Below are 113,501 nucleotides of genomic sequence, written 5' to 3'. Positions count from 1 at the left end.
CAGCTGGCGGTGCAGGCGCCCACGCCACAGGCCCATGCCGCGCGGCCGGACGCCAGCGAAGAGCCCCAGCACGCCGTGCTGGCCTGCAAGAAAATCCTTCACACCTTCGGTATCAAGCCCCGCGCCTGGCGCGCCGGCCTGCCGCCCCTACTGGACCGTTTCTACCGCCATGGCTGATGCCCCCATCCTGATCACCGGCGGTGCCGGCTTCATCGGCTCTCACCTGTGCGATGCGCTGTTGGCCAAAGGTTACGCCGTACGCATTCTCGACGACCTGTCCACTGGCAAGCGGGACAACCTGCAGATTACCCACCCACGCCTGGAACTGATCGAAGGCGATGTCGCCGATGCCGGGTTGGTCAGCCGTGCGGCCGCTGGTTGTGCTGCGGTGGTGCACCTGGCGGCCGTGGCGTCGGTGCAGGCTTCGGTCGAGGATCCGGTGAAGACTCACCAGAGCAATTTCATCGGCACCCTGAATGTCTGCGAAGCCATGCGCCTGCACGGCGTGCGTCGGGTGCTGTTCGCCTCCAGTGCTGCGGTGTATGGCAACAACGGCGAAGGCGAGTCGATTGCTGAAGAAACACCGAAAGCGCCGTTGACCCCTTACGCTGTGGATAAGCTGGCCAGCGAGCAGTACCTGGATTTCTACCGCCGCCAGCATGGTCTGGAGCCGGTGGTGTTCCGCTTCTTCAATATCTTCGGCCCGCGCCAGGACCCTTCCTCGCCGTATTCGGGCGTGATCAGCATCTTCAGCGAGCGTGCCACCGAAGGGCTGCCGATCACGGTGTTCGGGGATGGTGAGCAGACCCGGGATTTCCTTTATGTAGGGGACCTGGTGCAGGTGATGATCCAGGCGCTGGAGCAGCAGCAGGTCGAGGAGGGCGCGGTGAACATCGGCCTGAACCAGGCGACTTCGCTCAACCAGCTGTTGACGGCCCTGGAAAAGGTAATCGGCAGCTTGCCAGCGATCAGCTATGGCCCAGCCCGCTCGGGCGACATTCGCCATTCGCGGGCGGATAACCAGCGCTTGCTGACGCGCTTCGATTTCCCGGCGCCAACGCCATTGGTCGAAGGCTTGTCCCGCTTGCTCGGCAAGGCCTGACCGCAGGCTCGGCAACGCACGCCGTCCTGTAGGAGCAGCCTTGCGCTGCGAAGAGGCCGGTGGCAACACAGTAGATTTTCACTGCTGCCACCGGCCTCTTCGCAGCACAAGGCTGCTCCTACAGGAGTCTTGGCTCGTCAGCCACGTGGCGCCGGGCTCAACCGTGCCGCACCACCGTGCGCTGGCAATCATCAGGCCCCAACACCCGCCCATCCCGAGCGCGCACTTGCAGGGTCTCGACCGTTTCCCCTGTGGCGCGGTCCAGCAACGCCGATCGCGTTTCTCCCGCCTCGAACAAGAACTGCTCCCCCCACTGGCGCAAGGCGATCACCAACGGAAACACCGAACGCCCTTTTTCGGTCAGCACATACTCTTTGTAGGCACTGCCATCCGATGCCGGCTGCAACGCCAACAGCCCACTCTCCACCAGTAACTTGAGCCTTGAGGCCAGGATGTTCTTGGCCAGCCCGAGGTTCTTCTGAAACTCACTGAAGCGGCGCAAGCCATCGAAGGCGTCGCGCAGGATCATCAGCGCCCAGCGATCACCCAATACTTCAAGGGCCCGGGCTACCGGGCATTGTCCGTTCTTTTCGTCGAGCATCGTGCGGCTCTCTCAAGGGTTCTGGTTGCAGATTAAAACCACATTTGCTAGAAATCCATATGTGGTTTTAATTTGAAACCAGATTGAAGGGATACGCCATGCACACCCCGAATGCTATACAACCCCGCCTGACCCGCGCGATGACCCTGTTACTGGCCCTCACCTGCGGCATTGCAGTGGCCACGGTGTACATCGCCCAGCCCTTGCTCGAGTCCATGGCACGGGACCTGGGGGTAGGGCAGCAGCGCATAGGCTGGGTGGTCGGCGCCACCCAGGCCGGTTATGCGCTGGGCTTGCTACTGATCGTGCCGCTAGGCGACCTGATCGACCGCAAGCGCCTGATCGTCGGCCAGTTGTGGGTCTCGGCCCTGGCCTTGATGGCGGTAGGCATGGCCTGGGACTGGGCGGTGCTGCTGATGGCGCTGGCGCTGGTCGGGTTGATGGCCGTCATGGTGCAGGTGATGGTGGCGCATGCCGCCACCCTGGCCACCCCCGCACAGCAGGGGCAGGCGGTGGGCACGGTCACCAGCGGGGTGGTGCTGGGCATTCTGCTGGCGCGGCTGGTGTCTGGCTTCGTCGCCGACATGGCGGGCTGGCGTGTCGTCTATTTTGCCGCAGCCGGGGTGCTGATGCTGATGGCCTGCCTGCTCTGGCGCGGCATGCCGGGTGCCCGGCCGGCGGCGCAGCGCCTCGGTTACCTGGCATTGACGGGCTCGCTTTGGGCGTTGTTCAAGGAAGACCCTGCCCTGCGCCGACGCGGGTTATACGGCCTGTTGATCTTTGCCGCCTTCAGCGTGCTGTGGAGCGCGATGGTGCTGCCGCTGAGCGCTTCGCCCTTGGCGCTCAGCCACACCCAGATCGGCCTGATTGGCCTGGCCGGCGTGGCAGGCGCGGTTGCTGCTTCCCGGGCCGGCCGGTTGGCCGATCAAGGCCGCGGCGAGCGCACCACCGGGTTCGCCCTGGCAGTACTGACGGTGTCGTGGCTGCCGACGGCGTTCGTCGAGCATTCGCTGCTGGCGTTTCTAGTGGGGGTGGTGTTGCTCGATTTTGCGGTGCAGGCCGTGCATGTCACCAATCAGAGCCTGTTGCTGGCCGGGCGCAGCGCACAGGCGAGCCGCCTGATTGGCGCCTACATGTGTTGCTATTCACTGGGTAGCGGATTGGGCGCGGTGCTGGCGACCTGGGTCTATGCCCGATGGGGGTGGGCGGCGGTGTGCGTGCTGGGGGCAGGGATCAGTGCGACAGCCTTGGGTTGCTGGCTGGGGGCGAGAACAGGGAGCGCGGCAATGGCCGCCCTCCCTGCCAGGGATCAGAACTTGTAGCCAAGGCCGACCATGTAGACCCACGGGTCGACGTCGACGTCGACCTTGGTCTTGCTGTAGCCCAGCGCGGTCGGGCCGTTGACGCTGGCCTTGGTGTCGATGTCGACGTACCAGACCGAGGCGTTGACCAGCAGGTTGTCGGTGAGCATGTAGTCCATGCCCAGTTGGCCAGCGATGCCGACCGAATCCTGCAGCTTCAGGTTGCTGAAGCCTTGTTCTTTACGCGCGCTGCTCAGGTCTTCATCGAAGAACAGGGTGTAGTTGATGCCCACGCCGGCATACGGCTGGAAGCGGGAGTTCGGCTCCATCGGGTAGTACTGCAGCGACAGGGTCGGTGGCAGTTGCTTGATGTCGGCCAGCTTGCCGTCCAGGCCGCCGCCCAGGCCCTTGACGCCCACGGTGTGCTTGAACGGGGTGGCCGCCAGCAGCTCGAGGCCGATGTGGTCGGTGAGCATGTAGGCAAAGGTCAGGCCCAGCTGGGTGTCGCTGTCCAGGGTTGCCTTGGTGCCCGACACCTTGTTGCCGTCGAACTTGAGGTCGCCGCTGCTTTCGTTCGGTGCGGTAGTGATGGCACCGGCGCGCAGGATCATATCGCCTGCCTGGTAGGCGTGGGCGGCAGGGGCGGCGAGCGCAAGGGCCACAAGCGAGGCGCCGAGCAAGGACTTGTTCATGGAAGCTCCCAGAGGACATTAGTAATTGAGTAGTCCAATGGTACGGATGCGTCTAAACCGAAAGTTTGACCCAGCTCAAAGAAGCGTCGGAACGAATTCGAAACAGTTCTCACTTCAGCTCATAAGCGTATATTTTCTCGGCTTCCATCTGGTATCCGGCGTCGGCCAGTTCGCTGCTGGAGGCGCTCACCTGCATCTTTCCCTCGATCCAGTAGGGCTGATACAGGTCTTCGACGCGCACGCCCATCTCGCTGAAGATGTGCACGATCTGGTTCGAGGGTGGTGGCGGCACGTGGATGCAAGCGCCGTAGTAGGGCACCAAGAGGAATTCGGTGGTGCGGCCTTCTTCGCTGACCTCCAGCGGCACGATGTAGCCCGGCAGCTTGATCTGCTGGCCATCCAGGCTTTTCACCACCGGGGCATCCGGCGCCTGCTGGCGGGCGGCGGGCGCCGATTCGGCGGCCAGAGCGTCGCTCAGCTGTGACAGGTCGTGCAGCGGGGCCAGTTGCGGCGGGATGACAGGGGCGCCTTCCGGGATCAATGCAGGCCAATCGAGTTCGCGGGGTTCGGCCGCCCAGGTGGGGGCGGCGAGTACTACCAGTGATAACAGAAGCGCGCGGAGCATGGCGTTTCCTCAGAGGTGGATCGACAAGCCATCGGCCAGCGACTGCCGATAGGCACGCCAGGCCGGCACGCTGCCCATCAGCAGTGCAGCCCCGAGGATAATAGCCAGCAGCGTCCATTCATGGGCACTCGGCAGGGCCAGCGGCAGGAACAACCCATAGTTGGCCTGCACATAGCCCTGCGCCAGGGCGATGCCGGCGTACAGCAAGCCTAGCCCGGCAACGATCCCCACCACGGCCAGCGACAGCGCCTCCAGTACCAGCAACCCGGCGATATGCCAGGGCCGGGCACCGACCGAGCGCAAGATCGCCATCTCCCGACGGCGCTCGTTGAGGCTGGTGAGAATCGCCGTCAGCATACCGATCAACCCGGTCAGCACCACGAACAGCGAAACCACGAACAGCGCCTGCTCGGCGGTGCCCATCAGGCTCCAGAGCTCCTGCAGGGCCACCCCGGGCAAGATCGCCAGCAAGGGTTCGTTGCGGTACTCGTTGATTTCCCGTTGCAGGCTGAAGGTGGCGATCTTGCTGTTGAGGCCAAGCATGAACGCGGTGATGGCGGCAGGTTGCAGGTCCATGGTACGTGCCTGGTCGGCACTGACGCGCCCGGCACCGCGGGCGGGCACCCCGTTGTGCCAATCGATATGGATCGCCTCCATGCCACCCAGGCTGATATGCAGGGTGCGGTCGACCGGGGTGCCCGTACGCTTGAGCACGCCGACCACGGTGAACGGCTTGTCGTCATGCTTGACCAGGCTGATCGCCGCAACGCCATGCGCCAGTACCAGCTTGTCGCCCAGTGTGTAGTGCAAGGCGTCGGCCACTTCGGCGCCGAGCACCACTTCGAACGGGTCGTCGGCGAAGGCGCGGCCCTGGCTCAGCTCCAGGTGCTGCCTGCGGCCATATTGATAGTGGCTGAAGTAGTCGCCGGTGGTGCCCATCACGCGATAGCCGCGGTGCGAGTCGCCCAGCGAAATAGGGATCGCCCACTTCACCCGTGGGTCCTGGGCGTAATGCTGGTAGCTGTCCCAGCGGATGTTGTTGGTGGCGTTGCCAATACGAAACACCGAATACAGCAGCAGGTTCACCGAGCCCGAGCGGGCGCCGACGATCAGGTCGGTACCGCTGATGGTGCTGGCGAAGCTGGCGCGGGCTTCGGTGCGCACGCGCTCTACGGCCAGCAGCAGGCACACCGACAGGGCAATGGCGAACGCGGTGAGGAAGGCGGTGAAACGGCGGTTGGCCAGGCTGGCCAGGGCAAGACGAAGCAGGTACATCAGGCCTCCCGGGGCTTGGCGGCGCGGTTGAGTTCGGCCAGGGAAAGGTGGCGGTCGAACAGCGGTGCCAGGCTCTGGTCATGGCTGACGAACAACAAGCTGGAACCGGCTGCCCTGCACTCATTGAACAGCAGGCGGATGAAGGCTTCGCGGGTGTCGGCATCCAGTGCCGAGGTCGGTTCGTCGGCAATCACCAGCTCTGGCTGGCCGATCAGTGCTCGGGCAGCGGCTACCCGTTGCTGCTGGCCGATCGACAGGCTGTCGGCGCGCCGGGCCAGCAGGGCGGGGTCGCCCAGGCCCAGGTGGGCGAGCAGCGTGGCGGCAGCCTGGTCGACACTGCCATGGCGCTGGGCCGCCCGCATGGCGCGGCTGCGCGAAAAGCGGCAAGGCAGCTCGACGTTCTCGCGCACCGACAGAAACGGCAGCAAGTTGAACTGCTGGAAGATGTAACCCGTGTGGTCGACCCGGAAGCGATCGCGCGCGCCTTGGCCGAGGCCACTGAGGTCGTGGCCGAGCAGGCGAATGCGGCCCTGGCCAGGCAGGTTCACGCCGCCCAGCAGGCCCAGCAGCGTGGTCTTGCCGCTGCCGCTGGGGCCTTTGAGAAACAACGCCTCGCCGGCCTCCAGCTGGAAGGCGGGAATATCCAGCAGGGCCGGTTGGCCAGGCCAGGCAAAGACCAGGTCATGCAGTTCGATCAGCGGCTGGCCCATTCAGAACGCGACCGCGGCCTTGGCGGGTGTCGCTTCAACGCCTTTCTGACCTTTAGGGCCGATCAGTTGCACGTTGATCTTCTGGGTAGCCGGGAAGGCCTTGAACAGCGGGGCAAGGTCGATCTGGGTGAGGCTGTCCGGGTTGGCACAGGTCAGTTGGTAATGCGCACCAATGTCGCTGTGCTCATGGCCGTGCTCATGCTCGTCGCCATCATCGTCGGCTTTCGGGGCATCTCCGAACAGCGGGCTTTCCAGCTCCTGTGCATCGTCCTTGCACCCAGCGGCTGCTGCCAGGCCGAACAGCTGCAAGGGTTGCTCGAGTTGCTGGCGCACGGCGGCGACCTTGGCTTTGTCGGCATCGCTATTGGCAGCGTGCTCGAAACCGACCAGGTTCATCGCCGGGCTGTCCAGTTCCAGCTCCAGGGTGTTGCCATCGAGCACGGCGTTGAGCTTGGCCACGCCATGCTCATGGGCGCCGAGGGTGCCATGGGCGTGATCATGGTCATGGTCATCGTGGGCATGGGCCATGGCGAGGGGCAGCAGAGCGAAGGGCAGGGCGAGCAGCAGGCGACGCATGGAAGACTCCAGGAGCAGGCTGGGAATGATTTGGTAATGTTATAACAATTTTTCTGCCTGCCGCCAGCCTGTGTGGCGCAGGTTTCATGTTGCTGTAGCATGGCTGCATTGACCTGCGTTCAAGGAAAGCATCATGAGAATTCGTGGACAGATTGGTGACTGGCCCGTGGACCTGACTGTCGAGCTGGAGCCGGCCGAGTGGGCGCAGTTGGGGCGGCACCTCGAGGTGCCGGTTACCGCCGAAGCGGCGGCCGCCTCGCCAGCAGCGCCGCGGCAAGATGACGGGCAGTGGGCCGCAGCACGCGACGTGCTGCGCCAGGCTGGGCAGATGAATGGGCCAGCGTTGCTGGACCGCCTGGAAGGGCTGGCGGGGAGTACCGCGGCGGGCAAGCGACTGCTGGTGCGGTTGCGGCACAGCAGCGAGGTGAAGGTGGAAAGTGGCGCGGATGCGCCGGTGTATTACTGGGTCGGCTGACAAGGTCACACGCGTTCGGGGTAGGAGCAGCCTTGTGCTGCGAAGAGGCCGGTGAAAGCAGCGCAGATTGACTGTGCTTTCACCGGCCTCTTCGCAGCTCAAGGCTGCTCCGACAAGGGCGTGCCTGCCTCAGAACAGGGCTGAAGACAGCTTGCGGCGATAGACGCTCACCAGCGGATGATCACCGCCCAGCAGTTCGAACACCTGCAACATCGCCTTCTGCGGCAACCCGTTCTCGTAGCCGCGGTTGCGCTTGAACAGCTTCAACAAGCCTTCCAGCGCCGCCTCGTACTGCTGACGGGCCAGTTGTTGAATGCTCAACTGGTAGGCCGCTTCATCGTCTTCTGGGTTCTGCGCCAGGCGGCTCTTCAGGTCGGCGACTTCCGGCAGGCTGGCAGCCTGGCGCAGGAAGGTCAGCTGTGCCTTGGCACCGGCCAGGGCTGCCTTGTGCTCGTCGGTCTTGACCGCGTCCAGCACCACCTGGGCCTCGCCCAGCTCGCCCCGCTCAGCCAGGCAACGGGCGTACAGGATCAGCGCCTCGGCATTGCTGTTGTCTTCACCCAGCAGCGCCTGGAGCAGTGCTTCGGTCTCGGCGAAGCGGCTTTCGGCGAACAGCGCCTTGGCCTGCTCCAGCGGCGATGCGGCAGGCTCGGCCGGCATCTGCACGTGCGGTTCGAGCAGCGCGCGGATTGCCGACTCTGGCTGCGCCCCGGCAAAACCGTCGACCGGCTGGCCGTCTTTGAACAGCACCACGGTCGGCAGGCTGCGAATGCCGAACTGGGCGACCACCTGCTGCTCCACGTCGCAGTTGATCTTGGCCAGCAGCAGCTCGCCCTGATAACCCTCGGCGATTTTCGCCAGCAGTGGCATCAGCGCCTTGCAGGGCGCGCACCACTCAGCCCAGAAGTCCACCAGGACCGGTTTGTGGAAGGAGTTTTCGATGACCAATTGCTGGAAGGTGGCATCGGTGGCGTCGAAAATGTACGGCGTGTCTTGGCTCATCGCGACTCTCGCAAACTCGTGAATGGCACCACTATAAAGGCTCGCGGCTGGCGTGGTACAGGCTGACCCGGCGGAATTCGTGGGGCTCGGCCAGGTCCGGCAGGGTCAGTGCGTCGAGCACGCCCAATTGTTGGTACAGCGGGTGGCTGAAGTCGCGAACCCGCGAGTCGGCCACCAGCGCCTGGCGGCCGCGGCCGAGGAAGGCATCGAGCAGTGGCAGGTTGGCGCGGTCATACAGCACATCGGCGACCAGGATCAGGTCGAAGCGGTCATCCTCGGCGAAAAAATCGTTGCTGTAGCCGAGCTCCACCCCGTTCAACGCGGCGTTGGCGCGGCAAGCGTCGAGGGCCAGTGGGTCGAGGTCGCACGCCACCACTTCAAGGGCGCCTGCGCGGGCTGCGGCAATGCCGGCGATGCCGCTGCCCGCGCCAAAATCGAGCACACGCTTGCCCGCCACCCATGCCGGGTGTGCGGCCAGGTAGCGGGCCATGGCCAGGCCGCTGGCCCAGCAGAAGCTCCAGTACGGAGGTTCTTCGAGAATGCGCCGGGTTTCTTCGCTGCTGAAGGCGCGGTCCATGTTCTGGTCGTCGATCAGCCACAGCTTCAATTCGCAGTCAGGCAGGTCGCTGACCACCAGGCGCGCCTCGCCGATCAGGCCACTGAGGGCCTGTTGCAGTGCCAGTGGCGCCACTTACGGTGCCTTCTCGAAACGCAGAGGGCCGGTGGCCTGGGTTTGCGGCTGGGCGATGCGCACAGGGGGCAGGTGCATGATCAACTGCCCAGAGCTGCTGGCGCGGCCGCGCAGTTCGACGCGGGCACCGGCCGGGAAGGCTTCGGGGTTGAAGCGCAACTGATAAGGCAGCGCCTGCCCGGTGCCGGTCAGGTTGCTGCTGGCCAGCAGGCGTTGCGGGCGGTCGCGTTCGTCGATCACCAGCAGGGCCAGCTCCACGTCGGCGCCGGCCGGGATTTCCAGCAAAGTACCGCTCAGCTCACGCTGGTAGGCGGGCAGCGGGCCAAGCGGTTGGGCCTTCTTGGCCACTTTGGCTGGCGCAGGCGCCTGGCCTTGATCGGGCTTGGGCTGGTCGCTACCGCAAGCGGCAAGCAGGGCGGCGCAGCACAGCACGACGAGCGCTCGATAGTGCATTGGGGCTTCCTTCACGGGCAGATTTCCCTGGATGTTAACCCCTTTGGCTTGTCTTGCCAGTGGGATGCGCTACCATGGCCCTCCCTTTTTTTGTTGCCTGCCACCATGCACTGTCCCTTTTGCGGTGCCAACGACACCAAGGTCATCGACTCTCGTCTTGTCGCCGAGGGCGAGCAAGTGCGCCGCCGCCGCGAGTGCGTTGCCTGCGGCGAGCGTTTCACTACCTTCGAAACCGCCGAACTGGTGCTGCCCCGGCTGATCAAGCAGGACGGCACGCGCCAGCCTTTCGACGAAGACAAGTTGCGTGCAGGCATGCAGCGGGCGCTGGAAAAACGCCCGGTCAGCGTCGAGCGCCTGGAAGCGGCGCTGGCGCACATCAAGAGCCGCCTGCGTGCCACCGGCGAACGCGAGGTCAAGTCACTGGTGGTGGGTGAAATGGTGATGGCCGAGCTGCGAAAGCTCGACGAGGTGGCCTATATCCGCTTCGCCTCGGTCTACCGACGCTTCCAGGACCTCGACGAATTCCGCGAAGAAATCGACCGCCTGGCCCGTGAGCCAGCTAAAGAGTGAGCATGCCCAGCCAGACCGCGATCCTCGATGCCCACTACATGGCCCGCGCCCTGGAGCTGGCCCGCAAGGGTATTTACAGCACCCACCCCAACCCGCGTGTGGGGTGCGTGATCGTGCGCGATGGCGAGGTGGTCGGCGAAGGCTGGCACGTGCGCGCCGGTGAGCCCCATGCCGAGGTGCATGCCCTGCGCCAGGCCGGTGAGCGCGCCCGCGGCGCTTGCGCCTATGTCACCCTCGAACCGTGCAGCCACCATGGCCGCACGCCGCCGTGCGCCGAAGCGCTGGTCAAGGCTGGCGTGGCCCGCGTGGTGGCCGCGATGCAAGACCCCAACCCGCAAGTGGCGGGGCAGGGGCTGCGGCGCCTGGCAGAGGCCGGTATCGAGGTCAGCAGCGGTGTGCTTGAAACTGAGGCCCGCGCGCTCAACCCAGGTTTTCTGAAGCGCATGGAGCATGGCCTGCCGTTTGTCAGGGCCAAGCTGGCCATGAGCCTGGACGGCCGTACGGCCATGGCCAGCGGCGAAAGCCAGTGGATTACCGGCCCTGCCGCCCGCGCTGCGGTTCAGCGGCTGCGCGCTCGCTCCAGTGTGGTGCTCACCAGCGCCGCCAGCGTGCTGGCCGACAATGCGCGTATGACGGTGCGGGGCGCAGAGCTGGGCCTGGACGACGAAACCCGCGCCCTGGCCTTGAGCCGCACGCCGTTGCGCGTGCTGATCGATGGCCGCCTGCGCCTGCCGCTGGATGCGCCGTTCTTCCAGGCCGGCCCGGCCCTGGTGGTGACGGCCGCCGCTGAAGCGCCGCGTTACGCCGAGGCAGGCCATGAGCTGTTGAGCCTGCCAGGCACCGATGGCCAGGTCGATCTGCCCGCGTTGATGCGTGTGCTGGCCGCGCGTGGCGTCAACGAGATTCTGCTGGAAGCCGGCGCAGGCCTGGCTGGCGCGTTCGCCCGGCAAGGCCTGATCGACGAATACCAGTTGTTCGTCGCCGGCACCTTCCTGGGTTCCCAGGCCCGCCCGCTGCTGGACTGGCCCCTGGCGAAGATGAGCGAAGCACCGCGACTGAAAATTACCGAAATGCGCGCAGTGGGCGATGACTGGCGGGTCACGGCCGTCCCCCTGCCGGCGCCCGGCGTATAATGCCTGGCTTGCCCTGCGCAACCCGTTCTTGAGGAAGACCCCATGTTCACCGGCATCATCGAATCCATCGGCACCATTCGCAGCATGACCCCCAAGGGCGGCGACGTGCGCGTCTACGTCGAGACCGGCAAGCTCGACCTGGGTGACGTCAAGCTTGGCGACAGCATCGCCGTCAACGGCGTGTGCCTGACCGCCGTCGAACTGCCGGGCAATGGGTTCTGGGCCGACGTCAGCGTCGAGACCCTCAAGCGCACCGCCTTCATCGACCTCAAGAGCGGCAGCAAGGTCAACCTGGAAAAGGCCCTGACCCCCACCACCCGCCTGGGCGGTCACCTGGTCAGCGGCCACGTCGACGGCGTCGGCGAAATCATCTCGCGCAGCGATAACGCCCGCGCCATCCAGTTCCGTGTGCGTGCACCCAAGGAGCTGGCCAAGTACATCGCCCACAAGGGTTCGATCACCGTCGACGGCACCAGCCTGACGGTCAATGAGGTCAATGGCGCCGAATTCGAGCTGACCATTGTCCCGCACACCCTGTCCGAAACCATCATGGCCGACTACCGCGCAGGTCGTCGGGTCAACCTTGAGGTCGACCTGCTGGCCCGTTACCTGGAGCGTCTGCTGCTGGGTGACAAGGCGGCCGAACCGAGCAAGGGCAGTGGCATTACCGAAAGCTTCCTGGCCGCCAACGGCTTCTTGAAATCCTGATTGAGAAGGGGGTGCCGAGTGGCGCTCAACAGCATCGAAGAACTGGTCGAAGACATCCGCCAGGGCAAAATGGTCATCCTCATGGATGACGAAGACCGCGAAAACGAAGGCGACATCATCATGGCAGCCGAGTGCTGCCTGCCTGAGCACATCAACTTCATGGCCAAGCACGCCCGCGGCCTGATCTGCATGCCGATGACCCGTGAGCGCTGCGAAACGCTGAAGCTGCCGCTGATGGCGCCGCGCAACGGCTCCGGCTTCGGCACCAAGTTCACCGTGTCGATCGAAGCCGCCGAAGGCGTCACCACCGGTATTTCCGCTGCCGACCGCGCGCGTACCGTGCAAGCGGCCGCGGCCAAGGACGCCAAGGCCGAAGACATCGTCAGCCCGGGCCACATCTTCCCGCTGATGGCCCAGCCCGGCGGCACCCTGGCCCGTGCCGGCCACACCGAAGCCGCCTGCGACCTGGCGCGCATGGCAGGTTTCGAGCCGAGCGGCGTGATCTGCGAAGTGATGAACGATGACGGCACCATGTCGCGCCGTGCCGAGCTGGAAGTGTTCGCCGCCGAGCATGGCCTGAAGATCGGCACCATCGCCGACCTGATCCACTACCGCATGATCCACGAACGTACCGTGCAGCGCGTTTCCGAGCAGCCGGTCGAAAGCGAATTGGGCGAGTTCAACCTGGTCACCTACCGCGACGCGGTGGAAGGCGACGTGCACATGGCCCTGACCCTGGGCAAAATCTGCGCTGAAGAGCCGACCCTGGTACGCGTGCACAACATGGACCCGCTGCGCGACCTGCTGCTGGTCAAGCAGCCGGGCCGCTGGAGCCTGCGCGCGGCCATGGCTGCCGTGGCCGAGGCCGGCAGCGGCGTGGTGTTGCTGCTGGGCCACCCGCTGGACGGCGACGTGCTGCTGGCGCACATCCGCGAAAGCGCGGGCGATGCACCGACCAAGGCACCGACCACCTACAGCACCGTCGGCGCCGGTTCGCAGATCCTGCGCGACCTCGGTGTGCGCAAGATGCGCCTGATGAGTTCGCCGATGAAGTTCAATGCGATATCCGGATTCGATCTGGAAGTTGTAGAATACGTGCCCTCCGAGTGACTTGAGACGGCGCGCGAGCCCTCACGCTCGAGTCCAAACCCTCCCGAGGCCGCCAGCGAGCGGCCTCGCTCTTGAAGATGAGAACATCGGAATGACCCTGAAGACCATCGAAGGTACCTTCATCGCCCCCAAAGGTCGCTATGCTTTGGTGGTTGGCCGCTTCAACAGCTTCGTCGTCGAAAGCCTGGTAAGCGGTGCCGTTGATGCCCTGGTACGCCACGGTGTCAGCGAAAGCGACATCACCATCATCCGTGCCCCGGGCGCGTTCGAAATCCCGCTGGTGGCACAGAAGGTCGCCCAGCAAGGCGCGTACGACGCGATCATCGCCCTGGGCGCCGTGATCCGCGGTGGTACCCCGCACTTCGAATACGTGGCGGGCGAATGCACCAAGGGCCTGGCCCAGGTGTCCATGGAGTTCGGTGTTCCGGTGGCCTTCGGCGTTCTGACCGTCGACTCCATCGAGCAGGCCATCGAGCGTTCCGGCACCAAAGCCGGCAACAAAGGTGCTGAAGCTGCCCTGTCCGCTCTGGAAATGGTCAGTCTGCTGGCGCAGTTGGAGGCCAAGTGATTAGCGACGAAAGCGATCGTTTCAACCCGCGCGATCCAAAACCTGCGGATGCCGGCAAGCCCTCGAAGAGCGCCAAGCGCCGCGAAGCCCGCAAGCTCGCGACTCAGGCGCTGTACCAGTGGCACATGGCGCGTCAGTCGGTGAACGAGATCGAAGCGCAGTTCCGGGTCGATAACGATTTCACCGATGTCGATGGCGCCTACTTCCGCGAAATCCTGCATGGGGTTCCGACCAAGAAGGACGAGATCGACGCGGCCCTGAAGCCTTGCCTGGCGCTCGCGCTGGAAGAGCTCGACCCGGTTGAACTGGCTGTGCTGCGGTTGTCCACCTGGGAACTGATGATGCGCGCCGATGTGCCGTACCGTGTCGTGATCAACGAAGGTGTCGAGCTGGCCAAGGTCTTCGGTGCCACCGACGGCCACAAGTTCGTCAACGGCGTGCTGGACAAGCTCGCCCCTTCGCTGCGCGAAGCGGAAGTCAAGGCGAACAAGCGCTGATCCCGGCGCTGGCGGACCATGGGTGAGTTCGAGCTGATCAGCCATTACTTTGCCGCCGCGCCCTGTGCGCAAGGCGGTGAAGGCGTGGCCCTGGGCATCGGCGATGACTGCGCGCTGCTGGATGTGCCTGTAGGCGAGCAACTGGCGGTGTCCACCGACACCCTGGTGGCCGGCGTGCATTTCCCTGCGGTCTGCGACCCTCTGCTGCTCGGCCAGCGCTCGCTGGCCGTGGCGGCCAGTGACCTGGCGGCGATGGGCGCTACCCCCATCGGCTTCACCCTTGCCCTGACCCTGCCCGAGGTCAGCGCCGACTGGCTGCAAGCCTACGCTGACGGCCTCAACCGTATGGCCCGGCAGTGCCAGTTGAGCCTGATTGGCGGTGACACCACCCGTGGTCCCTTGAGCATCACCCTGACCGTGTTCGGCCGCGTGCCGGCCGGGCAGGCGTTGCGCCGTGGCGGTGCCCGCCCGGGTGACCTGCTGTGTGTGGGCGGTGAACTGGGTAACGCTGCGGGCGCCTTGCCGCTGGTCCTGGGCGAGCGCCATGCCGATGCTGCCCTTGCCCAGCCGTTGCTCGACCACTACTGGTCGCCCTCGCCGCAATTCACCTTGGGCCAGCTGTTGCGCGGGCGTGCTACGGCCGCACTGGATATTTCCGACGGCCTGCTGGCCGACTGCGGGCATATCGCCAAGGCGTCCCGCGTGGCGCTCGAGGTGAACCTGGACCAGGTGCCGGTGTCATCCGCTTTGCAGGGCTTCCTCGGTCATGAGGCTGCCGTGCAGGCTGCCTTGACCGGGGGTGACGACTATGTGCTGGCGTTCACCTTGCCGCCGGCTCAGCTTTCATCCCTGCAGGCCCAAGGCCTGGCGACGTTCCATGTCATCGGGCGGGTGCTCGAAGGCCAGGGCGTCAGCCTGCGTGACGGGCAGGGCCAGGACATCACCCCGCGGCAACGCGGCTATCAACATTTTAGGGAGACACCGTGACCGATCACCCCAATCAGGTGCCTGCGGAGTTCGTTCCGCCCTCGGTCTGGCGCAACCCCTGGCACTTCATCGCCTTCGGCTTCGGTTCCGGCACCTTGCCCAAGGCACCGGGCACCTGGGGTTCGCTGGTGGCCATACCCTTCATACCGCTGTGGCAGATGTTGCCGGATTGGGGCTATTGGTTGCTGCTGGGCATTACCATGCTGTTTGGCTTCTGGCTGTGCGGCAAGGTCGCCAATGACTTGCGCGTTCACGATCATGAAGGCATTGTTTGGGACGAGATGGTCGGCATGTGGATCACCCTCTGGCTGGTGCCAGAAGGCTGGCAATGGTTGCTGGCGGGGTTCCTGATGTTCCGTTTCTTCGACATCCTCAAGCCGTGGCCGATTCGCTGGATCGACCGCCATGTGCATGGAGGGGTCGGGATCATGCTCGACGATATCCTGGCCGGCGTGTTCGCCTGGCTGGGCATGCAAGTTCTGGTGTGGGCGGTTGCCTGAGGCAGGGAGCGCGTGAATGGCCATAAGGACTGTGCTGTTGGCAATGCTGCTGGGTTGTGCTCCCTGGGTGGGGGCGGCCGAAGGTGTGCCAAAGCAGGTCCATCTGGTCAGCGAAGAATGGCTCGACTACACCAACGCCAACGGTACCGGGGTCGCCTGGGATGTGCTGCGCAAGGTGTTCGAGCCGGCCGGGGTCAAGGTCATTACGCAGAGCGCGCCCTACAGCCGTGCAGTGGGGCTGGTAAAGCGGGGCGAAGCTGATGCCTGGGTAGGCTCCTACAAGGGCGAGAGCGAGGATAATCTCTACCCGCGCTGGCACTTCGACATGGACCACATCTATGCCTTGGGGCTTGCCAGCAAGCCGGTACCTACGCCGAGCACGGTTGGCCAGTATCGCCTGGCTTGGGTGCGTGGCTACGACTACGCCAGCTACTTGCCCAATGCCCATGACTACCGCGAAATTCAGCGCCGTGAAGGCATTTTGCCGATGCTCGAGCACGACCGTGTGGACTTCTACATCGATGCGCTGACCGAGGTCGACTACGTGCTTGGCCAGGCGTCGGAGCCTGCACGCTTTCGTAAAAGCCACGTCGCCGAACTGCCGTTGTACCTGGCGTTCGCCAATAACGATGAGGCCAAGGCACTGCGGGAACTGTTCGACAAGCGCATGGCCGAGCTGGTGCGCAGCGGTGAATTGAAGCCGATTTTCGAACACTGGAACCAGCCGTATCCCTTCACTGCCGACAGCAAGCCGCTGTAGGAGCGGCCTTGTGCTGCGAAGAGGCTGGTGACAAGCGCAACGATTGGTGTTGCTTAAGATGGCCTCTTCGCAGCACAAGGCTGCTCCTACAAGGGGGAGCGGAAAAATAAGCATCGAACTTTTCGATCTTAAACCGCGGTATTCAGCCAGCGCACTGGCGCCGACCTGCTGATACAATCGCCCCACGAGAAATTTACTACTTATTTCAGGAGCACAACGTGCCCGTCGTCTTTGTTGCCGCCTCTAAACTCCCGACCCCGTTCGCGACTTTCACCATGCATGGCTTCCTCGAAGAAGCCACCGGCCGTGAGCACGTGGTGCTCAGCCTGGGTGATATCGCTGACGGTGAACCGGTGTTGGGGCGCCTGCACTCCGAGTGCCTGACCGGCGATGCCCTGTTCAGCCAGCGCTGCGACTGCGGTTCGCAACTGGAAGCCGCCCTGCAGGCCATCGCACGTGAAGGCCGTGGTGTGCTGTTGTACCTGCGTCAGGAAGGCCGTGGCATCGGCCTGTTGAACAAGATCCGCGCTTATGAGCTGCAGGACGGTGGTGCCGACACGGTCGAAGCCAACGAGCGCCTGGGCTTCGCTGCCGACCAGCGTGACTACGCCATCTGCCTGCCGATGCTCGAACACTTGGGTGTGAAATCCCTGCGCCTGATGACCAACAACCCGCGCAAGGTCAAGGCACTGACCGACATGAACATCGTCGTCGCCGAGCGCGTGCCGCTGCACACCGGCCATAACCCGCACAACCGCTACTACCTGGCGACCAAAGCCGGCAAGCTCGGCCACATGCTGGGCAACGAACACCAGGGCGAGGTGCCCCAGGCGTGACCCGCGCCGAGGTCAAGCGGCGCCTGGCGCTGGCCTGGTGGCAATACCTGGCGGTGGGCCTGGTGCCGCTGCCGGTGATGGCCTGGGCGTTTGGTGGCGGTGATGCGTTGATCCCGGTACTGGCCATGCCACTGTTCATCGCGGGGGCGGCGACCATGTTCCTTAGCCTGCCGCGCTTCGGTGCCTACAAGCGTGCGCTGATCGCGACCTCCAAGGTGCTCGGCAGCACCGAAGAGCCGGCAGCCTGGATAACCCTGGCGCGGGTGCGGCGCATCGCCATGCTGTATGCCTGCTTCCCCGCCTGGGTTGCCGCGCTGTCGGTGCTGGTGGGGCTGGAGGCCGTGCCGCAAATCCTTTTGGCGCTGTCCACCGTGGTGGTGCTCTACCTGTACCGCATCCCACGTCAGCTGGGCTGATGCGCAGCCTTCTCTGGCTACTGGCGCTGTGCGCCTGTAGCGCCAGCGCCGGCGAGCCGCTGCGGGTGGTCAGCCTGGCACCTTCGATGAGCGAAATCATGCTTGAACTGCACGCCGATGACCTATTGGTCGGCGTGCTCGACGGCGGTGATCGCCCGCCAGCATTGCGTGAGGTGCCTTCGGTCGGCCGCCAAGGCCAACTGAACATGGAGCGTCTGCTCAGCTTGCAGCCTGACTTGTTGCTGCTCTGGCCCGGCAGTGTGGCACCAGCACAGCGTGATCAGCTCAAGCGCCTGGGCATCGCCACCTTCAGCGCCGAACCCCACGACATCGACCAGTTGATCGATCAGATCGAAGCCATCGCCCTGCGCGTCGGCCGCGAAGGGCAGGGCCAGCAATACGCCCAGGCCCTGCGTGACAGGCTGCGGCAACTGCGCCAGCAGTATCGGCGTGAGCAGCCGCTGCGCGTGTTCTACCAAGTCTGGGATCAGCCCTTGTACACCCTGGGTGGCAGGCAGGTGGTCAGCGACGCGCTGGCCGTATGTGGCGCGCGTAATGTGTTCGCCGACCTCAACCAGCCAGCCCCTCAGGTGAGCGTGGAGTCTGTACTGCTGCAAGACCCGCAGGTGATTCTGGCGGGTGATCAGGCGCAGTTGGACAGCTGGAGGGCCTGGCCACGCCTGCGTGCAGTGGCCGATGAGCGCTTGCTGGTGGTGCCCGACAAAGGGCTGGAACGGCCCAGTGGGCAGATGATCGAGGCCACCGCCCGCTTATGCGCGTTGCTCGAAGCTAAAGCGCCGGCGTCCAGGTGACGCTGAACAGCACGGTGCGGCCTTCTTCGCGGTAGCTGTGGCTGGCGCCTTCATAGCTGTACAGGGCGCGGCTGTGGGTGTGGTCCAGCAGGTTGTCCAGCTTCGCTTCCAGTTTCAGTTCATCCGTTGCCGCCCAGCTACCGCGCAGGCCGAGCAGGCCAAAGCCGGCGAGCCGGTTGCGGTTGGCTTCGTCATCGTAGCTGGCGCTGACGGCTTGCCAGCTTCCGCCCACACTGAACCGCCCAAATGCGCGGTCCAGGTCCAGGCTCACGGTACGGCGAGCGCGGCGGGCGAGGGTATGGCCACTGTCGCGGTCGCGCGGGTCGATCAGCGCCAGGCCGAGCTGGCTGCGCCATGCGCCCCATTGCTGGTCGAGGGACAACTCAACGCCGTTGATGCGCGCCGAGGCGACGTTGCGCGGGATCGCGTCCTGGCCAAAGATGATGGCGTCGCGCAGGTCGGTGCGGTACAGCGACGTCTCCAGGCGGCTGTCCGAGGTGAGCTGGCTGCGCCATTGCAGTTCGTAGCTTTTGGAGTGCTCTGGGCTCAGGTCTGGGTTGCTGAATTCTGGGTAATACAGGTCGTTGAACGTCGGGGCTCTGAAGCCTTCGCTGTAGGACAGCAGCACATCGTTGGACGCGTTCACGGGTACGGTAAGGCTACCGCTCCAGGTGGTCTGGCCACCGAACTGCTGGTTCTGGTCGCGGCGCACGCCCAGCTCGGTGGAAAACTGCTCTCCCCGGTACCGATGTTGAACGAAGGCCGCCCGGTTCCAGCGGCTGTCTTCGGTGAAGTCAGTGCTGCCGTGCACGCGGTCTTCGTACCAATCCCCGCCGATCAGCAGCGTGTGCTGGTCATTCAAGGCCAGGTCGTTTTGCCAGGTGAGTTGATCACGATAGGTGTTGAACACGAAGCGCTCATCGCTGAGCTTGTCGCGCTTGTCGTCACGGTTTTCGCTGTGGGCAAGTTCCAGGCGCGAATGCCAGCTGTCGTTGAGCTGGGCATCGAAGTAGGTGCCCAGGCTGCTGACGCTGAAATCGGTATAGGGCTTTTGCCCGAAGCTTTCGAAGGTGACCGGGTTGAAGCCACCGAACGGGTTGTCGTATTCACTGCGCCCATGGCTGTCGAGCAGGTTGAGGCCGGCCTCGAAGCGTTCGCCGAAGGTGTGGCTGAGGCTCAGGTTGAATGATCTGTTGCGGTACGCATCGTGATCACCATCGCTGGCAAAGGACGGGCCGGTGGCGTCGATGCCGGCAGTTTCGTCCAGGCTGGCGCCCAGGTTGAAGCGGGTGGCGCCGTTGCCACCGGCCAGGCCCAGGCTGCGTTGGAAGGTCTGGTTGCTGCCGGCGGCCAGGCGTAGGCGCGGTTGCAGGCCAGGGCCGCTGCTGCGCCGGGTGAAGATCTGAATCACGCCGCCAATGGCATCGCTGCCGTAGATCGCCGAGCGGGAGCCGCGCAGTACTTCGACACGCTCGATCTGGTCGACATCGAGAAATTGCAGGCCGCTGTCGCCGGAGGTGGCGTTGGCGATGCGCACGCCATCGACCAATACCAGGCTTTGCGCTGCCTTGGTGCCGCGGATGAAGATACCGGGCAGGCTGCCGCGCCCCCCCGTGGGAGCGACTTGCACGCCGGGGACGCGGGCTAGCAGGTCGGTGACGCTGGTGGGTTGCAGGCGGTCAATGTCGGTGCGGGTGAAGACGGTGTTGGCGGCGCTGGTGGCGGTGCGCGACTCGACTTGGCGGTTGGCGCTGATCAGCACATCGGGGAGTTTCAGGGCGTCGTCGCGTTCAGCGGCTAGAAGCGGCAGCGGTAGGCACAGGAGGGTGGCGGTGAAGCTCGGGATTTTCATGGGCATTACCATTTTGCGAGGGCTGCGCCCTCGATCGCGACGCAAGGCCGCTCCTACAGGGCCAGCGCAATCCTGTAGGAGCGGCCTTGTGTCGCGAAAGGGCCGCAAAGCGGCCCCAAAGGTTACAAGCCGAGCTTGGCCATACGCGCTGTAACCGAAGCCTCGATGCCAGCAGCATCCAGCCCACACTCAGCCAGCATCTGCGCCGGCTTGGCATGCTCGACATAAATGTCCGGCAAGCCCAAGTGCAGCAGCGGCTTGACCAGGGCCTGGCTAGCCAGGAACTCACCCACGGCAGCCCCTGCACCGCCCATGATGGCATTTTCTTCGATAGTCACCAGCAGTTCATGGCTGCCCGCCAATTCGAGTACCAGTGCCTCGTCCAGTGGCTTGACGAAGCGCATGTCGACCACCGTGGCGTTGATCTGCTCGGCAACCTGCAAGGCTTCGGTCAGTTGCACGCCAAATACCAGCAGGGCGACTTTCTCACCCTGGCGGCGGATGACGCCCTTGCCGATTTCCAGGGGGGTAAGGTCCCCACTGATCGGTGCGTTGGGGCCGGTGCCGCGCGGGTAGCGCACTGCCGCCGGGCCGTTGTACAGGTGGCCGGTGGTGAGCATCTTGCGCAGTTCGTTCTCGTCGCTCGGGGTCATCACCAGCATGCCGGGGATGCAGCGCAGGTACGACAAGTCGTAGCTGCCGGCATGGGTCGGGCCGTCTTCACCCACCAGGCCGGCGCGGTCGATGGCGAACAGCACATCGAGGTTCTGTACCGCCACGTCGTGGATCAGCTGGTCATAGGCGCGCTGCAGGAACGTCGAATAGATCGCCACCACCGGCTTGCTGCCTTCGCAGGCCATGCCGGCGGCCAGGGTGACCGCGTGCTGCTCGGCAATCGCCACGTCGAAGTAGCGCTCCGGGTAGCGTTCGCTGAAGTCGACCAGGTCGGAGCCTTCCTTCATCGCTGGGGTAATGCCAACCAGGCGATTGTCGCTGGCGGCCATGTCGCACAGCCACTGGCCGAACACGGCGGAGTACTTGGGCCCGCTGGGTTTTTTCGGCGCGGCGGGCTTGTCGGCGGGCTCGAGCTTGGTGATGGCGTGGTAGCCGATCGGGTCGACCTCGGCCGGGGCGAAGCCTTTGCCCTTCTTGGTCACCACGTGCAGGAACTGCGGGCCTTTGAGGTCACGCATGTTGCGCAGGGTGGCGATCATGGTCGGCAGGTCGTGGCCGTCGATCGGGCCGATGTAGTTCCAGCCCAGTTCTTCGAACAGGGTGCCGGGGACCAGCATGCCTTTGGCATATTCCTCGGTGCGACGGGCGATTTCCCACGCGCCTGGCAGGCGCGAAAGCACCTTCTTGCTGCCCTCGCGCATGCTCGCGTAGGTGCGGCTGGAGAGAATCTTGGCCAGGTAGTTGGACAGGCCGCCGACATTGCGCGAAATCGACATGTCGTTGTCGTTGAGGATCACCAGCATGTCGGCGTTGACTTCCTGGGCGTGGTTCAACGCCTCGAAGGCCATACCGGCGGTCAGGGCACCGTCGCCGATCACCGCGATCGACTTGCGTGCGCTGTTCTGCAGGCGGGCGGCGATGGCCATGCCCAGCGCTGCACTGATCGAGGTGCTGGAGTGGCCGACGCCAAAGGTGTCGTACTCGCTCTCGCTACGGCGCGGGAAGGCGGCAATGCCGTCCTTCTGGCGCAGGCTGAGCATGCGCTGGCGGCGGCCGGTGAGGATCTTGTGCGGGTAGGCCTGGTGGCCGACGTCCCACACCAGCCGGTCGTCCGGGGTGTCGAAGACGTAGTGCAGGGCGATCGTCAGCTCGATCACGCCCAGGCCGGCGCCAAAATGCCCACCGGTCTGTCCCACGGTGTAGAGCAGTTCCTGGCGCAACTCGTCGGCCAGGGTCTCCAGGTCGGCTTCGGCCAGCCGGCGCAGGCCGGCAGGCGTGTCAGCGCGGTCGAGCAACGGCGTGACCGGGCGTTCGCGGGGGATCTCTTGAAACGTCGTGGGCATCAGGCGAGTCGTTATAGGTGTGAAGACGCGGCAGTTTACCCCATTGTGGGAAAAGTGCCCATTGAGAGGGGGTAGCACGGGGCTGCTTTGCAGCCCATCGCCGGCAAGCCAGCTCCCACACGTTCAGCGTTTTGCTGTGGGAGCCGGCTTGCCGGCGATGGGCCGCATGGCGGCCCCGTTGAATCAGTTGCGGCGTTCGACGATGTAGCGCGCCAGCGCCCGCAGCGGCTCGGCAGTTTCACCAAACCCTTGCAATGCGGCCAGCGCCTGGTCGCGCAGTTCGATTGCATAGGCCTTGGCGGCCTCCAGGCCAAGCAGCGCCGGGTAGGTCGGTTTGTCTCGGGCGATGTCGGCACCCTGGCGTTTGCCAAGGGTGGCGGTGTCGCTTTCTACGTCGAGGATGTCGTCCTGCACCTGAAACGCCAGGCCAATGGCCTGAGCGTAGGTCTGCAAGGCATCCAGCTGCGCCGGCTCGGCGCGGGCGCTGGCCAGGGCGCCCAGGCGCACGCTGGCTTCGATCAGCGCGCCGGTCTTGTGCCGGTGCATGAATTCCAGCGCCTGCTGGTCCAGCTTGATGCCCACCGAGCCCAGGTCGATGGCCTGGCCCCCCACCATGCCGGCCGGGCCGGCAGCCTTGGCCAGGGCCTGGACCATGGCCAGGCGAAGGGCGTCGGACTGTGGGCTCAGGCGCGGGTCGAGCAGGGCGCTGAAGGCCAGGCTCTGCAGGCCGTCACCGGCGAGGATGGCGCAGGCTTCGTCGAAGGCTTTGTGGGTGGTCGGTTGGCCGCGACGCAGGTCGTCGTCATCCATCGCCGGCAGGTCGTCATGCACCAGCGAATACGCGTGGATCAGTTCGACCGCGCACGCTGCACCGTTGGCCTGTTCGGCAGGTGCACCCAGGGCTTCGCAGGCCGCGTAGGCGAGCAGCGGGCGTACACGCTTGCCGCCGTTCATCACGCTGTAGCGCATGGCGGCGTAGAGGCGCTCGAGTTCTTTGGTAGGTGCTTGAAACAGCGGTTCGAGGGCGGCGTCGACGCGGGCCTGGCAGTTGGCCTGGTAGGTGCTGATCATGCTTCCGGCTCCGCGTCGAAGGGCTGGGCTGCCAGCTCACCGTCGCGTTCCAGAAGGATTTGCACTTTCTGCTCAGCCTGGGCCAGGGCGCCCTGGCAATCGCGGGTCAGGGCGATGCCTTGCTCGAAGGCGGCCAGCGAATCTTCCAGCGACAACTCGCCGTTCTCCAGGCGCTCGACCAGGGCTTGCAGGTCTGCGAGGGATTGCTCGAAATCGAGGGAGGCTTTTTTGCGGGCCATGGCGACTGTCTCGGTGGCGTTCTGAACGGCGCGACACTAGCAGAGCGGGGCAGGGGGAGCAAACTTGTGTGGGGGAGGGCTATGCGGTCGGGCGTGATAGTTGTTGCGCATTCGAGATCGAGCGCCGCCCGCGCGGCGCTTCGCAGCACAAGGCTGCTCCTACATCTGGTTTGGGCCAGTCATGCCTGTGATAAAGGCGATCACGCGCGTTTGTCGCAGGAATAATTGGCCCAAAAAAATGTAGGAGCAGCCTTGTGCTGCGAAGCGCCGCGCTGGCGGCGCCCGATGTGCGCGCCGCCATCTTCCTCAAGCCAAGCGCCTTTAAGCCATCAAGCCGTAGCCGCTTCGCGCTCCACCATCGCCTCGCGGTACCGCGCCAGCTCTTCAATGGTCAGCACCGGCATATTGTACTGCCGCGCATACACCGCCACCTGCTCCCCACGGGCCATGCTGCCGTCGGGGTTCATCAGCTCGCACAACACCGCTGCCGGCCGCAGCCCGGCCAGGCGCGCCAGGTCGACCGAACCTTCGGTATGGCCACGGCGGGTCAGCACACCACCATTGCGCGCGCGCAGCGGGAACACATGCCCAGGGCTGACGATATGCCGTTGCTCGGCGGTCGAGCTGAGCGCCGCAGCGATGGTGGTGACACGGTCTTGCGCCGAAACGCCGGTGGTGATGCCGTCCGCCGCCTCGATGGTGACGGTGAACCCGGTGCCATGGCGCGCCTGATTGTTCTGCACCATCGGCGCCAGTTGCAGGGCGTCCACGGTCGCTTCGTCCAGGCACAGGCAAACGATGCCGCTGCAGTCACGGATCATCATGGCCATAGTTTGCAACGAGATGTTTTCGGCGGCGGCAATGATGTCCGCTTCGTCCTCGCGGTCATCGTCGTCCAGCAGCAGTACGGGGCGCCCGGCCTGAAAAGCGGCGATGGCGGCAGAAATGTTGGGGTATTGCTTTTGCAGCATAGGGGACATGAAACGCTCCTCGTAAATGATCGATGAACGTCTCGGGGCGAACAAAACGCGCGCGCAGGGGCGCCCGAATGGCCCCTGCCTGACGCCTTCTTTCATCCGGACTATGACCGTCGGCTCTGGAGTCTCACCAGATCTGCTGACCCCCGGCATGGCCGGGGCGCTCGCGGGCTCATCTTTCGATTTACCGCCGGTGGGGACTTACACCCCGCCCTGAAGACCCGGCAAGCATACCCCACAGAGCCACCCTGCTGGCAACCCGCCTGGCTAAGACCTTAGGCGAGCATCGGCGGTATCATGGCAGGCATGTTCTACTCGGAATCGACAGCATGGACATTCTCCAGGTCGCCGGCGGCAAGCCGATCAAGTTGTGGACCGACGGCGTGCCGATCGAAGACGAAGCGCGCCAGCAGTTGCTGAACACGGCCAAATTGCCGTTCATCTTCAAGCACCTGGCCGTGATGCCGGATGTGCATCTGGGCAAGGGCTCGACCATCGGCAGCGTGATCCCTACCGTTGGCGCGATCATCCCCGCCGCCGTTGGCGTGGACATCGGCTGCGGCATGATCGCCGCGCGGACTTCGCTGCATGCCCGCGATTTGCCCGACAACCTGCACGGTTTGCGCACGGCGATCGAGCAGGCCGTGCCCCATGGCAAGACCTTCGGCCGCCACGACCAAGGCGCCTGGGACAACGTGCCAGCCAAGGCTGACAAACGCTGGGGCACGCTGGCCACGCGCTTCAAGGCCATCACCGACAAGTACCCGCGGCTGGAGAAAACCAATAACCGGCATCACCTGGGCACCCTGGGCGGCGGCAATCACTTCATCGAGGTTTGCCTGGATGAGGCCGACCGCGTGTGGTTCATGTTGCACAGCGGCTCGCGTGGCGTTGGCAATGCCATCGGCAACCTGTTCATCGAACTGGCCCAGGCCGACATGCGCCAGCACCTGGCCAACCTGCCGGACAAGGACCTAGCGTACTTCGAGGAAGGCAGCCGCCACTTTGCCGACTACGTCGAAGCGGTTGAGTGGGCGCAGGACTTTGCCCGGCAGAACCGCGAACTGATGATGCTGGCAGTGGTTGCCGCGACCCGCAAGGTGCTAGGCCGGCCGTTCGAGGCCAGCCTGGAGGCGGTGAACTGCCACCACAACTATGTGCAGCGCGAACAGCATTTCGGGCGCGAAGTGCTGGTGACGCGCAAGGGCGCGGTGTCGGCGCAGAAAGGGCAGTTGGGCATCATCCCCGGCTCGATGGGGGCAAAGAGTTTCATCGTGCGCGGCTTGGGCAACGAAGAGGCCTTCTGCTCTTGCAGCCATGGGGCCGGGCGGGTGATGAGCCGAACCCGGGCCAAGAGCCGCTTTACTGTGGAAGACCAGCGACGGGCCACTGCGCATGTGGAGTGCCGCAAGGACAAGGCGGTGATCGATGAGATACCGATGGCCTACAAGGACATCGATGCGGTGATGCGTGCGCAGCGCGACCTGGTGGAGGTGGTGCACACGCTGCGCCAGGTGGTGTGTGTGAAGGGGTGACCGGGCCGGCCTCTTCGCGGGGCAAGTCCGCTCCCACATAATCTGCACTGCCCTCAGGACCGGAGGGGTAACCTTGTGGGAGCGGGCTTGCCCCGCGAAGAGGCCGGCGCAGGTTTACCGAGACATTCCTTCAATTACGCTTTTCAGCGAGGCCGGCAACATCGGCCCATGCCCCAACCCGTCGAACCGCTCGAAGCGCACCTGCAACCCAGGCACCTTGGCCAGGTCCGCTACCAGCTCACGCGCCGGCCGCTCCGCGTCGCCTTTCACCGCTGCACGCGGGTTCGACGACTCATCGCCACCGCGCATCAGCACCAGCCTCGGGCGGCTGCCACCCAAGCGCTGCTGCAGCCCCTCAGCTTCCCGCACAATCGCCCCGTCATGCCACCACAGCGACGGGCTGGCCGCTGCGTAGTCACTGAACTCGGCCGGCCGGGTGAACAGCGCATGCAGCACCGCCAGGCCGCCATAGGAATGCCCCCACAGTGTTTGCCGTTGCAGGTCGATCGGCGCTACAGCGGCGACCATCGGCCGCATGCGCTGGCTCAGCAGGTCGAAAAACGCCTCCACGCCACCGCTGGGCTGGCCCGTCAGCGGGTCGCGCTGTTCCGCTTGCCCAGGCAGTGCGGGGGTGTAGTCATACGTTCGCCCGGCACGTTCGATGCGTTGGTCGGTCTGGTAGCCCACGGCGACCAGCAACGGGGCTTGGCCTGCGGCAAGCTTGCCCAGTTGTTCGCTGTCCAGGGCACCCAGCGCGGCGTTGCCGTCGAGCATCCACAACACCGGGTAGCCCGCCGCGGGCGCCGGGCGATTCGGCTGGCCGATCCATAGACGGTAATGGCGCTGGCCATCGGCCGAATCCAGGTCATGCTGGCTGAAGCGATAGGCCAGGTTCTGGCGCTGCAGCAGCGACGTGTCCATTTTCTGATCGCGCACCGGTTGCGCCAGGGCTGCCGGTGCAGCGAGGGCCAGTGCCATGGCCAAGTACAAGGGCATTTTGCTCATCGGGGAATCTCGCTCGGTCGTTGGTGTTGATCAACGGCTAATGAATACCTGCCTGCCGGTGTGTCGAACCTGCAGCGTGTAGGTCTGCGCCAGCATGGCCAAGGCCAGCGGCAAGTCATCGATGGGGAATGTGCCAGACACCCGCAGCTCACCCAGCGCGGGGTCGCACTCAAGCTGTTGGTCGGTGTAGCGCATCAATTCATGCGCCCACAGCCGTACTGGCATGTCGTCGGCCACCAGCAAGCCGTTGCGCCACGCCAGGGTGGTCTCCCGGGCCTGCTCGATGCGCCCCATGCGCTCGCGGCTGAAACGGACTTGTTGCCCAGCACGGATGATGTTTTCGCCAGGGGCCACGCTGGCGTGTTCTGGGCGAACCTGTACGGCGCCTTCGTACACCGCTAGCAAGGTTTCATCGGCCAGCTGGCGCACGCTGAATCGCGTACCCAACGCGAGCAGTTGGCCTTGCTGGGTCTGTGCCATGAGCGGGCGTGGGTCGGCAGCGGTCGCGATGTACACCTCGCCACGGCGCAGGTGCAGCAAGCGTCGCGCGCTGTTGAAAAGCACGTCCACGGCGCTGTCGCTATTGAGGGTGATCTGTGTGCCGTCGGCGAGCCGTGCGTGTTGGCGTTCGCCCACAGACGTCTGGTAATCGTTGCCAACGCCTGAGCGCCATGCCCACCAGCTGAGCGGTGCGGCACCGATCAGCAGAAGCAGCCCGCGCAGCACAGCGCGCCTGCCTGTCGGGCGATCCAAGGTCTGCTTGGCCAGCGTTGGAGGCAGGCTGCCCAGGCGTGTTAGCAGGCGCTGTGCCCTTTGCCACGCCCGTTCATGCTCAGCACTGGCACGCCGCCAGCGCTCCAATTCGCGCTGTTGCGCTGGCAGCAGCGGCCCTTCCTGCATCAGCATCAGCCAGGAGGCCGCTTGGGCAAGCACCTGTTGGGGGATGGCATCGTCAAGCGGGGCCGTGCGGTTATTCATCGGGCATCTGCGTCAGGCAGGCCAGGTAGGCCTCGTGGATGTACTTCTTGACCGTCGGCAGCGCGATGTTCAGGGCCACGGCAATGTCTTTCTGCTTCATGCCGTCCAGCGTTGCCATCAGAAACGCCTGCCTCACGCGGGGCCGCAGCGTATCCAGCAGCGTGTCGATCTCGTGCAGGGTCTCGAGGATCACGCTTTGCAGTTCAGGCGAAGGGTGCTCGGGTTCTGGCAGCAACTGCAACGCCTCGAGCCAAGCACGCTCCAGCGACTGCCGGCGCCGCCAGCTGACCAGCACACAATTGGCGATGCGGGTTAGGTAGGCGCGTGGCTGACGGATCGGTTCGACCCGCGCACCCTCCCGGCTGGTAAGCACCCGCAGGAAAATGTCATGCGCCAGGTCATCGGCCACCCCGCGTCCCCACGACCTCAGCCGGTAGGCGAGCCAGTTACGTAACCAGGCGTGATTCTCGATGTACAACGTCTCGACGCTGCACGGCTCGGTACTGTTCGGCGGGGAGAAGGGCGCATTCATCGTGGGTTGAGTCGGTACAAGACTGTCGCAAATGAAAACCATTATCACTAGAATTGCTCAGATCACAAGGCCGAACCGGCAAATTCAGCCGGTGGCCCTGCACACATATCCTTTTTTCGATCTCGTGCGACAGAGAAGGTAACAGCCCGCAGCCAGTGGTGGGCGCACACCCTACGAGCGAGAAAAGCATGCTCCCAGTACGTTGTCCTTCACCTGCTCCACGCCCTCGACTTTGCCTGTCGCCCATCACCTTCGCCCTGCGTTGCACGATGATCAGTTGCTGTGGCGCCGGCTTGCTGAACAGCAGCCTGGCCCTGGCCCAGGGTGCCGGCACGGCTGCGGTCGCCGCGACCCGCCTGGACGATGCCACGCCGCGTGACTACAACATTGCCAAAGGCCCGCTGGGCGCAGCGCTGGGCAGTTTCACCAGCCAATCCGGGCTGCTGGTGTCTTATGATCCTGACCTCACCCGCGGGCGTACGGCGCCGGCCCTGAAGGGGCGGTACACCGTCAGTGAGGGTATCCAGCGGTTGCTGGCCAATAGCGGGCTGCAGCTGGTGGCGAGCTCGACCGGCAGCTACGTGCTGATGGCGCAGGGCGCTGCAACGCCTACCGCAGCAGAGTTGTCGCCGACGATGGTCGACGCTGCCGCACAAGGGCCTCAGGCAGATACTTACCGGGCCCCACGCTCATCGGTGCACCTGAGCAGCGAACAGATCGACCGCTTCGGCCGGGTCTCCGTGGGCGACCTGCTCAACGGCGTGCCAGGCGTGCAAGTCGGTGACACCCGTAACGGCGGCGCCCTGGACGTCAACATTCGCGGTATCCAGGGGCAGAGCCGGGTAGCGGTGAAGGTCGATGGCTCGGAGCAGGCCCTGGATGTCTATCGCGGTTATGGCGGCACGCAGCAGCGCAGCTACATCGACCCCGACCTGATCAGCAGCCTGACCGTGAACAAAGGGCCGTCAACCAAATCCGGAGCGATTGGCGGCACGGTGGAAATGCAGACGATCGGCGTGCAGGACATTCTGGTCGACGGCAACCAGGTTGGCGTGCGCCTCAAGGGCGACCTCTGGGACAACGGCGTAGCCCCCGCCCATCGCAGTTCCAGTTCCAAGGATGAAAGCCTGTCGGCGCCTCCGCGCGACAACCGCGCCAGCCTGTTCGGCTCTGAAGCCGAATCGGGCAGCGCCGCGTTTGCCTTTACCACCGAACAGCTGGATGTGGTGGCGGCCTACGCGCACCGCAACCAAGGCAACTACTTCTCCGGCAAGAAAGGCCAGGACCGCTACCGCCTCTACAACGATTACGGCAGTGAACAGCCCAGCGTGGCGATGACCTATAACGCGGGCGAGGAAGTGCTCAACTCCTCATCGAAAACCGACTCGTACCTGCTCAAGGCGACCTGGCGGATAACCGACGATCACACCCTGGACTTGGGCTACCGCCGCTACGACGGGCGCACTGCCGAGATCATGCCCTCAGACATCTACCGCTTCGGTACCGCCGGTATTTATCAGTACCCCTTGGGCGAGGTGAAGATCGATACCTACACCGCACGCTACCACTACCTGCCCGCCGGTAACCCGTGGGTCGACCTGACCAGCAACCTGTGGATGACCGACGCTAAAACCAGCTCGTTGAGTTCGGCATGGACGGCGCCGGTTTCCCAGTTGTTTCGTTCTGACCGCAGTTGGACACGCCAGGACAACCGCCGTATCGGCGGCGACCTGAACAACATCTCCAGGTTCGAAACGGCCCATGGCGACTTCAAGCTTGACTTGGGTGGCGCGTTCCAACTGGAAGACCTGCAACCGCAGAAAAGCGTGTTGATCACCCAGCACGACGTCGATGCCAACCGCACCCTGCGCGATGCTTCGCGGCAGGAGTTCAGCTTCAACGGCAAGCTCGAGTATCAGCCGATCGAGCAATTGACCCTGTGGGGCGGGGGCCGTTACAGCCACTTCCGCACCAAAGACAATACCGTGTTGGCCACCGCCCGCCGTGAGGATCGCGACGTGCGCTACATTTCGGCGAGTGGCCCCAAGGGCTGGGGCAGCATGACCTGGTTCCCCGACCAGAACGGCCAGTACACCGACGCCACCGACCCCCGGCTGAACAACGGCATCGTCTTCGGCAACAGCAACGAGCCGTTCAACGGTGTGCGCTTCAATGACTTCGGCGCGACCAGCGTTCAGGTCAGCCCCGAAGGCATCAGCAGCGTGGTCACAGGCTACGACCATACCCCGCAGGGCAGCAGCAGCGGTGGCGGCTTTTCGCCGGCATTCGGCATCAATGTCGAGCTGATGCCTGACACGTACTTCTATGTCACCTACACCCAAGGCCTGCGCCTGCCGTCACTGTTCGAGACCAGCCAGGGCACCCAGCAAGTCAGCCCCGGCAAAAGCCTCAAGCCCGAGCGCTCGCAGAGCTGGGAAATCGGCGTCAGCGCCTTGCGCGACAACCTCTTTACCGATCACGACTCAGCCGCGATCAAGCTGGCCTTCTTCGACAACAAGATCAAGCACTACATCACCCGCTATTACGACCCGAGCCCTGGCCTGTGGGGCCAGATGAGCTTCAGCAACACCGACAGCTTCAGCACCCGCGGCCTTGAACTGCAGTCAAACTACGATGCCGGCCGTGTGTTCGCCGACCTCTCGGCCACCTACTACCTCAAGACCGAGACCTGCGACGCGGACTTTGCCGGCAAACTGCGCGCCACCGCCAACCCGTACCAGAAGACCCAAGACACGCCAAACTGCACACCGGGCAGCTACATGGGCTCCTACACCAACACCCAGAACCCACCACGGTTCTCCGCCAACCTGACCACTGGCCTGCGTTTCTTCGACGAAGCATTGACGGTAGGCGGGCGTGTGACCTACACCTCCGGGCCTACCAGTACCCTCGACAAGCCCTGGCAGTCCGGCGCTACCACGCCGCAGGTCGAGTACCGCTCGGTGGCGCTGTTCGATCTGTTCTTCAAGTACACGCTGCTTGAGAACACCGAGGTGAATGTTTCGCTGCAGAACCTGACTGATCGCTATTACCTGGACCCGCTGGCGCAGAGCTTCATGCCGGCTCCCGGGCGGACGGTACGAATGGGGGTGGTGACGCGGTTCTGAAGTCAGCTGAGGGCGGTGCTGGCGGTTAGGCGCTTGAGCGCAATATCAAGTGCCTGATCGTCGAACAGCTTGCTTTTGCGAGCCGCAGAACCGGCTCCGCCTTCCCAATGCGTTAACGCATCACGCACAGCAGGAACAGTCGGGCAAACCCCTTCGTGGCTCAGCAACCAATCAACCGTTGCCAATAACTCCATGCCGAAGGGTGACTCAAAGCCATCAATCAGCTCGATCGTGCGTTCCAATGCTTGGGAATACGCCTTTGCTTCTGTATTGAGATAAGTGTGTAGAGTGGGTTTACGTTTCTCTTCAAACCAGATCACATCACCGATCTCTGCATCCTTGATGCGTTTTTCGCACTGCAGATAGCTGCCATCAAGGTCATTGAGCAGAGGCTGTAGTCGATTGGCATACGGGCCATATCGATGCGCTACAAACTTGAGGTTCAGAGGGTTCTCAGTGTCTGGCAGCTTTTCTATGGCGCGTGCCAGAAACCAGGCCAGCTTCTGTATTTCAAGCAGGCTGCATTCCATCCCTAAAACCCAATAACGCCTAACCAATTCGGCAATGAGCGCGCGAGCCGGTGTGAGCTTTTCAACGCCGCTACGTTTGGCGACATTCAGATATTGGCTGGATGGCTCGTATACCCATACGTCCACATTCAGATCGCTCAGTACATGAATAATCTGTTCGCGGACTTCAGGCCATTTCAAGCCACCATTGCCGGCCCCCAGCGCTGGGACGGCCACGGATTTGACCTGGTTTTCAATCAAAAAACGGCGCAGATCGTGCAAACCTTCTGTCACCCAGGCCATCTGCGAAGGGGATCGCCAGTGACGTTTGGTAGGGAAGTTTACGATCCACTGCGGGCCTTCCAGTTCATTGACCGCAGTCACGTGGACTTTGCCAGTTACCACCTCGCCAGCTTTGCAGGCCGCTGCGTACAGGCGGTAATTCTCCACAAAGCGCTCTTTGAACATCAGCGCAATACCTTTGCCCATCACGCCAACGGTATTGACTGTATTGACCAGGGCCTCGGTCTTGGCCTCTAGAAGGTTACCTTGGGTAAATCGGATCATTGGAAATACCACCCCGGACGCGCATGCACAGACAAGCTCAGACCTCTAGCGGCCACGTCATGCTCTATGCGCTCTTTGATTGCATCGTTGTAGCACATGATGCCCAGCAGCCCAGTGATCGGTAGGTGATGGTGAATCAGCGCTTCTGCCTGATAACGCTCCATCTTTCGAGGGTCGTCAGGATCACGCGTGAAGTCGCGCCGTTGAAGCAGGGGCCAATCGACCTCGCCCAGATACGCCAGATCACTGTAGTAGCTAGTCCACGCCGGGTAGGCCAGTGCGTTTGTGAAGACGAACGGCAGGCCAAGCGCTTGGACGCGGTAAAGGCTGGACACCAGAATCACGATTTCGTCATTGCTGCGCTGCTGCACACCCCACCCTGCATGAGTATTCCTCATCATCACGGAGAAGGGGGTGAAGCAGAAGGGTACGTAGTCGGCCAGTACCCCTCCAGGCGCTATTGGGACCTGCCGAGATCGGCGTTTGTCGATCAGCTCAGCGTTGTCTATGTTCACGCACTGCGTTGCCTGAACACCTGAGTTTTCGCAGTGCAGACCATTGTCCAGAATCCAAGGCAGGGCATCGCGATGGACGATACGCCAAATCAGAGCCTTGTCTGGATTCAGTCTGCTGTTGCTCATTTATAGGAACATTCCGGAATTCACGCTGATGGGGACCTTGAGGTTGATCTTGCGCATTTTAGCCTCACACAGCTTTTCGATCTCATCGGTTGGGACGTAAATCCTGGAAAAATCCTGCGGGAGTACCACGGAGGGGGAGAGGCATTCAGCCATGCAGACGCTTTTGCAGTCGGCATTCTGATAGTCCCGCGTGTTCATGAGCGCCCAGTCGATGGCTTCGAAGCCATCGTGATAGTCGAGTAGTTCGATCTCATCATTGGCAAGGGGGTGGCGAGGGATGATTTTCCATTTGTTTTGCTTGGCAAAGGATCTGTAAACCGAAATCAGTACAAATTTGGATGTGGGCCTGTCGAGCTGCACCCGTCCATCAAACGGATTGGCAGCAAACCAGTGAAAGGGCACGTAGCTATCGAGCTTGAGGGCTTTGCGTTTGTCGAGGATTTCACTGTCTGCTACGTCAGTGAAGTTAATGAGGCTCGCCCGAGGCTTCAGACCTTGTGTGAAAATCCCATCCAGATTCTCTACGGAGGTCAGGTGGTAGACAAAAAATTGGTCCTTGATACTTCTCACGTCTGGCATTGCGGTCCCCTTGACCTATGCATTCATCTAAACGCTTCATGTTCCCCAAACCTCAATCCGTGGGGTTTAGCAGGGGGTGCGTTTGGATGCTAATGTGCCGTCGTTGAAGCCCGCAAGGTTCATATGGGTATTCGTGTGCTTTTCAGAAAAGCCCTACAAAACCTCTATTAAACGCGGTCTTGCTAAAGCGGGTTTTAGTAGGGGATGGCTTTCAAGCAGGCATTAAAAAGCCGGCTTGTGGCCGGCTTCTCGGGGACGCTTCCGACTAATTTATGGTAAGCCGCAACCGCCTTAACTGTGTGGTCACAAGGACCTGATAGAGATGGTCAACGCCCGTGTGGGGTGTCGCCGAGCCCTCTGGACCGCGGCTTGCGCCGGTCGGGGCTAAATGTGCCGCGTAGCATACAAGGGCTTGCGCAGTATGCCCAGCAAAAAATGGCACAGCGTGTTTCAGCTGGGGCGATGGCGGCGGAAATGCGACCAGTGGAAGACCCAGCCGAGAACCTCCAGGCCTTGGGCCTGGCGCTGGGCGCGGGTGTAGCGCTCGACGGCGTAGTTGCGCCGGTCATGGCTGTGCAGGTACAGGGTGCCGTGCGGGCCGAGGCTGAGGTTGTTCACCCTCAGGGTACCGTTGTGCAGCAAGGCATAGGTCTCGCCCTCGATGACTTCGGTCATGCTCAGGTCTACCGCCAGGGTGGCCTCCAGCGGGATCAGCGGGGCCATGTTGGCGGCAGGCATGGCCAGGCAGATGGCATTTTGCGCAGCAACGCCCAGCGCCTTTAACGCCGTGGTGGGCAGGCGCAGGTGATGGTTGGCCACGGGGGCAAGCAGGCCGTGTTGCAGTGCGTAAAACGGCACCTGCAGCAGCCGGCCGCTGTGTGCTGACAGCGGGGTGGGCGGGTTGGTGTGCGGTGGCCGTGGCGGGCCGCTGCGCAAGATCGGGTTGGGGTGCTTGGGGCCTTCGCCGCTGCGCAGCCAACGGCGATGCACGCAGAACAAGTCGGCCATTTCATCGAGGCGAGCCAACGGAACACCCCGTCTGAACCAGTTATTGACGTGCTGGGGTGTGACGCTGCGTTGGGCAGCGAAATCGGAAGGGGTCAAGCCACATTCGTGCAGCAGGGCTTTGAGGCGGTCACCGGATGTGTTCATGGCCGCGAGTGTAGCGGCCGGGTGCCAGCTGGCATATGAACCGGATGTTGATGCGGCTTGTGCGAAAGGTGCTTAGTTGTAGGGCGTTGGAGTAGGGCGATGTAGGAATTTTTACTGGAAGGGTGTTCCCTCGCGCATAAAAAACCCCGCCGAGGCGTAACGCTGTTCTCTTAAGTTATCCATCGCCTGTATTGGGGCCGCTTTGCGGCCCATCGCGGCACAAGGCCGCTCCCACAATGTTCGCGCATGCCCTGTAAATAGGGGCATAACGCGGTCGGTGTGGGAGCGGCCTTGTGCCGCGATGGGCCGCAGAGCGGCCCCGGCATTCTTAAGTGAACAGCATTACCGCCGAGGCGGGGTTTTTCAGCAATCGGTATCAGCCTTTGTAGGCAGCGACCGATTTGGTGATCGCAGCACGGGCGGCGTCGGCGCCGTCCCAGCCTTCGATCTTGACCCACTTGCCCTTCTCGAGATCTTTGTAGTTCGCGAAGAAGTGCTCGATCTGCTGGATCAGCAGGGCTGGCAGGTCGGTGTATTCCTTAACGTCGACATACAGCTGCGACAGCTTGTCGTGCGGCACAGCGATGACTTTGGCGTCGCCGCCGCCGTCGTCGGTCATGTTCAGGATGCCAACCGGGCGGGCACGGATGACCGAGCCTGGGGCAACTGGGTATGGGGTCACGACCAGCACGTCGAGCGGGTCACCGTCGTCGGCCAGGGTGTTCGGGATGAAGCCATAGTTGGCTGGGTAGAACATCGGGGTAGCCATGAAACGGTCGACGAACAGGGTGTCGCTGTCCTTGTCGATCTCGTATTTGATCGGCGCGTGGTTGGCCGGGATCTCGATGGCGACGTAGATGTCGTTCGGCAGGTCTTTGCCCGCCGGAATCTTGCTGTAGCTCATTGGGCAGTGCCCCCGTAGTTGACCAAAAAGTGGCGGCGATTATAGGCACATTCCGCATGGGCATGCCACGCCTGGCCTGATGTGCGGCCGCGTCAGGCGTGGCCTTCGCGGTAATCGGGGTGTTCGGCCTGCAACTGGCTCAGGCGCGCCAGTGGGTCTTGGCGGTAGAACAGCGACAGTTGCTGGTAAACCTGCGGATATGCCTGCTGCAACAGGTCGGGGGCGCTGAAGAAGTATTCGCTGGTGACGGCGAAGAATTCTGCAGGGTTTTCTGCCGCGTATGGGTCGATGGGCGTTTCGGCGTCGGGGTTCAGGTCCAGCTGGCGGTTGAGGTCGTCATAGGCCTGTTGCATGGCCGTCGCCCACTCATCCACGGGCATGCCACTGTGCAGCGGCGGCAGGCCGTTGGCGTCGCCATTGAGCATGTCGAGCTTGTGCGCCAACTCATGGATGACCAGGTTGTAGGCCTCCCAACCACCACTGGCCAGCACCCCGTTCCAGGCCAGGATCACCGGCCCCTGTTGCCAGGCTTCACCGCTGTGTTCGCCGTCCCACACATGCTCCACACCACTGGCATCGCGGTGGCGCTGAGGGCTTTTGAAGTCGTCGGGGTAGAGGATGATTTCGTGGAAACCCTGGTACCAGTTCAGGTCACCCAGGTGCAGCAGTGGCAGCTGCGCCTGGGCAGCGAGGAACAGGCGCTGCTCATCGCTCAGCTCGACACCGGGCAGGGTGGTCAGGTGCTTTTCAAGCAGAAACAGGATGCAGGCTTCACGTAACCAGCGATCTTCTTCATCGCTGATACCGTCGAGCAACGGCAGGTGTTGGCGAACCGCCTGCCATTGCTCGGCTGTGATCGGGTAGCGCTTCAGGGTGCGCCGACGCCGCCAGGCGCTGAAAGACCACATGACTGGGGTCAGTGAGCCTTGGCAGCACGGCCCAGGCGACCGCGCAGCAGGCCGAGCACCATCGGCACCAGCGACAGGAAGATGATACCCACCACCATCAGCGACAGGTGCTGCTTGATGAACGGTACATTGCCGAAGAAGTAGCCCAGCGTCACCAGGCCTCCGACCCACAGCAACGAACCGGCGACACTGAAGCCCAGGAAACGCGGGTAGTGCATGTGGGCAATACCGGCGACGAACGGCGCGAAGGTACGCAGAATCGGCAGGAAGCGCGCCAGGGTCACGGTCTTGCCGCCATGGCGTTCATAGAATTCGTGCGTGCGCTGCAGGTAGTCGCGGCGGAAGATCTTCGAATTGGGGTTGTTGAACAACCGCTCGCCGGCCGTTCGGCCAATCACGTAGTTGGTACTGTCGCCCAGGATCGCCGCCGCCATCAGCAGGCCCGCCAGCAGGACTGGGTCCATGCCGCCACCGGCCGCCACGGCGCCGGCGATGAACAGCAGCGAATCACCTGGCAGGAACGGCATCACCACCAGGCCGGTTTCGCAGAAGATCACGGTGAACAGGATGGCGTAGATCCAGGGACCGTAATTGGTGACCAGCAGATCGAGGTAGGCATCGAGATGCAGGATAAGGTCCAGCGGGTTGAAATCCATGTACAGCACCTGTGTTCTGGGGCGTAGGCTCGGTTACCAGGGGATGGGTAAATTTTCACACATGACAAGTGGGGCATTATACGGCGAAGTGAGGATCATGCCCGGGGAGTTTGTAGCGGCGGGTTACGGAAGGGGAAGATTCATGCTGCCTGTACCGACCTCACTGCTGGCAGGCCCACCCATACCTCTCGCCATGCGCAATCCTTGTAGGAGCAGCCTTGTGCTGCGAAGAGGCCGGTGCCAGCAGTAGAGATTAACAGTGCTAGCACCGGCCTCTTCGCAGCACAAGGCTGCGCCTACAGGTACAGGTGATAAGGCCTGCGCAGGTCAATCCTGATGGATCGGCAGGATGTAGCTCTCGAACTCGGTGTCCTTGCGAAAGCCGATGGACTCGTAGGTCTTTTGCGCTGCCTCATTGTTGGCGCTGGTCGACACCCGCATCCGCACGGCATTGGTCTCTTTCGCCATCTTCTTGGCCTCGCGCATCAGGTGGTCGGCCACCAGCATACGTCGCGAGTCTTCGGCCACATAGATGTCGTTGAGAATCCACACGCGTTTGAGCGACAGCGACGAAAAGCTTGGATACAGCTGGCAGAAACCGAGCAATTTGCTGGCATCGTCATCCGCCAGTGCCAGGTAAATCACCGACTCGTCCCGCTTCAGGCGCTTTTCCAGAAAGCTGCGTGAGCTGTCCGGGTAGGGCAATTGCCCATAGAACTCGCGGTATTTGACGAACAGGGGGGTCAGCAGGTCGAGGTGTTCCAGGGTTGCCTTGATGATACGCATGTGCGGCCCTCAGGATCCATTTGGGGAAACAGCGGATTGCCAGCCGCTCTCAACAGCATGCTGCCTAATGCGTGCGAGAAGCGCAATCCGCCTTCCGTGACATGATTTTTACCCTTTTCCGAGCAGAAAGTTTCCTTTTTGGCTGGCGGGGGTATCGCTTTCCAGGCTATGGACCTCGGCTTCGTCCTTCAGATTCACCCCAGAGAGCTGCCGGCGACACGCTTCACGCATGAGGTACAGCAAGCGGTGGGCCGCCATGCCATAGCTCAGGCCCTCAAGGCGCACGTTGGAGATGCAGTTGCGGTAGGCGTCAGTCAGGCCGACCCGCGGCGCGTAGGTGAAATACAGGCCGAGGCTGTCGGGCGAGCTCAAGCCCGGGCGCTCGCCGATCAGCATCACGGTCATCCGTGCGCCCAGTAACTCGCCAACCTCATCGGCAACGGCCACGCGGCCCTGTTCCACCAGCACCACCGGGGCGCTGGTCCAGCCGTCGGCAGCGGCCTGTTCCTCGAAACGGGTCAGAAACGGCAGGGTATGGCGGTGCACGGCGAGGGCCGAGAGGCCGTCGGCGACGACGATGGCCAGGTCGACACCGCCCGGGTTGGCCTGGGCATGCTGGCGCAGGGTTTCGATCGAGTCTTCGTTCAGCCGCCGGCCCAGGTCCGGGCGCTGCAGGTATTGGTCGCGGTCGTGGGCGGCGCTGTGCAACACCAGGCTGTCGCGCCCGCGGTCACTGAGCTGGGCGGTCAGCCCGGCATGGTCGAAGGGCAGGTGCACGGCATCGCGGGCCTGGGCATGCGCGAACTGGAAGTCCAATTGGGCGCCGGTCGGCAGGCTGGTGCCGGTGCGGCCCAGGGCGATACGCGCCGGGGTCAGGGTACGCAGGGCCAGCCAGGGGTTGTCGGGGGTTACGGTGCGAGGGTCCATGGTCATCCCTATGCAAGCTGTGCCAACGCCTGGCGGAACGCCGGCGGCAGGTTGTCACCAAAGCGCACCCGGCCATCGGCCTGGGTAAAGATGCCGGTGCGCGCCAGCCATGCTTCAAATTCGGGGCCGGGCTTCAGGCCCAGGGTCTGGCGCGCATACAGCGCGTCATGGAACGACGTGGTCTGGTAGTTGAGCATGATGTCGTCGGAGCCGGGGATGCCCATGATGAAGTTGATCCCGGCCACACCCAGCAAGGTCAGCAAGGTGTCCATGTCGTCCTGGTCGGCTTCGGCGTGGTTGGTATAGCAGATGTCGCAACCCATCGGCACGCCCAGCAGCTTGCCGCAAAAGTGGTCCTCGAGGCCGGCGCGGATGATCTGCTTGCCGTTGTACAGGTACTCCGGGCCGATGAAACCGACCACGGTATTGACCAGAAACGGCTTGAAGTGCCGGGCTACGGCGTAGGCACGGGTTTCGCAGGTCTGCTGGTCGACGCCGTGGTGGGCGTTGGCCGACAGGGCGCTGCCCTGGCCGGTCTCGAAATACATGAGGTTTTGCCCAAGGGTGCCGCGCTTGAGCGACAGGCCCGCTTCGTAACCCTCCTGCAACACGTTGAGGTTGATGCCAAAGCCTGCGTTGGCGGCTTCGGTACCGGCGATCGACTGGAACACTAGGTCCAGCGGCACGCCACGGTTGATCGCTTCGATCGAGGTGGTGACGTGGGTCAGCACGCAGGCCTGGGTGGGGATGTCGTAGCGCTGGATGATTGCATCGAGCATTTCCAGCAGGGCACAGATCGAGGCGATGCTGTCGGTGGCCGGGTTGATGCCGATCATGGCGTCGCCGTTGCCGTACAGCAGGCCATCGAGGATGCTGGCGGCGATGCCAGCGGGTTCGTCGGTCGGGTGGTTGGGTTGCAGGCGGGTCGACAGGCGCCCGCGCAGGCCCATGGTGCCGCGGAAACGGGTAACCACGCGGATCTTCTGCGCCACCAGGATCAGGTCCTGGACGCGCATGATCTTCGACACCGCCGCCGCCATTTCCGGTGTCAGGCCCGGCGCCAGCGCGCGCAGGCTGTCTTCGTCGGCTTCTTCGCTGAGCAGCCAGTCACGCAGGCCGCCCACGGTGAGGTGGCTGACCGGTGCGAAGGCCTGGGCATCGTGAGTGTCGATGATCAGGCGGGTGACCTCGTCCTCTTCATAGGGGATCAACGCCTCGGTCAAAAAGTGCGTCAGCGGGATGTTGGCCAAGGCCATCTGCGCGGCGACCCGCTCACCGTCGTTGCTGGCGGCGACACCGGCCAGGAAATCCCCAGAACGTGCAGGGCTGGCCTTGGCCATCACGTCCTTGAGGCTGTCGAAGCGGTAGACCAGGTGGCCTACCGTGTGTACGAAACTTGCCATACAGATTCTCCAGAGCGCCGCGGGGCTGGCCCGCGGCGGGTGTCGGCGATCAGTGCAAGGCCTCTTCGGCCTTCTGGATCGCGGCGAATTCCTCTTCCGGTGTGCCCGCTACCAGGTGGTGGCGGCTGTAGAACGCAAAGTAGGCAATTAATACTCCATAGATCACCGCGGCGCCAATCACAACCCGCGGGTCGACCAGGAAGCCCGCCACCACGGCGATGCACGCCAGTACCAGGGCTACGCCCGAGGTGAAGACGCCGCCCGGGGTGCGATACGGGCGTTCCATTTTCGGACGGAGGATGCGCAGGGTGATGTGTGCAGCCATCATCAGCACGTAGGACAGCGTGGCCCCGAACACCGCGACCAGAATCAGCAGGTCGCCCTGGCCGGTCAGCGACAGCCCGAAACCGATGAGGCCAGGGATGATCAGGGCCAGGACCGGCGCCTTGCTTTTGTTGGTCTCGGAGAGTTTGCGCGGCAGGTAGCCGGCGCGGGACAGCGCGAAGATCTGCCGCGAGTAGGCATAGATGATCGAGAAGAAGCTGGCAATCAGGCCAGCCAGGCCGACCAGGTTGACGAAGCTGCCCATCCAGGTGGAACCGCCATAGGCTTTGGACAGTGCCTCGACCAGTGGGTTACCGGAGGCCTTGAGCGCTTCGGAGCCCGCCGCGCCAGGGCCGATCACCAGAATCAGCAGGGCGAAGGCCAGCAGCACCAGCATCGCGCCGATCAGGCCGCGGGGCAGGTCGCGTTTTGGGTTCTTGGTTTCTTCGGCGGCCAGCGGCACGCCTTCGACGGCGAGGAAGAACCAGATGGCGTAAGGGATTGCGGCCCACACGCCGACGTAGCCGAACGGCAGGAAACTGCTGGCGCCGGCGGCGTCGGTCTTGGCGATGTCGAACAGGTTGGCTGCATCAAAATGGGGCACCATGCTCACCAGGAACACGCCCAAGGCAATGGCGGCAATGGCGGTGATGATGAACATCAGCTTAAGCGCTTCGCCGACGCCGAAGATGTGGATGCCGATGAACACGATGTAGAACGCCAGGTAGATGACCCAGCCGCCGATGCCGAACAGTGACTCACAATAGGCGCCGATGAACACGGCGATGGCCGCCGGGGCAATGGCATATTCGATGAGGATGGCCGTGCCGGTAAGAAAACCGCCCCATGGGCCAAAGGCGCTGCGGGCAAAGCCGTAGCCGCCGCCTGCAGTGGGGATCATCGACGACAACTCGGCCAACGAGAAGCACATGCACAGGTACATGGTGGCCATCAGCAGGGTGGCGAGGAACATACCGCCCCAGCCGCCTTGGGCCAGGCCGAAGTTCCACCCGGCGTAGTCGCCGGAGATCACATAGGCGACCCCGAGGCCGACCAACAGCACCCAGCCGGCTGCGCCTTTTTTCAGTTCACGTTGCTGGAAATAGTCCGAACCGACTTTTTCGAAGTCGACAGAAGAGCCTGCCGGCACATTACCGGAATGATCGCTTGGCATAGTTTCACCTGTTGTTTTTCTTGGTGGCCGGAGGGACTTCCAGCCCATGGTGATAGGTATTGCAGGAAGCGAGCCAGAGCGGTTAGTGCACGGGAACCGCTTTGGCTTGTGGTGGTGATGAACCGCTGCGGTGGGCTGCAAGCAGCCCCCGCAGTTATCCCAGGTTTAGAAGAAGCCCAACGGATTGATGTCGTAACTCACCAGCAGGTTCTTGGTCTGCTGGTAGTGATCGAGCATCATCTTGTGGGTCTCACGCCCAACGCCGGACTTCTTGTAACCGCCAAACGCGGCATGCGCCGGGTACAGGTGGTAGCAGTTGGTCCACACGCGGCCAGCCTTGATGCCACGGCCCATGCGGTAGGCGCGGTTGATGTCGCGGGTCCACACACCGGCACCCAGGCCGAACTCGGTGTCGTTGGCAATCGCCAGGGCTTCGGCTTCGTCCTTGAAGGTGGTGACGCTGACCACCGGGCCAAAGATTTCTTCCTGGAACACGCGCATCTTGTTGTTGCCCTTGAGCAGGGTCGGCTGGATGTAGTAACCGGTCGACAGCGCGCCTTCGAGTTTTTCCACCTTGCCGCCGGTCAACAGCTCGGCGCCTTCTTCCTTGGCGATTTCCAGGTACGACAGGATCTTCTCGAACTGCTGTTGTGACGCCTGGGCGCCGACCATGGTGTCGGTGTCCAGCGGATCCCCACGCTTGATCTGCAGGACCTTTTTCATCACCACTTCCATGAACTGCGGGTAGATCGACTCCTGCACCAGGGCACGCGATGGGCAGGTGCACACTTCGCCTTGGTTGAAGAATGCCAGCACCATGCCTTCGGCGGCCTTCTCGATGAAGCTCGGCTCGGCCTGCATGATGTCTTCGAAGTACACGTTAGGCGACTTGCCGCCCAGCTCGACGGTAGACGGGATGATGTTTTCGGCGGCGCATTTCATGATGTGCGAGCCGACCGGGGTCGAACCGGTGAAGGCGATTTTGGCGATGCGTTTGCTGGTGGCCAGCGCTTCGCCCGCTTCACGGCCATACCCCTGGACGACGTTGAGCACGCCTTTGGGCAGCAGGTCGCCGATCAGCTCCATCAGTACGGTGATGCCCAGCGGGGTCTGCTCGGCGGGTTTGAGGACCACGCAGTTGCCTGCGGCCAGGGCCGGGGCGAGTTTCCACGCGGCCATCAGCAGCGGGAAGTTCCACGGGATGATCTGCCCGACCACGCCCAGAGGCTCGTGAATGTGATAGGCGACGGTGCCTTCGTTGATTTCGGCAGCGCCGCCCTCTTGGGCACGGATGCAACCGGCGAAGTAACGGAAGTGATCGACCGCCAGCGGGATGTCGGCGTTGAGGGTTTCGCGGATAGGTTTGCCGTTGTCCCAGGTTTCGGTAATAGCCAGGACTTCAAGGTTCTGCTCGATGCGGTCGGCGATTTTCAGCAGCACGTTGGAGCGGTCCTGGACGGACGTGCGGCCCCAGGCATCGGCGGCGGCGTGGGCGGCATCCAGGGCTTTGTCGATGTCTTCGGCAGTGGAGCGGGGAAACTCTGCGATCAGCTTGCCATTCACCGGGGAGGTGTTTTCGAAGTACTGCCCCTTGACCGGAGCTACGAATTCACCACCGATGTAGTTGCCGTAGCGGCTCTTGAAGGAAACCTTCGCGCCTTCGGTACCGGGATGTGCGTAACGCATGGTGTGTCTCCTGGCTATTGTGTTTGTTAGGGAGTTGAAAAGCGTAGAGCAAAGGTTGGGCCAGTGTTTTGAGGTTCTGCTAAATCAAGCACTTAGCGTAATTTTCAGAGGGCTGTGAAAGCCCGCCGTGCCAGCCCTGGTACGGCCTGTGTGACACTTTGTGCCATTTGCGACACGCTGCCGGCAGGTGCATTGCAAAGGCCCGCCGGGTGGAGGATGCTGGCTGAACGCTCGATCTGCGGAGAACCACAACACATGCAGAGCAATCACTTGAGTCGCCATGCCCAGCAAGTGCATACCGTTGCCCACGGTGAAGCCGGGGCGGGCGGCAGTGACCCGGCGATCGCCCGGTCCTGGCTGCGCTGCCTCGAGGATTACCACCTCGACCCGACGCTGATCGAGGCCCCCGTGGTGCTTGAGCACGGGCGCTTGCTGGAGACCCGCGAGCGCCTGCACCAGGTGCTGAAAATTGCCGACGCCGAGATGAACAGCCTGCATCAGCAGCTCTCTGGCGCCGGCCATGCGGTGCTGCTGACCGATGCCCGCGGGGTGATCCTCAACTGTGTCAGCGCCCCCAGCGAGCGGCGCATCTTCGAGCGGGCAGGGCTGTGGCTGGGCGCCGACTGGAGCGAAGCGCGCGAAGGCACCAACGGTATCGGCACCTGCCTGGTCGAGCGCCAGGCCCTGACCATTCATCAGCACGAACACTTTCGTGGCCGCCACACCGGCCTGACCTGCTCGGCAAGCCCGGTGTTCGACCCGCACGGCGAACTGCTGGCGGTACTCGACGTGTCGTCGGCGCGGCCCGATGTGTCGCGGCAGAGCCAGTTTCACACCATGGCCTTGGTCAACCTCTCGGCGAAGATGATCGAGAGCTGTTATTTCCTGCGTCATTTCCAGCAGCAGTGGCTGCTGCGCTTTCATCTGCAGGCTGAGTCGGTCGGCTTGTTCAGCGAGGGCTTGCTGGCCTTCGAGGGTGACGGGCGGATTTGCGCCGCCAACCAGAGCGCGCTCAACCTGCTGGGCACCGTTCGCGGTGGCGTGCTGGGGCAACCGGTGGAGCGGTTTTTTGCCTGCAGCCACGACGAACTGTTCAGCCGCGCCGTGCCTGGCGGCAGTACTGTTTGGCCGTTGCAGACACGCGACGGCCGCCAGGTGTTTGCCAGCCTGCGAGGCCAGGCGCGTACGCCGGTCTGGTCAGTACCGCTCAGCCAGCCCCAGCCCCAGCGTGCTGAAGCGCCAGGCATCTGCCTGCTCGACCCGGCGTTGCAAAACGACTTCCGCCGCTGCGTGCGGGTATTCGAGCGTGATGTGCCGCTGCTGTTGCGTGGCGAGACCGGTTGCGGCAAGGAGGCATTCGCCCAGGCCGTGCACCAGGCCAGCCAGCGTCGCGGCAAGCCGTTCGTGGCGATCAACTGCGCCTCGATCCCAGAGAGCCTGATCGAAAGCGAGCTGTTCGGTTATCGCGGTGGCAGCTTTACCGGCGCACGCAAGGAAGGCATGCGCGGCAAGCTGCTGCAGGCCGATGGCGGCACGTTGTTGCTGGACGAGATTGGTGACATGCCACTGGCCTTGCAGACGCGCCTGTTGCGGGTCCTGGAAGAGCGCCAGGTGGTGCCGATTGGCGGCGAGCCCCAGGCTGTGGACGTGCGCATCGTCAGCGCGACCCACCGCGACCTGCTGGAGCGGGTGGCGCAGGGGAGTTTCCGCGAAGACCTGTATTACCGGTTGAACGGGCTGGAAGTGGCCTTGCCAGCAGTGCGTGAGCGCAGTGACAAGGGCCAGTTGCTGGACTTTTTGCTGCGTGAGGAGGCCCAGGGGCAACGGTTCGAACTGGAGCCCAGTGCGCGTCAGGCGTTGCTGGACTTTGCCTGGCCGGGGAACGTGCGGCAGATGCGCAATGTATTGCGCACGCTCGTGGCGCTTTGCGATAACACCTTCATCGGGTTCTCCGACCTGCCCGCGACTTTCCGGAGTAATGCGGCCCCTGTGGGGGCGGGCTTGCCCCGCGAAGCAGGCAACGCGGTGGATGGCCCCGGCTTTGCCGGTGTTCGCGGGGCAAGCCCGCTCCCACACGAGGAGCAAAACAGTCTCACCCACAAGAGCGCGCCAGTGCGCCTTGAGGACGCTGAGTGCGAAGCTCTGCTGTCAGTGCTGGAGGCAAAACACTGGCACTTGACCCGCGTTGCCGAGCACCTGGGCATCAGCCGCAATACCTTGTATCGAAAACTGCGCAAACACGGCATCACCCGGGTCGGCTGAGCGAAACAGCGGGTGCGATTTCCCGCGCCCTGGGCTACCCTGCCTCGATGTTTTGCGAGGTCGACCATGCATATTCACATTCTCGGTATTTGCGGCACGTTCATGGGTTCCCTGGCGGTCCTGGCCAAAGAGCTTGGCCACCGCGTCACCGGCTCCGATGCCAATGTCTATCCCCCGATGAGCACCCAGCTCGAAGCCCAGGGCATCGAGCTGACCCAGGGCTATGACCCGGCTCAGCTAGACCCGGCACCCGACTTGGTCGTGGTCGGCAACGCCATGTCGCGGGGCAACCCGGCGGTGGAATACGTGTTGAACAAGGGCCTGCCCTATGTCTCTGGCCCACAGTGGCTGGCTGACCACGTGCTGCAGGGCCGCTGGGTATTGGCCGTTGCCGGTACCCATGGCAAGACCACCACCAGCAGCATGCTGGCCTGGGTGCTGGAGCATGCCGGCATGAGCCCTGGGTTCTTGATCGGCGGCGTGCCACAGAACTTCTCGGTGTCCGCGCGTTTGGGCGACACGCCGTTCTTCGTGGTCGAGGCCGACGAGTACGACAGTGCGTTCTTCGATAAACGCTCGAAGTTCGTCCACTACCACCCGCGCACCGCGATTCTCAACAACCTTGAGTTCGATCACGCGGACATCTTCCCCGATCTGGCCTCCATCGAGCGCCAGTTCCACCACCTGGTGCGCACGATCCCGAGCGAAGGCCTGGTGATCCATCCGACCACCGAACAGGCGCTGGAGCGGGTCATCGGCATGGGTTGCTGGACCCCGGTGCAAACCACCGGTGAAGGCGGCCAATGGCAGGCGCGCCTGCTCAGCCCCGATGGGTCGCGCTTCGAAGTGCTGTTCGAGGGCGAGGCACAGGGCGTGGTCGATTGGGCGCTGACCGGTCAGCACAACGTCGCCAATGCCTTGGCAACCCTGGCTGCGGCCCGCCATGTCGGTGTAGTGCCGGCCATGGGTATCGCCGGGTTGAGCGCCTTCAAAAGCGTCAAGCGGCGCATGGAGAAGGTCGCTGAAGTGCAGGGCGTGACCATCTACGATGACTTCGCTCACCACCCGACCGCCATCGCCACCACCCTCGACGGCCTGCGCAAGCGTGTAGGTGAAGCACCGGTGATTGCGGTGATCGAGCCGCGCTCCAACTCGATGAAGCTGGGTGCCCACCGCGATGGCCTGCCGGAAAGCGTCAACGATGCCGACCAGGTCATCTGGTACGCACCGGCCAACCTGGGCTGGGACCTGGCCGCCACGGCGGCGCAGTGCACCGTGCCGAGCGTGGTTGCCGACAGCCTCGAAGCGATCATCGAGCGCATCAAGGGCCAGGCACGGCCGGGCACCCACGTGGTGATCATGAGCAACGGCGGCTTCGGCGGCTTGCACGGCAAACTGGCCGAGGCGCTCAAGTGAGCGGGCCGGCGCGCATCACCCTTGCCATGACGGGCGCCTCTGGCGCGCAATATGGCCTGCGCCTGCTCGATTGCCTGGTGCGTGAGGACCGCGAGGTGCATTTCCTCATTTCCAAGGCCGCGCAGCTGGTGATGTCCACCGAAACCGATGTGTTGCTGCCGCCCAAGCCCCAGGCGATGCAGGCGTTTCTGACCGAATACACCGGCGCTGCCGACGGCCAGATCCGCGTGTATGGCAAGGAAGACTGGATGTCGCCGGTGGCCTCGGGCTCTGGCGCACCGGCGGCGATGGTGGTGGTGCCGTGTTCTACGGGTACCTTGTCGGCGATTGCCACCGGCGCTTGCAACAACCTGATCGAGCGGGCCGCCGACGTCACCTTGAAGGAGCGCCGCCAGTTGATCCTGGTGCCGCGTGAGGCCCCGTTCTCGACGATCCACCTGGAGAACATGCTCAAGCTGTCGCAGATGGGTGCCGTGATCTTGCCTGCGGCCCCAGGCTTCTACCATCAGCCGCAGACCATCGACGACCTGATCGATTTCGTCGTTGCACGCATTCTCAACCTGCTGGACATCCCTCAGGACATGCTGCCGCGTTGGGGTGAACATCACTTTGGGGCGGATGATTGAAGCGAGCACTGTCGGGGTTGGTCGCGTTGGCGCTGCTCAGTGGCTGCGCCACGGTGCGTACGCTGGATGCCAACAAGCCGGGCGCGCCGGTGGTATATGCCGGAACGCGGCTGGACCTGTATGTGATGAACGGCGGGTGCTGCCCAAAAGATCATTTCGGCGCGCTGGCGCCCGCCTACCCAGGCCTGGATCTGCCCGGTAGCCTGTTACTGGATACGCTGCTGCTGCCGTTGTCGTTGCTGACGGCAGCAGGCGTTGGCTTCCAGGCCACCGGCGGGCTTTGATTACGGTATTAACGCGTAATCTGTGCGGGAGCACGTGCGGCGTTAGTTTTTGCCCAGGCGGCGCAGTTCATCCGACTCGATCACCCGCACCCCGTCTTCTTCCTCCAGCGCCAGGCGCCACAGCGCCCGTGCCAGGGTGCACGCCTCGATACCCCGATACTTCCCAGGTATCAGCTTGGAAAGCGGCGAAATCAGTTGCTCGCCAAAGCGCGGCTCAATGCGATCACCCAGCAGCACCGACGGGCGGACGATGGTCAGCTGTGGCCAGTCCTGGGCCTTCAGCGCTTCCTCCATTTCACCCTTGACGCGGTTGTAGAAGATCGATGATTTAGGGTCGGCGCCGACTGCGCTGACAACCAGCAAATGGCGTGCACCGAGTTCCCGGGCGCGCTTGCTGAAGGCCACGACCATGTCCAGGTCGACGGCGCGGAAAGCCGATTCGGAGCCGGCCTGTTTGAGCGTGGTGCCCAGGCAGCAATAGGCGATATCGACACGCCCGGCCAGCTGCGGAAGAAACACCGCCGGGTCGCCCACTGGGTTTTCCAGGTGCGGGTGTTCGGCCAGCGGCCGGCGCGTAGGGGCCAGGACCCGGCTGATGGTCGGTTCGTTGAGTAGGCGGTCTAGCAGGTGTTCACCCGTCAGACCCGTGGCACCGGCAAGCAGGACATGCTGAGGCGTCAAATACATGATGTCTCTCCCTTGTTACACACAAGCTTAGTGGTTGCCGGGCTTTTTTTCCTGCTGCTCCACCGTCGCTTGTGCAGCATTGCGTAGCGCTTCCTCGGCCTGTTGCCGGCGTAGGTGCTGCCAGTGTGCCAGTACTGCTGGCGGCGCCCAAAGCTGCGGTTCAGAGGCTTCGAAACCGTCCTTTCGTTCTCTTTCGGCAACGCTGGCGCGTGCCAGTTCAAACGCCTGTTTCAGGTCGTCGGTCTGGTTCAGCGCCTCGGCGAACAGGGCATCGCCAAAGTAGGTGAAGTCGGCTTCCTCCGAGCAACCGAACGACACCCGATCGGCGCGGGCGGCGGTCATGATCACCGTGCGATCGTCTTTGAGCGGCGCGATGTAGCCCCCTGAATAGCAGGCCGAGATGACGATTACCTTGTCGCGCTCTTTCAGCGGTGCCAGGGCACTGGCCAGCTCGTCGGCGGACAGGTCGGCCAGTTGCAGGCGGGGTTGGTCGAGCACCAGTTGGTGGTCGTGGCTGCCGTGGCTGGTGAGGTAGATGAACACCAGGTCCTCGGGGCCGCTGCGTTCGGCCAGGGTACGGGCGGCGCGGGTGAGGTTCTCGCGGGTGGCCATGGGGCGGCTGGCCATGTGGTCCCGGTGGTTGACCAGGGTGACCTGGCCACGGGCGCCAAAACGGACCTTGAGCATGTTGCTGACATAGTCGGCTTCGCGCAGGAACACGCTTTGCTGGCCATCGCCGGCCACGACCAGGCTGTATAACTGGATGGCCGGCGCGGTAGGCGGCACCCGTGCCAGTGCGTCCTCCAGCAGGCGGCCCTGGTTGAGCAGGGCCAGGTCCAGCGGGTCGGGCAACAGCGTGCCCTTTTCGTCGCGCACGCGTACGCCATTGACCCAAGTGCCACCCTCGACCTTGCCGTTGCTCAGGGTCAGCCGGCCTTTGCCATGGTAGGCATCGTTTTCGAAGGCGCCGATGTACTGGCTGCCGTCGGCCAGTTGCAGGTTGCCTTGGCCAGAAAAGTGCCAGTCAACGAAACCGCCTTTGTAATGGCTGCCATCGCTGCCGAGCAGTTCACCTTCGCCCACCAGTGAGCCATCCTTGAATTCGCCGATCCACACGTCACCTTCGGCGCTTTCATAGCGGCCGCGGCCTTCCAGGCGGTTGTCCTTGAACTCCCCGATGTACTGCTCGCCGTCGACGCTGTCGTAGGTGCCGCTGCCTTGCAGCAGGCCATCGACGAAACGGCCGCTGAACTGGTTGCCGCTGGCGTCGCTGCGCACGCCGGCGCCGTTCGGTTTGCCTTTGGCGAACAGGCCCTGGTAGCGGCTGCCGTCGGCCAGCTCCAACTCGCCTGCGCCTTCGTACTGGTCGTCCTTGAACTGGCCGCGGTAAGTCTGGTCGGCTTGCTTGAGGGTGCCCTCACCGTCGCGTCGGCCGTGGCTGAAGGTGCCGGCATAGTGGCTGCCCGGTGTGGTCAGGTCACCGAGGCCCTGGAACAGGCCCTCGGCGAACTGGCCCCGGTAGACCTCACCGTTTTGGCCATGCCACTCGCCCTGACCATGCCATTGGCCGTCCTTGAAACTGCCGGCGTACCAGCTGCCATTGGGGTAGTCGATGCGGCCCTCGCCTTGCAGCAGGCCATTGACCACTTCGCCCCGGTAACGCCCGCCGTCGGGCAGGCGCGCGTCCGGAGGCAGTAGCGATTCGCCATCTCCGCACGCGGCGAGCAACAGGATCAGGGTGACAGGGAGCAGTGGACGCATGGTGGAGACCGGGCAATAGGTCTGCCGAGTATGACGCAGAATGGGGGGCTGAGACAGATAGGGCATAAGCAGATAAACAACAGGCCCGCAGGCTTTGTAGGAGCGCCCCGGCAAGGCCGCTCCAGTATCTGCGCTGCCCTTGTGGGCGGAGCAGTATCAATGCTAGGTGATGCTCCCGGCCTGGCGACGCAACAGCAACTCGGCCAGCGCTTTGGTCATCTGTAGGTGATGCACCGCATTGACCAGCATGTTGATGCCCGGCTCACCCGCATTGGCGCAGATGTATTCGTCCAGGGTGTCTTCGATACCGCTCATCAACTGGAGAGCATGGATCACGGCGTCTACCGAGGGCATGTCTTGGTTGATGCTGTAGAAGGGGCGGGAAGTCAGCGTTTTGGGTGGATCTGGGACAATCTTCTTCATGATCACAACTCACACGTCGGTTCAGAAAATAGCCTCCACAGGGTCCTTTCTCACGGGACTAGGGTGGCGACCGTGCACGGGGTGAGAAATCCGAGGACGTGTGAGCTCGGCCAGGCCGAAGCCTGCCCGCGCACGGCTGCCATGACGAATGCCGCAATCACACACCTTCGGGTTTCTCACGCCCGGTCACCAAACATGGCGACCCTGAGACGTTATCCCTGAGATGTTTCCCCGACAATGGAGCGACCTCCGACAGGCTCGTAGGATAATTCGCTTGATGATGAGAGCTGAAGCATTTCGTTTCAGGTTCGGAAATACCTTACAGATCGCGCGATGGCGGGGTGCATGTCGGGGGATTAGGTGGGGGCTGACAGGTGCATGCCTTGATTAGGGCAGCGCCTCTGAGATCGAGCGCCGCCCGCGCGGCGCTTCGCAGCACAAGGCTGCTCCCACATCTGTTTCGGGCCAATTATTCCTGGGGCATGGGCGCGCGGCCTTCTTGGTGCCCGCCTCAATATCGCGTCGGACAAACAAGGCGGCCGCGTGCGCTGGCACAGGCGTCACTGGCCCGGAACAGATGTGGGAGCAGCCTTGTGCTGCGAAGCGCCGCGCGGGCGGCGCTCGATCTCACAGGCGCAGAACCCCTCAAGGCATGCACTTCTAAACCCAGACACCACCCCAAGCCATGCCCCTCATTCCCTCAATGCCCCCGCAAGAAATCCACCATCTTCCGGTTGACCTGTTCAGCCGCCTCCATCTGCACCATATGGCCAGCGTCCGGCAGTACCAGCACTTCGGCTTCCAGCCCGTCGGCATGGCTGGCCGGGATAATCGCGTCCTTGCCGCCCCAAATCACCAGCGCCGGGTGCTGCCCCAGCACACCGCGCAGGTCGTGGCGCTGCTGGTCGCCCTCGGCGATGGCCGACACCAGCTGTCGCAGCGCCGCATCGACGCCCTCCAGGCGCTTGAACTTGAGCATATCCTCCAGCAATTGCCGGGTGACCAGCGCCGGGTCGGCAAACAACTGCACCATTTGCGGCTTGAGTGCATTGCGGTTCGCTGCAGCCACGAAACCTTGCAGGTACTGCCCGTTGATTGCAGCCCCAAGCCCAGCACTGGCCACCAGGGTGAGGCTGGCCACCCGCTGTGGCGCCAGGCGCGCCAGGTTGAGGCTGACAGCGCCGCCCATCGAGTGCCCGGCCAGGTGGGCGCGGGGGATGTCCAGGTGGTCGAGCAGTGCCAGCACGGTTTCGCTCAGTTCATCCAGGTCGCCGCGTTGCAGCGCCTTGGCCGACTCCCCGTGCCCCGGCAGGTCAAGGGCGATGACGCGGCGCTCGGCCGCCAGCGCCGGGTGGTTGAACAACCAGTTGTTCAAATCACCGCCAAAGCCATGCACCAGCACCAGCGGCGTTGCGCCTTCGCCCAGTTCGAACCAGCGCAACAGGCGGCCGCCCACGTCGGCTTTTTGCGGGGTTGGCCCTTGTGCCTGGTCGGCGCCACCTTCGGCGACGAATTCGGCCTGGAAGCGCTGCACCACGGCATCGATCTCGGCCTCGTCGGCTTCGCCTTCCACCACCACCGCCAGCAACGCGCCGACCGGCAGGGTTTCATCCGGCTGGGCCACCAGGCGGCGCAGTACACCGCTGAAGGGGGCTTCGACGCTGCTGCTGATCTTGTCGGTCTCGACGTCCAGCACTTCGTCGCCTTTGTTGATGGGGTCACCTTCCTGCTTGAGCCAGGTGTCCACCCGGCCCTCGGTCATCGACAGGCCCCACTTGGGCATGGTCAGCGTATGAATCTGGCTCATGCGGCGCTCCTTGCAGCTTCGATCACTTTGCGCACGGCGGCCTCGATCTTCGCCGCGTCGGGGATGTACAGGTCTTCCAGCGCATCGGAGAACGGCACCGGCGTGTGCGGCGCGGTGACCATCTCGATCGGGCCCCTGAGGGCGCCGAAGGCTTTCTGCGCCACCAGTGCGCTGATGTCGGTGGCCATGGAGCAGCGCGGGTTGGCTTCGTCGATCACCACCAGGCGGCCGGTTTTCTCGACGCTTTCCAGGATGCTGTCTTCATCCAGCGGGCTGGTGGTGCGCAGGTCCAGCACTTCGCAGTCGATGCCTTGGCGGGCCAGGTTGTTGGCGGCTTCCAGCGCCACATGGACCATGCGCCCGTAGGTCACCAGGGTCACGTCGTCGCCGTCGCGCAGGAAGTTGGCTTCGCCGAACGGCACGCTGTAGACCTCTTCCGGCACCTCGCCCTGCAGGCTGTAGAGCAGCTTGTGCTCGCAGAAGATCACCGGGTCGTTGTCGCGTATCGCCTGGATCAACAAGCCCTTGGCATCGTATGGCGAGGACGGGCAGACCACCTTAAGGCCGGGGATGTGCGTCCACAGCGAGGTGAGCATCTGCGAGTGCTGGGCCGCAGCGCGCAGGCCAGCGCCGTACATGGTGCGCATTACTAGCGGGGTCACGGCCTTGCCGCCGAACATGTAGCGGAATTTGGCGGCCTGGTTGAGGATCTGGTCCAGGCAGCAGCCGGCGAAGTCGACGAACATCAGTTCGCACACCGGGCGCAGGCCTTGGGTTGCGGCACCCACGGCGGCGCCGACATAGCCGATTTCCGACAGCGGCGCATCGAGTACCCGCCCCGGGAACTGGTGATACAGGCCCTTGGTCACGCCCAGCACACCACCCCAGGCGTCCTCTTCGCCGGGCGCACCGGCACCCCCAGCCACGTCTTCGCCAATGATGAACACAGTGCTGTCGCGGCGCATTTCCTGGGCCAAGGCTTCGTTGATGGCCTGCTGGTAGCTGATCTTTCTTGCCATGGTGATTCTCCTCTTGTTCTTGTAATCCGCGGCTCAGGGGTAGCTGACGTAGACGTCGCTGAGCAGGTCGGCGGGCTGTGGCTTGGGATCGGATTTGGCGCGGCGCACGGCGTCTTCAATCAGGTCTTCGACACGCGCGTCGATGGCGTCGAGTTGCTCGGCGCTGAGCAGGCCGGCACGGGTGGTCTTGTTGCGGAACTGCATCAGGCAATCACGGGACTCGCGCAGGTTCTTCACTTCATCCGGGGCGCGGTAGGTTTGCGCATCCCCTTCGAAGTGGCCGTAGTAGCGGCTGAGCTTGACCTCGATCAGCGAGGGGCCTTGCCCGGAACGGGCACGCTCGATGGCCGCACCCGCGGCTTCGTACACGGCGAAGAAGTCGAAACCATCGATGGTCACGCCCGGCATGCCAAAGCCGGCAGCGCGGTCGGCAATGTGGTCGCAGGCCACCGACCAGTTCGACGCCGTGGCCTCGGCGTAGCCGTTGTTCTCGGCGACGAAGATGCACGGCAGGTTCATGATCGAGGCCATGTTCATGGCTTCGAACACGGCGCCTTCGTTGGAGGCACCGTCGCCGAAGAAGGCCACCGACACGTCATCGCGGCCCTTGAGCTTGGCGGCCAGCGCGGCGCCTGCAACCAATGGCGCACCGGCCCCGACGATGCCGTTGGCACCGAGCATGCCTTTTTCCAGGTCGGCAATGTGCATCGAGCCACCCTTGCCGCCGCACACGCCGGTCTTCTTGCCGTAGATCTCGGCCATCATGCCGTACACGTCCACGCCCTTGGCGATGCAGTGGCCATGGCCGCGGTGGGTCGAGGCGATGCAGTCGCTGTCACGCAGGTGGGCCATGACGCCTGCGGCGGACGCTTCTTCGCCGGCATAGAGGTGGACGAAACCGGGGATTTCGCCGGTGGCGAATTCCACGTGCAGACGTTCCTCGAAGGCGCGGATGGTGCGCATCACTTCATAGGCATGCAGTAGTTGTTCTGTACTGAGTTGATTGGACATCTTGTTGTTCTCCAGGGTTGTCTCAACACGCGGTTGCAGGGTGTAGCCGGTGGCCGCGCGACACGGCCAGCAGGTGATGGCGGGCGGCGTGGGCCAGCACGGCCTCGACGTCCACGGTGAGCGGGCCTTGGTGGTCCAGGGTGATGGTGGGGGTGTCGTGCTCGGCGAATTCGATCTCGCGTTCGCCATCCAGGGCCAGGGTGCCGCTGCTTAGGCTCAGGCGATGGGCGACGCCCGGCGTCAGCACGCCGCTGGCGGTGATGCCGCAGCCTTGCAGCAGGCCAGGCGCCAGGGGCGCGAGCAGGGCCTGCTCGGCGCCGGGGTTCAGGCGCACCCAGGCGCCGTGCGGGTCCTGGCGTGACACCGGGCACCACAAGCCGCACAGGGCCGACAGGCCGATGGCATGGGGTTCGGCGAAGCAGGCGAACACCTCGCTCAGGTCTTCGCTGCGGCTCAGGGCGCGGGCGCCAATGAAACGCTGGGGCGACACGGCGACTTCCACCAGTGCCCACTCGTCCAACTGCTGCTCGGGCACCTTCACCCGCAAGCGCTTGTTGCGGCGCAGGCCGATGCTGGCGGGCACGCGGCCGCTGGCGAGCAAGCCGCCCGCCAGGCCGGCGCTGGTGGCTTCGCGTAATTCCGGGAAGGCATTGTTGGTGCCGGTGGACAAGGTCAGCAGTGGGATGTCACCCGCTTCTGCTGCCACTGCCTTGTGGGTGCCGTCGCCGCCGAGCACCGCGATCATCGCCACGCCTTGGCCGACCATGCGTCGGGTGGCCAGGCGGGTATCGGCAACGGTCTGGGTCAATGGCAGGTCGAGCACCTCGATGTTCGGCCAGTGCTGGTCGCGGGCAGCGGGGCCTTGGCTGGCCTTGAGCACGGCGGCGGCGATGCCGGTTATGTCGGTTGGCAGCAGCACCCGGCCGATGCCGGTGGCACCGAAGGCGGCCAGCAGCCGCTGGATCGCCGACGCCTTGTCGGTGCTCGAATAGAGCCCGGCACTGGCGGTCAGGCGGCGCAGGTCGCGGCCGGAGGCAGGGTTGGCAATGATCCCGACAGTCGGGGTGGGTTGCGGCATGGCGCACCTCGAATTCTTGTTTGTCAGGGACAGAGCAAGGGAGGTGCCAGCTTTGTTTCATCTGACTGAAGTGGCTGTGCCAGAGCGGTCTGTGCGTAGGAAAGGGCGTGCGCCCAGCATGCCCGGCGAGACGCGGGGTGCCAGGCTGCGGCGGCTTTTGCCGAGACGCTGAGACGCTGCGTCTCAAGCGAGCCGGTATTCACACAGTGCTTGTCGGGGCATGCCCGGAAGCGCTTAATGGCCGCACAACGATAAAAACAGCAATGAGAACCGGAGGGCCTGAATGCTTGCCGCGAACTCCCGAGCCCATGTCGACTGCGTCAGCCGGGTGCTGAAAAACGCCGACCGCCTGCCACAGGCACCGGTGCCGCCGCTGATCCTCGATTCCTGGCGCCGCTCCATGCACCTGTATCGCCTCGACCCAGGCTCCCAGCAGGGGCCACGTATCCTTTCGCAAAGCCTGCTCAACGAATGCCGAGAACGTGCCGAGTTGTTTCTGCGCATCGCCGGCGACGCCGTGGCACGGCTGCATGAGCAGGTCCGCGGCGCCGACTATTGCGTGCTGCTCACCGATGCCCAGGGGCAGACCATCGATTACCGGGTTGAGTCCGCCATCCGCAATGACTGCCGCAAAGCTGGGTTGTACCTGGGCACCTGCTGGTCGGAAGGCGAGGAGGGCACCTGTGGGGTGGCGGCGGTGCTGACCAGCAAGGCGCCGGTCACGGTGCACAAGCGCGATCATTTTCGCGCCGCCTTCATCGGCCTGACCTGCACGGCGGCACCGGTATTCGACCCACTGGGCGAGCTGCTGGGCGTGGTGGATGTCTCGGCCTTGCGATCCCCGGACGATCGCCGCAGCCAGCACCTGATTCGGCAGTTGGTCGAGCAGACCGCACGCGAGATAGAAAACGCCTTCTTCATGCACAGTGCCCAGGGCCATTGGGTGATGCGCGCGCATGGTACGCCGGGCTATGTCGAAAGCCAGCCCGACTACCTGCTGGCCTGGGATGCCGATGGCCGCCTGCAGGCAATCAACAGCCTGGCCCGGCAGCGCCTGGTGGAGCGCCTAGGCCGCTTGCCTGAGCACATCGGCGAGCTGTTCGACCTGGGCCAGCTGCGCTGCAGTAACGAGGCCTCGGCCCAACGCTTGCCAGGCTGGGGCGAACTGTATGGCCGCGTCAGCGCACCGCAACGGCGCCCGCGCCCGCAGCCTTTGCGCCAGGCACAGGACGCGCGCATCGAGCAGCACCTGCGCCTGGCCACGCGGGTCAAGGACTGTAGCCTGGCGGTGCTGGTGCAAGGCGAAACGGGCTCGGGCAAAGAGGTTTTCGCCCGCCAGTTGCACCGGCAAAGCCAGCGGCGCGAGGGGCCTTTCGTCACGCTGAACTGTGCGGCCATCCCTGAGAGCCTGATCGAGAGCGAGCTGTTCGGCTATGTAGCCGGGGCCTTTACCGGCGCCTCCAGCAAAGGCATGCAAGGGCTTTTACAGCAAGCTGATGGCGGCACCCTGTTTCTCGACGAAATCGGCGACATGCCACTGAACCTGCAAACCCGGCTGCTGCGCGTGCTGGCGGAGGGCGAAGTGGCGCCCTTGGGCGCGGCGCGGCGTGAGCGGGTGGACATCCAGGTGATCTGTGCGACACACCGAGACCTGGCGGCAATGGTGGCGGATGGGCGTTTTCGTGAGGACCTGTACTTCCGCCTGGCCAACGCCCGGTTCGCGCTGCCGCCGTTGCGTGAGCGGGAGGATCGGCTGGGTTTGATTCATCAACTGTTAGCCGAAGAAGCCGAAGCGTGCGGGGTAGAGGTGGTGTTGGCGGACGATGCATTGCAGGCGCTGCTGCTTTACCGTTGGCCAGGGAACCTGCGCCAACTGCGGCAGGTGTTGCGTTATGCCTGTGCGGTGAGTGAGGGCGGGTGGGTGCGGCTTGAGCATTTGCCGCAGGAGGTGCGCGGCGATGCCGTGGCGTCTGCTGAGGTGGATGCCAGCAGCCCGGCTCGGCAACTGTTGCTGGATGCGCTGATCCGGCACCGCTGGAAGCCGGCTGATGCGGCGCGGGCGTTGGGGATATCGCGGGCGACGCTGTATCGGCGGGTGCATGAGCACCGGATCGAGATGCCTAGAATGAAAGGGTGATGGGTTCGTCTCAGGATTTTCAGCGCCTGTGAGGCCGAGCGCCGCCCGCGCGGCGCTTCGCAGCACAAGGCTGCTCCTACATCTGTTTCGGGCCAATATTCCTGTGGCATCGGCGCGCGGTCCCTTGGCGCCTGACACGATATCGAGTCGAACCAACGAGGCGGTCGCGCGCCAATATCACAGGCCTCACTGGGCCGAAACAGATGTAGGAGCAGCCTTGTGCTGCGAAGCGCCGCGCGGGCGGCGCTCGATCTCACCGGCAACACCCCCCTCAAGGCATGCACCTGCCAGCACCACCTATCCCTAAAGCCCATAAAAAAACCCCGGAACAGGTCCGGGGTTTTGGTACATCACACTACACGATCACTCCTGGCTGGCCAGTTTGTGCTCGAGGTAGTGAATGTTGACGCCGCCTTTGCAGAAACCTTCATCACGCACCAGGTCGCGGTGCAGTGGGATGTTGGTCTTGATGCCGTCGACGACGATCTCGTCCAGAGCATTGCGCATGCGCGCCATGGCTTCTTCGCGGTCCTTGCCGTAGGTGATCAGCTTGCCGATCAGCGAGTCATAGTTCGGCGGAACCGAATAACCGCTGTACAGGTGCGAATCGACGCGAACGCCGTTGCCACCTGGGGCGTGGAAGTGCTTGACCTTGCCTGGGCTCGGGATGAACTTCTTCGGGTCTTCAGCGTTGATCCGGCACTCCAGCGAGTGACCACGAATCACCACGTCTTCCTGGCGGAACGACAGCTTGTTGCCAGCGGCGATGCTCAGCATCTCCTTGACGATGTCGATGCCAGTGACCATTTCCGACACCGGATGCTCAACCTGTACGCGGGTGTTCATCTCGATGAAGTAGAAGCTGCCGTTCTCGTACAGGAACTCGAAAGTACCTGCACCGCGGTAGCCGATTTCGATGCACGCATCGACGCAACGCTTGAAGACTTCCTGACGGGCCTTCTCGTCGATGCCCGGTGCTGGCGCTTCTTCCAGAACCTTCTGGTGACGGCGCTGCAGCGAGCAGTCACGGTCGCCCAGGTGGATGGCGTTGCCTTGGCCGTCGGACAGTACCTGAACTTCCACGTGGCGTGGGTTGGTCAGGAACTTCTCCAGGTAGACCATCGGGTTGCCGAACGCAGCACCGGCTTCGGTACGGGTCAGCTTGGCCGAGGAGATCAGGTCCTCTTCCTTGTGCACCACACGCATACCGCGACCACCACCGCCACCGGCGGCCTTGATGATCACCGGGTAGCCGACGTCACGGGCGATCGCCAGGGCGACTTCTTCGTCTTCCGGCAGCGGGCCGTCAGAGCCTGGTACGGTCGGTACGCCCGACTTGATCATCGCGTCCTTGGCCGAAACCTTGTCGCCCATCAGGCGAATGGTGTCGGCTTTCGGGCCGATGAAGGCGAAACCGGATTTTTCTACCTGCTCGGCAAAGTCGGCGTTTTCGGCCAGGAAGCCGTAGCCCGGGTGGATCGCGGTGGCGCCAGTCACTTCGGCGGCAGCGATGATCGCCGGGATGTGCAGGTACGAATCCTTGGATGGCGCGGGACCGATGCAGACCGACTCGTCTGCCAGGCCCAGGTGCATCAGTTCGCGGTCAGCCGTGGAGTGCACGGCGACGGTCTTGATGCCCAGCTCTTTGCAGGCACGCAGGATCCGCAGGGCAATTTCCCCGCGGTTGGCGATCAGGACTTTTTCGAGCTTCGCAGACATCGTTGGCTCTCCGCGGTTCAAACGATGGTGAACAGCGGCTGGTCGAACTCAACCGGCTGGCCGTCTTCTACCAGGATGGCGTCGATGACACCGCCGATCTCGGCTTCGATGTGGTTCATCATCTTCATCGCTTCGACGATGCACAGGGTGTCGCCTTTTTTCACCGACTGGCCAACTTCAGCGAAGTTAGGCGAGGTCGGCGATGGCTTGCGGTAGAAGGTACCGACCATTGGCGAGCGAACCACGGTGCCTTTCAGCGCCGGGGCAGCAGCTTCGGCGACAGGGGCAGCAGCGGCAGCGGCCGGGGCAGCTACAGGGGCAGCAGCCATTGGGGCGGGTGCGTAGAACTGCTGGGCAGCTGGGGTCTTGCTGTGACGGCTGATACGGACCGACTCTTCGCCTTCCTTGATCTCCAGTTCGTCGATGCCAGACTCTTCCAGCAGTTCGATCAGTTTCTTGACTTTACGGATATCCATTAATCATCAACTCCCAAAGGTTCGGTCAGGGGGCGTAATTGAAAACGTGTCTAAAACGTTTCTCTCAAACCCCGGCCCACTTAGGCCAGGGTCTCTGTCATCAGGGCTGTGCGTTGGCAGCCAGTTGTTCCAGCGCGGACTCCAGGGCCAGGCGATAACCGCTGGCGCCCAGGCCGCATATCACCCCTACGGCCACATCGGAAAAGTAGGAGTGGTGACGGAACGGTTCGCGTTTGTGCACGTTGGACAGGTGCACTTCGATGAATGGGATGCTCACCGCAAGCAATGCGTCACGTAATGCGACACTTGTGTGGGTGAAAGCCGCCGGATTGATCAGGATGAAGTCCACACCCTCGTTGCGTGCGGCGTGAATGCGGTCGATCAGTTCGTATTCGGCATTGCTCTGCAGGTACTGCAGATGGTGGCCCGCGGCGCGGGCACGTTGCTCCAGGTCCTGGTTGATCTGGGCCAGGGTCACGGCGCCGTAATGGCCCGGCTCGCGGGTCCCGAGCAGGTTGAGGTTGGGGCCGTGAAGCACCAGTAGCGTAGCCATCTGCGGATTCCTTGGATTTGTAGGGCAATTCGACACAGCGCGGCGAGTGTGCCGTAAAGCGACGGCAAGTGTCCAGTTCCCGGCAATAGCCAGCACGATGTCCGAGATTCGCGCGAAGTATGTGACCGGATAATTAAATCTGGTCACTGTCTTGAGGATTTTTCGCAGCTCGCCGGAAGTTATAGACCGAGTTTGCCGCGCACGCGCGTCAGAACCTCGGCGAAATCGCCGGCGTTTATCTCGCCTATCACCCGATCAGCGGCCATTTCGCTGCCGTTCGCCGCAAAGAACAGCAGCGCAGGCGGGCCGAACAGCTGGTAGCGGTCGAGCAGCGTGCGTTGCTCGGCGTTGCTCTCGGTGATGTCGAAACGCAGCAATTTGAAGGCGCTCAGCTGCGATTGCACCTGCGGCGCAGTGAGCACGTCGTGCTCGATCACCTTGCAGCTGATGCACCAGTCGGCGTACCAGTCCAGCAACACCGGCTGGCCTGCGGCCTTGGCCTGGGCCAGGGCAGCGTCCAGCGCGGCGGGGGTGGTGAGGGTCTGCCAGGCATCGGCCTTGACGGCCGGGCTGGCGCTGCCCGTGGCCATGGCGGGGGCAGGCAAGGGGCGCAGAGGGTCGCCCTGGCCGTTCAGTGCCCCGTACCAGCAGGCCAGGGCGTAAACCAGCAACGCCAGGCCGAGCAATTGCGCCAGGCGCTGGCGCGGGGTTTTGATGACGAATTCCAGGGCACCGAGGAACAGGGCCACGCCGGCAGCCAGGAAGCCGACCAGCAGCAACGTCACCTGGCCAGGCAGCACGCGGCTGAGCAAGCCGATGGCCAGCCCCAACAACAGCACACCAATGGCGTTTTTCACCGTGTTCAGCCAAGGGCCGCTCTTCGGCAACCAGGTTGCGCCACCGGTGGCCACCAGCAGCAATGGCGCACCCATGCCCAGGCCGAGGGCGAACAGCTTAAGCGCACCCCCCAGGGCATCGCCGCTGGCGCTGATATAAAGCAGGGCACCGGCCAGTGGCGCCGACACGCAGGGCGACACCAGCAAGCTGGAAAGCACGCCCAGCACTGCCGCGCCGACTAGCGAGCCACCTTTGGTGCGGTGAGCGAGCGAGTCCAGGCGATTGTTCAAGGCCTGCGGCAGCTTCAATTCGAACAGGCCGAACATGGCCAGGGCGAACACCACGAAGAACAACGCGAAAGGCACCAGCACCCAGGCCGACTGCAGCCGTGCCTGCAGGTTCAAGCCCGCGCCGAACAGGCCCATCAGCGCGCCCAGCACGGCGAAGCTGGCGGCCATCGATACCACGTAAGCAAGCGACAGCGCGAGGCCGCGCAAGCCGTTTGCCTGGCCACGCAGCACCACGCCCGAGAGGATGGGCAGCATCGGCAGCACGCAAGGGGTGAAGGTCAGGCCGACGCCGGCGAGGAAGAACAGCAACAGGGATTTCCAGCTCCAGGCCTGTTCACCTGTGGCCGGTGCCGCGCTGGGGGTGCCACCTTCGCCGTCGATGCTCAGGCGCGCGGTTTCCGGGGGGTAGCACAGGCCCTTGTCGGCGCAGCCCTGGTAGCCCACTAGCAGGGTGAACGCACGAGGGTCGGTGCGGGGCAGCTCGATGTCGAGCACGCCGTGATACACCTCGACGTCACCGAAGAACTCATCGTGCTTGGCTTCGCCTTTGGGGATGTTGGGCGTGCCCACAGCTACGTCGGCCGGCTCTGTGCGGAAATTGAAGCGGTGGCGGTAGAGGTAGTAGCCGTCGGTGGCGACGAAGCGCAGCTTGATGCTCTGGGCATCGGCCTGGATCAGGCTGAGCTTGAACGCTTCGTGCACGGGCAGGAAATCGGCAGCGTTGGACAGCGAAGCGGCGCCGAGGGTGGCGCTGGGGCGGTTGTCGAGCAGGCCCGTGGCGAAGGCAGGGCTGGCCAGCAGCAGGAACAGCAGGAGAAACAGGCGGCGCATGGCGGACTCGCGACGTGGAACGTGCTGGGCATGATAGCGGAGTTGGTCTTGATTTGGCGTGTGTCGACCGGGGGAACGACACATGGCCGATGGCTGATTCGCCTATACCGGCCCTTTCGCGGGGCAAGCCCGCTCCCACAGGTTCACGCCAACTTCAAGTGCAGAGGTCACCCTGTGGGAGCGGGCTTGCCCCGCGAAAGGGCCGGCCCAGGCAACGCTCACACCCTGAACGCCCGCACCGCCGTGCTCAGCTCGCTGCCCAGGCTCAGCAATTGCTCCCCTTGCTCACGCCCCTCGCCAATGCGCTGCAAATTGTCCTCGCCCAACTCGTGAATCCGCTCGCTATGGTCACGAATCTCGCTCACCGCACCGCTCTGTTGGGCCGTGACATCGGCAATCCGCACCGCCGTATCGGCAATGGTACGAATGGCGCGGACAATCTCGTCCAGCGCGCCATCTGCGGCCTGGGCCTGGTCGGCGGTGGCTTCGGCATGTTCCAACTGCGCCCGCATGCCCGCCACCGAGCCTCTGGCTGCTTGTTGCAAGCGGTCGATCAGTGTCTGGATCTCGCCGGTGGCGCCTGTGGTGCGCTGCGCCAGGGAGCGCACTTCGTCAGCCACCACGGCAAAGCCACGGCCCATTTCGCCCGCGCGGGCAGCTTCGATCGCGGCGTTGAGGGCCAACAGGTTGGTCTGCTCGGCAATCGAGCGAATCACCGTCAACACGCCGCCAATGGTGGCGGACTCCTCAGCCAGTTGTTCGATCATGCGGGCGTTACCCTGCACTTCGTCCACCAGTTCGCGTAACCCCGACAAGCTCTGGCCAATCACCGCCTGGCCGTGCTCCACCGCCCGGCCGGCATCGCGGCTGGCGTCGGCGGCGGCGCTGGCATCGCCGGCCACTTGCTGGATGGTCGCTTCCAGTTCACCCAGCGCGTCGCGAATCTGCCCGGTGTCGCCCGCCTGGCGCTCGGCACCGTCATGCAGGGCGGCGCTCATACCGGCCAGGGCATGGCTGCTGCCGGCCACCTGTTCGGCGTTGTGGCGGATGGTGCCGACCAGTTCCACCAGGTAGTGGCGCAGGCGGTTGAGCGATTCCTGGATGTCGTGCAGCTCGCGGTTGGTCTTGCCCAGGGCGATCGGCTCGGCGAAGTCGCCCTCGGCCCAGTGCGACAGGGCCGGCGCCAGGCTGGTCAATGTACGCGCCAAGCGCCGCTGCAGGGTGTCGATGAGCAGCGCGATCAGCAAGATCAGGCCGATCATCAGGCCTTGGCTGATACGCACTTCGGCGGCGATTTTGGCGTGCAGCCCGCGGACCTCCGGCTCCAGGCCGGCGATGGCCTGCTGCACCGCTTCAAGGCGTTGGCCCGTGCTGGCGGCCAGGGCGGCGCGGCGCTCGATTTGCTCGCGGGTGCGTTGCAGTTCGGCCGGGTAGCGCGTGAGCAGGCTCAGCAGTTCGCGCTTGAGGGCGACGGCAATGTCTTCCTGCTGCGCGCTGGCTTGGGTTTCCAGGCCCATCAGGGCGGCGAAATCATCGGCATTGGACTCGGCTGCACGGGTAACACCCAGCAACGGCAAGCTGTCGAGGGCCTGGGCCTGGGCGCGGATCAGTTGCAGCTCGCGCTCCACTTCGTCGGCCAGTTCAGGGCGGCCGCTGCTGACCAGTTTGTCCCGGGCCAGCGACAGGCGGCCCAGGTGCACGGTGGCGTCGAGCAAAGGCAGCAGATAGCGGTTGGCCTCGGCGCTGCCGCTGTCACGGGCGTAATTGGCCAGTTGTTCGAAGTTGGCCCCCAGTTCGCGCTCGGCTTGCAGTAACAGCGCTTGCGGGTCGCCGGCCAGCTTGCCGGCCGCCAGCAGTTCTTCGGCAGTAAAGGCCTGCAGGCTGTCGAGGCTGGGGTGCAGTTTGTCGGCCAGCGCGTCGGGCCATTCGGCCAATGCCGTCTGCAACTGTTGGTTAGCCTCCATCGCAGCGGCATGGCGCAAGGCATCACCACTGGCCAGGTAGGCCTGGATGTTGTGCGCTGCCTGGTTCTGGAACTGTTGGGACAGGCCCAGGTAGCGCTCCATCATCTGATAGGGGCGCTCCAGGGCACGCTGTGACCACCACAAGGTCACGGCCAGGGCGATACAGACGGTTACCAGCAACAGGGTGTTGAAATTGGTCAGCCACTTCAGGCGCATAGCCGCGAACTTCCTGCGGGGAGTGGGAGAGGTAAGCGCCTGAAGTTATTGCCATTTTGTGACGAGATGATGACGATGCTGGCCTGTCGCCATGCTGTAGGAGATTTCCGAACCCTTTGGCCGGCGCTCCCACAGAGTTCTTGCTAAATCAGTGAGCAATGTTTTGCTGCTAAGGCTCCACCCGAACCACGCAGTTACGCCCCGCGTGCTTGGCCCGGTACAACGCCTCATCCGCGGCACTGGCCATGGTCAGCGCATCCAGCTCATCGTCCAGTTGCACCACCCCCGCGCTGAACGTGCAGTTCAGGTCCCGTGGCTGCGCCGGATAGAGGATCTCGGCAAAACGCCGGCGGATTTCGTCCAGGACCTTGTGCGCGGCATCCAGGGCGGTGTTGGGCATGACGATGGCGAACTCTTCGCCGCCGTAACGCCCGATGAAGTCGGTCTTGCGCAGCCGTTGCTTGAGGAACAGCGCCAGGCTCTTGATCACCCGGTCGCCCATGGGATGGCCATGGCGGTCGTTGATCTTCTTGAAACGGTCGATGTCGAGCATGGCGAAGCTCAAGGGCTGCTGCTCGCGCCGGGCGCGGAAGCTGCAATCTTCGAGCAGTTGCAGGATATGGGTGTGGTTGTACAGCCCGGTGAGGCTGTCGCGCACCATGCGTGCCTTGAGGTGGCGGGCGCGGGCGGCGCGGTTGCGCACGGTGGTGATCAGGTGGCGCGAACGAAACGGCTTGGTGAGGAAGTCATCGCCACCTTCGCTCATGGCGTCGAGCTGCTTGTCGAGGTCGTCCTCGGCCGACAGGTAAATGATTGGCACGCTGACATAGCGGTCGTTGTGGCGGATTACCTTGGCCAGCTCCGGGCCGGTACAGGCGGGCATGTACAGGTCGAGAATGATCAGGTCCGGCTGGAAGTCGGCCAGTTCCGCCATGGTGCGGATCGGGTCGGTCAGGCTGCGAGTAATCATGCCCGCGCTGCTCAGCACCCGTTCGGTGTGCAGGGCCTGGGTGCGCGAATCGTCGATGATCAACACCCGCAGTGGGTCGAGCGGGGTAGTGCTGGTGAGCAGCTCGACCTTCTCCAGCAGGCTGGAGGCTTCCAGGGTGCCGGTCAGAAACTCTTTGCCGCCAGCGCGCACGGCGGCAAGGCGGGTCGGCGTATCGGTTTCGTGGTGGCTGAAGAACAGCAGCGGAATCGTTTGCGGCACACCTTGCTGAGCCTGAGCGGCCAAGTGCAGGCCCTGGCCGCTGCCGGTGAAGTCGACATCCATCACCACCGCCGCAGGCGGGCATTCACTGAGCGAAGCCCGAAACGCATCCGCACTGAACAAGGCCTGCACGCCGAGGCCGAAAAACTCCAACTGCTGGGCCAGGCGTTGGGCGCGCTCGTGGTCCTGCAAAAGGATGTACACAGGCTTGCGCAGCGGCGGCAGGGGCACCGGGTTGAGCGGGTCATCCTTGCGCAGGCCGGGACGCGACAGGTGCTGGGCGGGGCACTGGTGGCTCGGATCGACTGCTTGGCTCATGTCCTGGCTACTTTTGGGTGGGTGGTGTGCAGGTGCGATGATGGCTCTATGCTAGCAGCTCTTTTCCGTTGGGTGAGTGCCCTCCATCAACAAAGCGTTTAGAACGAATATTCAGTTACTGACCCACTGGTCGCTTATGCGTACGGCAGTGTCTGCTTTATAGTGCAGCGATGCGGGCTTGCCGTGGCACCCTGGCGAAGGCCTGGGGTCCAAGCCTCTGAACCGTCTTGACTGATTAAGGACAATGCCATGCTGGACTGGAAAAACCGCGAGGCCAAAGCCGAACCCCGCGAGCGTGTTGATGGCCGTGGCGCCGCCGCCCGTAGCTACCTGGGCGGCCTCTGGAGCCGTGCCCTGGGTACCCTGATCGGCCTGTACCTGCTGGTCTGTATCGGCCTGGGCTGGTACTGGAGCCAGGAGCCGGAGCTGTTCCCGGTGCAGCAGAACGCCCAGGCTGCGGCCGAGCGTAATGGCCAGCAGATGGTCATCGGCTATACCACCATTGAAACCCTCAAGACCGTCGCCGGTACCTTGCTGAACAAGCCGGGCGGTTACATTTCCAACGACCGCTTCCCGCCGGGGCTGTGGATGGACAACATGCCGAGCTGGGAATACGGCGTGCTGGTCCAGGTCCGCGATTTGTCCCGCGCGTTGCGCAAAGACTTCGCCCGCTCGCAGTCGCAGTCCACTGAAGACGCCGACCTGGCCAAGGCCGAGCCGCGCTTCAACTTCGACAACAAGAGCTGGATTTTGCCGTCGAGCGAGTCTGAGTTCGAAGAAGGCATCAAGTCGCTGAACCGCTACCAGACCCGCCTGGCCGCTGGCGACAAGGGCGCGATCTTCTACACCCGTGCCGACAACCTGAACAACTGGCTGGGCGATGTGGCTACCCGCCTGGGTTCGCTGTCGCAGCGCCTGTCGGCCAGCGTTGGCCGGGTCAAGCTCAACACCACCCTGAAGACCGAGTCGGTACAACCTGGCCAGGCACCGCAGGTTGACGAAGAGCTGGTCGAAACCCCATGGCTGCAGATCGACAACGTGTTCTACGAAGCCCGTGGCCAGGCCTGGGCGCTGTCGCACCTGCTGCGCGCCATCGAGGTCGACTTCGCCGATGTGCTGGCGAAGAAGAATGCCACGGTCAGCGTGCGCCAGATCATCCGTGAGCTGGAAGCCTCGCAGGAAGCGCTGTGGAGCCCGATGGTGCTCAATGGCAGCGGCTTCGGCATGTGGGCCAACCACTCGCTGGTCATGGCCAACTACATCTCCCGGGCCAACGCTGCGGTCATCGACCTGCGTCAGCTGCTGTCGCAGGGTTGATCGTGGCCATCAGCACCCAGGAAGCCGCCCATCGGGCGGCTTCCGACCGTGAGCTGGTTGCCTGGGTCGATGAAGCCGACCAGGTGCTCGGCGCCTTGCCCCGGGCAGAATTGCGCGAGCGCGGGCTGATTGGCCGTTGCACGTTCATCTTGCTGTTCAATAGCGCCGGGGAGTTGTGCGTGCACCGGCGTACCTTGAGCAAGGCGCTGTACCCAGGCTTTTGGGATGTGGCGGCGGGCGGCATGGTGACGGCGGGCGAGGGCTACGCCGAGTCGGCTGCGCGGGAGTTGGCCGAAGAACTGGGTATCGACGGCGTCGCGTTGCGCTTTCATGAACGGTTCTACTTCGACCAACCCGATAACCGCTTGTGGTGTGCGGTGTATTCGGCGGTGTCCGATGCACCGTTGCGCTTGCAGCCGGAGGAGGTGAGTGAGGCGCGGTTCATCAGCCTGGCGCAGGCGGAAGAAGAAAGCCAGACCAAGCCGTATTGCCCGGACTCGTTGGCGGCGTTGCAGCGGTACAAAGCCAGCCTATTGTAAAGCGGGGCCGCTCCTACAGGCGATTGCGGTGCCCTTGTAGGAGCGGCCTTGTGTCGCGAAAGGGCTGCAAGGCAGCCCCAGCGCCCAGGGGTCGCAAAACATTCGCAAAATGGCGCATTCCAGTACTTAGCAATCCCCTGATTTATCGTTACACTGCGCGCCCTTTTCGGGCTGTCGCAAGATCTTGCGGCAGTAGCGCCGCCCCTGCCAGAGTGGGGCTTCGCGGTCGGCTCCCGCCGACCAGTTTTTGTCCTCAGCACAGAGGAACAAAAGTGGCCAAGAAAGCTTCTTCCTTTTCCGCCCTTGGCGGTCTCGTGTTCTCCACCGATGCCGGTCGGCACTGCCCTGACTGTAGCCAGCCGGTGGATGCCTGCACCTGCAAGCAGCAAATCATCCCCGAAGGCGACGGCATTGCCCGCGTACGCCGGGAAAGCAAAGGCCGCGGTGGCAAGACCGTGACCACCGTCACCGGTGTGCCGCTGCCCCTCGATCAGCTCAAGGAGCTGGCCACCACGCTCAAGCGCCGCTGCGGTACCGGTGGCGCCTTGAAGGACGGGGTTATCGAGATTCAGGGCGACCATGTCGAGCTGTTGATCGGCGAGCTGACCAAACAGGGTTTCAAGGCGAAAAAGTCGGGCGGCTGAGGCCGTCGCGCGTTTTTTTGCCCAGTGCTTTCTAAACTCGTTCCTGTTGGAAGGGTCTACCCCTGAACCGGACGAATCGTCATTTTCAGCTTCTACACTGCGCCGGCCCTTTTCGTTGGGGCAGTGTTTTCGACTTATCTATAGGGGACTTGAATGTCCGTACGACGCACACGCAAAGACGATGGTAGCCAATGGACCGTGGCCGACAGCCGCAGTGTTTACGGCATCCGCCATTGGGGCGCTGGTTATTTCGCCATCAATGAAGCCGGGCGCGTCGAAGTACGCCCTAATGGCCCCAATAGCGCGCCGATCGACCTGTTCGAGCAGGTCGACGAACTGCGCCAGAGCGGCCTGTCGTTGCCGTTGCTGGTGCGCTTCCCCGACATCCTGCAAGACCGTGTACGCCAGCTGACCGGTGCCTTCGACGCCAACATCGCGCGCCTCGAGTACCAGAGCCAGTACACCGCGCTGTACCCGATCAAGGTCAACCAGCAGGAAGCGGTGGTGGAAAACATCATCGCCACGCAGAACGTCTCGATTGGCCTTGAGGCCGGCTCCAAGCCCGAGCTGCTGGCAGTACTGGCGCTGGCGCCAAAGGGCGGCACCATCGTCTGCAACGGTTACAAGGACCGTGAGTTCATCCGCCTGGCGCTGATGGGCCAGAAGCTGGGCCACAACGTGTTCATCGTCATCGAGAAGGAATCCGAGGTCGCCCTGGTGATCGAGGAGGCCGCCGAGCTCAAGGTCAAGCCGCAGGTCGGCTTGCGTGTGCGCCTGTCGTCGCTGGCGTCGAGCAAGTGGGCTGACACCGGTGGCGAGAAGTCCAAGTTCGGTTTGTCGGCTGCGCAGCTGATTTCGGTGGTGCAGCGCTTCCGCGATGCCGGCCTGGACCAGGGCATCCGCCTGCTGCACTTCCACATGGGTTCGCAGATCGCCAACCTGGCGGACTACCAGCACGGCTTCAAGGAAGCCATCCGCTACTACGGCGAGCTGCGTGCACTGGGCCTGCCGGTCGACCACATCGACGTCGGCGGTGGCCTGGGTGTGGACTACGACGGTACTCACTCGCGCAATGCCAGCTCGATCAACTACGACATGGATGACTATGCCGGCGTGGTGGTGGGCATGCTCAAGGAATTCTGCGACGCGCAGGGCCTGCCGCACCCGCACATCTTCTCCGAGAGCGGCCGTTCGCTGACCGCTCACCACGCCATGCTGGTGATCCAGGTGACCGACGTCGAAAAACACAACGACGACGTGCCGACCATCGAAAACAAGGAAGCCCTGCCCGAGACTGTGCAGTGGCTGGCCGACCTGCTGGGCCCGACCGACATCGAGATGGTCACCGAGACCTACTGGCGCGCTACCCACTACATGGGTGACGTGGCGGCGCAGTACGCCGATGGCAAGATCAGCCTGGCCGAAAAAGCCCTGGCCGAGCAGTGCTATTTCGCCGTGTGCCGTCGCCTGCACAACTCGCTGAAGGCGCGCCAGCGTTCGCACCGCCAGGTGCTGGACGAGCTCAATGACAAGCTGGCCGACAAGTACATCTGCAACTTCTCGGTGTTCCAGAGCTTGCCGGATACCTGGGCCATCGGCCAGGTACTGCCGATCATCCCGCTGCATCGTCTGAATGAAGAGCCGATGCGCCGCGCGGTGCTGCAAGACCTGACCTGTGACTCCGACGGCAAGATCAACCAGTACGTCGACGAGCAGAGCATCGAGACCAGCATGCCGGTGCATGCGCTCAATGAGGGCGAGGACTACCTGCTGGGTGTGTTCCTGGTTGGCGCCTACCAAGAGATTCTGGGTGACATGCACAACCTGTTCGGTGATACCGACTCGGTGAACATCTACCAGAATGCCGATGGCAGCGTGTACCACGCCGGTATCGAGACCCACGACACCATCGAAGACATGCTGCGTTACGTGCACCTGTCGCCGGAGGAGTTGATGACTCACTACCGCGACAAGGTCGCCAGCGCGAAGATCACCGCCCGCGAGCGGACGCAGTTCCTCGATGCCTTGCGCCTGGGGCTGACCCGCTCTTCGTACTTGTCTTCGTAATCGCCGGGGCCGCTTCCCCAGGCTAGCGCTGCCCTTTGGAGGGTGCGCTAACCCTGTGGGAGCGGCCTTGCGTCGCGAAAATGAGGGCGAAGCCCTCACCGACGTCACACCCGGAAATGATCCGTTCACAGTGTACTGACCTACCGTTGCTACCTTTGAATGCGATGTTCAAAGGAGAACGACATGGACTGTCAAGGCAACCACCGTTTGCGCGTTGGCCGGGTATCCGAACCCGGCCGTCTTTACCTTTTAACGACGGTCACCCGTAAACGCTATCCATTATTCCTCAACCTCTGGTTCGCCAGAGCCGTCGTCCAACAATTGCGCTTGAGTGATGAGGCGGGCAGCAGTCGAACGCTGGCATGGATTCTCATGCCAGATCACCTGCATTGGCTGATCGAGCTAAGGGCCAACAGCCTGGGAAGTCTGATGTGTTCGTTCAAGTCCAAAAGCGCCTGTGCTTTGTATCGAGTTGGCGCAGAACGACTGCATATCTGGCAACCGGGTTTTTTTGATCGCGCATTGCGTAAAGAGGAAGATGTCAAAGCGGCTGCGCGTTACATCATCGCTAATCCCATTCGTGCGGGGCTGGTAACGCGTGCAGGGCAGTACCCACATTGGGATTGTGTTTGGCTGTAAGTTAGCAGGTGAGGGCTGCGCCCTCATTTCGCGACGCAAGGCCGCTCCTACAGGTGAATGCGCATCCGTGTGTGCGGGACTGGTAACGCGTGCAGGGCAGTACCCACATTGGGATTGTGTTTGGCTGTAAGTTAGCAGGTGAGGGCTGCGCCCTCATTTCGCGACGCAAGGCCGCTCCTACAGGTGAATGCGCATCCGTGTGTGCGGGACTGGTAACGCGTGCTGGGCAGTACCCACATTGGGATTGTGTTTGGCTGTGAGTTAGCAGGTGAGGGCTGCGCCCTCATCTCGCGACGCAAGGCCGCTCCTACAGATGAATGCGCATCCGTGTGTGCGGGACTGGTAACGCGTGCTGGGCAGTACCCACATTGGGATTGTGTTTGGCTGTGAGTCAGCAGGTGAGGGCTGCGCCCTCATCTCGCGACGCAAGGCCGCTCCTACAGGTGAATGCGCATCCGTGTGTGCGGGACTGGTAACGCGTGCAGGGCAGTACCCACATTGGGATTGTGTTTGGCTGTAAGTTAGCAGGTGAGGGCTGCGCCCTCATTTCGCGACGCAAGGCCGCTCCTACAGATGAACGCGCATCCGTGTAGGAGCGGCCTTGCGTCGCGATGGGCTGCAAAGCAGCCCCAAAATCACTGAACCCACAGCCCCTTTTGCTGCAACCGCCACCCAACCCACCCCAACGTCACCGCCCGCAATGCCATGAACCCGAGAAACGCCAACCACAAGCCGTGGTTGCCAAACCCACTCATGGCCCACGCCACCGGCAGCGCAATCACCACCGACGCGAGCATCGCATTGCGCATCTCCCGCGCACGCGTCGCGCCGATGAACAATCCGTCGAGCAGGTAGCTCCACACCGCAATCAACGGCAGTACCGCCAAGTACGGCAGGTACGGGTAAGCCGCCGCCCGCACACTGTCGATATCGGTCTGCAGGTCGATGAACAGGTGCCCACCCAGCAGGAACAGCCCGGCAAAGCCAACGCTGGTGATCAGCGACCAACCGCACGCCACTACCAGCGAGCGGCGCAGGGTGTCGCGGTCGCGGGCGCCGATGGCGTGGCCGCACAAGGCCTCGACTGCATGGGCGAGCCCGTCGAGCGCGTAGGCGGTCAGCAGCAGGCCATTGAGCAGCAGGGCGTTGGCCGCCACCGTCGCTTCACCCAGCCGGGCGCCTTGCACGGTGATCAACAGGAACACCAGTTGCAATGCCAGGCTGCGTAGGAAGATGTCGCGGTTGACGGCCAGCAGCGGCCTCCAGGCCTGCCAGCGCTTGAGCGCCGCCCAGGCGATGTGCCCGGGGTACGCGCGCAAGGCCGGGCGGGTCAGGGCCAGGCCCAGCAGTGCGGCGCTCCACTCGGCAATCACCGAGGCCCGCGCCGAACCCAGCACCCCCCAGTCCAGGCCGAGCACGAACCACAGGTTGAGGATGATGTTCAGCAGGTTGGTGGTCAGAAGGATGGCCAGCGGCGCCCTGGCATTCTGGGTGCCGAGGAACCAGCCGACCAGCGCGTAGCTGGCCAGTGCCGCAGGCAGCCCGAGCAGGCGGGTGTGGAAGAAATCCTCGGTGGATTGCTGCAACGCTGCGCTGGGCTGCATCGCGTGCAGCGCCAACTGGCTGAAGGGCAACGCCAACAGGCCGATGACCACGGCAAAGCCCAGGGCCAGCAGCAGCCCTTGCACCAACACCTGGCGCAACGCCGCGCCGTCACCCCGCCCAGCAGCCTGGGCTGCGAAGCCGGTCGAGCCCATGCGCAGAAAGCCCATCAGGCCAACCATGAAGGTGAACAGCGTGGCGCCCACGGCAACGGCGCCCAGCTGGTGGGCGTGGGGCAGGTGGCCGATGACGGTGCTGTCGACCAGCGCCACCAGGGGTACGGAGATGTTGGAGAGGATCATCGGTGCGGCCAGGCCCCAGACCTTGCGGTGGGTAGGGCGGTCGCGCCAGTCGGTGGTCAGTTGAGACATTTCAATTCCTGGCATAAGCAGTGCCACAGTGTACCGGCCAGGCAACCAATTCGCGCGAACGCGGTCTCACCTGGCGCTACGCGGCGGGTGACGCGCCCGTCGTTGCGCTATAGTTGCTGCCCTCACGTACACGCTGCCTAAGAGTTCCTACTCCATGTTCAACAAAGGATTGTTGCTGGCCTGCGCGCTGGCTTTGCTCAGTGCTTGTGACTCCTCCGCGCCGGGCAAACCCGCGCCGGCCGAGAAACCGGCAGCCACCGCGCCCGCCGAGGCCCCAGCGGCCAAGCGCGAAGACCCTGCCGTGCTCGCCAAGCGCTACGAGGGCCGGGCGCTCACGGTGCTGGACGTCTCGGAAGTGCAGCTCGACGGCGCCAGCGCGCTGTCGATCAGCTTCTCCGCGCCGCTGGATGCCACACAGGACTTCGCCGGCAAACTGCACCTGGTCGACACCGTCAAAGGCAAGGTCGACGGGGCCTGGGAACTCTCCGACAACCAGATGGAACTGCGCCTGCGCCACCTGGAGCCACAGCGCAAGCTGGTGCTCACGGTCGACAAAGGCCTGCTGGCGGTCAATGGCAACGCGCTCGACAGCGAGTCGGTCACCCGCCTGGAAACCCGCGACATGCAGCCGACCATCGGCTTTGCCAGCCGCGGTTCGTTGCTGCCCACGCGCCTGGCCGAGGGCTTGCCGGTGATCGCCCTGAACGTCGACAAGGTTGATGTCGAGTTCTTCCGCGTGAAGCCCGAGATGCTCTCGACCTTCCTGGTCAACTGGGGGCGTAACAGCAGCCTGTACTACTACCAGTCCAAAGAAACCCTGGACATGGCCGAGCTGGTCTACAGCGGCCGCTTCGATCTCAACCCCGCGCGCAACACCCGCGAGACCGTGCTGCTGCCGATCGCCGGGATCAAGCCGCTGCAGGAACCGGGCGTGTACCTGGCAGTGATGCGTGCCTCGGGCACCTACGATTACTCGCAGCCTGCAACCCTGTTCAGCCTCAGCGACATCGGCGTCTCTGCGCACCGCTACCGCGACCGCCTCGACGTGTTCGCCCAAGCCCTGGAAGGCGGCAAGGCGATGAAAGACGTCAACCTCGAGGTGCATGACGAGAAGGGCAAGTTGCTGGCCCAGGCCAAGACCGATGGCGACGGCCACGCCGAACTGCCGATCACGCCCAAGGCCGATACCCTGATTGCCACGCAAGGCGTGCACACCACGTTGCTGCGCCTGAACACTGCGGCCCTGGACCTGGCCGAATTCGATATCACCGGCCCTCAAGCCAACCCTTTGCAGTTGTTCATCTTCGGCCCGCGCGACCTGTATCGCCCGGGGGAGACCGTGCTGCTCAACGGCCTGCTGCGCGACCAGGATGGCAAGCCGGTCAAGGCCCAGCCGGTCAGTGTGGAAGTGCGTCGCCCCGATGAGCAGGTCAGCCGCAAGTTTGTTTGGGAGGCGGATGGCAGTGGCCTCTACCAATACCAACTGCAACTGGCCAGCGAGGCGCCGACCGGTCGCTGGCAATTGCTGCTCGACCTGGGTGGCGGGCGCAAGCAGGTCTACGAGTTTCTGGTCGAAGACTTCCTCCCCGAACGTTTGGCGTTGGAGCTCAAAGGCAGCAGTGCACCGCTTGCGCCTGATCAGGACGCCCACATCCAAGTCAATGGCCGCTACCTTTACGGCGCGCCGGCTGCGGGTAACCGGCTGAGTGGCCAAGCTTACGTACGCCCGTTGCGCGAAGCGGTGCCGGCGCTGCCGGGTTACCAGTTCGGTTCGGTCACCGAAACCGAGTTGAACCAGGACCTGGAGCTGGACGAAGTCACCCTCGACCAGGCCGGCAAGGCAGTGGTCGATATCGAAAGCCGCTGGGCCGAAGCCCGCTCGCCACTGCAACTGACCGTGCAGGCCAGCCTGCAGGAGTCCGGTGGCCGGCCGATCACCCGTCGCCTGGAACAGCCGATCTGGCCTGCCGAACGCTTGCCGGGCCTGCGCGGCCTGTTCGAAGGCGAGGAAACCGACAGTGACGGCCCGGTGGAATTCGAGTTCCTGGTGGCCGACCGTGATGGCAAGAAGCTTGCGGCCAACGACCTCAAGGTGCGCTTGATTCGCGAGCGTCGTGACTACTACTGGAACTACTCGCAGAGCGACGGCTGGAGCTACAACTACAACGAGAAATTCCTCACCCAGAGCGAAGAGACCGTCAGCGTCAAGGCCGGCTCGACCGCCAAGTTGTCGTTCCAGGTCGAGTGGGGCCCTTACCGGGTCGAGGTCGAAGACCCAGAGACTGGCCTGGTGTCCAGCGAGCGCTTCTGGGCGGGCTATCGCGCCCAGGACAACGCCGAAGGCGGCGCAGTACGCCCGGACCAGGTCAAGCTGGCCCTGGACAAACCGTCCTACGCCGATGGCGCCACCGCCAAAGTCACGGTGACCCCGCCTGCCGCCGGCAGCGGCTACCTGATGATCGAGTCCAGCGATGGCCCGTTGTGGTGGCAAGAGATCGAGGTGCCGGCCGAAGGCAAGACCTTCGACGTGCAACTGGACAAGAAGTGGGCACGCCACGACCTGTATATCAGCGCCCTGGTGATTCGCCCCGGCGAGCGCAAGGCCAATGCCACACCGAAACGCGCGGTGGGCGTGCTGCACCTGCCACTCGACCGGGCCGAGCGTAAGCTGGCGGTCAGCTTGCAGGCGCCGGAGAAGATGCGGCCCAAGCAGCCGTTGACAGTCAAGTTCAAGGTGGCCAATGCCGATGGCAGCCCAGCGGCTGCGGGGCAGCAGGTGCATGTACTGCTGTCGGCAGTTGATGTGGGCATCCTCAACATCACCGACTTCAAGACCCCCGACCCCTTCACCAGCCTGTTCGGCCGCAAAGCGTATGGCGCCGACCAGTTGGACATCTACGGCCAGTTGATCGAGGCCGGCCAGGGCCGCCTTGCCAGCCTGGCCTTTGGCGGTGACGCGGCCATGGCCAAGGGTGGCAAACGCCCCAACACCACGGTGACCATTGTCGCGCAGCAGAGCCTGCCGGTGACCCTGGACGAGAAGGGCGAGGGCCAGGCCACGGTCGACATCCCCGACTTCAATGGCGAACTGCGGCTGATGGCGCAGGCCTGGACCGAGGATCACTTCGGCGTGGCCGAGGGCAAGACGGTGGTGGCTGCGCCGCTGATCGCCGAGCTTTCGGCACCGCGCTTCCTGGCCGGTGGCGACCGCACCAGCCTGGCGCTGGACCTGGCCAACCTGTCGGGCCGCGCCCAGCAATTGAATGTCGAGATCAGCACCGAAGGCCAGTTGAGCCTGGCGGCGAGCGCGGTGCAAAGCGTCGCGCTGGACGAAGGCCAACGCCGCACGCTGATGATTCCGGTGCAGGCCCAAGGCGGCCTGGGGCAGGGCAAGGTGCGCGTGCGGGTCAATGGCCTGCAACTGCCAAACGAGCCGGCCACTGCCTTCGAGCGTGAATGGACCTTGGGTGTGCGCCCGGCTTATCCGGCGATGCTCAAGCACTACCGGGTTGCCTTGAAGGACCAGCCATGGGCGTTGCCCGAGGCGGACCTGGCTGCCTTTGAACCGGCGGGCCTTGAAGCCAGCCTGGTCTTGTCGAGCCGGCCGCCGCTGAACCTGGCCGAACAGATTCGTGCCCTCGAAGCCTACCCCTATGGGTGCCTGGAGCAGACCACCAGCGGCCTTTATCCGTCGCTGTACGCCGATGCCGAAAGCCTCAAACGTTTGGGGATCAAGGGCGAACCGGCCGACGTGCGCAAGCGCAAGATCGAAATGGGCATCGAGCACCTGCTGGGCATGCAGCGTTACAACGGCAGCTTCGGCCTGTGGAGTTCGGACAGCGAAGAAGAGTACTGGTTGACCGCCTATGTCACCGACTTCCTGCTGCGCGCCCGTGACCAGGGCTACGGCGTGCCCGCCGAGGCGCTGAAGAAGGCCAACGAGCGCTTGCTGCGCTACCTGCAGGAACGCAACCTGATCGAGGTCGACTACAGCGAGAACGCTGACCATACCCGCTTCGCCGTGCAGGCTTATGCTGCCCTGGTTCTGTCGCGCAGCCAGCAGGCGCCGTTGGGTGCCTTGCGCGGGTTGTTCGAACGCCGTGCCGACGCCCGCTCCGGCTTGCCGCTGGTGCAACTGGCGGTAGCGCTGGAGAAGATGGGCGACAAGCCACGTTCCGAGCAGGCCCTGCAAGCCGGCCTGGGTATTGGCCGCAGCAAAGGCTGGATGGCTGACTACGGCAGCAGCCTGCGTGACCAGGCGCTGATTCTGGCGCTGTTGCAGGAGAGCAACCTGGCCAGCAAGCAGGTCGACCAACGCCTGTTCGCACTGTCGGACGAGTTGGCGGCCAACCGCTGGCTGTCGACCCAGGAACGTAACGCGCTGTTCCTCGCTGGCCGTGGTTTGCTCGGCAAGCCGGAAGGCAAGTGGCAGGCGCGTCTGGACAGCGCGGGCGAGATCCGCGAGTTCAACAATGCCGAAACCGGCCTCAAGCTCGAAGGCCCGCTGTTGGCGTCGCCGCTGACGGTGCAAAACGAAGGCAGCGAGACGCTTTACCAGCAGCTGACGCTGTCTGGCTACCCGCGCCAGGCGCCGGCAGCCGGTGGCAATGGTCTGCAGATTCGTCGTGAGTACCTGGGTATGAATGGCCAGGCGTTGGACCTGCACAACCTGCGTAGCGGCGACCTGGTGCTGGTGCACTTGGCCCTCAAGGCCGAAGACCGTGTGCCGGATGCGCTGGTGGTAGATTTGCTGCCAGCGGGGCTTGAGCTGGAAAACCAGAACCTGGCACAGAGTGCGGCCAGCCTGGAGAATGCCAGCAGTGCCGTGAAAGAGTGGCGTGAGTCGATGCAGAACGCCAGCGTGCTGCACCAGGAGTACCGCGATGACCGTTACGTCGCAGCGCTTAAGCTGGACAGCTATGGCACCACGCACCTGCTGTACCTGGCGCGGGCAGTCACGCCGGGCACCTACCGTGTGCCGCCGCCGCAGGTCGAGTCGATGTACCGCCCGAACCTGCAGGCAGTGAGCGATGGGCAAGGCGAGATGACCGTCAAAGCCCGTTAAAAGCCTGCGCTCGAGGCTTTGCTAATGTGTGCTCGGGCAGGTGTAGGAGCGGCCTTGCGTCGCGAAAGGGCCGCAAAGCGGCCCCAGCATTATCAAGGGTGACGCCGAAATCCTGGGGCTGCTATGCAGCCCTTTCGCGACGCAAGGCCGCTCCTACACACAGCGAGCACACACTGCGAGGTGCGGCGATGGCCTTTAGTGAATCACCCAGCTCATCACCCACAACCCCAGCACCAACCAGATGATCCCGAGGATGATCGAAGCGCGCATGAAGGCGCGGATTGCCGCGTACAGCAGCATCAGGCCGACGACCAGGGCAAGGATGCTGACCAGCGAGGTGTCCATGCCCAGGGTGCGTGCCAGGCCATCGATGAAATTGCCGCCGGCATTGGCCAGCAGGTTGAACAGCCCGCTCAATGCGTCGACGATAAAGCGGATCAACGACCCGAGTGCGTGGCCCAGCCACCCGAAAAAATCTTCTACATGCATAGTTGCTTCCTGATCAACACACCGGCGAGGTTGCCGTTCCCAAGCCTTTGGCCATCAGTTGGCCAAGTCGGTTCCCGATGCCAAGCTTAGCGCGGCCGCGCACGCGTGCGGGCAGGATTGTGCGTGGTAGCGCCATCACCCTGGTCCTGGCTGTGGGCCTGGTGTGGCTGGCCGACCGTATCTGGCCGTTGCCCATGCCCGGCGACGACCTGGCGCGGGTGGTGCTGGCCGAAGACGGCACGCCGTTGTGGCGCTTTGCCGACGCCGATGGCGTGTGGCGCTACCCGGTCAGCCCGGAAGAGGTCTCGCCGTTGTACCTGCAGGCGTTGCTGACCTACGAGGACCGCTGGTTCTATCGCCACCCTGGGGTTAACCCGCTGGCCCTGGCCCGTGCGGCCTGGCTGAACCTGCGCGGAGGGCGCGTGGTGTCGGGGGGCAGTACGTTGTCGATGCAGGTGGCGCGCCTGCTCGATCCGCATGACCGGACGTTGGCCGGCAAGCTGCGCCAGTTATGGCGTACAGCGCAGCTGGAGTGGCACCTGTCGAAGCGCGAAATCCTGCAGATCTACCTCGACCGTGCACCCTTTGGCGGCACCCTGCAGGGCGTGGCAGCGGCCAGCTGGGCGTACTTGGGCAAATCGCCCAAACACCTGACACCTGCCGAGGCGGCGCTGCTTGCGGTGCTGCCCCAGGCACCCAGCCGCTTGCGCCCGGACCGCCACCCCGAGCGTGCCCAGCGTGCGCGCGACAAAGTGCTGCAGCGCCTGGAGGAATACCAAGTATGGCCTGCCCAGCAGCTGAAGGAAGCTGCCGAGGAGCCCTTGCTGCTGGCGCCGCGTCAGGAGCCGGCCCTGGCACCGTTGCTGGCGCGGCGGCTGAACACGGCGAATAGCCCGCCGCTGATTCGCACCACCCTAGACGCAGCCTTGCAAAGGCGCCTCGAAGACCTGCTGCTGGGCTGGCGCGCACGCCTGCCGGAGCGCACGTCGGCGGCGATCCTGGTGGTCGAGGCGCAGACCATGGCAGTGCGCGCCTACCTGGGTTCGATCGACCTTAGCGACGCACGCCGCTTCGGCCACGTCGACATGGTGCGCTCATTGCGCTCGCCCGGTTCCACGCTCAAACCCTTCCTCTACGGCATGGCATTGGATGACGGCCTGATCCACTCCGAATCGCTGCTGCAGGATGTGCCCAGGCGCTACGGCGACTATCGGCCCGGCAACTTCTCGATGGGGTTCAGCGGGCCGGTGTCGGCCAGCTCGGCACTGGCGCTGTCGCTCAACCTGCCGGCCGTTCAGTTGCTGGAAGCGTATGGCCCGAAACGCTTCGCCGCGCAATTGCGCATGGCCGGCATGCCGCTGATGCTGCCGCCCTTGGCCGAGCCCAACTTGTCATTGATCCTCGGGGGTGCGGGCAGCCGCCTGGAAGACCTGGTCGGCGGTTATGCGGCGCTGGCCCGGGCCGGCAACAGTGCGCGCATCCGCCTGCAGCCGCAGGACCCGCTGGTAGAGCGACGCCTGCTGTCGCCAGGGGCGGCGTGGATTATCCGGCGTATTCTGAGCGGCCAGGCACGCCCCGACCGCGACCCGCACGCCGAACTGGTGCAGCGCCCGCAACTGGCCTGGAAGACCGGTACCAGCTATGGCTTTCGTGACGCCTGGTCGATTGGGGTCGGCCCGCGCTACTTGATTGGTGTATGGATCGGCCGCCCCGACGGCACACCGGTACCCGGGCAGTTCGGCCTGGCCTCGGCGGCGCCGTTGATGCTTCAGGTGCATGACCTGCTAAGCAACCGCGATGCCCAGCGCGGTATCAGCGTGCCGGTCGAGCAGGTGCCCGCTACCATCGGCGTGGCAGCCATCTGCTGGCCGCTGGGCCAGCCGATGAATCGGCAAGACCCCAACTGCCGCCGCCAGCGCTTTGCCTGGACCCTCGACGGCACCACACCGCCGACCTTGCAGGCGGCCGATCAGCCGCTCGGGCTGGGCCTGCGCGAGCGCGTCTGGGTCAATGCGCAAGGGCTGCGGGTCGACGGCAGTTGCCCGGGGGCCAAGGTACGCGACATTGCGCTCTGGCCGGCCCCGCTGGAGCCTTGGCTGCCCAGGGTCGAACGGCGTGCAGCGCGCCTGCCGGCAGTAGACCCGGCCTGCCCACCGCAGGCGCCCGCCAGCGCACCCCCGCTGTCGATTGTCGGCGTGCGCCCGGGGGACAACCTGCGCCGTCCGGCAACCAGCAGCGAACCGTTGCAATTGCACGTTTCCGCCTTGGGCGGCGGCGGGCGGCGCTGGTGGTTCCTCAACGGTCAGCCGTTGGGCGAGACCCAAGGCCAGGACAGCCTGCTGGTACGTTTCGAACGGCCTGGGCAGATCGAGCTCAGCGCGCTGGATGAAAGTGGCGAGACCGCGCGGGTGGCGTTTCAGGTCAGCGAGTAGCCGTTCGACGATTGCCGGGCCAGCACCTACGCTTTGCACAAGACGGGTGTGACCGGCTGGCGCCCCGGTACACGAGGGATCATGGAGCGTCCTATGCGTCCTCTGGTCATACCTCTTTTGTTGCTGCCCTTGGCCTTGATGGCCCGCGCAGAGCCGTTGCCGGGCTTTCTCGACAGCCACGAAAACGAGCGTCGCCTGCCCGCCGCCAACCTGCCGCTGGACACCTACCGCCCACTTGCCCCACGCCTGCAGCTGGCGCTGCCGAACGCCAGCGCGGCAGGCTGGGCGCCGCTGGAGACCCGCCTGGTGTTGCACAAGGTGCGCTTCGAAGGGGGGACGGTGTTCCCTTTGAGTGACCTGCGTGACCACTACCAGCCGTTGATCGGGCGTGAAACCACGCTGGGCGAGTTGCAGCAGTTCACCGCGCGCCTTACTCAACGTTACCGGCAAGAAGGCTACCTGCTGTCGTACGCTTACCTCCCGCCGCAGGATGTCACTGAGGGCCGTGTTGAGGTGGTGTTGGTCGAGGGCTATATCCACGGGTACCGGCTGGAAGGTGACATCGGCTCGGCCCGCACCTACCTGCAGCAGTTGCTGCAGCGCTTGCAGGCGGAACGCCCGCTGACGCGGCAAACGCTCGATCGTTATATGGGCCTGGCCGAGCGCCTCCCCGGCGTGGCAGTGGACGCTGAATTGGCTGCGGCGCAGTCGCCTGAGGGCGCCGCTCAGCTGACGGTCCACGCGCGGCGTACGCCGTTCGCCGCTGGCATTACCGTAAGCGATGGCAGCCGTGAGGACGCCCAGGCGCTGTTCACCGTCACCAGCAACGCCCAGACCCGCTATGCCGAACAGTTTCAGGCAAGCGTGTTGTTGCCGCCCGGCGATGACCAGGCGCATTACCAGCGGTTGGACTACAGCCAGTACCTGGATGCTGAAGGCAGCCAGTTGCTGGTGTCTGCTTCGCGCTATCGCAGCACGCCGGGCACCCGAATTCGGCTGGAGGACGGTAGCGATTTGACTCAGCAGCGTGAAAGCGAGCGTTATTCGGTTGGCCTTGGCCAGCCGCTGATCGTCAAGGCGGATGAGTGGATGACGGTGGCGGGGCGTTTCTACGCGATCAGTGAGCACCTCGAAGATCGGCCTGCGGGGCTGTTGCCGTCACACCAGTACGACAGCTACGTACGCGCGGTGTCATTTGAAGGCAATTGGCGCAAGGCCGACGATCGCCGCTTGCGTATTGTCAGTGCCGGTGTCTATCAAGGCCTGGATTACCTGGGGGCACGCAGCGACGCCGACTATGACCTGGACTTTCTGCGTTTTCGCCTCTCGGGTTTGCAGAGCGATGTGTTGTTCAATGATTGGCAGGGGGTGGCGTCTGGTGCCTTGTACTGGAGTGACGACACGCTGCCCGACAGCGAGCGGGCGGTGTTTGGCGGGCAAACTTTCGGCCGCGGTTATCCACGCGACCAGGCAGCGGGGGACAAGGGGTGGGGGGTAGCGTACGAGCTTGGCTACCGTGTTCGGCACAACGGTAACTGGCTGAAGGTGCTGCAACCCTATGCGGTACTCGATGCTGCGCAGGCCTGGTACAACCGCAGCAATGTCGAGGATGCCCACATGGCGTCCGCTGCGCTGGGGCTGCGGTTGGGGGATGGGCGCTACTTCAATTTGGCGGTGGAGGTCGCGAAGCCCTTGGCCGATGTTGCCCTGGATAGCCTGAGCCGCGGGCCACGCGTGACGCTAAGCCTTACCTACCAGATGGAATGAGGCGTGGGGCTAATGGCCTATCAACGGCAAATCGGATGCCGCTGACAGGCCAGTATTTCAATGAGCGGTAAAGCGCTGATGCACCGGTGAAGAACTCGGCGTCAGCGCGAGGGCCAGCTGCGTGCGGTTGTGCATGTGTGTCAGGCGCAGCACCTGGGAAACGTAGAGTTTCACGGTGTTCTCGGTAATGCCCAGTTCACAGGCAATTTGGTAATTGGTCTTGCCTTTGCTCACCAGGCGGGCCACTTCCAGTTGACGCGGCGACAGCTTCTCGAAGACGGCGGGCAGCTCGTTTTCATTTTCTTCAACATCGCTGGCACGGCGGTGCACGCCTTGGCCGCGGGCCTTTTCCAGGTCGTGGTAGAGCTCGTCGACCGACTCTGCCAGGTCCTGCAGGCGCTGGTTGAGGCCACCGAGGTCTTTCATGTTGCGCTGACGCTCCAACAGCGTCGCTTCCTGACGGCGTAAGCCTTCGAGCAGTTCGTCAAAATCTACCGGTTTTTGGTAATAGTCGACAAAGCCCGCGCGCAAGGCGCGGATCACGTCCTGCTTGTCGGCACGACCGGTAAGCATGATGGCTTCGAACATGCGCTTGTTGCCGGCCAGCTCCTTCAAGGCGCGGACCAGGTCGATGCCATCACGCTCGGGCATGTGCAGGTCGCACAGCACCAGGCCAATCTTCGGGTCGGCCGAGTAGCGTTCGATGGCTTGGGCGGTGGAATGGGCTGGGACGCACACGTGGCCCTGGCTTTCGAGGTATTCACACAGTTGTTCGACGATCAATGGCTGGTCATCGACCACCAGCACCTTCACTTCACTGGACGGCTTGTTCACGATCAACTCCCTGTTCGTAATCGGCCCTGCTCCCGGGCTAGACACTCCGGCAGCTTAAAAGTAGTCGCACTTGGCGATTCTGTACAAGGTCCGTACAAGTTATAGGACAACAGGGATGATTATTGGATCCATACCGCTGTCAGCATAAAGCCCGCCAGGACGTACGGTACGAAGGCCTGTTTGTCGCCCATTTGCTCCGTCAGGGCCTGCAAGCGCTTCTTGACCTTAGGGTTGAGCAAGGTCCACAGGCGGCGACGCGACAGCAGCCAGAGCACGACTGTGATACCCGCACCAATGAAGGTGCCGAGCACATATTGAGGACTGGTGGCGAGCGCCAGGGCGCCCATCAATTTGACGTCGTCGGCGCCGAAACGCCCGAGCATGTAGCCGGGTAACGTCAGCAGCATGACGATGGCCAACGCCCAACCGGCGTCGCTGGCGTCGGCACCGATCCAGCTGTGGCCGGTGGCGAACAGCCAGGCCAGGGCGCAGGCCGCGACGCCCAGGGTCAGCGCGTTGGAGATCTGCCGTTGACGCACATCCTGTTCGGAGCACAAGGCAAGCCACATCAGAAGAACAATGCTTTGCATTGGCAGGTCGCCTTCCCTAATTGTTGAACACTTCTACCCGGTCAGTCAGGTTTCCTTGAATTCAGGGTAGACGCGAAGTTGCAAGCGGGCGCGGCGGGAAGGGAAAAAGGCGTGACGGGGTCAGAAGATGTCGCAGCTGACGGGGCCTGTGTTGGCCCATCGCCGGCAAGCCGACGATGGGCCTCGGCGCATTACTTCTTGCTGCCGGGTGGGTAGTTGCTCAGCACATGGGTCACCGTATTCTGGATCGCGTTGTTACGTTCTTCCGGGCTTGGCGGGTAATTGTTCATGATCTGTTCAGCACTGCCACGCCAGACCAGCTTGTCGTCCCGCCCATCGAACATGTCGACCTGGATGGTGGCGACCTTGTAGTCGACGCTGCGGGTTTCGTTGTACATCGGCCCGCCCCAGTAGCCACCCCAGTAACCACCCCAGCCACCGCCATAGTTGGTAGTGATCTGCTGCTGACGCTGCTCGACGATGAGGTAGGCGCGCACTTTCAGGTCAGGCCGCGCATTGCCCTGTGCCGGGCGCAGGCCGCGTTGGTCGAGCTGGTCGGCCACGGCCTGGCGAATGCGCTGCTCGGTCAGGTCGCTTTTGATGCGAGGGTCGTCCGGGCGGTATTGCAAGCCGGGTTCCTGCCACGCCCAGCTGCGGTAGGCGGCAAAATCGCGGCTGGCGTCGAAATCCTGCTGGACGTTGTTGCTCGAGCAGGCCGTGAGCACCAGCGCGAATGACAGTAGAACGAGACGGCGCAACATGATGGTTCTCCGTTAAACGTTAACTGGGAGGATAGCCGCTGAGCGCCTTGTGCACCGAATCACGCAAGGCGCTTTCGCGATCACGCGGCGAGTCCTTGTCGCTGTTGCTTTCAGCACTGGCGCTCCACACCGGCTGGCCGCTGCGAGCGTCGTACAGGTCGATGCGTACCACCATCACCTCCACCTCGTAGGTGCGCACGATCGGCGTGCTGGCATAGGCACCGTAGCCGTTGCGGTAGCCGCCGTAACCCACACTGCCGTAGGGGTAGGGGCCGTAGTAGGGGTCGTAGGTGTCGTAGTCACGTACTTGGCGCAGGCGTTTTTCCAGGCGCATGTCGGCGCTTACCAGCAAATCGCCGGCGCTGCCCCGGGCAGGGCGCAGGCCATGCTGGTCGAGCGCGCCGCTGATGGCATCGGCCAGTTGTGCCGGGTCGGCATTGGCTGTGCCGCTGGGCAACTGGCCGTCACGCCAGCTCCAGCTGCGGTAGTGCCCGTAGTCGCGGGCGGGTGCCGGGTAGGCACTGGCATCGAAGGTGGTGGCCGCCTGCGCAGGGGCGGGCGGTAAGGGGCGGCTACTGGCGACATACGGGTTGCTGCCCTGGCAGGCAGCCAGGGCAAGGGGCAGCAGGGCCAGGCACAACAGACGGTACGGCATGTATTCCTCCCGGCGGGCGGGGTCAGCGGGGGCGGCAGATCCAGTGCAGGTAGCGACCTAGCCCGGCAAAGCTTGGGTGTCGGCGGTGGGCCAGTTCCATTTCCAGCAGGTCGAGCATTTCGGCCTTGGCTTGGAACTCCTTGGGCATGTAGTCGTGGAACACCCTGACGCCACTCTCGCTTTCGACCTGCCACATAGGATCAAGTTGCGCCTTGAGCTCACGCGGATCAAGGGGTTTCTGCGGGGTCAGGCTCTGCTTTTCACCTTCCAGGCGGTTGCTGCGCAGTTTGCGGAAATGGCCCTTGAGCAGGTTGCGATAGACCAGTGCGTCGCGGTTGTAGAACGCCAGCGAAAGCCACCCGCTGGGCGCGGTGAGCTGGTGCAGCACGGGCAGGATGCTTTCTGGTTCGGCCAGCCATTCGAGCACGGCGTGGCACAGCACCAGGTCGTAAGGTTCGGTCAGCTGGCCCAGCAGGTCCTGCCACGGCGCCTGGATGAAGGTGGCCGTCTGGCCTGCCTCGGCAAAGCGCGCGCGGGCACCGTCGAGCATAGGCGCGGCGGGCTCGGCGAGGGTCAGGTGATGGCCGCGTTGTGCCAGCCACAAGGCCATGTGGCCCAGGCCTGCACCGATGTCGAGTATGCGCAGTGGGCGATCGGGCAAGGTTTCGGCCAGGTCGGCCTGCAGCACGGCCAGGCGAATGGCGCCCTTGGCACCGCCGTAGATTTTCTCGGCGAAGCGGGTGGCCAGTTCATCGAAGTGACGGTCGTTCATCGGGCGAAGCGCCTTTCACTGTCGGCCAGCTTGGCCCTTACCACCTGGTCCATGTCCAGGCCCAGCTCGCTGCACAGCAGCAACAGGTAGAGCACCACATCGCCCACCTCTTGGCCGGCGTGGGCGAGTGTGTCGGCAGGCAGCTGGCGGGATTGGTCCTCGCTCAGCCACTGGAAGATTTCGACCAGTTCGGCCATTTCAACGCTGGCGGCCATGGCCAGGTTCTTCGGGCTGTGGAAGCCGCGCCAATCGTTGTTGTCGCGGATCCGGTGCAGGCGTTCGGTGAGTTCTTGCAGGTTCATCGGGGGTCTCCTAATGCCGCATAGCTTCGGCGCAGGCCCGATGCAAAGCAAGGGGCGTGCGCCTACAGGCCACCCCAACGGCCAACCATATGCAGCAACTCACCCTGCCCATCCAGTCGTAGTTCACCTTCTGGCCCGGCTTCGCTGGCACTGAGCACCACCTCTGAAGGCAATCGCACCGGTTTGCGGAACTCCACCTCGAAGCTGTAGCCGCTGTTCGGCAGGTGCCCGCGCAGGGCCGCCAGTGCCATGGCTTTACTCCACATGCCATGGGCAATGGCCTTGGGGAACCCGAACAGTCGCGCACTGGCGGCGCTCAGGTGAATCGGGTTGTAGTCGCCACAGACCTTGGCGTAACGCCGGCCGATATCGCTGTCGGCATACCAGCGGCTCGCCTCTGCCAGCGATTCAGGCGCGCTGTCTGCTTGCTCGCTCGCCTGGCCCTCCAAGCGTAACCCGCGTACCAGCGTGCGGCTGCATTCGCGCCAGAGCAGGCCCAGGGCATCTTCGGCTTCCGTGATGAGGTCGAAGGTGGCGCCTTTGGCGTGGGGTTGCAGGTTATTGGCGTAGACGGCGAAACGTAATGCATCGATGCCGCCCAGTGGCCGCAACACCTCGATGCGGTTCTGCAGATGCACCAGCCCGAGCAAGGGGAAGGGGAAGCTGTGCGCCGTCAGCAGCTGCAATTGCAGGGGGAAGGCCATCACATGGGGATAAGTAGCGGGCAGGCGGCCATCGTCGGTGAAGTGGCAGAGTCGGCGGTAGGCTGCCAGGTTGTCGGGCTGAACCCGCATCACGCAGCGCAGGCCTTCGTCGGGCAGCTTGTCGCCGCTGATCTTGCGCTTGCTGGCCGCTCGCAAGTAAAGGCTCGCGCGTGAGTCCGGGGCGTGCAGGTCGTGCCAGTGTCGGCTCATGGTCAGGCCCCCATCAGCGCTTGGCCACAGACCCGCAGCACCTGGCCATTGACCGCGCCGGAGCCGGGTTGGCTGAGCCAGGCAATGGCCTCGGCGACGTCTTGTGGCCGCCCGCCTTGGCCCAGTGAGCTCAAGCGGCGCCCGGCCTCGCGCAGCCCCATGGGCATGGCGGCGGTCATGTGCGTTTCGATGAAGCCGGGGGCCACGGCATTGATGCTGGCACCCTGCACTGCGAGTTTTGCCGCCCAGGCCTGAGCGAAGCCGATCAAGCCGGCCTTGCTCGCCGCATAGTTGGCCTGCCCGCGGTTACCGGCAATGCCGCTGACCGACGCCAGCAGCGTGATGCGTGCGTTCTCGCCGAGCGCGCCTGCGTCAAACAGTGCCTGGGTGAGTACCTGCGGTGCCTTGAGGTTCACGGCCATCACCGCATCCCAATATTCGGGGGTCATGTTGGCCAGGGTCTTGTCGCGGGTGATGCCGGCGTTGTGCACCACGATGTCGATACCCCCGGGCAGCGCTTCGAGCAACTGCGCTGCGGCGTCATTGGCGCAGATGTCCAGCGCCAGTGCCTTGCCGCCCAGCCGCGCGGCGAGGGCTTCGAGGTCTTGCCGGGCTTGCGGCACATCCAGCAGCAGCACCTCGGCGCCGTCCCGCGCCAGGGTTTCGGCAATCGCCGCGCCGATACCGCGTGCAGCGCCAGTCACCAGGGCACGTCGGCCGCCAAGCGGGCGCGTCCAGTCCTCGACCTGGCTGGCGCAGGCTTCAAGGCGCAGCACCTGGCCAGAAATGAACGCGCTCTTGGGCGAAAGGAAGAAGCGCAGGGCACCTTCCAACTGGTCTTCAGCACCTTGGCCGATATACAGCAACTGTGCGGTCGCGCCGTTGCGCAGCTCTTTGGCCAGCGAGCGGCTGAACCCTTCGAGCGCCCGTTGCGTGACACTGGCCAGTGGGTCGTCGAGGCCTTCTGGCGCGCGCCCGAGGATCACCACGTGGGCGCAGGGCGCCAGGCTGCGCAGCAACGGCTGGAAAAATTCGCGCAACTGCTTCAATTCATCGCTGTCGGACAGGTGAGTGGCATCGAACACCACGGCTTTGAGCTTCGGCCCAAGCCCTGCAACCCAGGCCGGCGCCTGTAACCCTTCGGCATTGAAGCTGTAGAGTTCGTCGGTGAGGCGTGGGGCGATGGCCTCGACCTGGCGCGTCAGTGGCCCGCCACCCAGTACCAGGGCACCCTCTACCGGGCGCAGGCGGCCTGCCTGCCAGCGCTCCAGCGGGGCCGGGTGTGGCAGGCCGAGGGCATCCACAAGGCGGCGGCCGAGGTTGGAGTTGGCAAAGCCGAGGTAGCGATCGCTCATGAGTGGGTCTCCCTGAAGGCAAGCTTGAAAGTGTGGACCAACTTTGTGGCAAGGTCGTTCGAATGCGGTAAAAACACCTAGGCTGTACGGTTTAAATTGTTTCAGGAGGAACATGCGCATGCGTTCACCTCGCCGGGTCGCGATCATTGGCGGCAACCGAATCCCATTCGCCCGTTCCAATGGTGCCTACGCCACCGCCAGCAACCAGGCGATGCTGACCGTCGCCCTGGAGGGCCTGATCGAGCGTTACCGCTTGCATGGGCTGCAGCTGGGCGAAGTGGTGGCGGGCGCGGTGCTGAAGCACTCCCGTGACATGAACCTGACCCGCGAATGCGTGCTCGGTTCGCGTTTGTCGCCGCGCACGCCGGCCTACGACATCCAGCAGGCCTGTGGTACGGGGCTGGAGGCGGCCTTGCTGGTGGCCAACAAGATTGCCCTTGGGCAGATTGACAGCGGCATCGCGGGCGGTGTCGACACCACCTCCGATGCGCCGATTGCCGTTAACGAAGGGTTGCGCCACATACTGCTGGAGGCCAACCGCGGCAAAAGCCTGGGTGAACGGCTGAAGCCGTTCCTGAAGTTGCGCCCCGGTCACCTGAAGCCTGAGTTGCCGCGCAATGGCGAACCGCGCACAGGCCTGTCGATGGGCGAGCATTGCGAGCGCATGGCGCAGGCCTGGCGGATCGACCGCGCCGAGCAGGATGCACTGACCTTGCTTAGCCATCAGCGGCTTGCGGCCTCCTATGCCGAAGGCTGGCAGGATGATCTGCTCACGCCCTTCCTGGCGCTTAGCCGTGACAACAACCTGCGACCGGACCTGACCTTGGAGCAACTGGCCAAGCTCAAACCGGCATTCGACCGCAGTGGCCAGGGCACGCTTACCGCAGGCAATTCCACCCCTTTGACCGATGGCGCATCGCTGGTGCTGTTGGGCACGGAGGAATGGGCGCAGGCACAGGGGCTTCCGGTGCTGGCCTACCTGGTTGACGGCGAGACCGCAGCGGTTGATTTCGTCACGGGCCGTGAAGGGTTGTTGATGGCGCCGGTGTACGCAGTGCCGCGCCTGTTGGCGCGCAATGGGTTGAGCCTGCAGGATTTCGACTACTACGAGATTCACGAAGCCTTCGCCGCCCAGGTGTTGTGCACCCTCAAGGCCTGGGAGGACGCGGACTACTGCCGTGATCGCCTGGGGCTGGACGCACCGCTTGGGGCAATCGACCGCAGTAAGCTCAACGTCAAAGGCAGCTCGCTGGCGGCGGGGCATCCGTTTGCCGCGACCGGAGGGCGGATATTGGCCCACCTGGCGAAACTGCTGGCCACGGCGGGGAAGGGCCGCGGTTTGATATCGATTTGCGCGGCAGGTGGGCAAGGGGTGACGGTCATCGTCGAACGGTGATCAGGTGGGGGGCCGCGTAGCGGCCTCCGCGAAGAAGGACGGGGCAGGTGTCACAGTCATGTCGCGCAACTGGTAGGCTTGTCCGATCAGAACTACAAGAAACTGCCATGCCGATCATCGGACATCCCCGGGCTATCCCGGCGCTCGACCACCTGCCCAGGCCCCTTTATGCCCGTGCCGAAAGCCTCGGGGCCGGCTCCTGGACCACTCGCCATCAGCACGACTGGGTGCAGTTTTCCTACGCCATCAGTGGCGTTCTCGGCGTCTACACCCGCGATGGCAGCTATTTCGCGCCCCCTCAGTGGGGTGTGTGGATCCCGGCGGACGCCGAACACGAAGTGGTGACGTCGATGCAGGCCGAAATGCGCAGCCTGTACGTGCGCCGCGACGCCTGCCCGTGGGCGTCGGAGCACTGCCGGGTGCTGGAGGTGACGCCGCTGGCGCGGGAGTTGATCAAGCAGTTCTGCCTGTTCCCGGCGGATTACCCGGAAGCCGACAGCGCCGAATCGCGATTGGTCGCGGTGCTGCTCGACCAGTTGCGCACGTTGCCGGAAGTCGGGTTCTCGTTGCCCCTCCCGCGTCATCCGGGGTTGCTGGCGTTGTGTAATGGTCTGATCGCGGCACCGGATACAGCCCAGACCTTGCAGCAATGGGCGCTGCAACTGGAGTGTTCGGAGAAGACGCTGATGCGGCTGTTTCAGCGTGAGACGGGGTTGAGCTTTCGCAACTGGCGTCAGCGCATGCGGCTGCTGTCATCGCTGGCGTTGCTGGAGGCGGGGGAGAATGTAACGGAGGCCGCGTTGGGGTGTGGGTATGACTCGACTTCGGCTTACATCGCGGCGTTCAAGCAGTTGTTTGGGGCGACGCCAGGGGAACTGAAACTGTAGGAGCAGCCTTGTGCTGCGAAGAGGCCAGTGATTGCAGCGAAAATCTATGCTGTTTTTACCGGCCTTTTCGCAGCACAAGGCTGCTCCTACAGGTCGCTTGCGCTGTCAGGTGCGGAAGCGTCGTACCAGCGAATCCAGCTCGTTGGACAACCCTGCCAGGCTTTCGGAGTCTTGGCGCGCAGCCTGGGCCAGTTCGGCCACCAGTTGCGCATCGCCATGGATCTGGCTGATGTGCCGGTTGATGTCCTCGGCCACCTGATGCTGCTCTTCCGCTGCCGTGGCGATCTGCGTGTTCATGTCGCGAATCACGTCCACCGACTCACGGATCTGGCCAAAGCTGTCGCGGGCCAGGCCGATGCGGCTGACCGACTGCTGCGACACTTCCAGGCTGGCGTGCATCTGTTCGGCAACCTCGGCGGTGCGGCTGGCCAGGTTGCCCAGCAGGCCATCGATCTCGGCGGTGGAGTCGGCGGTACGCTTGGCCAGCGCCCGCACCTCATCGGCGACCACGGCGAAGCCACGGCCCTGTTCACCGGCGCGGGCGGCCTCGATCGCGGCATTGAGGGCCAGCAGGTTGGTCTGCTCGGCAATCGAGCGAATGGTGCCGAGGATCGACTGGATGGCGTTGCTGTCGCGTTCCAGCTGCTGAATCGACTGGGCCGATTGCTCGATCTCCTGGCTCAGGCGGTCGACGCTGTTCACGGCTGCATCGATCTGCTGCTGGCCTTCACGGGCTTGCTGCTGGCCACTGTCGGCCGACTGCGCCGCCTGGCTGCAAGAGCGGGCGACTTCGTTGGCGGTGGCGACCATTTCGTGGAAGGCGGTAGAGACCATGTCCACGGCTTCGCGCTGGCGCCCGGCCGCCTCGGCCATGTCGCTGGACACCCGGGTCGAGCTGGTGGAGGTGCTGAGGATCTTGCTGGCGGCAGAGCCGATGTGCTGGATCAGGCTGCGGATCGCGCCGAGGAACTGGTTGAACCAGCTGGCCAATTGGGCGGTTTCGTCGCGCCCGCGCACTTCCAGGTTGCGGGTCAGGTCGCCTTCGCCCTGGGCGATGTCTTCCAGGCCGCTGGTGACGCTGTTGATCGGGCGCACGATCAGCTTGGCGAACGCCGCACCGACCACGGCGAACAGCGCGGCCAGCACCAGTGCGATGGTGCCGATCAACCACGTCAGGCGGGTGGTGGTCTGCATCACTTCGCTTTGCTCGATCAGGCCGATGAAGGTCCAGCCCAGTTGCTCGTCGGGGTAGATGTTGGCCATGTAGCGCACGCCATTGAGCTCGACTTCGACCAGCCCTTTACCTGCCTTTGCCAGGTCGGCATAGCCGTTACCGAAGCTGCCCAGCTGCTTGAAGTTGTGGCTGGCGTCACGTGGGTCGACCATCACGTTGCCGTTGTTTTCCACCAGCATCAGGTAGCCGCTTTCACCCAGCTTGATCTGCTGGACGATCTGGGTCAGGCCCTTGAGCGACACATCGATGTTGACCACGCCACCCGGGTTACCCAGCTGGTTGGCCACGGCGCGCACGGTGCTGACCAGCACGGCGTCGTCGGCGGCCCAGTAATAGGCGCCGGTACGCAGGGTTTTGCCAGGGTTGGCCATGGCCAACTGGTACCACGGGCGAGGGCGGGGGTCGTAGTTGACGAACTTCTGCCCCGCGGGCCAGCCGACATAGCCGCCGTCGCTGACACCGTAGGAAAGGTAGGCGTAGCCTGGGTGGGAATCGGCCAGGCGGGTGAAGAACTCGAGCACCTGCTTGTCCTGCTCGCCCAGCTCATACGATGGGTTGGCGCTCATGAACTTGTTCAGGTTGTTGCCCGTGGCCGCAATCATGGGTTGCGAGGCCAGGTATTCGACGTTCTGGTTGATGCCCTGGAAGAAGATGTTCATCGCGTTGCTGACCTGGCGAATTTCCCGGCTGCTGCTGTCGAGGAATCCGTCGCGGGCTTCGCCGCGCAGGTTGAGGACCACCAAGGTGGCCACGAGGACGATGGGCAAGCCGGCGATGACCGCGAATGCCCAGGTCAGTTTCTGTTTGATGCTCATCGACGCTCCCGGAATTTTTTTGTTGTCGACACACGAGGCAGGTAGTTACTGCATCGGCAGCGTCCGGGATTAGATGAAGGCAAATGCCCGTATTTATTAGGGAATGTCGCACTAGGCGATGATTCGGTCGTGTTTAGGCGAATATGGCATACCAAAGCGTCGTGGCGAGCCTCAGCGGCAACATCCGCCAACGTTTCCGTTTGCCAAATCCTTCAGGATCGGACAATCCGGCCGCTCGTCTCCCTGGCAGTGGGAGACCAGGTCGCCGAGGGTATCGCGCAGGCTCACCAGCTCATCGATGCGCCGGTTCAGCTCATCGATATGCTGCATGGCCAGCGCCTTGACGTCGGCACTGGCCCGTTTACGGTCTTGCCAGAGGGTCAGCAACTTGCCGACCTCTTCCAGAGAAAAGCCCAGGTCGCGGGAGCGCTTGATGAAGGCCAGGCTGTGCAGGTCTTCCGGCTGGTAAAGGCGGTAGCCGCTGTCACTGCGGGTGGCTGGCTTGAGCAGTCCGATGGACTCGTAGTAACGGATCATCTTGGTGCTGAGCCCGCTGCGGCGGGCGGCCTGGCCGATGTTCATGGGGCCTCCTGGGAGCTGCTGGTGGGTTTCCAGGTCTTGAGCCACAGCGCATTGCTGACCACGCTGACGCTGGACAGGGCCATGGCGGCGCCGGCGAGTACCGGGTTGAGGTAACCCAGCGCGGCCAGGGGGATACCGACCAGGTTATAGATGAACGCCCAGAACAGGTTCTGGCGGATTTTCGCGTAGGTCTTGCGGCTGATCTCCAGGGCTGCGGGTACCAGGCGTGGGTCGCCGCGCATCAGGGTGATGCCGGCGGCCTGCATGGCCACGTCGGTGCCACCGCCCATGGCGATGCCGATGTCGGCAGCGGCCAGGGCCGGGGCATCGTTGATGCCGTCGCCAACCATCGCCACCACGCCGTCCTGTTTCAGTGCCGTCACGGTGGCGGCCTTGTCGGCAGGCAGCACTTCGGCATGCACGTCGTCGATCCCGAGGGCGTCGGCAACCACCTTGGCGCTGCCGCGGTTGTCGCCGGTCAGCAGGTGGCTGCTGATGTGTTGTGCGTGCAGGCTATCGATAGCCTGCTTTGCGCCCGGCTTGAGGCTGTCGCCGAAGGCGAAGAGGCCCAGCACGCGAGGTTGCGCGCCGCGCTCGATCAACCAGGACAGCGTACGCCCTTCAGCCTCCCAGGCGTGGGCCTTGGCGGCCAGGCCGCCGGGTTGCAGCGTGCTCTCTTCGAGCAGGCGCCGATTACCCAGGGCCAGGTCACGGCCATCAACCCGCCCGGCGATGCCACGCCCGGTCAGCGACTGGCTGTCGACGACTGTTGGCACATCCAGTTGCTGCTCGGCGCACGCCTCCAGCACGGCCTTGGCCAATGGGTGCTCACTGCCGCGCTGCAGGGCGCCGGCCAAGCGGTGCAGGTCGGCGGTGGTGCCGACCAGTGCCTGGCTGTGGACCACGCGTGGGCTGCCGGACGTCAGGGTGCCGGTCTTGTCGAACACGACCCGGTTTACCGCATGGGCACGCTCCAGGGCTTCGGCGTCCTTGATCAGGATGCCGTGGCGGGCGGCGACACCGGTGCCGGCCATGATCGCCGCTGGCGTTGCCAGGCCGAGTGCACAGGGGCAGGCAATCACCAACACGGCGACCGCGTTGATCAGCGCGGTTTCCAGCGGGGCACCGGCCAGCCACCAGCCGATCAGCGTGATCAGCGCGATCACCAGTACGGCGGGGACGAATACCTGGCTGACCCGGTCCACCAGCTTCTGGATGGGCGCCTTGGCCGCCTGGGCATCTTCGACCAGGCGGATGATCCGGGCCAGCACGGTTTCGGTACCCAATGCCTGGGTGCGCACCAGCAGCCGCCCTTCACCATTGATGGCGCCACCGGTGACGGGGTCGCCAGGCTGCTTGGGCACTGGCAGGCTCTCGCCGCTGATCAAGGCCTCGTCGGCATGGCTGCTGCCTTCCTCGACTTCGCCATCGACTGGGAAGCGTTCACCGGGTTTGACCACGACCAGGTCACCCACACGCAGTTGGGCGATGGCCACATCTTCTTCGCGGCCATCGACCACGCGCACCGCGCGTTCGGGGCGCAGTGCTTCAAGGGCCCGAATGGCGCTGGCGGTCTGGCGTTTGGCGCGGCTCTCCAAGTACTTGCCCAGCAAGACCAAGGCAATGACCACGGCCGAGGCTTCGAAATACAGGTGCGCAACCATGCCGGCAGGGGCTTGTGCCCATTGGTACAGGCTCAGGCCGTAACCGGCACTGGTGCCAAGGGCCACCAGCAGGTCCATGTTGCCGGCGCCAGCACGCACGGCCTTATAGGCGGCCACGTAAAAGCGTGCACCGAGAATGAACTGTACGGGCGTAGCCAGCAGGAACTGCGCCCAGGCGGGCAGCATCCAGTGCAGGCCGAAGGGCTGAACCAACATGGGCAAGACGAGTGGCAGGGCCAGCAGCAAGGCGGCACCGACCGCCAGGCGTTCGTTGCGCAGGCGGCGCTGGGCATCGCGCTGATCATCGTGGCCTGCGTGCGGCAGGCTGGCGCTGTAGCCGGCCTTTTGCACGGCGTCGATCAGCAGGCTGTCGTCGAGGGCCGTGAGCACCTCGAGGTGCGCGCGTTCGCTGGCCAGGTTAACGCTGACCTGCTCGACCCCAGGCAGTTTGCCGAGTGCGCGCTCGACGCGGCCGACGCAACTGGCGCAGGTCATGCCGTCAATCTGCAACTCGACAGTACGGGTGGGCACGCCATAGCCGGCTTCACGCACGGCGTCGAGCAAGGCCGGCAGGCTGCTGGCCGGGGCCTGGACCCGGGCCTGTTCGGTGGCGAGGTTGACGCTGACCTGTTCAGCGCCGTCGACCTTGCGCAGGGCGCGCTCGACCCGGCCAGCACAGCTGGCGCAGGTCATGCCGGAAATCGGCAGGTCGAAGGTGGTGGATGCGGGCATGGCTGTCCTCCTTGGATTGGCCTCCAGCATCAACCTTGCCACGTAGGCAAGGTCAATAGCCTAGGCCGGCGCGCTTCAATTCCAGCCCATTGTGGCCCATGGCAATCCGGTATTTGTTGATCTGGCCCGCCTGCAGGTTCAAACGTGTGCTGCGCTGGTCTTCGATACCGGGGGCGCAACCGGGGGTCTGCCCTGGCAGTAGGCGCAGGCGTATATCCACAAGGCCTGGTGGCAGGTTGAAGGCGGTCGATTGCTCCTGGAATACGCGCCCGGAGAGCTGATCGTTGAGGTACACGCCGATTTCGCAGTTGGTGGCTACTTCCAGGCGTTCCCGCGAAATGATCAGTACGCTGTAGTCCGAGTTGCCTTCGGCGTTGGCCGGTGGCACCGCAGCCAGCGCGCTCAAAAGCCCGACGACGCCCAATGCTGCCCTGAACATGATGAATCTCCTGCTTGCCTGATCGTCAAAGGCGCAGCTTGGCCGACGTGAGCGCGGATTTCCAGCCCGGACGCGCGCAGGGGCTTGACCTTGCCCCGATGGCAAGCTTGAAACTGCGTGAAAACCTGAAGGAGGCAACCCTATGCAAGTGTTCAATGTACAAGGCATGACCTGTGGCCATTGCGTCAAAGCGGTGACCCGTGCGGTGCAGGGGCAGGACGCCGACGCCAAGGTCGAGGTCGACCTGGCGGGCAAGCAGGTGCGGGTGCAGAGTGCCATGGCGGTGGAGCAGATCCTCACCGCGATTCGTGACGAGGGCTACCAGGCCGAGCTGGCGTGAAGCCCTGCGCCGGGGGCGCATGAGGCCCCCGGTTTTGTTGCAAATCTTTTCATGCTGGTCGAGTCCTTAGCAGGTAGACTTACGCACTTGCTTAGCCTGCTATGGATTCCTGATGAACCTGCGAATGGTGCTCATCCTGGGCGCATTGAGTGCGTTCGGGCCTTTGGCGATCGACTTTTACCTGCCCGCCTTCCCGGCGATGGCGCAGGCTTTCGCCACCGATGAAAAACACGTCCAGGCCACCTTGGCCGCCTACTTCCTTGGCCTGTCCATCGGCCAGTTGGCCTATGGCCCGGTGGCCGACCGCTTCGGGCGGCGCAAGCCGCTGTTGTTCGGCGTGGCGCTGTTTACCCTGGCGTCGCTGGCCTGTGCCTATGCCCCCAACCTTGACACCCTGGTCCTGGCGCGGTTCGTCCAGGCCCTGGGCGGTTGTGCCGGGATGGTGCTGTCGCGGGCGATCGTCAGTGACAAGTGCGACCCGGTGGCGTCGGCCAAGGTGTTCTCGCAGTTGATGCTGGTGATGGGCCTAGCGCCGATCCTGGCGCCAATGCTTGGCGGGGTGTTGGTGAACCTGGCAGGTTGGCAGTCGATCTTCCTCGCCTTGAGCCTGTTCAGCGCGGCCTGCCTGCTGGCGGTCAGCCTGGGCCTGCCGGAAAGCCTGCCGGCGGACATGCCGCGCCAGCCGCTGTCCGGGGCGCTGCGCCAGTACCTGCGTTTGTTCAATGACCGGGTGTTTCTTGGCCATGCCTTGACCGGTGGTATTGCCATTGCCGGTATGTTTGCCTACATCGCGGGGTCGCCATTCGTCTTCATCAAGTTATATGGCGTACCTGCCGAGCACTATGGCTGGTTGTTCGGCACCAACGCGGCGGGCTTTATCCTCGTGGCGCAGGTCAATGCCCGTTTGCTGGCCAAGCGCGGCCCAGCCTTCCTGCTGGTGCGTGCTGTGTGGATGTACCTGGCTGCAGGTTTGGTATTGCTGGGCGTCGCCGCACTGCGGCCGAGCCAGTTGTGGCCGCTGTTGGTGCCGTTGTTCGTGTGTATCGCCAGCCTGGGTTGCATCATCCCCAATGCGTCGGCCTGCGCCATGAGCGGGCAGGGCGCACGCGCAGGCAGCGCCTCGGCGCTGATGGGCTGCCTGCAGTTCAGCGTCGCCGCAGGCGCGGCGGCGTTGGTCGGGCTGTTGCACGATGGCAGTGCGGTGCCGATGACACTGGTGATCAGCCTGTGCGGGGCGCTGGTGGTCAGTGTCGCGCTGCTGACCCGGCGTTTGCAGGCCAGGCGTCCTGCATAAGCGGGTGAGGCGCCTGCAGGCGGGTTTCCAATGTGGCGACGAAGGCACGCGCCTCGGCCTCGCTGCGGAAACTCACCACGTGTTGGTCGAGCTGAACCTGCCAAGGGCAAACGGGGTTGCGGCTCGACGCACTGACGACAATTTTCATCGCGGCATACCTCCAATGGGGTGTGAGCGGAAGAAGTGTAGCGCTGTGCCCTGTGCCTGCCATGACCGGCATCCGTGGTCTGACTGACGGTCATTTCCCCCTGTTCTTCCCTCCTGACCATCATGCGCCGGGTGTAATACCTGGAGGCATGTAGAAGCTTCGCTTTTGTTTGCGCTATTTATGGAAGCTGCTTGTCGGTCGCGTCCTAACTTGCGCAGGGCGAATAGTGCTCATGACCTGCCTCTGTCCCGCTGAGTGCTGGGGCACTGCTCAACTGCGGGGCATTGGGCGGGCTCACTGCACAGACACATCATCTCTCATGGGTAGGTATACCCAGTGGACTTCTGACAGGTGGGCTGAAGCGGCTAGCGCCCTGAGAGGGGGTTTCTGCGGCTTATACTGGCGACCAGCGCCGATGCCAGCGAGCAGGGTTTCCCTCTCAAGGCCGGCGACTGTCAGGCAGGCGATCCCAGTGCCAGGGTTGGCCATTGCATCCATATAAAAACGTGCAGGGAGTTACAGGGACATGAACGCAGTCAGCAGTATCAGCCAGATCGCCAGCCTGATGGCCGACCCCAAGCGCAGCGCCATGTTGTGGGCGCTGATTGACGGCACCCCACGGCTGGCGAACGAGCTCGCGATGATGACCGGGCTGACCTCGTCTTCAGCCTGCGCCCACCTCTCGTTGCTGTCTTCGGCGGGTTTGCTGCGGCATGAGGCGCGGGGCCGCAAACGCTACTTCCGCCTGGCCACGCCTCAGGTAGGGGCAGCGGTGGAAGCACTGGCCAGCGTGCAGTTGGGCAGCGCCAGAGACGACCAGCCCGAGGCGGCAGCCTTGCAGTTGCCGATGTCGATCCGCAGGGCGCGGCGCTGCGGTGACCACCTCGGCGGCGAGCTGGCCGGGGAGTTGTATCACCGTCTGGTGGTGGCGGGCTGGTTGGAGGGCACTGACCGGCAACTGGTGGTCAGTGAGCAAGGGCGGGCAGAGCTGGCGCGGGTCGGCGTCTACATAGATGCCTTGGCGCCGCACCAGCAACGGGGGTGTGTGATCTGCCGTTGCACTGACTGGAACAACCAGGGGCCACACTTGGGCGGCGTTCTGGGGCAGGCCTTGTTCAGGCTGTTTCTGCAGTCGGGTTGGATGCGCGAATCGGAGGACACGCGGGCTTTGCATATCTCGGCGCTGGGCATCCAGCAGATCAATCGCATTGCCCGCGTGCAGACGTTGCAGGTTGGGTAACCGCAACGCCAACGGCTGATCAGACCAGTCGCGCGTCCAGGCTGTTTTGCGCCAGGCGGCGCGCTTGGTCTTCGGTCATGCCCAGGTGGGTATGCAAGGCATGGAAGTTTTCGGTGACGTAGCCGCCGAAGTAGGCCGGGTCGTCAGAGTTGACGGTGACCTTCACCCCGCGCTCGAGCATGTCCAGGATGTTGTGCTGGCTCATGTGGTCGAACACGCAGAGCTTGGTGTTCGACAGCGGGCAGACGGTCAGTGGGATCTGCTCGTCGATGATGCGTTGCATCAGGCGCTCGTCTTCGATGGCGCGTACGCCGTGGTCGATACGCTTGATGTGCAGCAGGTCCAGGGCTTCCCAGATGTATTCAGGCGGGCCTTCTTCACCGGCGTGGGCAACGGCGACAAAGCCTTCGCTGCGGGCGCGGTCGAACACACGCTGGAACTTGCTCGGTGGGTGGCCCATTTCGGAGCTGTCCAAGCCTACGGCAATGAAGGCATCGCGGAACGGCAGTGCCTGGTCCAAGGTCTTGTGCGCTTCGTCTTCGCTGAGGTGGCGCAGGAAGCTCAGGATCAAGCCACTGCTGATGCCCAGTTGGTCCCGGCCATCCTTGAGCGCTTGGTTGATGCCGTTGAGCACCACCTCGAAGGGGATACCGCGGTCTGTGTGGGTTTGCGGGTCGAAGAAGGGTTCGGTGTGGATGACGTTCTGCGCCTTGCACCGTTGCAGGTAAGCCCAGGTCAGGTCGTAGAAGTCTTGCTCGGTACGCAAGACATCCGCGCCTTGGTAATAAAGGTCGAGAAATTCCTGCAGGTTGTTGAAGGCGTAGGCGCTTCGCAAGGTTTCGACATCGTCCCAAGGCAGGGCGATCTTGTTGCGCTCGGCCAGGGCAAACAGCAGCTCGGGCTCCAACGAACCCTCCAGGTGCAGGTGCAGTTCGGCCTTGGGCAGGGCGTTCAACCAGTCATACATAGTTGGTTATCTCGATCAGGTACGGTTGCCGCCATTCTACAGGGCCTGGCCAGGCATTGCGCCCGGCCAGGCCCTGTGTTGCCTCAACCGGCGATGAGCTGCGCGGCCGCCTGGCGGTGATCGGCGATCAGGCCCTGGATATCCAGGCCTTCGATTTGCCCATCGATGACCCGCCACTGGCCACCGACCATGACTCGGTCGGCGCGGTCGGCGCCGCACAGCAGCAGCGCCGACAGCGGGTCATGGCTGCCAGAGAAGCGCAGTTCGTCGAGCTTGAACAACGCCAGGTCGGCTTGCATGCCGACGGCCAGCTCGCCGATGTCCTGGCGCCCCAGCAGGCGCGCCGAGCCGCGGGTGGCCCAACCCAGGGCACGCTCTGGGGTGATCTGCTCGGCGCCATAGCGCAAGCGCTGCAGGTACAGCGCTTGGCGGGCTTCGAGGATCATGTTGGAGGCGTCGTTGGAGGCCGAACCGTCAACGCCCAGGCCCACGGGGGCACCGGCGGCTTCAAGGTCGACGGTTGGGCAGATGCCCGAGGCCAGGCGCATGTTCGAGCTCGGGCAGTGGCAAATACCGGTGCCGGCCGCGCCCAGACGGGCGATTTCGTCGCCATTGAAGTGGATGCCGTGAGCCAGCCAAGTGCGTGGGCCGAGCCAGCCGACGCTGTCCAGGTAGTCCACGGTGCGCAGGCCGAAACGCTGCAGGCAGAAGTCTTCCTCATCAAGGGTCTCTGCCAGGTGCGTGTGCAGCCGCACGTCCAGTTCCTCGGCCAGCGTGGCACTGGCCCGCATGATCTCCGGGGTGACCGAGAAGGGCGAGCAGGGTGCCAGGGCAATCTGGATCTGCGCACCTTCGCCGCGCTCGTGGTAGCTGTGGATAAGCCGCTGGCTGTCGGCCAGGATCACTTCACCCTGTTGCACCGTTTGCTGGGGTGGCAGGCCGCCGTCGTCTTCGCCAAGGCTCATGGAGCCGCGGGTCAGCATCGCGCGCATGCCCAGCTTGCGCACCACTTCGACTTGCACGTCGATGGCGTTGTCCAGGCCTTGCGGGAACAGGTAATGGTGATCGGCCGCAGTCGTGCAGCCCGACAGCAGCAGTTCAGCCAGTGCCACCTGGCTGGCCAGCGCCAGCTTCGCGGGGGTGAGGCGTGCCCATACCGGGTACAGCGTCTTCAGCCAGGGGAACAGCGGTTGGTTGACCACCGGTGCCCAGGCGCGGGTCAGCGTCTGGTAGAAGTGGTGATGGGTGTTGATCAGGCCGGGGGTTACCACATGTTCGCGGGCATCGAACACGTGGTCGCACGGTTGGCTGGGGCTTTCGCCAAGGGCCAGGAGTTGTGTGATGCGGCCGTCTTCGATGACCAGCCCGCCACGGGCGTCGGCGCCGTTGGCAGTGAAGATGGCAAGGGGGGATTTCAACCAGATACGGGTCGCAGGCATGGTGCCGGCTCCTCTGAAAGTGGGTTCAGGTTAGCCAGCTCAGTGTTGCCCTGTCTGCTGATCCAGGTCCGCCACGGGGGCGAGGCATCGAGTCTACTGCCTCGCCACGCGGCTTTCAATTCACCAGATCAGCGGCTCACCTTTGTAGTTGATGAAGCGCAGGCCGCCATTACCGCTTTGCGCCTTGATCTGTTCGAGCATGCCGCGGGTGCTGGTCAGCACGTCGATCTCGGCATTTTCGCCGCCCATGTCGGTCTTCACCCAGCCGGGGTGCATGGCCAGCACGCAGAGGCCGGGGCGCTGTTGTTCGACGACGAAGCTGTTGATCATCGAGTTCAGGGCCGCCTTGCTGGCTTTGTACAGGCAGACCTCACCGCCGTCCGGGATTGTCACGCTGCCCAGGATCGAGCTCATGAAGGCCAGCACGCCGCTGCCTTCTCGCACCTGGCCAACCAAGCGGCGGGCGACGCGGATGGGGGCCACGGCATTGGTCATGAACAGGTCGCCGATGTCCTGGTTGCGGACGCTTTCCAGGTCTTGTGGCAGGGGCCCCATGACGCCCGCGTTGACGAATACCAGGTCGAACACTTCGCCTTGCAGGCGTTGCTTCAAACCATCGAGCTGAGCGGTGTCATTCATCTCCAGCTGTTCGATGCGCACACCGGGAACGTTGGCCAGGGCGCCGGCCTTTTGCGGGTCACGCACAGTGGCGATGACGTTCCAGCCATCTTCTTGCAGGCGTTGCACCAGCCCCAGGCCAAGGCCGCGTGAGGCGCCGATGATGAGGGCCGTTCTTGAGTTAGCCATAGGAACATTCCTTTATCGGTATAGGAAAAAGTATTTGAGCATACTGCAGAGTCGCTAACTGTGCCTGCGCTGCAGCTGGTCAAAAAATGATCAATGGCGCCAGGCCGCTTGTAGACGGGCGCTTCGCCTGTTGGCTAACGGGTTATCCACAGGCTGTTCCACAGTTATTGTGTGCAAGCCGAGCGCAATGCCCAGTGCGTAACACTTCCAGGGTTTGGGGATAACTCTCGAGGTTTCAGCTATTTGCGACTGTCATCAAATAGTGATCAAAATATGATCAAAGCTCTGGGGGCCTTGAAACCAATGGGCTGCAAGAGAGTGCCCCAAGCTTATCCACAGGCAGGCCCACAGTTCTTGTGAGCAATGTTCAGCGCGTGCGAACAGTTATTCAGCGCGCTTCCAACAGGATGCGCCCACGGCTCAGGTCGGCCAGTTGCTGGCGCAAGGGGGCCAGGTGGGCTTCACCGACCGCGATGTGCAGGTCAACGCCATTGGCCGTGAACTGTTCATCCAGCACCAGGCCGTCGACGTCCGCCAGGCGCAGCTTTACCAAGGCCAGTTCGCTGAAGCTGCAACTGCAGGTGTATTCGCTGCGCTGCACCAGCACCCGCTTGGGCGCCTGTTGCAGGCATTTGTTGGCGCCACCGCCATAGGCCCTGGCCAGGCCACCGGTACCCAGCTGGATGCCGCCGTACCAGCGGATCACCAGCACCACCACCTGGTCGCAGTCTTGCGCTTCGATGGCGGCCAGAATAGGGCGCCCGGCGGTGCCGCCCGGTTCGCCGTCATCATTACTGCGGTATTGCCCGCCAAGCTTCCACGCCCAGCAGTTGTGGGTGGCCGCCAGGTCGCTGTGGCGTTCGATGAAGCTCATCGCCTCGGCAGCACTGGTGATTGGGCCGGCGAGGGTGATGAAGCGGCTTTTGCGGATTTCTTCACGAAACTCGCAGAGGTCGAGCAGGGTAGAAGGCATAAATGGCTGTCAGGCACTCGGCTTGATGCCGCACCCCTTGAGAATGATGTGGATAAGGTTGCTGCTCGCGTCTTCCATGTCTTGCTTGGTCAGGCGGCTGCGGCCGGTGACCTGGCAGATCTGCGTGGCGAAGTCGGCATAGTGCTGGGTGCTGCCCCAGAGCAGGAAAATGAGGTGCACCGGGTCGACCGGGTCCATCTTGCCTGCTTCGATCCAGGCCTGGAACACCGCAGCCCGGCCACGGAACCACTCGCGGTAGTCGGCGCTGAAGTACTCGTTCAGGCAATTGCCGCCGCTGATCACTTCCATGGCGAAAATGCGCGAGGCTTGCGGGTTGCGCCGCGAGAACTCCATCTTGGTCCGAATGTACTGGCTCAGTGCCTCGCCCGGGTCGTCCTCGACGCTCAAGGCGTTGAAGGTGCTGTCCCACAATTCGATGATGTTGCTGAGCACGGCAATGTACAGGCCCAGCTTGTTGGTGAAGTAATAATGCAGGTTGGCCTTGGGCAACCCTGCCTTCAGCGCGATGGTGTTCATGCTGGTGCCCTTGAAACCATGGCGGGCGAATTCATCTTCGGCGGCCTGGATGATGGCCTGTTCGTTTTTCTGGCGGATGCGGCCGGCGGGCTTGCCCGAGGCGGAGAGGCGATGCGCTGGGACTTCAAGGGTCATGGACGATTCCGTACGGGTCAGTGGCAGCGGCTGTCGGACAAGATTACCTGCCTACGCCGAAGTGACAAGCGTTTGCGTCAGAGACAGGCATCAGCGTGTCGCAGCCAGGCTATCCAGGAAGCTCTCGAGCACCAGGTTCGGCCGCCGCCCTTTGCGCGTCACCCAGCTCAGGCTCAAGTCATAGAAGCGCTGCCGGGGCTTGAGGGCACGCAGCCGGCCTTGCTGCACCCAGAAACTGGCGTAGTGGTCGGGCAGGTAGCCGATGTAGCGCCCCGTCAGGATGAGGAATGCCATGCCTTCGCGGTCCGACGCGCTGGCCGTGCAATGCAGCGCCTGGTAGTGGGCCTGGATATCGGCGGGCAAGCGGAAGGTGGGGGTGATGGCCTCTTGGCTGTTGAGCCGGTCGTCGTCTATCTGTTGGTCGTCGGCATAGAACAGCGGGTGGCCTACTGCGCAATAGAGCAGCGAACGCTCGCTATACAGCGGTTGGTATTCAAGGCCTGAAAGGGCGATGGTCTGCGGCACTACGCCGACATGCAGGCTGCCGTCGAGGACACCGTGCTCGACTTGGCTGGGCGCGATCATGCGGATGTTGATACGCACATCTGGGCCGCGGTCCTTGAGCTCGGCAAGCGCGTGGGTGATGCGCATGTGCGGCAAGGTCACCAGGTTGTCGGTCAGGCCGATGTTCAACTCACCACGCAAGTGCTGGTGCAGCCCGTTGACCTCAGTGCGGAAGCTTTCCAGGGCACTGAGCAACTGCAAGGCCGAATGGTAGACCTCGCGGCCTTCCTCGGTCAGTGAGAAACCGGCTCGGCCACGTTGGCACAGGCGCAGGCCGAGCCGTTGCTCCAGGTCGTTCATCTGTTGGCTGATGGCCGAGCGGCCGATCCCGAGCACGTTTTCGGCTGCCGAGAAGCCGCCGCACTCGACGACGCTGCGGTAGATCTTCAACAGGCGAATGTCAAAATCGCTGACTTGGGCGAGTGGGTCGGGGCGTCGGCTCATTAGTTTAGTGTTGCCCTATCTGAAGATTAGAAAAGCAGGCTTTTTCAGACTTTATCGCCGTGCCAATTTAGCCGCAACAAGATCCATCGTTGCCTAATCGTCTTTCGAGGAACCGCCGATGAACATGCCGGAAACCGCTCCCACCTCTATCGCCAGCCAGCTCAAGCTGGATGCCCACTGGATGCCTTATACCGCCAACCGCAATTTCCATCGCGACCCACGCCTGATCGTGGCGGCGGAAGGTAACTACCTTGTGGATGACAAGGGGCGCAGGATCTTCGACGCCCTGTCTGGCTTGTGGACCTGCGGCGCCGGGCATACCCGTAAGGAAATCACCGAGGCCGTAGCCCGTCAGGTCGGTACCCTGGATTACTCCCCGGCCTTCCAGTTCGGCCACCCGCTGTCGTTCCAGCTGGCTGAAAAGATCACCGCGCTGACCCCGGGCGATCTCAACCACGTCTTCTATACCAACTCCGGCTCCGAGTGCGCCGATACCGCGCTGAAGATGGTCCGTGCGTACTGGCGCCTGAAAGGCCAGGCGACCAAGACCAAGATCATCGGCCGTGCCCGTGGCTACCATGGCGTGAACATCGCCGGCACCAGCTTGGGTGGCGTGAACGGTAACCGCAAGATGTTCGGCCAGCTGCTGGACGTCGACCACCTGCCTCACACCGTGCTGCCGGTGAACGCGTTCTCCAAGGGCTTGCCAGCGGAGGGCGGCATTGCCCTGGCCGAGGAAATGCTCAAGCTGATCGAGCTGCATGACGCCTCGAACATCGCCGCGGTGATTGTCGAACCGCTGGCGGGCTCGGCGGGTGTTCTGCCGCCACCGAAGGGCTACCTCAAGCGCCTGCGCGAGATCTGCACCCAGCACAACATCCTGCTGATCTTCGACGAAGTGATCACCGGCTTCGGCCGTATGGGCGCGATGACCGGGGCTGAAGCCTTCGGCGTGACGCCAGACCTGATGTGCATCGCCAAGCAGGTCACCAACGGTGCCATCCCGATGGGTGCGGTCATTGCCAGCACCGAGATCTATCAAACCTTCATGAACCAGCCAACACCGGAATACGCGGTGGAGTTCCCTCACGGCTACACCTACTCGGCCCACCCAGTGGCCTGTGCCGCCGGCATTGCCGCACTGGACCTGCTGCAGAAGGAAAGCCTGGTGCAGGCTGCGGCCGAACTGTCGCCGCACTTCGAGAAACTGCTGCACGGGGTTAAAGGCACGAAGAACGTCGTCGATATCCGCAACTATGGCCTGGCCGGCGCGATCCAGATTGCTGCCCGCGACGGCGATGCGATCGTGCGCCCTTATGAAGTGGCGATGAAGTTGTGGAAGGCAGGCTTCTATGTGCGCTTCGGTGGCGACACCCTGCAGTTTGGCCCTACCTTCAATACCCAGCCGCAGGAACTGGACCGCCTGTTCGACGCGGTGGGCGAGACCCTGAACCAGATCGATTGATCGTTGCGATTTTGATGGCAAGCGCGTGAAGTGATCACGCGCTTGTGTCACCCCTCTTTATCTGGAGTTTTGCATGAGCATTGTTCAACACCTGATCAACGGCGAGCTGGTTACCAAGGGTGAGCGCACCGCCGATGTCTTCAACCCGTCCACTGGCCAGGCCGTACGCAAGGTCGAACTGGCCAGCCGTGCGACCGTTCAGGAAGCCATCGATTCGGCCAAGGCTGCCTTCCCGGCCTGGCGCAACACGCCGCCGGCCAAACGTGCCCAGGTGATGTTCCGCTTCAAGCAACTGCTGGAGCAGAACGAAGCCCGCATCTCGCAGATGATCAGCGAAGAGCATGGCAAGACCCTGGAAGACGCTGCAGGCGAGCTGAAGCGTGGTATCGAGAACGTCGAGTTCGCCTGTGCGGCACCTGAAGTGCTCAAGGGCGAGTACAGCCGTAACGTTGGCCCGAACATCGACGCCTGGTCCGACTTCCAGCCGCTGGGTGTGGTCGCCGGTATTACCCCGTTCAACTTCCCGGCCATGGTCCCGCTGTGGATGTACCCGCTGGCCATTGCCTGCGGTAACGCCTTTATCCTGAAACCGTCCGAGCGTGACCCGAGCTCGACCTTGTACATTGCCCAACTGCTGCTGGAAGCCGGCCTGCCTAAAGGCATCCTTAACGTGGTGCATGGCGACAAGGAAGCTGTGGACGCGCTGATCGAGGCTCCGGAAGTGAAAGCGCTGAGCTTTGTCGGCTCTACCCCGATTGCTGAGTACATCTACGCCGAGGGCACTAAGCGCGGCAAACGCGTACAGGCGCTGGGCGGTGCGAAGAACCATGCCGTGCTGATGCCCGATGCCGACCTGGACAACGCTGTCAGCGCGCTGATGGGTGCAGCTTATGGTTCGTGCGGTGAGCGCTGCATGGCGATTTCGGTGGCGGTGTGCGTGGGTGACCAGGTTGCCGATGCACTGATCGCCAAGCTGGAGCCGCAGATCAAGGCGCTGAAGATTGGTGCCGGTACTTCGTGTGGCCTGGACATGGGCCCGCTGGTTACCGCTGCTGCCCGCGACAAGGTGGTTGGCTACATCGACGACGGTGTGGCTGCTGGCGCTAAGCTGGTGGTGGATGGCCGTGGCTTGCGCGTTGCAGGTAATGAAGATGGCTACTTCGTGGGTGGCACCCTGTTCGACAAGGTGACCCCGCAGATGCGCATCTATAAAGAAGAGATCTTCGGCCCCGTGCTGTGCGTGGTCCGGGTTAACAGCCTGGAGCAGGCCATGCAGCTGATCAACGATCACGAATATGGCAACGGCACCTGCATCTTTACCCGTGACGGCGAGGCGGCGCGCCTGTTCTGTGACGAGATCGAAGTGGGCATGGTCGGTGTGAACGTGCCGTTGCCGGTGCCGGTGGCGTACCACAGCTTCGGCGGTTGGAAGCGTTCGCTGTTCGGCGACCTGCATGCTTATGGCCCGGATGGGGTGCGTTTCTATACCCGTCGCAAGGCGATCACCCAGCGCTGGCCGCAGCGGGCCAGCCATGAGGCATCGCAGTTTGCGTTCCCTAGCCTTTAAAGCATGAACAAAAGCGGGGAGGCCGGAAGGCCTCCCCGCTTTGTTTTTCAGCTTTATTAAGGTTTCTTGGAATTAAAGGTTGACGGGGTTTCGAATCCCCTTATAATGCGCCCCACTTCCAGCGTGATTGGAACGAGAAACTCCTTGAGTATCAACGAGTTAATCGATTCAGGTAGTGTTGAAAGGGCTTCGATCGAAAGATCGTCAGCGGTTGAAAAGGTGGTTGACAGCGCTTCTAAACGCTGTATGATTCGCCTCCCGCTACGAGAGATCGCAGCGAGTCAAGTGTTTGAAGCTAAACGAGTTTCTCGCGAAAAACTTCAAAATAAACGCTTGACAGCAAATGAGGAAAGCGTAGAATGCGCGCCTCGGTTGAGACGAAAAGCTCTTAACCAAACGCTCTTTAACAAATTGAATCAAGCAATTCGTGTGGGTGCTTGTGAGTACGGACTGATAGTCACAAAGATTATCAGCATCACAAGTGACCATGCGAGAAATCACATAGTCATTTGAGATTGCTGAGCCAAGTTTAGGGTTTCTTAAAAACCCAAGCAGTATTGAACTGAAGAGTTTGATCATGGCTCAGATTGAACGCTGGCGGCAGGCCTAACACATGCAAGTCGAGCGGATGAGAAGAGCTTGCTCTTCGATTCAGCGGCGGACGGGTGAGTAATGCCTAGGAATCTGCCTGGTAGTGGGGGACAACGTTTCGAAAGGAACGCTAATACCGCATACGTCCTACGGGAGAAAGCAGGGGACCTTCGGGCCTTGCGCTATCAGATGAGCCTAGGTCGGATTAGCTAGTTGGTGGGGTAATGGCTCACCAAGGCGACGATCCGTAACTGGTCTGAGAGGATGATCAGTCACACTGGAACTGAGACACGGTCCAGACTCCTACGGGAGGCAGCAGTGGGGAATATTGGACAATGGGCGAAAGCCTGATCCAGCCATGCCGCGTGTGTGAAGAAGGTCTTCGGATTGTAAAGCACTTTAAGTTGGGAGGAAGGGCAGTAAGCGAATACCTTGCTGTTTTGACGTTACCGACAGAATAAGCACCGGCTAACTCTGTGCCAGCAGCCGCGGTAATACAGAGGGTGCAAGCGTTAATCGGAATTACTGGGCGTAAAGCGCGCGTAGGTGGTTTGTTAAGTTGGATGTGAAAGCCCCGGGCTCAACCTGGGAACTGCATCCAAAACTGGCAAGCTAGAGTACGGTAGAGGGTGGTGGAATTTCCTGTGTAGCGGTGAAATGCGTAGATATAGGAAGGAACACCAGTGGCGAAGGCGACCACCTGGACTGATACTGACACTGAGGTGCGAAAGCGTGGGGAGCAAACAGGATTAGATACCCTGGTAGTCCACGCCGTAAACGATGTCAACTAGCCGTTGGAATCCTTGAGATTTTAGTGGCGCAGCTAACGCATTAAGTTGACCGCCTGGGGAGTACGGCCGCAAGGTTAAAACTCAAATGAATTGACGGGGGCCCGCACAAGCGGTGGAGCATGTGGTTTAATTCGAAGCAACGCGAAGAACCTTACCAGGCCTTGACATGCAGAGAACTTTCTAGAGATAGATTGGTGCCTTCGGGAACTCTGACACAGGTGCTGCATGGCTGTCGTCAGCTCGTGTCGTGAGATGTTGGGTTAAGTCCCGTAACGAGCGCAACCCTTGTCCTTAGTTACCAGCACGTTATGGTGGGCACTCTAAGGAGACTGCCGGTGACAAACCGGAGGAAGGTGGGGATGACGTCAAGTCATCATGGCCCTTACGGCCTGGGCTACACACGTGCTACAATGGTCGGTACAGAGGGTTGCCAAGCCGCGAGGTGGAGCTAATCTCACAAAACCGATCGTAGTCCGGATCGCAGTCTGCAACTCGACTGCGTGAAGTCGGAATCGCTAGTAATCGCGAATCAGAATGTCGCGGTGAATACGTTCCCGGGCCTTGTACACACCGCCCGTCACACCATGGGAGTGGGTTGCACCAGAAGTAGCTAGTCTAACCTTCGGGAGGACGGTTACCACGGTGTGATTCATGACTGGGGTGAAGTCGTAACAAGGTAGCCGTAGGGGAACCTGCGGCTGGATCACCTCCTTAATCGACGACATCAGCCTGCTGATGAGCTCCCACACGAATTGCTTGATTCATTGTCGAAGACGATCAAGACCCTATATAGGTCTGTAGCTCAGTTGGTTAGAGCGCACCCCTGATAAGGGTGAGGTCGGCAGTTCAAATCTGCCCAGACCTACCAGTATTTGGGGCCATAGCTCAGCTGGGAGAGCGCCTGCCTTGCACGCAGGAGGTCAGCGGTTCGATCCCGCTTGGCTCCACCACTCTTGCAGTACTTGATCAAATTCAGAAATGAGCATTCGCCTCGAATGTTGATTTCTGACTTTTGTCAGATCGTTCTTTAAAAATTCGGATATGTGATAGAAATAGACTGAACACTACTTTCACTGGTAGTGGATCAGGCTAAGGTAAAATTTGTGGGCTCGAAAGAGCAAAACGAATTTTCGGCGAATGTCGTCTTCACAGTATAACCAGATTGCTTGGGGTTATATGGTCAAGTGAAGAAGCGCATACGGTGGATGCCTTGGCAGTCAGAGGCGATGAAAGACGTGGTAGCCTGCGATAAGCTTTGGGGAGTCGGCAAACAGACTGTGATCCAGAGATCTCTGAATGGGGGAACCCACTCAGCATAAGCTGAGTATCTTGTACTGAATACATAGGTGCAAGAGGCGAACCAGGGGAACTGAAACATCTAAGTACCCTGAGGAAAAGAAATCAACCGAGATTCCCTTAGTAGTGGCGAGCGAACGGGGACCAGCCCTTAAGTTGGTTTGAGATTAGTGGAACGCTCTGGAAAGTGCGGCCATAGTGGGTGATAGCCCCGTACACGAAAATCTCTTATCAATGAAATCGAGTAGGACGGAGCACGAGAAACTTTGTCTGAATATGGGGGGACCATCCTCCAAGGCTAAATACTACTGACTGACCGATAGTGAACTAGTACCGTGAGGGAAAGGCGAAAAGAACCCCGGAGAGGGGAGTGAAATAGATCCTGAAACCGTATGCGTACAAGCAGTGGGAGCCTACTTGTTAGGTGACTGCGTACCTTTTGTATAATGGGTCAGCGACTTATATTCAGTGGCGAGCTTAACCGAATAGGGGAGGCGTAGCGAAAGCGAGTCTTAATAGGGCGTTTAGTCGCTGGGTATAGACCCGAAACCGGGCGATCTATCCATGGGCAGGTTGAAGGTTAGGTAACACTGACTGGAGGACCGAACCGACTACCGTTGAAAAGTTAGCGGATGACCTGTGGATCGGAGTGAAAGGCTAATCAAGCTCGGAGATAGCTGGTTCTCCTCGAAAGCTATTTAGGTAGCGCCTCATGTATCACTGTAGGGGGTAGAGCACTGTTTCGGCTAGGGGGTCATCCCGACTTACCAAACCGATGCAAACTCCGAATACCTACAAGTGCCGAGCATGGGAGACACACGGCGGGTGCTAACGTCCGTCGTGAAAAGGGAAACAACCCAGACCGTCAGCTAAGGTCCCAAAGTCATGGTTAAGTGGGAAACGATGTGGGAAGGCTTAGACAGCTAGGAGGTTGGCTTAGAAGCAGCCACCCTTTAAAGAAAGCGTAATAGCTCACTAGTCGAGTCGGCCTGCGCGGAAGATGTAACGGGGCTCAAACCATGCACCGAAGCTACGGGTATCACCTTTTGGTGATGCGGTAGAGGAGCGTTCTGTAAGCCTGTGAAGGTGAGTTGAGAAGCTTGCTGGAGGTATCAGAAGTGCGAATGCTGACATGAGTAACGACAATGGGAGTGAAAAACTCC

Annotated in this window: 102 protein-coding genes, 2 tRNA genes, 2 rRNA genes, 1 pseudogene and 1 riboswitch (2 of these 108 cut by a window edge); of the genes and pseudogenes, 43 read left to right on the top strand and 64 right to left on the bottom strand. The window is 63.3% G+C overall.

Going from position 1 to position 113,501, the window contains the following annotated elements; translation table 11 throughout:
• Positions 1-177: the 3' end of a sugar nucleotide-binding protein gene (locus AB7M33_RS06235; RefSeq protein WP_033694227.1), read on the top strand. Its footprint begins 708 nt before the window's first position; the window shows 177 of its 885 coding nt (coding positions 709-885); the start codon falls outside the window, past its left edge; the stop codon is at positions 175-177.
• Complete coding sequence (locus tag AB7M33_RS06230) at positions 170-1,102, top strand: NAD-dependent epimerase/dehydratase family protein (protein ID WP_454242589.1); 933 nt, start codon at positions 170-172, stop codon at positions 1,100-1,102. Before AB7M33_RS06235 ends, AB7M33_RS06230 begins: the two co-directional genes overlap by 8 nt.
• A gap of 157 nt (positions 1,103-1,259) precedes the next feature.
• Here the strand turns inward: AB7M33_RS06230 and AB7M33_RS06225 are convergent, their stop codons facing one another.
• A complete protein-coding gene (locus AB7M33_RS06225; RefSeq protein WP_454242588.1) occupies positions 1,260-1,703 on the bottom strand; it encodes a winged helix-turn-helix transcriptional regulator in 444 nt (147 codons plus the stop codon).
• Between the two features lie 116 nt (positions 1,704-1,819).
• Between AB7M33_RS06225 and AB7M33_RS06220 the strand changes: the two genes are divergently transcribed.
• Positions 1,820-3,025 (top strand): MFS transporter, encoded by a 1,206-nt coding sequence (locus AB7M33_RS06220; protein ID WP_454244203.1) that lies wholly within the window; start codon positions 1,820-1,822, stop codon positions 3,023-3,025.
• Here AB7M33_RS06220 and AB7M33_RS06215 read toward each other — a convergent pair.
• From AB7M33_RS06215 to AB7M33_RS06195, 5 genes are all read right to left on the bottom strand, one after another.
• Positions 3,013-3,696, bottom strand: coding sequence for an OmpW/AlkL family protein (locus AB7M33_RS06215; RefSeq protein WP_010951793.1), 684 nt, complete (start codon positions 3,694-3,696; stop codon positions 3,013-3,015). The genes AB7M33_RS06220 and AB7M33_RS06215 overlap by 13 nt on opposite strands.
• A 109-nt stretch (positions 3,697-3,805) precedes the next feature.
• Positions 3,806-4,321: a DUF3299 domain-containing protein gene (locus tag AB7M33_RS06210; protein ID WP_099452760.1), complete on the bottom strand. Its 516-nt coding sequence runs from the start codon at positions 4,319-4,321 to the stop codon at positions 3,806-3,808.
• A 9-nt stretch (positions 4,322-4,330) separates the two neighbouring features.
• Positions 4,331-5,596 (bottom strand): ABC transporter permease, encoded by a 1,266-nt coding sequence (locus AB7M33_RS06205; protein ID WP_454242587.1) that lies wholly within the window; start codon positions 5,594-5,596, stop codon positions 4,331-4,333.
• Positions 5,596-6,306, bottom strand: a complete 711-nt coding sequence (locus AB7M33_RS06200; RefSeq protein ID WP_454242586.1) for an ATP-binding cassette domain-containing protein — start codon at positions 6,304-6,306, stop codon at positions 5,596-5,598. Before AB7M33_RS06200 ends, AB7M33_RS06205 begins: the two co-directional genes overlap by 1 nt.
• Positions 6,307-6,882, bottom strand: a complete 576-nt coding sequence (locus AB7M33_RS06195) for a DUF2796 domain-containing protein (protein ID WP_265969303.1) — start codon at positions 6,880-6,882, stop codon at positions 6,307-6,309.
• A gap of 133 nt (positions 6,883-7,015) precedes the next feature.
• On the opposite strand from AB7M33_RS06195, the gene AB7M33_RS06190 reads away from it, so the two are divergent.
• Positions 7,016-7,357 (top strand): hypothetical protein, encoded by a 342-nt coding sequence (locus AB7M33_RS06190; protein WP_454242585.1) that lies wholly within the window; start codon positions 7,016-7,018, stop codon positions 7,355-7,357.
• A gap of 129 nt (positions 7,358-7,486) precedes the next feature.
• Here AB7M33_RS06190 and trxA read toward each other — a convergent pair whose 3' ends face one another.
• The 3 genes from trxA to AB7M33_RS06175 are packed head-to-tail and all read right to left on the bottom strand — an operon-like array spanning position 7,487 to position 9,503.
• Positions 7,487-8,359 carry a thioredoxin gene (gene trxA, locus AB7M33_RS06185; protein ID WP_099452764.1) on the bottom strand — a complete coding sequence of 291 codons (873 nt, stop codon included), beginning with the start codon at positions 8,357-8,359 and terminating at the stop codon, positions 7,487-7,489.
• 31 nt (positions 8,360-8,390) lie between these two features.
• A complete protein-coding gene (locus AB7M33_RS06180) occupies positions 8,391-9,050 on the bottom strand; it encodes a class I SAM-dependent methyltransferase (protein WP_085274018.1) in 660 nt (219 codons plus the stop codon).
• Positions 9,051-9,503 carry a YbaY family lipoprotein gene (locus AB7M33_RS06175; RefSeq protein ID WP_027594905.1) on the bottom strand — a complete coding sequence of 151 codons (453 nt, stop codon included), beginning with the start codon at positions 9,501-9,503 and terminating at the stop codon, positions 9,051-9,053.
• Between the two features lie 105 nt (positions 9,504-9,608).
• Here AB7M33_RS06175 and nrdR point away from each other — a divergent pair, with 105 nt between their 5' ends.
• The 12 genes from nrdR to AB7M33_RS06115 all read left to right on the top strand — a co-directional run bounded on the left by nrdR (position 9,609) and on the right by AB7M33_RS06115 (position 18,400).
• Positions 9,609-10,073: a transcriptional regulator NrdR gene (gene nrdR, locus AB7M33_RS06170; protein ID WP_009685710.1), complete on the top strand. Its 465-nt coding sequence runs from the start codon at positions 9,609-9,611 to the stop codon at positions 10,071-10,073.
• Between the two features lie 2 nt (positions 10,074-10,075).
• The gene (ribD, locus tag AB7M33_RS06165; protein WP_454242584.1) at positions 10,076-11,206 is read left to right on the top strand and encodes a bifunctional diaminohydroxyphosphoribosylaminopyrimidine deaminase/5-amino-6-(5-phosphoribosylamino)uracil reductase RibD; all 1,131 of its coding nucleotides are present in this window, start codon (positions 10,076-10,078) and stop codon (positions 11,204-11,206) included.
• A 42-nt stretch (positions 11,207-11,248) separates the two neighbouring features.
• Positions 11,249-11,914, top strand: a complete 666-nt coding sequence (locus AB7M33_RS06160) for a riboflavin synthase (RefSeq protein WP_027594907.1) — start codon at positions 11,249-11,251, stop codon at positions 11,912-11,914.
• Positions 11,915-11,932: 18 nt separating this feature from the next.
• Complete coding sequence (gene ribBA, locus AB7M33_RS06155; RefSeq protein ID WP_012270288.1) at positions 11,933-13,024, top strand: bifunctional 3,4-dihydroxy-2-butanone-4-phosphate synthase/GTP cyclohydrolase II; 1,092 nt, start codon at positions 11,933-11,935, stop codon at positions 13,022-13,024.
• A gap of 91 nt (positions 13,025-13,115) precedes the next feature.
• Positions 13,116-13,592 carry a 6,7-dimethyl-8-ribityllumazine synthase gene (ribH, locus tag AB7M33_RS06150; RefSeq protein ID WP_003255395.1) on the top strand — a complete coding sequence of 159 codons (477 nt, stop codon included), beginning with the start codon at positions 13,116-13,118 and terminating at the stop codon, positions 13,590-13,592.
• Positions 13,589-14,089: a transcription antitermination factor NusB gene (gene nusB, locus AB7M33_RS06145; protein ID WP_099428217.1), complete on the top strand. Its 501-nt coding sequence runs from the start codon at positions 13,589-13,591 to the stop codon at positions 14,087-14,089. Before ribH ends, nusB begins: the two co-directional genes overlap by 4 nt.
• 18 nt (positions 14,090-14,107) lie before the next feature.
• Entirely contained in the window at positions 14,108-15,076 is a 969-nt protein-coding gene (gene thiL / locus AB7M33_RS06140; protein ID WP_454242583.1) for a thiamine-phosphate kinase, read from the top strand.
• Positions 15,073-15,576 carry a phosphatidylglycerophosphatase A family protein gene (locus AB7M33_RS06135; protein WP_027594910.1) on the top strand — a complete coding sequence of 168 codons (504 nt, stop codon included), beginning with the start codon at positions 15,073-15,075 and terminating at the stop codon, positions 15,574-15,576. Before thiL ends, AB7M33_RS06135 begins: the two co-directional genes overlap by 4 nt.
• A 16-nt stretch (positions 15,577-15,592) precedes the next feature.
• A complete protein-coding gene (locus tag AB7M33_RS06130) occupies positions 15,593-16,336 on the top strand; it encodes a substrate-binding periplasmic protein (RefSeq protein ID WP_454242582.1) in 744 nt (247 codons plus the stop codon).
• 218 nt (positions 16,337-16,554) lie between these two features.
• Positions 16,555-17,172, top strand: a complete 618-nt coding sequence (gene ribA / locus AB7M33_RS06125) for a GTP cyclohydrolase II (protein ID WP_027594912.1) — start codon at positions 16,555-16,557, stop codon at positions 17,170-17,172.
• Positions 17,169-17,588, top strand: a complete 420-nt coding sequence (locus tag AB7M33_RS06120) for an MFS transporter (protein WP_252826562.1) — start codon at positions 17,169-17,171, stop codon at positions 17,586-17,588. Before ribA ends, AB7M33_RS06120 begins: the two co-directional genes overlap by 4 nt.
• A complete protein-coding gene (locus AB7M33_RS06115) occupies positions 17,588-18,400 on the top strand; it encodes a cobalamin-binding protein (protein WP_265970084.1) in 813 nt (270 codons plus the stop codon). The genes AB7M33_RS06120 and AB7M33_RS06115 overlap by 1 nt, the downstream gene beginning before the upstream one ends.
• On the opposite strand, the gene AB7M33_RS06110 is transcribed toward AB7M33_RS06115, so the two are convergent.
• The 5 genes from AB7M33_RS06110 to ribB form a co-directional block, all read right to left on the bottom strand.
• Positions 18,378-20,252, bottom strand: a complete 1,875-nt coding sequence (locus tag AB7M33_RS06110; protein ID WP_454242581.1) for a TonB-dependent receptor domain-containing protein — start codon at positions 20,250-20,252, stop codon at positions 18,378-18,380. The two genes, AB7M33_RS06115 and AB7M33_RS06110, sit on opposite strands and share 23 nt — an antisense overlap.
• A 122-nt stretch (positions 20,253-20,374) precedes the next feature.
• Complete coding sequence (dxs, locus tag AB7M33_RS06105) at positions 20,375-22,270, bottom strand: 1-deoxy-D-xylulose-5-phosphate synthase (protein ID WP_085274012.1); 1,896 nt, start codon at positions 22,268-22,270, stop codon at positions 20,375-20,377.
• 183 nt (positions 22,271-22,453) lie between these two features.
• The gene (ispA, locus tag AB7M33_RS06100; protein WP_027594917.1) at positions 22,454-23,341 is read right to left on the bottom strand and encodes a (2E,6E)-farnesyl diphosphate synthase; all 888 of its coding nucleotides are present in this window, start codon (positions 23,339-23,341) and stop codon (positions 22,454-22,456) included.
• Complete coding sequence (locus AB7M33_RS06095) at positions 23,338-23,580, bottom strand: exodeoxyribonuclease VII small subunit (protein WP_027594918.1); 243 nt, start codon at positions 23,578-23,580, stop codon at positions 23,338-23,340. The genes ispA and AB7M33_RS06095 overlap by 4 nt, the downstream gene beginning before the upstream one ends.
• Positions 23,581-23,909: 329 nt before the next feature.
• A complete protein-coding gene (gene ribB, locus AB7M33_RS06090) occupies positions 23,910-24,560 on the bottom strand; it encodes a 3,4-dihydroxy-2-butanone-4-phosphate synthase (RefSeq protein ID WP_027594919.1) in 651 nt (216 codons plus the stop codon).
• 80 nt (positions 24,561-24,640) lie between these two features.
• A riboswitch (FMN riboswitch) is annotated at positions 24,641-24,782 on the bottom strand.
• A gap of 95 nt (positions 24,783-24,877) precedes the next feature.
• Between ribB and AB7M33_RS06085 the strand changes: the two genes are divergently transcribed.
• Positions 24,878-26,092 carry an RtcB family protein gene (locus AB7M33_RS06085; RefSeq protein WP_454244202.1) on the top strand — a complete coding sequence of 405 codons (1,215 nt, stop codon included), beginning with the start codon at positions 24,878-24,880 and terminating at the stop codon, positions 26,090-26,092.
• A gap of 114 nt (positions 26,093-26,206) precedes the next feature.
• Here the strand turns inward: AB7M33_RS06085 and AB7M33_RS06080 are convergent, their stop codons facing one another.
• The 3 genes from AB7M33_RS06080 to AB7M33_RS06070 are packed head-to-tail and all read right to left on the bottom strand — an operon-like array spanning position 26,207 to position 28,607.
• Positions 26,207-27,097 carry an alpha/beta hydrolase gene (locus AB7M33_RS06080; RefSeq protein ID WP_265970087.1) on the bottom strand — a complete coding sequence of 297 codons (891 nt, stop codon included), beginning with the start codon at positions 27,095-27,097 and terminating at the stop codon, positions 26,207-26,209.
• 30 nt (positions 27,098-27,127) lie between these two features.
• Entirely contained in the window at positions 27,128-28,075 is a 948-nt protein-coding gene (locus AB7M33_RS06075) for a FecR domain-containing protein (protein ID WP_454242580.1), read from the bottom strand.
• A complete protein-coding gene (locus AB7M33_RS06070) occupies positions 28,068-28,607 on the bottom strand; it encodes a sigma-70 family RNA polymerase sigma factor (protein WP_099452776.1) in 540 nt (179 codons plus the stop codon). Before AB7M33_RS06070 ends, AB7M33_RS06075 begins: the two co-directional genes overlap by 8 nt.
• Before the next feature lie 188 nt (positions 28,608-28,795).
• Here AB7M33_RS06070 and AB7M33_RS06065 point away from each other — a divergent pair, with 188 nt between their 5' ends.
• Positions 28,796-31,735 carry a TonB-dependent receptor domain-containing protein gene (locus tag AB7M33_RS06065; protein ID WP_454242579.1) on the top strand — a complete coding sequence of 980 codons (2,940 nt, stop codon included), beginning with the start codon at positions 28,796-28,798 and terminating at the stop codon, positions 31,733-31,735.
• Between the two features lie 2 nt (positions 31,736-31,737).
• Here the strand turns inward: AB7M33_RS06065 and darG are convergent, their stop codons facing one another.
• The 12 genes from darG to exaC form a co-directional block, all read right to left on the bottom strand.
• Complete coding sequence (darG, locus tag AB7M33_RS06060; RefSeq protein ID WP_454242578.1) at positions 31,738-32,811, bottom strand: type II toxin-antitoxin system antitoxin DNA ADP-ribosyl glycohydrolase DarG; 1,074 nt, start codon at positions 32,809-32,811, stop codon at positions 31,738-31,740.
• Entirely contained in the window at positions 32,808-33,452 is a 645-nt protein-coding gene (gene darT / locus AB7M33_RS06055) for a type II toxin-antitoxin system toxin DNA ADP-ribosyl transferase DarT (protein WP_454242577.1), read from the bottom strand. Before darT ends, darG begins: the two co-directional genes overlap by 4 nt.
• Positions 33,453-34,031, bottom strand: coding sequence for a DarT ssDNA thymidine ADP-ribosyltransferase family protein (locus tag AB7M33_RS06050; RefSeq protein WP_027594927.1), 579 nt, complete (start codon positions 34,029-34,031; stop codon positions 33,453-33,455).
• Between the two features lie 450 nt (positions 34,032-34,481).
• Entirely contained in the window at positions 34,482-35,183 is a 702-nt protein-coding gene (locus tag AB7M33_RS06045; RefSeq protein ID WP_027594928.1) for a LexA family transcriptional regulator, read from the bottom strand.
• 376 nt (positions 35,184-35,559) lie between these two features.
• Positions 35,560-36,087 (bottom strand): inorganic diphosphatase, encoded by a 528-nt coding sequence (gene ppa, locus AB7M33_RS06040; protein WP_016497835.1) that lies wholly within the window; start codon positions 36,085-36,087, stop codon positions 35,560-35,562.
• 92 nt (positions 36,088-36,179) lie between these two features.
• Entirely contained in the window at positions 36,180-36,995 is an 816-nt protein-coding gene (locus tag AB7M33_RS06035) for a M90 family metallopeptidase (RefSeq protein ID WP_085274008.1), read from the bottom strand.
• An 8-nt stretch (positions 36,996-37,003) separates the two neighbouring features.
• Entirely contained in the window at positions 37,004-37,651 is a 648-nt protein-coding gene (locus tag AB7M33_RS06030) for a DedA family protein (protein WP_027594930.1), read from the bottom strand.
• A gap of 327 nt (positions 37,652-37,978) precedes the next feature.
• On the bottom strand, positions 37,979-38,437 hold the full coding sequence (locus AB7M33_RS06025) for a GNAT family N-acetyltransferase (RefSeq protein WP_085274007.1): 459 nt from the start codon (positions 38,435-38,437) through the stop codon (positions 37,979-37,981).
• Positions 38,438-38,545: 108 nt separating this feature from the next.
• Entirely contained in the window at positions 38,546-39,364 is an 819-nt protein-coding gene (gene eutC / locus AB7M33_RS06020; RefSeq protein WP_099430860.1) for an ethanolamine ammonia-lyase subunit EutC, read from the bottom strand.
• 8 nt (positions 39,365-39,372) lie between these two features.
• Positions 39,373-40,767 carry an ethanolamine ammonia-lyase subunit EutB gene (locus AB7M33_RS06015; RefSeq protein WP_027594933.1) on the bottom strand — a complete coding sequence of 465 codons (1,395 nt, stop codon included), beginning with the start codon at positions 40,765-40,767 and terminating at the stop codon, positions 39,373-39,375.
• Between the two features lie 49 nt (positions 40,768-40,816).
• Positions 40,817-42,265 carry an ethanolamine permease gene (gene eat / locus AB7M33_RS06010; protein WP_454242576.1) on the bottom strand — a complete coding sequence of 483 codons (1,449 nt, stop codon included), beginning with the start codon at positions 42,263-42,265 and terminating at the stop codon, positions 40,817-40,819.
• A gap of 165 nt (positions 42,266-42,430) precedes the next feature.
• Positions 42,431-43,951, bottom strand: a complete 1,521-nt coding sequence (gene exaC, locus AB7M33_RS06005) for an acetaldehyde dehydrogenase ExaC (RefSeq protein ID WP_099428235.1) — start codon at positions 43,949-43,951, stop codon at positions 42,431-42,433.
• A gap of 255 nt (positions 43,952-44,206) precedes the next feature.
• Here exaC and AB7M33_RS06000 point away from each other — a divergent pair, with 255 nt between their 5' ends.
• The 4 genes from AB7M33_RS06000 to AB7M33_RS05985 all read left to right on the top strand — a co-directional run bounded on the left by AB7M33_RS06000 (position 44,207) and on the right by AB7M33_RS05985 (position 48,539).
• Entirely contained in the window at positions 44,207-46,213 is a 2,007-nt protein-coding gene (locus tag AB7M33_RS06000) for a sigma-54-dependent Fis family transcriptional regulator (RefSeq protein ID WP_454242575.1), read from the top strand.
• A gap of 66 nt (positions 46,214-46,279) precedes the next feature.
• Positions 46,280-47,629, top strand: a complete 1,350-nt coding sequence (gene mpl / locus AB7M33_RS05995; protein ID WP_085274005.1) for a UDP-N-acetylmuramate:L-alanyl-gamma-D-glutamyl-meso-diaminopimelate ligase — start codon at positions 46,280-46,282, stop codon at positions 47,627-47,629.
• Complete coding sequence (ubiX, locus tag AB7M33_RS05990) at positions 47,626-48,255, top strand: flavin prenyltransferase UbiX (RefSeq protein WP_027594938.1); 630 nt, start codon at positions 47,626-47,628, stop codon at positions 48,253-48,255. Before mpl ends, ubiX begins: the two co-directional genes overlap by 4 nt.
• On the top strand, positions 48,252-48,539 hold the full coding sequence (locus AB7M33_RS05985) for a YceK/YidQ family lipoprotein (protein ID WP_027594939.1): 288 nt from the start codon (positions 48,252-48,254) through the stop codon (positions 48,537-48,539). Before ubiX ends, AB7M33_RS05985 begins: the two co-directional genes overlap by 4 nt.
• A gap of 42 nt (positions 48,540-48,581) precedes the next feature.
• Here the strand turns inward: AB7M33_RS05985 and AB7M33_RS05980 are convergent, their stop codons facing one another.
• The 7 genes from AB7M33_RS05980 to AB7M33_RS05950 all read right to left on the bottom strand — a co-directional run bounded on the left by AB7M33_RS05980 (position 48,582) and on the right by AB7M33_RS05950 (position 56,325).
• Positions 48,582-49,226, bottom strand: coding sequence for an oxidoreductase (locus AB7M33_RS05980; protein ID WP_027594940.1), 645 nt, complete (start codon positions 49,224-49,226; stop codon positions 48,582-48,584).
• A gap of 27 nt (positions 49,227-49,253) precedes the next feature.
• Positions 49,254-50,987 (bottom strand): C13 family peptidase, encoded by a 1,734-nt coding sequence (locus tag AB7M33_RS05975; protein WP_265970168.1) that lies wholly within the window; start codon positions 50,985-50,987, stop codon positions 49,254-49,256.
• A 162-nt stretch (positions 50,988-51,149) separates the two neighbouring features.
• Positions 51,150-51,410, bottom strand: coding sequence for a hypothetical protein (locus AB7M33_RS05970; RefSeq protein WP_265970169.1), 261 nt, complete (start codon positions 51,408-51,410; stop codon positions 51,150-51,152).
• A 700-nt stretch (positions 51,411-52,110) separates the two neighbouring features.
• Positions 52,111-53,217 carry an acetoin dehydrogenase dihydrolipoyllysine-residue acetyltransferase subunit gene (locus AB7M33_RS05965; RefSeq protein WP_454242574.1) on the bottom strand — a complete coding sequence of 369 codons (1,107 nt, stop codon included), beginning with the start codon at positions 53,215-53,217 and terminating at the stop codon, positions 52,111-52,113.
• The gene (locus AB7M33_RS05960) at positions 53,214-54,236 is read right to left on the bottom strand and encodes an alpha-ketoacid dehydrogenase subunit beta (RefSeq protein WP_085274000.1); all 1,023 of its coding nucleotides are present in this window, start codon (positions 54,234-54,236) and stop codon (positions 53,214-53,216) included. Before AB7M33_RS05960 ends, AB7M33_RS05965 begins: the two co-directional genes overlap by 4 nt.
• 33 nt (positions 54,237-54,269) lie before the next feature.
• Entirely contained in the window at positions 54,270-55,247 is a 978-nt protein-coding gene (locus tag AB7M33_RS05955) for a thiamine pyrophosphate-dependent dehydrogenase E1 component subunit alpha (RefSeq protein WP_027594944.1), read from the bottom strand.
• A gap of 22 nt (positions 55,248-55,269) precedes the next feature.
• Positions 55,270-56,325 (bottom strand): ATP-NAD kinase family protein, encoded by a 1,056-nt coding sequence (locus tag AB7M33_RS05950; protein ID WP_454242573.1) that lies wholly within the window; start codon positions 56,323-56,325, stop codon positions 55,270-55,272.
• Between the two features lie 283 nt (positions 56,326-56,608).
• On the opposite strand from AB7M33_RS05950, the gene AB7M33_RS05945 reads away from it, so the two are divergent.
• Positions 56,609-58,462: a sigma-54-dependent Fis family transcriptional regulator gene (locus tag AB7M33_RS05945; protein ID WP_454242572.1), complete on the top strand. Its 1,854-nt coding sequence runs from the start codon at positions 56,609-56,611 to the stop codon at positions 58,460-58,462.
• Positions 58,463-58,825: 363 nt separating this feature from the next.
• On the opposite strand, the gene accC is transcribed toward AB7M33_RS05945, so the two are convergent.
• From accC to AB7M33_RS05915, 6 genes are all read right to left on the bottom strand, one after another.
• The gene (gene accC, locus AB7M33_RS05940) at positions 58,826-60,181 is read right to left on the bottom strand and encodes an acetyl-CoA carboxylase biotin carboxylase subunit (RefSeq protein ID WP_099428241.1); all 1,356 of its coding nucleotides are present in this window, start codon (positions 60,179-60,181) and stop codon (positions 58,826-58,828) included.
• 17 nt (positions 60,182-60,198) lie between these two features.
• Positions 60,199-60,657, bottom strand: a complete 459-nt coding sequence (gene accB / locus AB7M33_RS05935; RefSeq protein ID WP_027594950.1) for an acetyl-CoA carboxylase biotin carboxyl carrier protein — start codon at positions 60,655-60,657, stop codon at positions 60,199-60,201.
• A 100-nt stretch (positions 60,658-60,757) separates the two neighbouring features.
• Positions 60,758-61,210 carry a type II 3-dehydroquinate dehydratase gene (gene aroQ / locus AB7M33_RS05930; protein WP_008093086.1) on the bottom strand — a complete coding sequence of 151 codons (453 nt, stop codon included), beginning with the start codon at positions 61,208-61,210 and terminating at the stop codon, positions 60,758-60,760.
• Between the two features lie 179 nt (positions 61,211-61,389).
• Positions 61,390-63,168 carry a protein-disulfide reductase DsbD gene (locus AB7M33_RS05925; protein ID WP_454242571.1) on the bottom strand — a complete coding sequence of 593 codons (1,779 nt, stop codon included), beginning with the start codon at positions 63,166-63,168 and terminating at the stop codon, positions 61,390-61,392.
• Positions 63,169-63,386: 218 nt separating this feature from the next.
• Positions 63,387-65,132 carry a methyl-accepting chemotaxis protein gene (locus AB7M33_RS05920; protein WP_454244201.1) on the bottom strand — a complete coding sequence of 582 codons (1,746 nt, stop codon included), beginning with the start codon at positions 65,130-65,132 and terminating at the stop codon, positions 63,387-63,389.
• Between the two features lie 385 nt (positions 65,133-65,517).
• Positions 65,518-66,876: a diguanylate cyclase gene (locus AB7M33_RS05915; protein WP_099428244.1), complete on the bottom strand. Its 1,359-nt coding sequence runs from the start codon at positions 66,874-66,876 to the stop codon at positions 65,518-65,520.
• Positions 66,877-67,125: 249 nt separating this feature from the next.
• Between AB7M33_RS05915 and AB7M33_RS05910 the strand changes: the two genes are divergently transcribed.
• From AB7M33_RS05910 to AB7M33_RS05890, 5 genes are all read left to right on the top strand, one after another.
• Positions 67,126-68,193, top strand: a complete 1,068-nt coding sequence (locus AB7M33_RS05910; RefSeq protein ID WP_027594954.1) for a DUF2333 family protein — start codon at positions 67,126-67,128, stop codon at positions 68,191-68,193.
• 2 nt (positions 68,194-68,195) lie between these two features.
• Entirely contained in the window at positions 68,196-68,732 is a 537-nt protein-coding gene (locus AB7M33_RS05905; RefSeq protein ID WP_454242570.1) for an NUDIX hydrolase, read from the top strand.
• 272 nt (positions 68,733-69,004) lie between these two features.
• Positions 69,005-69,376, top strand: a complete 372-nt coding sequence (locus AB7M33_RS05900; protein WP_027594956.1) for a translation initiation factor Sui1 — start codon at positions 69,005-69,007, stop codon at positions 69,374-69,376.
• A gap of 153 nt (positions 69,377-69,529) precedes the next feature.
• The gene (gene speA / locus AB7M33_RS05895) at positions 69,530-71,443 is read left to right on the top strand and encodes an arginine decarboxylase (RefSeq protein WP_027594957.1); all 1,914 of its coding nucleotides are present in this window, start codon (positions 69,530-69,532) and stop codon (positions 71,441-71,443) included.
• Between the two features lie 183 nt (positions 71,444-71,626).
• Positions 71,627-72,082 carry an REP-associated tyrosine transposase gene (locus AB7M33_RS05890; RefSeq protein WP_265969655.1) on the top strand — a complete coding sequence of 152 codons (456 nt, stop codon included), beginning with the start codon at positions 71,627-71,629 and terminating at the stop codon, positions 72,080-72,082.
• Between the two features lie 635 nt (positions 72,083-72,717).
• Here the strand turns inward: AB7M33_RS05890 and AB7M33_RS05885 are convergent.
• On the bottom strand, positions 72,718-74,055 hold the full coding sequence (locus AB7M33_RS05885) for an MATE family efflux transporter (protein ID WP_274886862.1): 1,338 nt from the start codon (positions 74,053-74,055) through the stop codon (positions 72,718-72,720).
• A gap of 154 nt (positions 74,056-74,209) precedes the next feature.
• On the opposite strand from AB7M33_RS05885, the gene AB7M33_RS05880 reads away from it, so the two are divergent.
• Complete coding sequence (locus tag AB7M33_RS05880; protein WP_454242569.1) at positions 74,210-79,120, top strand: alpha-2-macroglobulin family protein; 4,911 nt, start codon at positions 74,210-74,212, stop codon at positions 79,118-79,120.
• A 195-nt stretch (positions 79,121-79,315) separates the two neighbouring features.
• Here AB7M33_RS05880 and AB7M33_RS05875 read toward each other — a convergent pair whose 3' ends face one another.
• Positions 79,316-79,609, bottom strand: coding sequence for a hypothetical protein (locus AB7M33_RS05875; RefSeq protein WP_454242568.1), 294 nt, complete (start codon positions 79,607-79,609; stop codon positions 79,316-79,318).
• A 77-nt stretch (positions 79,610-79,686) separates the two neighbouring features.
• On the opposite strand from AB7M33_RS05875, the gene pbpC reads away from it, so the two are divergent.
• A complete protein-coding gene (gene pbpC, locus AB7M33_RS05870; RefSeq protein ID WP_265969658.1) occupies positions 79,687-82,041 on the top strand; it encodes a peptidoglycan glycosyltransferase PbpC in 2,355 nt (784 codons plus the stop codon).
• Positions 82,042-82,134: 93 nt separating this feature from the next.
• Positions 82,135-83,808, top strand: coding sequence for a ShlB/FhaC/HecB family hemolysin secretion/activation protein (locus AB7M33_RS05865; RefSeq protein WP_454242567.1), 1,674 nt, complete (start codon positions 82,135-82,137; stop codon positions 83,806-83,808).
• A 57-nt stretch (positions 83,809-83,865) separates the two neighbouring features.
• Here the strand turns inward: AB7M33_RS05865 and AB7M33_RS05860 are convergent, their stop codons facing one another.
• From AB7M33_RS05860 to AB7M33_RS05825, 8 genes are all read right to left on the bottom strand, one after another.
• Positions 83,866-84,642, bottom strand: a complete 777-nt coding sequence (locus AB7M33_RS05860; protein WP_454242566.1) for a response regulator transcription factor — start codon at positions 84,640-84,642, stop codon at positions 83,866-83,868.
• 119 nt (positions 84,643-84,761) lie between these two features.
• The gene (locus AB7M33_RS05855) at positions 84,762-85,232 is read right to left on the bottom strand and encodes an A24 family peptidase (RefSeq protein WP_027594964.1); all 471 of its coding nucleotides are present in this window, start codon (positions 85,230-85,232) and stop codon (positions 84,762-84,764) included.
• Positions 85,233-85,423: 191 nt separating this feature from the next.
• Positions 85,424-85,993, bottom strand: a complete 570-nt coding sequence (locus AB7M33_RS05850) for a DUF4136 domain-containing protein (RefSeq protein ID WP_454242565.1) — start codon at positions 85,991-85,993, stop codon at positions 85,424-85,426.
• 19 nt (positions 85,994-86,012) lie between these two features.
• Complete coding sequence (locus tag AB7M33_RS05845) at positions 86,013-86,648, bottom strand: DUF4136 domain-containing protein (protein ID WP_085273990.1); 636 nt, start codon at positions 86,646-86,648, stop codon at positions 86,013-86,015.
• A gap of 22 nt (positions 86,649-86,670) precedes the next feature.
• On the bottom strand, positions 86,671-87,420 hold the full coding sequence (locus tag AB7M33_RS05840; RefSeq protein ID WP_099428255.1) for a methyltransferase: 750 nt from the start codon (positions 87,418-87,420) through the stop codon (positions 86,671-86,673).
• A complete protein-coding gene (locus AB7M33_RS05835) occupies positions 87,417-87,722 on the bottom strand; it encodes a MazG-like family protein (RefSeq protein WP_027594968.1) in 306 nt (101 codons plus the stop codon). The genes AB7M33_RS05840 and AB7M33_RS05835 overlap by 4 nt, the downstream gene beginning before the upstream one ends.
• Positions 87,723-87,784: 62 nt before the next feature.
• Positions 87,785-88,636, bottom strand: a complete 852-nt coding sequence (locus tag AB7M33_RS05830) for a MaoC family dehydratase (RefSeq protein WP_454242564.1) — start codon at positions 88,634-88,636, stop codon at positions 87,785-87,787.
• Between the two features lie 2 nt (positions 88,637-88,638).
• Positions 88,639-89,991, bottom strand: a complete 1,353-nt coding sequence (locus AB7M33_RS05825; RefSeq protein WP_454242563.1) for a 3-oxoacyl-ACP reductase — start codon at positions 89,989-89,991, stop codon at positions 88,639-88,641.
• 118 nt (positions 89,992-90,109) lie between these two features.
• Between AB7M33_RS05825 and AB7M33_RS05820 the strand changes: the two genes are divergently transcribed.
• Entirely contained in the window at positions 90,110-91,387 is a 1,278-nt protein-coding gene (locus tag AB7M33_RS05820) for an acetyl-CoA C-acetyltransferase (protein ID WP_265969663.1), read from the top strand.
• A 107-nt stretch (positions 91,388-91,494) separates the two neighbouring features.
• On the top strand, positions 91,495-92,274 hold the full coding sequence (locus AB7M33_RS05815) for an AraC family transcriptional regulator (protein ID WP_274886872.1): 780 nt from the start codon (positions 91,495-91,497) through the stop codon (positions 92,272-92,274).
• Between the two features lie 105 nt (positions 92,275-92,379).
• Here AB7M33_RS05815 and AB7M33_RS05810 read toward each other — a convergent pair whose 3' ends face one another.
• The 5 genes and pseudogenes from AB7M33_RS05810 to AB7M33_RS05790 form a co-directional block, all read right to left on the bottom strand.
• On the bottom strand, positions 92,380-93,108 hold the full coding sequence (locus AB7M33_RS05810) for a methyl-accepting chemotaxis protein (protein ID WP_371918165.1): 729 nt from the start codon (positions 93,106-93,108) through the stop codon (positions 92,380-92,382).
• A gap of 129 nt (positions 93,109-93,237) precedes the next feature.
• Positions 93,238-94,167: pseudogene (locus tag AB7M33_RS05805) on the bottom strand (HAMP domain-containing protein); the annotation flags it as partial.
• 327 nt (positions 94,168-94,494) lie between these two features.
• Positions 94,495-94,905, bottom strand: a complete 411-nt coding sequence (cueR, locus tag AB7M33_RS05800; protein ID WP_454242562.1) for a Cu(I)-responsive transcriptional regulator — start codon at positions 94,903-94,905, stop codon at positions 94,495-94,497.
• Complete coding sequence (locus AB7M33_RS05795; RefSeq protein ID WP_454242561.1) at positions 94,902-97,301, bottom strand: heavy metal translocating P-type ATPase; 2,400 nt, start codon at positions 97,299-97,301, stop codon at positions 94,902-94,904. Before AB7M33_RS05795 ends, cueR begins: the two co-directional genes overlap by 4 nt.
• A 52-nt stretch (positions 97,302-97,353) precedes the next feature.
• On the bottom strand, positions 97,354-97,740 hold the full coding sequence (locus AB7M33_RS05790) for a hypothetical protein (protein ID WP_265969666.1): 387 nt from the start codon (positions 97,738-97,740) through the stop codon (positions 97,354-97,356).
• A 142-nt stretch (positions 97,741-97,882) separates the two neighbouring features.
• On the opposite strand from AB7M33_RS05790, the gene AB7M33_RS05785 reads away from it, so the two are divergent.
• Positions 97,883-98,080 carry a heavy-metal-associated domain-containing protein gene (locus tag AB7M33_RS05785; RefSeq protein WP_027594977.1) on the top strand — a complete coding sequence of 66 codons (198 nt, stop codon included), beginning with the start codon at positions 97,883-97,885 and terminating at the stop codon, positions 98,078-98,080.
• A 112-nt stretch (positions 98,081-98,192) separates the two neighbouring features.
• On the top strand, positions 98,193-99,374 hold the full coding sequence (locus AB7M33_RS05780) for a multidrug effflux MFS transporter (protein WP_099452812.1): 1,182 nt from the start codon (positions 98,193-98,195) through the stop codon (positions 99,372-99,374).
• On the opposite strand, the gene AB7M33_RS05775 is transcribed toward AB7M33_RS05780, so the two are convergent.
• Positions 99,325-99,522, bottom strand: a complete 198-nt coding sequence (locus AB7M33_RS05775; RefSeq protein ID WP_081717509.1) for a hypothetical protein — start codon at positions 99,520-99,522, stop codon at positions 99,325-99,327. The genes AB7M33_RS05780 and AB7M33_RS05775 overlap by 50 nt on opposite strands.
• A 526-nt stretch (positions 99,523-100,048) precedes the next feature.
• On the opposite strand from AB7M33_RS05775, the gene AB7M33_RS05770 reads away from it, so the two are divergent.
• Positions 100,049-100,762: an ArsR/SmtB family transcription factor gene (locus AB7M33_RS05770; protein WP_274886874.1), complete on the top strand. Its 714-nt coding sequence runs from the start codon at positions 100,049-100,051 to the stop codon at positions 100,760-100,762.
• 19 nt (positions 100,763-100,781) lie between these two features.
• Here AB7M33_RS05770 and AB7M33_RS05765 read toward each other — a convergent pair whose 3' ends face one another.
• The 6 genes from AB7M33_RS05765 to AB7M33_RS05740 all read right to left on the bottom strand — a co-directional run bounded on the left by AB7M33_RS05765 (position 100,782) and on the right by AB7M33_RS05740 (position 106,628).
• Positions 100,782-101,729, bottom strand: coding sequence for an adenosine deaminase (locus AB7M33_RS05765; protein ID WP_027594981.1), 948 nt, complete (start codon positions 101,727-101,729; stop codon positions 100,782-100,784).
• An 83-nt stretch (positions 101,730-101,812) separates the two neighbouring features.
• Entirely contained in the window at positions 101,813-103,168 is a 1,356-nt protein-coding gene (locus AB7M33_RS05760; protein ID WP_454242560.1) for an 8-oxoguanine deaminase, read from the bottom strand.
• Between the two features lie 120 nt (positions 103,169-103,288).
• Entirely contained in the window at positions 103,289-103,975 is a 687-nt protein-coding gene (locus AB7M33_RS05755; RefSeq protein WP_027594983.1) for an SDR family oxidoreductase, read from the bottom strand.
• 388 nt (positions 103,976-104,363) lie between these two features.
• Positions 104,364-104,948: an IMPACT family protein gene (locus AB7M33_RS05750; protein WP_027594984.1), complete on the bottom strand. Its 585-nt coding sequence runs from the start codon at positions 104,946-104,948 to the stop codon at positions 104,364-104,366.
• Between the two features lie 9 nt (positions 104,949-104,957).
• Positions 104,958-105,620 carry a TetR/AcrR family transcriptional regulator gene (locus tag AB7M33_RS05745; protein WP_027594985.1) on the bottom strand — a complete coding sequence of 221 codons (663 nt, stop codon included), beginning with the start codon at positions 105,618-105,620 and terminating at the stop codon, positions 104,958-104,960.
• A 90-nt stretch (positions 105,621-105,710) separates the two neighbouring features.
• Positions 105,711-106,628: a LysR family transcriptional regulator gene (locus AB7M33_RS05740; RefSeq protein ID WP_099428266.1), complete on the bottom strand. Its 918-nt coding sequence runs from the start codon at positions 106,626-106,628 to the stop codon at positions 105,711-105,713.
• 118 nt (positions 106,629-106,746) lie between these two features.
• Between AB7M33_RS05740 and AB7M33_RS05735 the strand changes: the two genes are divergently transcribed.
• The 7 genes from AB7M33_RS05735 to AB7M33_RS05705 form a co-directional block, all read left to right on the top strand.
• Positions 106,747-108,093, top strand: coding sequence for an aspartate aminotransferase family protein (locus tag AB7M33_RS05735; RefSeq protein WP_265969669.1), 1,347 nt, complete (start codon positions 106,747-106,749; stop codon positions 108,091-108,093).
• A 73-nt stretch (positions 108,094-108,166) separates the two neighbouring features.
• Positions 108,167-109,660, top strand: a complete 1,494-nt coding sequence (locus tag AB7M33_RS05730; RefSeq protein ID WP_027594988.1) for a CoA-acylating methylmalonate-semialdehyde dehydrogenase — start codon at positions 108,167-108,169, stop codon at positions 109,658-109,660.
• Positions 109,661-109,804: 144 nt separating this feature from the next.
• Entirely contained in the window at positions 109,805-110,173 is a 369-nt protein-coding gene (locus tag AB7M33_RS05725; protein WP_454242559.1) for a hypothetical protein, read from the top strand.
• Positions 110,174-110,219: 46 nt separating this feature from the next.
• Positions 110,220-111,756, top strand: a 16S ribosomal RNA gene (locus AB7M33_RS05720).
• Positions 111,757-111,833: 77 nt separating this feature from the next.
• Positions 111,834-111,910 (top strand) — tRNA-Ile (locus AB7M33_RS05715).
• 6 nt (positions 111,911-111,916) lie between these two features.
• Positions 111,917-111,992, top strand: a tRNA-Ala gene (locus AB7M33_RS05710).
• Between the two features lie 228 nt (positions 111,993-112,220).
• Positions 112,221-113,501: ribosomal RNA gene (locus AB7M33_RS05705) — 23S ribosomal RNA — on the top strand; it runs 1,611 nt beyond the window's last position.
• The 16S and 23S rRNA genes sit together here with 2 tRNA genes alongside, the layout of an rRNA operon.

The organism is Pseudomonas sp. Y3 TE3536 (assembly GCF_053629175.1).
This window is presented reverse-complemented; position numbering and strand designations above follow the sequence as displayed.

Bases quoted from the DNA above. Each gene is read 5' to 3' on its own strand.
- AB7M33_RS06230 (WP_454242589.1), top strand. From the start codon at position 170: ATGGCTGATGCCCCCATCCTGATCACCGGCGGTGCCGGCTTCATCGGC.
- AB7M33_RS06225 (WP_454242588.1), bottom strand. From the start codon at position 1,703: ATGCTCGACGAAAAGAACGGACAATGCCCGGTAGCCCGGGCCCTTGAA.
- AB7M33_RS06215 (WP_010951793.1), bottom strand. From the start codon at position 3,696: ATGAACAAGTCCTTGCTCGGCGCCTCGCTTGTGGCCCTTGCGCTCGCC.
- AB7M33_RS06210 (WP_099452760.1), bottom strand. From the start codon at position 4,321: ATGCTCCGCGCGCTTCTGTTATCACTGGTAGTACTCGCCGCCCCCACC.
- AB7M33_RS06205 (WP_454242587.1), bottom strand. From the start codon at position 5,596: ATGTACCTGCTTCGTCTTGCCCTGGCCAGCCTGGCCAACCGCCGTTTC.
- AB7M33_RS06200 (WP_454242586.1), bottom strand. From the start codon at position 6,306: ATGGGCCAGCCGCTGATCGAACTGCATGACCTGGTCTTTGCCTGGCCT.
- AB7M33_RS06195 (WP_265969303.1), bottom strand. From the start codon at position 6,882: ATGCGTCGCCTGCTGCTCGCCCTGCCCTTCGCTCTGCTGCCCCTCGCC.
- AB7M33_RS06190 (WP_454242585.1), top strand. From the start codon at position 7,016: ATGAGAATTCGTGGACAGATTGGTGACTGGCCCGTGGACCTGACTGTC.
- trxA (WP_099452764.1), bottom strand. From the start codon at position 8,359: ATGAGCCAAGACACGCCGTACATTTTCGACGCCACCGATGCCACCTTC.
- AB7M33_RS06175 (WP_027594905.1), bottom strand. From the start codon at position 9,503: ATGCACTATCGAGCGCTCGTCGTGCTGTGCTGCGCCGCCCTGCTTGCC.
- nrdR (WP_009685710.1), top strand. From the start codon at position 9,609: ATGCACTGTCCCTTTTGCGGTGCCAACGACACCAAGGTCATCGACTCT.
- ribD (WP_454242584.1), top strand. From the start codon at position 10,076: ATGCCCAGCCAGACCGCGATCCTCGATGCCCACTACATGGCCCGCGCC.
- AB7M33_RS06160 (WP_027594907.1), top strand. From the start codon at position 11,249: ATGTTCACCGGCATCATCGAATCCATCGGCACCATTCGCAGCATGACC.
- ribH (WP_003255395.1), top strand. From the start codon at position 13,116: ATGACCCTGAAGACCATCGAAGGTACCTTCATCGCCCCCAAAGGTCGC.
- thiL (WP_454242583.1), top strand. From the start codon at position 14,108: ATGGGTGAGTTCGAGCTGATCAGCCATTACTTTGCCGCCGCGCCCTGT.
- AB7M33_RS06130 (WP_454242582.1), top strand. From the start codon at position 15,593: ATGGCCATAAGGACTGTGCTGTTGGCAATGCTGCTGGGTTGTGCTCCC.
- AB7M33_RS06115 (WP_265970084.1), top strand. From the start codon at position 17,588: ATGCGCAGCCTTCTCTGGCTACTGGCGCTGTGCGCCTGTAGCGCCAGC.
- AB7M33_RS06110 (WP_454242581.1), bottom strand. From the start codon at position 20,252: ATGAAAATCCCGAGCTTCACCGCCACCCTCCTGTGCCTACCGCTGCCG.
- dxs (WP_085274012.1), bottom strand. From the start codon at position 22,270: ATGCCCACGACGTTTCAAGAGATCCCCCGCGAACGCCCGGTCACGCCG.
- ispA (WP_027594917.1), bottom strand. From the start codon at position 23,341: ATGATCAGCACCTACCAGGCCAACTGCCAGGCCCGCGTCGACGCCGCC.
- AB7M33_RS06095 (WP_027594918.1), bottom strand. From the start codon at position 23,580: ATGGCCCGCAAAAAAGCCTCCCTCGATTTCGAGCAATCCCTCGCAGAC.
- ribB (WP_027594919.1), bottom strand. From the start codon at position 24,560: ATGTCCCCTATGCTGCAAAAGCAATACCCCAACATTTCTGCCGCCATC.
- AB7M33_RS06080 (WP_265970087.1), bottom strand. From the start codon at position 27,097: ATGAGCAAAATGCCCTTGTACTTGGCCATGGCACTGGCCCTCGCTGCA.
- AB7M33_RS06075 (WP_454242580.1), bottom strand. From the start codon at position 28,075: ATGAATAACCGCACGGCCCCGCTTGACGATGCCATCCCCCAACAGGTG.
- AB7M33_RS06070 (WP_099452776.1), bottom strand. From the start codon at position 28,607: ATGAATGCGCCCTTCTCCCCGCCGAACAGTACCGAGCCGTGCAGCGTC.
- AB7M33_RS06065 (WP_454242579.1), top strand. From the start codon at position 28,796: ATGCTCCCAGTACGTTGTCCTTCACCTGCTCCACGCCCTCGACTTTGC.
- darG (WP_454242578.1), bottom strand. From the start codon at position 32,811: ATGATCCGATTTACCCAAGGTAACCTTCTAGAGGCCAAGACCGAGGCC.
- darT (WP_454242577.1), bottom strand. From the start codon at position 33,452: ATGAGCAACAGCAGACTGAATCCAGACAAGGCTCTGATTTGGCGTATC.
- AB7M33_RS06050 (WP_027594927.1), bottom strand. From the start codon at position 34,031: ATGCCAGACGTGAGAAGTATCAAGGACCAATTTTTTGTCTACCACCTG.
- AB7M33_RS06045 (WP_027594928.1), bottom strand. From the start codon at position 35,183: ATGAACACATCCGGTGACCGCCTCAAAGCCCTGCTGCACGAATGTGGC.
- ppa (WP_016497835.1), bottom strand. From the start codon at position 36,087: ATGAGCTACAGCAAGATTCCGGCGGGCAAAGACCTGCCGAACGACATC.
- AB7M33_RS06035 (WP_085274008.1), bottom strand. From the start codon at position 36,995: ATGTGGTCTTTCAGCGCCTGGCGGCGTCGGCGCACCCTGAAGCGCTAC.
- AB7M33_RS06030 (WP_027594930.1), bottom strand. From the start codon at position 37,651: ATGGATTTCAACCCGCTGGACCTTATCCTGCATCTCGATGCCTACCTC.
- AB7M33_RS06025 (WP_085274007.1), bottom strand. From the start codon at position 38,437: ATGCGTATCATCAAGGCAACCCTGGAACACCTCGACCTGCTGACCCCC.
- eutC (WP_099430860.1), bottom strand. From the start codon at position 39,364: ATGGACCCTCGCACCGTAACCCCCGACAACCCCTGGCTGGCCCTGCGT.
- AB7M33_RS06015 (WP_027594933.1), bottom strand. From the start codon at position 40,767: ATGGCAAGTTTCGTACACACGGTAGGCCACCTGGTCTACCGCTTCGAC.
- eat (WP_454242576.1), bottom strand. From the start codon at position 42,265: ATGCCAAGCGATCATTCCGGTAATGTGCCGGCAGGCTCTTCTGTCGAC.
- exaC (WP_099428235.1), bottom strand. From the start codon at position 43,951: ATGCGTTACGCACATCCCGGTACCGAAGGCGCGAAGGTTTCCTTCAAG.
- AB7M33_RS06000 (WP_454242575.1), top strand. From the start codon at position 44,207: ATGCAGAGCAATCACTTGAGTCGCCATGCCCAGCAAGTGCATACCGTT.
- mpl (WP_085274005.1), top strand. From the start codon at position 46,280: ATGCATATTCACATTCTCGGTATTTGCGGCACGTTCATGGGTTCCCTG.
- AB7M33_RS05980 (WP_027594940.1), bottom strand. From the start codon at position 49,226: ATGTATTTGACGCCTCAGCATGTCCTGCTTGCCGGTGCCACGGGTCTG.
- AB7M33_RS05975 (WP_265970168.1), bottom strand. From the start codon at position 50,987: ATGCGTCCACTGCTCCCTGTCACCCTGATCCTGTTGCTCGCCGCGTGC.
- AB7M33_RS05970 (WP_265970169.1), bottom strand. From the start codon at position 51,410: ATGAAGAAGATTGTCCCAGATCCACCCAAAACGCTGACTTCCCGCCCC.
- AB7M33_RS05965 (WP_454242574.1), bottom strand. From the start codon at position 53,217: ATGAGCCAGATTCATACGCTGACCATGCCCAAGTGGGGCCTGTCGATG.
- AB7M33_RS05960 (WP_085274000.1), bottom strand. From the start codon at position 54,236: ATGGCAAGAAAGATCAGCTACCAGCAGGCCATCAACGAAGCCTTGGCC.
- AB7M33_RS05955 (WP_027594944.1), bottom strand. From the start codon at position 55,247: ATGTCCAATCAACTCAGTACAGAACAACTACTGCATGCCTATGAAGTG.
- AB7M33_RS05950 (WP_454242573.1), bottom strand. From the start codon at position 56,325: ATGCCGCAACCCACCCCGACTGTCGGGATCATTGCCAACCCTGCCTCC.
- AB7M33_RS05945 (WP_454242572.1), top strand. From the start codon at position 56,609: ATGCTTGCCGCGAACTCCCGAGCCCATGTCGACTGCGTCAGCCGGGTG.
- accC (WP_099428241.1), bottom strand. From the start codon at position 60,181: ATGTCTGCGAAGCTCGAAAAAGTCCTGATCGCCAACCGCGGGGAAATT.
- accB (WP_027594950.1), bottom strand. From the start codon at position 60,657: ATGGATATCCGTAAAGTCAAGAAACTGATCGAACTGCTGGAAGAGTCT.
- aroQ (WP_008093086.1), bottom strand. From the start codon at position 61,210: ATGGCTACGCTACTGGTGCTTCACGGCCCCAACCTCAACCTGCTCGGG.
- AB7M33_RS05925 (WP_454242571.1), bottom strand. From the start codon at position 63,168: ATGCGCCGCCTGTTTCTCCTGCTGTTCCTGCTGCTGGCCAGCCCTGCC.
- AB7M33_RS05920 (WP_454244201.1), bottom strand. From the start codon at position 65,132: ATGGAGGCTAACCAACAGTTGCAGACGGCATTGGCCGAATGGCCCGAC.
- AB7M33_RS05915 (WP_099428244.1), bottom strand. From the start codon at position 66,876: ATGAGCCAAGCAGTCGATCCGAGCCACCAGTGCCCCGCCCAGCACCTG.
- AB7M33_RS05910 (WP_027594954.1), top strand. From the start codon at position 67,126: ATGCTGGACTGGAAAAACCGCGAGGCCAAAGCCGAACCCCGCGAGCGT.
- speA (WP_027594957.1), top strand. From the start codon at position 69,530: ATGTCCGTACGACGCACACGCAAAGACGATGGTAGCCAATGGACCGTG.
- AB7M33_RS05890 (WP_265969655.1), top strand. From the start codon at position 71,627: ATGGACTGTCAAGGCAACCACCGTTTGCGCGTTGGCCGGGTATCCGAA.
- AB7M33_RS05885 (WP_274886862.1), bottom strand. From the start codon at position 74,055: ATGTCTCAACTGACCACCGACTGGCGCGACCGCCCTACCCACCGCAAG.
- AB7M33_RS05880 (WP_454242569.1), top strand. From the start codon at position 74,210: ATGTTCAACAAAGGATTGTTGCTGGCCTGCGCGCTGGCTTTGCTCAGT.
- AB7M33_RS05875 (WP_454242568.1), bottom strand. From the start codon at position 79,609: ATGCATGTAGAAGATTTTTTCGGGTGGCTGGGCCACGCACTCGGGTCG.
- pbpC (WP_265969658.1), top strand. From the start codon at position 79,687: ATGCCAAGCTTAGCGCGGCCGCGCACGCGTGCGGGCAGGATTGTGCGT.
- AB7M33_RS05865 (WP_454242567.1), top strand. From the start codon at position 82,135: ATGCGTCCTCTGGTCATACCTCTTTTGTTGCTGCCCTTGGCCTTGATG.
- AB7M33_RS05855 (WP_027594964.1), bottom strand. From the start codon at position 85,232: ATGCAAAGCATTGTTCTTCTGATGTGGCTTGCCTTGTGCTCCGAACAG.
- AB7M33_RS05850 (WP_454242565.1), bottom strand. From the start codon at position 85,993: ATGTTGCGCCGTCTCGTTCTACTGTCATTCGCGCTGGTGCTCACGGCC.
- AB7M33_RS05845 (WP_085273990.1), bottom strand. From the start codon at position 86,648: ATGCCGTACCGTCTGTTGTGCCTGGCCCTGCTGCCCCTTGCCCTGGCT.
- AB7M33_RS05840 (WP_099428255.1), bottom strand. From the start codon at position 87,420: ATGAACGACCGTCACTTCGATGAACTGGCCACCCGCTTCGCCGAGAAA.
- AB7M33_RS05835 (WP_027594968.1), bottom strand. From the start codon at position 87,722: ATGAACCTGCAAGAACTCACCGAACGCCTGCACCGGATCCGCGACAAC.
- AB7M33_RS05830 (WP_454242564.1), bottom strand. From the start codon at position 88,636: ATGAGCCGACACTGGCACGACCTGCACGCCCCGGACTCACGCGCGAGC.
- AB7M33_RS05825 (WP_454242563.1), bottom strand. From the start codon at position 89,991: ATGAGCGATCGCTACCTCGGCTTTGCCAACTCCAACCTCGGCCGCCGC.
- AB7M33_RS05820 (WP_265969663.1), top strand. From the start codon at position 90,110: ATGCGTTCACCTCGCCGGGTCGCGATCATTGGCGGCAACCGAATCCCA.
- AB7M33_RS05815 (WP_274886872.1), top strand. From the start codon at position 91,495: ATGCCGATCATCGGACATCCCCGGGCTATCCCGGCGCTCGACCACCTG.
- AB7M33_RS05810 (WP_371918165.1), bottom strand. From the start codon at position 93,108: ATGGTCTCTACCGCCTTCCACGAAATGGTCGCCACCGCCAACGAAGTC.
- cueR (WP_454242562.1), bottom strand. From the start codon at position 94,905: ATGAACATCGGCCAGGCCGCCCGCCGCAGCGGGCTCAGCACCAAGATG.
- AB7M33_RS05795 (WP_454242561.1), bottom strand. From the start codon at position 97,301: ATGCCCGCATCCACCACCTTCGACCTGCCGATTTCCGGCATGACCTGC.
- AB7M33_RS05790 (WP_265969666.1), bottom strand. From the start codon at position 97,740: ATGTTCAGGGCAGCATTGGGCGTCGTCGGGCTTTTGAGCGCGCTGGCT.
- AB7M33_RS05785 (WP_027594977.1), top strand. From the start codon at position 97,883: ATGCAAGTGTTCAATGTACAAGGCATGACCTGTGGCCATTGCGTCAAA.
- AB7M33_RS05780 (WP_099452812.1), top strand. From the start codon at position 98,193: ATGAACCTGCGAATGGTGCTCATCCTGGGCGCATTGAGTGCGTTCGGG.
- AB7M33_RS05775 (WP_081717509.1), bottom strand. From the start codon at position 99,522: ATGAAAATTGTCGTCAGTGCGTCGAGCCGCAACCCCGTTTGCCCTTGG.
- AB7M33_RS05770 (WP_274886874.1), top strand. From the start codon at position 100,049: ATGAACGCAGTCAGCAGTATCAGCCAGATCGCCAGCCTGATGGCCGAC.
- AB7M33_RS05765 (WP_027594981.1), bottom strand. From the start codon at position 101,729: ATGTATGACTGGTTGAACGCCCTGCCCAAGGCCGAACTGCACCTGCAC.
- AB7M33_RS05760 (WP_454242560.1), bottom strand. From the start codon at position 103,168: ATGCCTGCGACCCGTATCTGGTTGAAATCCCCCCTTGCCATCTTCACT.
- AB7M33_RS05755 (WP_027594983.1), bottom strand. From the start codon at position 103,975: ATGGCTAACTCAAGAACGGCCCTCATCATCGGCGCCTCACGCGGCCTT.
- AB7M33_RS05750 (WP_027594984.1), bottom strand. From the start codon at position 104,948: ATGCCTTCTACCCTGCTCGACCTCTGCGAGTTTCGTGAAGAAATCCGC.
- AB7M33_RS05745 (WP_027594985.1), bottom strand. From the start codon at position 105,620: ATGACCCTTGAAGTCCCAGCGCATCGCCTCTCCGCCTCGGGCAAGCCC.
- AB7M33_RS05740 (WP_099428266.1), bottom strand. From the start codon at position 106,628: ATGAGCCGACGCCCCGACCCACTCGCCCAAGTCAGCGATTTTGACATT.
- AB7M33_RS05735 (WP_265969669.1), top strand. From the start codon at position 106,747: ATGAACATGCCGGAAACCGCTCCCACCTCTATCGCCAGCCAGCTCAAG.
- AB7M33_RS05730 (WP_027594988.1), top strand. From the start codon at position 108,167: ATGAGCATTGTTCAACACCTGATCAACGGCGAGCTGGTTACCAAGGGT.